The sequence below is a fragment of the Escherichia sp. E4930 genome (assembly GCF_005845405.1).
GTDB lineage: Bacteria > Pseudomonadota > Gammaproteobacteria > Enterobacterales > Enterobacteriaceae > Escherichia.
The window spans coordinates 1-98,545 of the sequence record NZ_VCDZ01000006.1; the positions used below are offsets into that span (position 1 = coordinate 1).

Below are 98,545 nucleotides of genomic sequence, written 5' to 3' on the forward strand. Positions count from 1 at the left end.
ACCCTGACGTAGGCCTGATAAGACGCGCTRGCTGTCRCATCAGGCAACGGCTGTCGGATGCGGCGTGCACGCCTTATCCGACCTACAGTTCTGCTCCAGCACTGGCCTGATAAGACGCGCTAGCGTCGCATCAGGTAACGGCTGTCGGATGCGGCGTGAACGCCTTATCCGACCTACGGTTCTGCTCCAGCACTGGCCTGATAAGACATGCTGGCGTCGCATCAGGTAAAACCGTATTAATTCGGCGTGTAGCCATAACCACGCCGCTCAAACCAGAGATCTGCTTCAGTTCGCCAAGCGATCCTTTCAGCTTATCTTTTGAGGCATCTGGCCCCACGAGAATACGGGTGATTTTACCCTGCACTGGCGTTGACGGCGAAGTATAAACCCGATATCCCGCGCCACGCAGCTTACCGACAATCTCATTCACTTTATCGGCATTTTTCAGCGCGCCCAGTTGCACAACATAGGCTTTCCCCGTCGGCGCTGCCTTTTCTTCAACAACCGGCTTCGGTTCTGGCTTCGGCGGGGGCGGCACTTCAACCTTCGGCTTAGGCGGATCCACCGGTTTCGGTTTCGGTGGAGCGACCGGTGCAGGCTCAGGTTCAAACACGGTATTATTGGCCGCAATGGTTGTCGGGTCGAGCGAAGGCGCTGCGGCATCACCTGCCCGCACCTCTTCTGCCGCGCCTTCTGGCGGCTGTGTCGGCAACGCCTGAGTGGCGGCTGGCATCATATCTGGCTCGTCACGATCGCCCGCTTTCGGCACCAGCGGGATCGCTGCGAACTCATCCTGATAATGTTTTTTCTGCCCATCAAGCAATCCTGGAAGCACAATAACTCCCAGAGCTACCAGCACAATAGTGCCAACTAACCGATTCTGAAACTTACTCGCCACCGCTTCTCCTCGCGTCAATCACTTCCATGACATGTGCGACCGTATGGAACGAACCACACACCAGCACGGTATCTTCCGGTTTAGCGTCCGCCATTGCGGCTTCCCATGCCTGCGCAACGCTATCGAATGGTTTGCCGTTCCCCAGATGCTCAAGCAGTTGTGCTGCCGTGGCACCGCGCGGCCCTTCCAGTGGCGCACAATACCAGTCATCAACCACGCTTTTCAACCAGGCCAGTGTTCCGGCAATATCTTTATCATGTAGCATACCGATAACCGCCAGCACGCGCCCGTTTTTCGGTAACGCTTTCATGCGTCCGGTAAGATATTCCGCCGCATGAGGATTATGGGCGACATCAAAAATAACGCGTGGCGTCTCGCTCACAATCTGGAAACGTCCAGGCAAAATTGCGCTGGCAATACCGTCGCGAATGGCCTTTTCACTGACTTCCAGGCCGCTGGCACGCAGTGCCGCCAGCGCTGTTGCGGCATTCGGTTGCGGGACAAGTGGCAACGGTAACCCCGCCAACGTGCCGTGAGCATCGGTAAATGACCAGTCATGGTCAGTGACGGAATAATTCCACTCAACGCCACAACGTTGCAACAGTGCGCCTTTCTCCTGTGCTACATCGGCAATGGTGTAAGGCATTTCCGGTTCACCGACGATTGCCGGTTTTTCGCTGCGGAAGATCCCCGCTTTCTCACGACCAATGCTTTCACGATCTGGCCCCAGCCAGTCGGTATGATCCAGCGCGATACTGGTTACCACGGCAACATCAGCATCGACAATGTTAGTCGCATCCAGACGACCGCCCAGACCTACTTCCAGAATCACCACATCGAGTTGCGCCTCTTTGAACAACCACAATGCCGACAGCGTACCGTATTCAAAATAAGTCAAAGAAATATCGCCGCGCTCGGCCTCAATCTCGGCAAAAGAAGCTGTATGAGCCGACTCCGCCAGTTCTTTGCCCTGTATACGAACGCGCTCGGTATAACGCACCAGATGCGGCGAACTGTAGACCCCCACCCTGTACCCTGCCGCCATCAGAATCGACTCCAGCGTACGGCAGGTCGTGCCTTTGCCATTAGTTCCCGCAACGGTAAACACAAACGGTGCAGGTTTAAGGACGCCAAGACGCGCGGCAACCTGGCTGACGCGCTCAAGGCCGAGATCGATAGTTTTACTGTGCAGGTTTTCCAGATAAGAAAGCCACGAAGCCAGAGGCGACGCGGCTTGAAGAGTGCGTTTGATAATCATGGTATCCGCTGATTCGTTACGGGGAGAATAAATAGCAAAAGGGCAGAGCCAGTGGCCCTGCCCTTATCAGTTATCAGGCCTCTGGTTCCTGATCCGGCACCGGTGGCACCACTTCGCCTTCACGCGGCGCATCAGGATTAGGCGCTGGCAGATTCATCAGCTTCGCCAGAATGCTAGCCAGTTTCAGGCGCATTTCCGGTCGACGGACGATCATATCGATGGCGCCTTTCTCGATCAGGAATTCACTGCGCTGGAATCCTGGCGGCAGTTTTTCGCGAACGGTCTGTTCGATAACGCGCGGACCGGCAAAGCCGATTAACGCTTTCGGTTCAGCAATATTGAGATCGCCCAGCATCGCGAAGCTTGCAGAAACACCGCCCATCGTCGGGTCGGTCAGCACGGAGATGTACGGTAACCCGCGCTCCTGCATTTTCGCCAGTGCCGCAGAGGTTTTCGCCATCTGCATCAGCGACATTAACGCTTCCTGCATACGTGCGCCACCAGAAGCGGAGAAGCAGATCAGCGGGCAGTTATCTTCCAGCGCTTGCTCAACGGCACGCACGAAACGAGCGCCAACCACTGAACCCATTGAACCGCCCATAAAGGCGAATTCGAATGCCGCAGCGACAACCGGCATACCGTACAGAGTGCCTTTCATCACCACCAGCGCGTCTTTTTCGCCGGTTTCTTTCTGCGCAGAGGCCAGACGGTCTTTATACTTTTTGGAGTCACGGAACTTCAGCACATCTTTCGGCTCAAGCTCGCTACCCAGCTCCACAAGGCTGCCTTCATCTAACAAGCTATGCAGGCGGTTACGCGCCGACATACGCATGTGATGGTCACACTTCGGACAGACCTCAAGATTACGTTCCAGTTCAGCGCGGTATAAAACCTGACCGCAGCTATCACACTTAGTCCACACACCTTCAGGAATGCTCGCCTTGCGGGTGGGAGTAATGTTGCTTTTAATTCGTTCAATCCAGCTCATTAGGGACCTTTCTGTCTGAACCTGGTTCGATGCCAGTTTTATCTTTGGGGACGCATAATGCCATTTTTGCCCCCAACAGACCATGAATGTTGCACATTAAAACATAACAGCCCGAAACTTTGGATAAAAAAGTGGTCGAACCGCGGAGTTACTTTTTATTTTGCGGCGCGGGCCGCAGCGCGTTTGTGACGAATAAATTCGAAAACTCCAGGCAATATTGAAACAAAAATAATGCCAACAATCATCAGTTTAAGGTTACTCTGAATGAAAGGGAGCGTGCCGAAGAAATAACCTGCGTAGGTAAAAATCAGTACCCACAACAGTGCACCAATCACGTTAAAAGCGGCGAAATGACGATACGACATGTGGCCCATTCCCGCAACGAACGGCGCGAACGTTCTGACGATCGGTACAAAACGGGCGAGAATAATTGTTTTGCCGCCATGTCTCTCGTAAAACTGATGAGTCTTATCAAGATAACTACGACGGAAAATTTTCGAATCCGGATTACTGAACAGTTTGTCACCAAATAACCGCCCAATGGTGTAGTTGACCGCATCACCCACAATTGCAGCAATCAACATCAGTACCACCATCATATGGACGTTGAGATCATTAGTCTCCAGAGATGCCAACGCGCCAGCGACAAACAGCAACGAATCACCAGGCAGGAAAGGCGTTACCACCAGCCCGGTTTCACAGAACAGAATCAAAAAGAGAATGGCATAAACCCAGACGCCGTACTCTGCGACCAGCTCAGCCAGATGCACATCAATATGCAAAATAAAATCGATGAGGAAATAAATCAGGTCCATAATTGCCTATGCCTTGTACTCTTCATTTCTCAGGCTGTAACTGCGTTGGCTACAGCCTGAAATTTTTAGAGCATTATTCTCATTAGTCCGCCAGAAACAGCGGGCCCATTGGCGGTTTTGGAAGATCAAATCGGTCAGGGTAATCTACCGCAACCAGATACAGCCCTTCCGCTTTCGCCGTTGCTGCCGCCAGCGTTCTGTCCTTTGCCGCTAACAGCTCTGCTATCCAACTCTCTGGCTGGTTGTGGGCGCCTACTTCCATCAGGCTACCGACAATATTCCTCACCATATGATGTACAAAGGCATTCGCTTTGATATCTACCACCACATAAGGACCATGTCGCGTGACGTTAATATGCATAACGTTGCGCCACGGCGTTCGGGACTGGCACTGCACCGCGCGAAATGAGGTGAAATCATTCTCGCCCAACAAGCATTGCGCAGCCCGATGCATCCGTTCGGCATCCAGCGGTTCGTAGAAGTGGGTCACACCTTTACTCAACACCGCCGGGCGCAGCCGATGATTGTAGATGATGTAGCGATAACGGCGAGCCGTGGCGCTAAATCGGGCATGAAAATCATCAGGTACAGCTTTAACCCAACGCACGGCGATGTCACCAGGTAAATTCGCATTTACGCCTAATGTCCACGCCGCGTCTTTGCGCTGCGCGGTGGTTTCGAAATGCACTACCTGCCCGGTGCCGTGTACGCCTGCGTCAGTACGCCCGGCGCAGAAGACGGTGATGGGCTCGTTCGCCACCAGGGAGAGCGCCTTTTCCAGCTTCTCCTGCACACTGCGGACTTCGTTCTGCCGTTGCCAGCCGTAATACCTACTGCCGTCGTACTCAATGCCCAGCGCAATTTTATAAACTGGCGGTTGTTGCTGGTCGGACATTAGTACAGATACTCCTGCACCAGTTTCTCGGCGATTTTCACTGCCATCAGTGCGCCGCCAAAACGGACGTTATCGGCCACCGACCAGAACTGGATTTGCTCTGGAATACCGTAATCATTGCGCACGCAGCCCACAGAAAGATGCGGCGTACCGGAAGCGTCACCCACCTGCGTCGGGAATTCGTTCTCTTCGGAAAGCACAATATCTTCACCCTGAGTAAAGGCATCACGCGCTTCTTCTGCCGCCAGCGGACGCAGAGCTTCAAAGTTGACCATCTGAGCGTGACCGTAAAATACCGGTGCCTGCACGACGCTTGCCGAAATCATCAGCCCTTCGTCCTGCATGATTTTGCGCACTTCATCGACGATACGACGTTCTTCGCGCACGCTACCTTCCCTGTCCGGCAGTAACGGCAGCATGTTGAACGCCAACTGACGTCCGAAGAAATCTTCTTCGTCAATCGGAATGCCGTTGAGCAATTTCGCACTCTGCCCCGCTAACGCATCGACCGCTTTTTTGCCCTGTGCGGAGGCTGAAATCAGGCTGGTAACGCTAATACGCGACAATCCGCCCTGATCGATTAACGGTTTCAGAGAAGCCAGCAGCTGGCTGGTCAGGCTGTCCGGTACGGCGATAACATTACGGTTACGGTAATCAGCAAGTACAAACGGGTTTACTTCCGGCACCACCAGCGGTACGTCGGGTTCGAGAGCGAACAATCCGCTGCTGTCGATAACCAGGCAGCCTGAGTTGGTTGCTTCTTCAACCCAGGTCGCGGTCGCTTCTTTGCCTGCGACAAAAAACGCCAGTTGCGCCTGCGTCCAGTCAAATTCGGCGGCATCCTGCACGGTGATTGTCTTACCACCAAAGCGCAGATGTTCGCCTGCGCTTTCGTTACGTGCCAGTGCATAAATTTCCCCAACCGGGAACTGACGTTCAGCCAGCGTTTCAATCAGGGCTTCGCCCACAGCGCCAGTTGCGCCCAGGACGGCAATGTTCCAGCCTTCAGACATGGTGGTTTACTCCAGAAAATGCAAAGCTCCCTGCCTATGTTACAGCAGAGAGCATGAAGAAGAGATTAACGAGCCGGATGATGAACGGCGTTAAAACCCAGTTTACACAGTAATGCCGCCGCGCTGGCGTCATCACAGATCACATACAGAGACGACCATTCACGGCGCTCAAGATAGTTTTTGCGCAGTTTATCGAACTCACCCGGTATTCCGGCGACTTTACGCAGCGGTGCGTCGTCGCGGCGCACATCATACACCAAATGCACCAGCCTTTTTAGCGTCGGCTGATCGAGCGGTCCATGCAGCGTGATGCGGCCAAACTCCGGCGCGGGCAGTAAAGTATCCAACGCCACGTGCTGTTCATGACCAATAAACTTGCTGTAGGCTTCAAACACTTGCGTTGTGCCACGCGCTTTACCTTCGAGGGTATAGCCCGCGATATGCGGCGTGCCGATATCCACTTTTTGCAGCAGCTCGACGTTGAGTTCTGGCTCGCCTTCCCAGACATCCAGCACCGCGCTTAACTTCTGACCTTCATTCAGGCAGGTCAGCAGTGCGGTATTATCGACAACGGCACCACGACAGGCGTTAATCAGAATTGCCCCCGGCTTCAGGCTGCGAATCAGTTTTTCATCCGCCAGATGCCGCGTTTTATACGGACCATCTTTAAAGAGTGGCGTATGGAAAGTCAGAATGTCTGCTTGCGCGACCAGTTCATCAAGAGGACGGAAATCCCCCTCATCCCCACGATCGGCGCGTGGTGGATCGCAAAGTAATGTTTTGATCCCCCACGCTTCCAGCCGTGCCTGTAACCGTCGCCCGACGTTGCCGACGCCCACGATCCCCACGGTACGCTCGTGCAGTGAAAATCCATCGCGTTCGGCAAGCATCAGCAGTGACGAGAAAACATATTCCACTACCGCAATCGCATTGCAGCCAGGTGCAGCAGAAAAACCAATTCCCGCCTGCTTTAACCACGCTTCATCGACATGGTCCGTCCCCGCGGTCGCGGTGCCAATAAATTTTACCGGTTTTCCTGCCAGCAAAGATTCATTCACTTTCGTGACCGAACGCACCATCAAAGCATCTGCATCATCCAGTTCAGCAACTGGAATTGGACGCCCCGGAACCGCTTTCACCTCCCCCAGACGACTAAATAATTCGCGGGCATAAGGCATATTTTCATCAACAAGGATTTTTAACCCTTTTTCAGTCTCTGACAATCTAAGGCTCCTTTATCAACAAACGCCCATTTGCAAACTGCTGTTTAATCTGAAAAAACATTCATAATCATACAGATAACAACATAACCATTTAGACGGGCGATACTGAAAAATTGTTATTCAGTATCGCCCTTTAAGCCGTTTCAGGCTATATAAAATTAATCCCCCGTGGACACTGCGTGGACACTTACGCCACCTTTCAGCGGATTAAGGGCCACCGCATCCTGCAGGTAATCCGGTGCAAAATGTGCATATGCCATTGTTTGCTGAATGGTTGCGTGGCCAAGAATCTTCTGAAGCGCAATAATGTTTCCTCCGTTCATCACAAAATGGCTGGCGAACGTATGCCGCAGCACATGTGCAGCCTGGCCTTTTGGCAAATCGGGCTTAACTCTTTTCAGCGCCAGACAGAATTCCCGGTACTTCACCTCAAACAAGCTGCCTGTTTCTCTGGTTTTGATCGCCTCACAAACTGCCTGCGAAATTGGCACTGTTCTCTTTCGGCCATTTTTGGTTTCAAGAAACGTCACTCGGTTATGAACTATCTGTTCACCACGGAGCTTACAGGCTTCACTCCAGCGCGCTCCTGTGCTTAAACACAAAAGAGCAACACGCCAGTAATCGCCCTCCAATGTATCGAGCAATAACGCAACTTCCTTCTGTGACAGGAACGCCATTTCTCGTGGAGATACATAAAGAATAGAAATTCCCCTTACCGGATGTTCTGCATCCCAAAGACCTATTTTTTTCAGCACGGTAAACATTCCGGATAACCGATTCATGTACCTGTTAGCAGATGACGGTTTCAATCCATCAGCTATCTTTTGAGAACGCCACGCGATAATTTTCAGCTTATCAAGATCCACAGCCTGCATATCAGCGCCAAGCTCATTGATTATGTTGCGCAGTTGTTTTCGGTCTTCTTCCGCCTTACGCCTGTGTTGACCGTGATACATCCACCACAACTCAAGCAAATCATTTAGCGTTCGGCGATCACGGTAGCCCTGTATATATTCCCGCTTTTCAGCGTTCGCCATGATGTAGCGTTCAGTGGCCACCGCTACCGATTTTTTGTCAAATACCTTACGCACGCGCTTTCCCTTGCGTCCGTTCGGCCTGATGTCCAGCAAATAACGACCATCTTCGAGCTTCTTAATTGACATTGCGAAGCCCTCCAATGAACCGCTCTACAATTTCTCCAGCCTCTTTCCAGCAATAATCAGACCAGACAAAGAGCAGGTCTAACCAGTTTTCTGGCCTTAGCGGGGTGATTTTTGGCTTGTTTCGGTTGAAACCTGATCTCCCTCCGAATCGAAGAAGCCATCAAGAGAGAGAGGCGGAGCAATCTGCCCCGTCGCAGCATTAGTTTGATTAAACATCACCCAATCCGAATACTTCCGAAAACGAGGATGATTCAAAATCAGGAGTAACGTTTCTCCAGGTATCATTCTTCCCAATATTTCATAATTTTTGAGATTGTTTTGAGATACCCCTGTCACCTCTTCCATCTCTCTACGTGACAATCCCTCTGCCTCTCGAATCAGGCGAAGTTTTTCTCCAAGGCTTGATTTATGGATCATATGTGATCTAAACTCCACGCTATTGGGTTACATGTAATACAAAACATTCAAATAGCCAAAATAAGCCTATATAAGCCATTTTGGGCCATTTGGACGAATTAAGGAGATTACCACAATGAGCGAATCAGAGCTTGAGGGGTTCATTCAGGTAGCACCATATCCACTTGAAGCGGTGCCATATCAACTATTTGCCAAGATGATTGGTCGCAAAGAATCAACCGTCAGAACCATGATTGACGCTGCAAAGTTACCAACGATTGACTTTGTGAAACCAGGTTCAGTGAAGACGCGAGCATCAGAAAACTGGGTATATCTGCCAGCATTTAACGCAGGTATGCGCAAAGCGTTTTTTGATCAGCCGAAAGAACGCCGCGATGCATGGTTGTTGTGGCTGGGGCTTTAATCATAAATGACCAGCAATATCACCAGCGCCATTTTGGACCTTGTATTCCTAGAAGTGGGTGTAATAGCGATTTATCTGCTTAGCAAGCTAACAGGACAAAAAGAACGCTTTATTGTTCTCAACGTTCATTACCTCGCCGCTTATGCCAGAGGTCTTTTTCCGATCACCATTGGTGCGGTGCTCATAGCGTTTGTTATTTGGCTCATCGGATAGAGGCACAAAAAATGAATAAGCAACAGCAAAACAGCGAACCCCATCACATGAGGTTTCGCCGTAGATACTTCAAAAATGGACGTTATGTAGGATGCATCAGTCGATTAGCCAAACAAGTGTTTAAAAGCAAAGGAGATACCTGTGGTAAGTGCAGATGAGGCGGTGCTTTTTATTGCATCTATCGCCCCACTCTTGGTTGCATCGACAAGTTTATCTCCAAGCGATTGCTTAAGTGACTCTGGATCAAGTTTCAATAATTCAAGTCCTTTAGCCGTAAGTACCGCCTTATCGAAACTTTCAAAAGGAACAGCATCGGCAGATACATAACCAGCAGCAATAAGCCACTCAATGGAGTAATAACGAAGAACAAGAGCTTCATGTTTTTGCTTTCTGACCGCCGGGTCCTTCTCTTCAAACGTTGGAGCGGAAACCCCGGTTAAAGCACAAACATCAATGGTTACTTTTCGGGGAAATGACTCATAAAGAAACGCAAAAGTTTTACCAACAGTTTCATTAAAAACATCAATATTTGAAGGTGTTGCCATGGATAACCTCACACAGACAAAAGAAACAGCCATAAAAGAACTATATGACGATTTACGTTCCATCATTACACAACAAAAATCAGGTCGGCTAGACCCTACACGAGCAAAAGCCGCATGGGAAGTGGCACTGGCCAACCGGGATACTGGAGTAATTAGTGAAGTTATGGCCGAAGTAATTTTTAAACTTACAAGAAACATCGGACTGTAGATCTTCAACACATTGAGGCAAGTCGGAATATGAAACAGCAACGTAATTCACGCTTTCGTAATGGTGCTGAACGCCACGCTAACCGTTTCGCTACCAGTGCATCACGCAGTAACATCCGCTACAGCCTGAGTGATACACATGCAACGCCGGATGGCTACCCAGTAAAACAAATCGGCGAGCATGCCTGGCTGATTGAGAAAGCTGGAATCGTGGTCCACAAATGCCCGCGCAATCCGTTTACCGGAAACCGCATTTTTGCATTGAGCTGCGGCGACAATCACTTCGGGCAGGATTTCACATTATACGAAGCACTTCGCACGGTTGATCGTCTGCTTCGCGGGCAAAGTTTTATTAAACAGGCTGATTTATAACAGGTGCTTTATGACCAAAGAGCATGCACAAGGTGTATTTATCCGTTTTATTGATTTTCGCGGTGAACTGTTATTACGCGCATCAGCCATTGACGGAGTTGTTCCATCCGAAAAAAACGCAGCTACTTACGTTTATCTGAACGGTACGCGCCTGACTGTGGAGCTTCCGTACCAGACCGTACGAGAAATCATTAGCGAAGCTGAAAAGGCACGTCAGGTTAATGGCGATGAACCCTATATCGAAATTATTTGTATGGATTCAGAAGCTGAAATTCAGAAAGCAGATTAAAGGGCGTTGCGATGGGCAAAGAATATAAAACTCTCATTAATAAAGCACTTGAACGATTTTATTTTCGCTTAAGTGCATCAGGCGCTCATGCTGAACGTGCAGCCCGTGATTCATTGACCAGGGCAATCCGGAGTTTGTATGACGTCGCTTTTTACGCTGATGATCTGGATGCACTTAACGAACTTTCCGAGCTGATCTGTGCCGCAGAATGCGGGGAACATATTGAACCGTATAAGCTGGGGAATATCGCATGAGTATATTTATCTCATGGCTTGTTCTGATTATTTCGGTGGCCTGCGCCATTGGGATTATGCGAATTATTCATTCAGTAAAAAAGATTGAACGCTTTTTCACTGACGAATAACAGCTTAAACAAAACACCAGATTAAACCCGAAAACCTGAAAACTATCCGCATTCGCGGAGGTATTCGCACACGTAAATAACGGAGATATAAAATGAACGCAAAAGAAGAAGGCATTATCGACACATTAAAAAAATTATCAGAAGCGGAAGATGAAATGGCTAAAGATGCCGTGAAGCGTAGCCAACATATGGCAGCACTTCACGCACTGACCATTGCAAAAATCACCGCTGACGCAGCCAAAATTATTGAGGAACAGAGCAAAGAAATCGACACTCTTAAAACACAGTCAACAGTTGCAGCCATGAATCCGTCCAGCATTGGACGCTGCATTTATATTCTTGGTTCAGCAATGATGCTGCAATACACCATTATTGCCGAACTGCACGGCAAATACCTGATAACGCCTTACCACACAAAAGAGTCAGAGCTTCTGACAAATCTCCGCCTGATAGAACGCTCTCAAGCTGTATTCATTGATGACGCGCAACGTGCCGTATTTAACGCATAGGGTTACTGGACAAAGGGGGCGCAATGGCAATTAAGCATTTTCCCGTCGTTCGCTTTACCTCCAGAGGGCGCGAATACGAGGTCGACGAACGCCTGATTACCACTATCGACAAACATCGTTCGGAAAAGGATGCACACCACATCTACCTCACTGACGGCACTTACTTCTGCGCCACCAACGTGGCGCGGGTGAATCTTATCCGACAGGTACAGGAGCCACGCAGATGACCATTCTGGACTACATCGCTACTCATCCGGGTTGTAGCGGCGGAGATATCGCCGCAGCACTGAATACTCCAACCACAGCCATTAATGCTGAGTTACGCCGACTTTGGCGTGGCGGCTTAGTCATCAGAACAAACCGCAGCACAGGTGGTCGCGCTCGCAAAACAGGAGGCCAGGCTTCTTACCACGTAAACCCGATGCCGTTCGGGTGTAGCAATCCACTTACTCACATGTTTAACCAGCTACTGAAGGAAGCCAGAACATGAGCAACATCAACCACCAGAAGCTACGCGAACTGGCATTTGCTCTGCAACGAATGGCAACGCCTCAAAAATTACTGGCATTTCGCGCAATGCTCTCGCCGTCTGCTGTGCTGGCACTGCTGGATGAGCTGGAGCACGCCAGAACCACGGCTCCTGCCATTCGCCTGACGCTCCATCATGAAATCGCTGATTTCTGCGCGACATTGGAGTCGCCGGGCGAACCGGAAACGCCGGAAGCAATACAGCAAGAGCTGCTGCAACGCATTGACAAGGTTTTTGATTTTTTTCTGAACCAGTAAGAAACCAGAACATGCACACACAAAAAAACCGCTTGCCATGCCTCAATCGGTCAGGTTACATTTCCGCTGCACCTCATAAAACGGGTGCCGGGATTCTCAACCCGATACAGAGCAAAGCGCATAACCGCGCAAGCGGTTTTTTTGTGCGTACTGTATTGCCACGTCTTTTTCGCGTCAGAATTATGGCGGGGCGTACGGGGCCGACTTCGGTCGGGCCGGATTCTTTGCTCTCCGGTGTTGAGAACCCTGTACGTCTCGCCACCCCGAGATTCTCAACTCTGGATGGTGAGTTATTTCTATCACCGAGCAAAGAGGCCACACCATGGCAGACCGCAAACAGCACCGCGCTATCGCGGAGCGTCGTCACATCCAGACTGAAATCAACCGCAGACTTTCCCGCGCATCACGCGTCGCGCAAATCATGCACATCAATATGCTGCATGAGCGCAGCCACGCACTATCAAACATTTATTCCGCCTCTGTTTTCAGCTATCTGGCGGATGATCTGCGCGAGCTTCAGCAGCTCATCGAGCAGCAAAACAAACTCCATTAATTCCTGTTCCAGGCCTTTCCTGCACTTTGCGGCGGGAGGCCTTCGCACATCTGTAACAAGAGGATTGCAGCAATGATTCTCGCCAACGACTTTCTTGAATACCTGCTCAACACAGAACGTGATCTTGCCGCTCGCGTGCGTGATCGTTATGACATGTACCTGAAATCCCTGCCTGTACCGCAGCTCGCTGACGGAAAGATTGTTATTGATGGTCGCTACATGATTGACAGCCACGAGGGAAATTACAGGCTTTACCGCATTGAAGGTGGCACCCCGTCCGTTATTGGCATTTACCAGCGCCCATCCTCTGCAATCGTCGATGTGATTGCCGACAGCATCCGCATCACACATCGCCATGCCGACACAGAAGACACCGTGCTGGAAATTCAGCGGCTGGCTGCCGTCTGCCGCGACACCCTGAATGGCATGACGAAGTAAATCACTATGACGGCAGAGTACATCAGGGACTGGCAACAACCGCGCCACGCAGTGGGGCGTGAAGGAACGGAGATCCCCACTCCTGAATCCGCGCTTTCCTCCTGGCTGGATGCCTACCGGGCAGAGAACGAGCGCTGCCAGGAAATGGCTGATGCGGCGTTCTCCGCCACGCCGCTGGGCAACCTGATTAATAAAAGCCTGGACGCACAGGAAAAACAGGACAAAACCATCACACTGGCAGGAGACGCCAGAAAACAGGCACGCGGCGCGGTGGATGAAGCCATGGCCTCGCTGCGCCTGCTGCCGTCCTATCTGCGCGATCCGCTTATTCGCCACCTCTCCTTCCTGCGCAAAAAACAGGAAGCCGATCGTCAGAAAGGCAAAAAGAGCTGGCAGGCTGAACGCTATGCACGCGGAACCCTGCGCAAAATATTCGAACGTCTGGATCGCACTGACGGACGCTGGCTGACACCGGGTTATCGCTCCCTTGCCGGGCGTGAACGCCTGGACGATTTGCTTTACCTGCCGCAGCTCAACAAGCACCAGATACAGACGCTGGCCACCATGACGGCGGCGATGTTCAGCAGCACCTTCGAAACACTCTGCGATGGCTTTGGTGCCAGAGATGGCGAGCTGACCATGGATGTAATGTTGAAGGCTTACCGGATGCTGGCCCGTATCGCATTATGCCTGCACATCATGCCGCCACATTACGAAGCCCTGAACAAGAGCGATCCGGATACGGAACTGTTACCGGGCGCAATCCTTCGCCTGACCTGTGCGCAATGGTGGAAACGCAAACTGTGGCTGTTACGTTGCGAGTGGAGAGAAGAACAACTCCGCGCCGCCTGTCTGGTTTCCAGAAAAACATCGCCCTATCTGAGCCAGGACGCGTTAAGCGAGTTTCGCGCACAGCGCGAGAAAACACGCGATTTTCTGAAAAGTTTCATGCTGGAAAACGAAGACGGGTTCACTATTGATCTCGAGACAGTGTATTACGCGGGAGTAAGTAACCCAGTTCACCGTAAGGCAGAAATGATGGCCACCATGAAGGGGCTGGAACTTCTGGCCGAAGCCCGTGGCGACAAAGCGGTGTTTCTGACTGTCACCTGCCCGTCAAAATACCACGCCACAACAGAGAACGGTCATCCGAATCCCAAATGGAACGGAGCCACCATGCGCGACTCCAGCGATTACCTGGTTAACACGTTTTTTGCGGCGGTCCGCAAAAAACTGAACCGCGACGGCCTGCGCTGGTATGGCATCCGCACGGTGGAGCCTCACCATGACGGCACCGTGCACTGGCACATGATGGTCTTTGCTCATCCGGAAGAAATCGACAGCATCGTGGCCATCACCCGCGATATTGCCATTCAGGAAGACCGCCACGAGCTGGGCAATGATATTACTCCGCGCTTTAAGGTGGAGTATGTCGACGGCTCAAAAGGCACACCAACCAGCTACATCGCCACCTACATCGGAAAGAACCTGGACAGCCGCGCCGTGGATGGCATCGACCCGAAAACGGGCAAGCCACGCGTTGACCACGAAACCGGAAAATCAATGGCCGAGAGCGTGGAACGCGCCATCGGCTGGGCGCGCCTTCACCGGGTCCGCCAGTTCCAGTTCTTTGGCATTCCCTCCCGTCAGGTGTGGCGTGAACTCCGCCGCCTTGCCAGCCAGATGGCACGCAACCCGGAAGGCCCGCAACGGCTGAAGGATGACGCAATGGATGCGGTTCTTGCTGCCGCTGATGCCGGGTGTTTTGCCACCTACATTGAAAAACAGGGTGGCGTACTTGTTCCGCGCAAGGACTACCTGATTCGCACAGCCTACGACCTCGCAGATGAGCTGAACGATTACGGCGAACAGAGTGTACAGATTTACGGGATCTGGTCGCCACTCATCGGGGAATCCTCCCGTGTGTGCACGCACCCGGATAACTGGAAGCTGGTAAGACGTAAACCGGAAGCGGAAGACAGCACCCACGAAAATGGTTTTGACCTTCAGGGCGGCCCTGCCGCCCCTTGGACTCGTGGCAATAACTGTCCCCGTGTACAGGAAACGGACAACAACGGGACAGAACAGCCGGAAGAACGGCCAGCACCGTGGCCGCAGCTCCCTGACGGCGTTGAAGTGAACGAATGGATGCGCTCACTGAAACGGCACGAACGCCGGGCGCTGATGCGTTCGCTGCGTGACAAACAGGCAAAAAACAGCAGTGATGAAATGCAGAGCTGGACACAGAGCCGCAAACAGCAGCGGCCTTTGCCTGATAACCACGAATTACTCGCTAAAGAATGGCGGGAGTCTGCTGAATCTCTCGGCCTGCATATCGGTGAACAACAGATGCAGCACCTGTTACGGGGCGGCAGTCTGTACGTTGACGGCAGCATCATTGCACCGCAGGGATTTGAAATTGTACGCAAACCGGATACCCGCCCGGACAGCCGAATCACGCAGCTCTGGCAGCGCCTGAGCCGTAATCACGGCGTAAGCAGCACGGAGATCCGCCATAACCCGGTCGCCAGCTATCTGGCACAGCTGGGGGCATCAGACCCTGAAGCCGCCGCACGTCTGGCATCCACACTTCAGCAGGACCAGAACACCATGAAAACCCCCGTTACCGTGCTTTCTGACATGCTGCGCGCCATCCGTGACGCAGAGCACGCACAGAGAATCAGTGAAACCACTGAACGCGCCCACCGCAAAGCAGACCTGCTGCGGGGTGGCCTGACCAGTGGAAACAAAAAACAGACAGAAATGGGATTCACAAATCCCGTAAATGAGCAAAAAACGTGCCATAAAACATGAAGTGCGCGCAAAACAGGCAAAAACGGGATTTCAGAATCCCGTAAACGATTAATTAATCAACATAAGGAAAAGCGACATGAAAATTTGTATCGACGACGGCTCCACCAACATCAAGCTGGCATGGACTGAGAACGGCGAACGCCGCAACGCCATCAGCCCGAACAGCTTCAAGTCGGAATGGTCTGCGCCGTTCGGTGGCATGCAGCCCGCGAACTACATGCTTGATGGAGTGCGCTATGGTTTTGATCCGGTCAGCGATCGCTTTGTCCAGACAACCGACACGCAATACCAATACAGCGATGTAAATGTCATTGCCATTCATCACGCGCTGGTCAAATCAGGCATCACGCCACAGGAGGTGGATGTGGTTGTCACCCTGCCACTGAGCGAGTATTTCGACACAAACGCACAGCCGGACATGGCCAACATCAACCGCAAAAAAGCGAACGTTATGCGCCCGGTGGAGTACCAGAACGGCGAAGCATTCACTATCCGTAACGTGCGGGTTATGCCTGAATCCATTCCGGCTGGCTTTAAGGCACTGGCTGACATGAGTCCGTTTGAATCCCTGCTGATTGTGGATTTGGGCGGAACCACGCTGGATGTGGCAAAGGTTCAGGGGCAACTGGCAGGTATCAGCCAGGTGTTTTGCGATCCACACGTAGGCGTTTCTCTGATGGCCGATGCCGTACTGTCGGTGATGGCCACTAACGGTATGCGCACCAGTCACCACATCGCCAATACCATTATCGAACATCGCCATGATGAAGCCTGGCTGCGCCAGCACATCCACAATGACGCGCATTACGCCAGCCTGATGGCGGTTATTCGTGAAAAGGAAGAAACACTGAAACAACGCGTGATCCGCGCGCTGGCGGGTTTTTCGGGTTACGGGCGGGTGATGGTTGTCGGTGGAGGGGCGGAGATTGTGGCACCCGCTATCCGCGAAGCCTGCGGAGTTAATGCGACTTTCATCGCGGACGGGGTGCCACAGTTTGCTCTGGTTAATGGGCTGTACGCAATGGACAAGGAGTAAACCAATGACGACACCAACCAGACGGATAAGTTTCTATCTGAAGCCTGCGGCCGTCAAGAACGAAAGCGAAGCATGCGCCTGGCTGGACAGCCTTACACCAGAAGCCCGCAAAAGCGGCCAACGCGTGGCTTTTCTGGCCGGGCTGGCTCTTCTGAAAATGAATCCGGCAGAGGCTTACCGACTGGCTGCATGGGCTGACGATGAGGCGTTATCAGTGACACAAACCAGGACAGAATGCCCCGCGTCACAGCCAGTATCAACCGCACAGATAACCAGTCAGATGGCCGGAAATATCCGGGCGTTATTTCCCGAATAACACAACATCAGGGCGCATCCGCCTGATGACTTTAATCCGGGAACATAAACAAGGGGGACACAATGCAACACATTGACAGAGAAAAAGGAAAAAAGCATGAACAGAAAACAGAAACAAGAGTTGAAATACTTCTTACGTAAAGAAATTGCCAGGCTTGAAGATGCAGAGTCACAATCATCAGAAATTCCGTTCGGAATGGATATCAACGACGCCCGTATGCTTCAGGCATACCGTATAGCTCAGGCTGCACTACAGACAAAACCGTTAAATAACATACATGAAAAGTATGATTATTTTACGGATACCGCTTGCTTGCTGACATCTGAAGAACAAAAGATAGCCCAACTTTTAGGCGACGCATGGAACCTGTATTTAACATTGCCAGTTGAGCATCCAATGGGTAGAGATGAATTTTGCCGGGCAATTCATCATTGCCAAAATATGGTGTTGGCACGCCCGGCCATCAGGGCGTTGGCCAGGAAGGGGCAAGGCTATAAAAGATAAGTAAAACGCCCTCCTCCAGGGCGTTTATTTCAATGCACAATAGTGCACAAAATTGCACAATTTTTTTGAACGACTTTTTGCCCTTCCGGCCCGCGTGGCGGCTGGATCCGTCAAGGATCCGTGCGTGCACAAAAAAACGCGTTTTTTCTGCGCGTAGGTGACGGGGGAACAGCCCGCATTTCAGGGGGTAAATAGCATTCCCTGAACGATGTCGCAGAGATACAACAGAATGGCTGTATTTCTCACGCTGAACGTGAAAAAGACGTGAGGGCTTTTGATTTGATGGGGTGAAAGGTAAGGCCGTCAAAATCGCACTGAGACGGCGAGAACATGCAGTCAACGCGGTGGGATTGCGTAAGAGTCTGACCGTCGATGGTGGCGATAAACTGGAAAGCGTCGTGAAACTATCTGACTGATACAGGAGCTGGAGAGTCGGGGCATAAATTTTTTATGCCCCGGCGAAGCAGCAGACAAGCGAAGCGCGTCAGGATGTGGGCTGGGTGTCTAACAGTGCGTAAGGGTTAAAGCGGATCACCTCTTCGCCAAGCCAGTCATTGATGTGCTTCATGGCCTCCATGACGGGCATCAGCTCGTTAATTGCGTAAACCCGCGCGGCCTTCTCCACATCACCAAACGCACTTTTTTCACCCGGCATCGCCCCCATCAGTTGCGGCGGAACGCGGTGCGCAGCCAGCACATCATCACGGGATGCCGCCTTAACATTCATGAACTCATCTTTTGCGGTGATCTGCTGGAACGGCAAAATTTGCACCCCCTCTTTGCCCCCGTTGGGCGCATGAATGAGCACGTTTTTAAACGCACCACCACCACGTGCCCCCTGTAGCGTTTCTTTCAGGGAGTCCATGCTTTCGCGGTTTACCTGCGCTGCACCGATGTAGATGATGCACCCGGCGTGGGATCCGTTGTCGTAGTACAGTTTTCTGAACATGTCCGCCGAATGAGAAAGGCTGGCCGAGAGTAATGCGCCAAGATATTCCGGCATGCCGTAGATTTCCTGGTTAATATCCGGATTCATCAGGTGGCACACTTTGCCAGGGCGAAACTGGAACGCGTCCTTGCCATCCTGCACATACCACCATGATTCAAGATCGCTTCCGCGTCGCATGTATTTCGCCAGGGCGTGCCGTAATTTAAGCGGTTCGCCGAGCATATTGCTTCGAAGCTCAAGGAATGCGTTACCGAACACAAACCAGTCCAGCGCCAGCGCCGAGAAATCCTGCCGGGAAAGCAGCGGGTGCGGAATATAGCAGCCGAGCAATACATTGCGCTTAAAGTAAAGCGCAGACTGATGCCAGGACGTTTGCCGGGCAGCTCTTGCCAGACCGTACCAGTCCACCGGGGTTTCATACCATCGCCCGTTATCAGCACAGTACATATTGTCCAGCAGGTCATGCCCGGTCAGGCGGTAAGGACCATCAAATGTGAATGCACTGAGCGACGATTCTTTCCTGAGCGCATCAGCGAGATCAATGCGTGAACTCATGCGCACTTTTTTATTTTTTCTGCTCATCAGAACTCCATAACCGTGAAACGCTCGTTTTCTCCTTCGCCGCCAATTGGTTCGTTAATGACAGCAAGCATGGTTGCCCACGCAAGGTCGCCGTGGCTGATCCCCCTCGCGCGGTCCGTTTCGTAAGTGATAAAGCCGCCCGGTGTTTTCACCTTACGCACGGCGTTAAAGGCCGCGACCAGCTCGCGTTCGGCGCGATCGTATTCCCACCGCCCGGCACGCATTATTTGCAGCATTTTCAGTACCAGCGACCGTTTTGATGACAGCGTGAAGGTGTACGGAATAGCAGCAGGGAAAAACCGTTTCACTATCTGATAAACAGCCTCCCCGTTCCCGCCCGTCACATCAATGCCGATGTGTTCCACGTTGTAGCGACACGTGAACTCTTCAATGACTCTGGCCTGTTCTTCAAACTCCAGCCCCTGAACGCGTCGCGTCTCCACCGTTCGAAAACGGCCACCAGGAACAGCCGGAGGAACCACCACGGACACCGCGCCACTGTCGCCGTTTCCACTGCTGCCGTTTGCGTCATACCCAATCCATACCGGACGATTCCCCATCGGGCGGGGAGCAAAAGGTTTCCAGTCTTTCCAGTCGTCGTATCCATCAACGCCGCAGCCAATCAGGATATTCAGGTTAAATGCCGATTCCCCTTCGCGGACAAACTCACACATATAGAGATTGCGGAACTCGTCTTCGGTGTTTTCATCACGAATTTCATCAATATCGGTGTGTTTCCAGCCGTGATTAACCACATCTTCCAGCGTGACAATTTGCCGCCACGTCCGGTCGGGGCATATAAGCCCGTTATGCAGCGTTTTCCAGTCCACAGAAAAACGCTGGCGTTTATGCGCGGCCTTTTTTTCGTTCCAGCGGTCGCCGTTCCAGTAGACGTATGCCTCGTGCGTTTCGGTTGATGGCGTGGAGAAGTAGGTGCGTCGCAGCCCGCTGAGGGTTGCCATAGCGCCAGCCACCTTGCGCAGTTCAGCAAAGCGACTGACCCAGAAAAATTCATCAAAATAAAAATTGCCTGTGTAGGACTGTGCCGTCGCAGCAGAAGTACCGAGAAAATGCAGCTCTGCGCCGTTGGAGAGGATGATTTTATCGCCCCCCTTCAGCTCCACATCAACTTCAGCCGCGGCCTTCTGAATAATGCTTTTAAACTGGAACGCCTGACGACGCGACGCAGACAAAAAAATCTGGTTACGCTGGTAAGGTTGCGCCACATCGTCACGCAGCGCCATCAGCAGTGCTTCCTGTGCAAAATACCAAGTCGCCCCAATCTGTCGGGATTTCAGGATCATCCTGTTACGTATCCCGGCTTCCCTGCAAAGGGTCAGGGAGTCAAACCAGCCCCGCTGATGCCACTCCAGCCTGCTGATGATTTTTTCCCGCAGTGCGGCAATCTGTTCCGGCGTGAAATGATTTTTGAGTTTTTTCGCCCGGCCTTTCTTTCCTGCGGTCATCACATCCGGCTGGCCATCATGCAGCTTTTTAAGCTGCCGGGTCAGCAGGTCTATTTCCTTGAAGTCACCGCCTGTTTTATTCTGTTTTTCAGTAAGCTGGATGAGGCGCGCATCGATGGACTGCGTGACACGCTGCACAGGTGGCGTTTCATCCCACTGGTCGCGTTTTTTCCACGCATAAATCGTGTTCGGGTTTATTCCCATCAGACGTGATATTTCTGCGGGCGGATAACCCTGCCAGTAAAGTTGCCGCGCACGCTGGCGCACAAAAGCGTCCTGAATCATTGCTCCCCCTGAGTAATTACAGGAAGATTACCCGCGCGCGAAACTGTTCTCCTTAACCCCCTGTTCTGGCCGTTTTCTTACAACAAAAGCCCTTTGTATCAGCCTGTTACGCTTTGCCATCATGACTGAAGAACCAGTCAGAGGGGCAAAAACTATGGCTAATGAAAAAAAGACATCACGCAAAAAGTTTCGCGTGGCTGTCTCCGGATCAACTGTTGACGGCCGCGAAATCAGTCCGGTGCATCTGCGTGAAGCTGCTGAGAACTTCGACCCGGATGTTTACGCTGCCCGCGTGAACGTTGAGCACTATCTCTCGCCATGCCCGTCAAGCGAATTTTCCGCAATGGGCGATGTCACCGCACTGAGTACGGAAGACATTACGGAAGGTCCGCTGGCCGGGCGTACTGCGCTGTATGCAGAAATCGAACCGACCGAGCGCATGAAGCAGCTTGTCGCGGACGGCAAGAAAATCTATTCCAGTATCGAACTGCACCCGCAGTTCTCCGTTAACGGGCGCGCCTATCTGGTCGGGCTGGCGATGACCGACACCCCGGCAAGCCTGGGCACTGAGCGCCTGAAATTCACGGCACAGCAACGTCAGGCGGTGATGACGTTCAACAGTATCCAGGGTGAAGCGCCGCTTATCTCCGAAGCCATCGAGTCTGAAATCATCGAAATGGCAGAACAACGCCAGGAAGAAGGCACCCAGTGGTTTAACCGCGTAATGGGGATTATTGGCCGTGGCCGCAAAGCGGATGACGCCAGTTTTTCCCGTATTCAGGAAGCGGTGGAAGGCGTAGCAACGTCACAGGCCGACATTATCGACCGTTTTAATGTGCTGGAAACCCGCCATCAGCAGGACAGCCAGAAAATTACGTCACTGACCACAGAGCTGGCAGCACTGAAGGAAAAACTGCGCACGCAGGACGGCGATCCGCAGAACCGGTTCACCGCAACGGGCGCAGCCTCCGATCAACTGGCTGACTTCTGATAAGACAAAGGAGCAAATTTTTATGAATCTGGTGATGTCAGATAATGCCCGTAACAAGCTGGGCTGCTACATGACGCAGCAGGCGTCGCTTAACAATATCCCGGTTTCTGCGCTGGTATCGCGATTTACCGTCAATCCATCGGTACAACAGCGTTTTGAAAACGCTTCAAAGGAAAGTACCGAATTTACGAAAAGAATTAATGTAATCGGTGTAACTGACCAGAAAGGCGAAAAAGTTCTCCTGGACACCACCGGGCCGATTGCGCGCACGAATACCAGTTATGACGGCACAGATCGCCGTAATCCGATTAACGCTGTCGATATGAAGGCTCGTCAGTACCAGTGTGAACAGGTGAACTACGACACGTTTATTTCGTATCCGAAGCTTGATGCCTGGGCGGCTCACAGCGATTTTCAGTCGCGCATCAGCACACAGATTGCCCGGCAGGTGGCGCTTGACCGCATCATGATCGGCTTTAACGGCACATCACACGCGGAAAAATCCAATTTCAGCACCAACAAGCTGCTTCAGGACGTTAACGTGGGCTGGCTGGAGCACATCAGAACCGATGCCAGTGAACGCGTAATGAATGACGTGACGCTGACCTCCCGCAACATGGACAACACCGTGGCGCACGCGGGTAAGTATGCGAACGCTGATGCACTGGTACAGGACGCGCGCTCATCCCTGCTGGATGAATGGCACAAGGAAGCAGACGACCTCGTGGTGATTATGGGGCGCAACCTGTTTAACTCGCTGCGTCTGCCCGTGCTGAACAGCATCAGCGGCCAGAATCCCAATGCGGAATTACTCGCCGGACAGCTCATCCTGTCATCGCGCACCATTGGTGGGCTGGATGTATTCCTTGCGCCGTTCTTCCCGGATGCAACGATGCTGATCACCTCATTCAACAACCTGTCAATTTACTGGCAGAGAGGCTCAATGCGTCGCCTGATGAAAGACGAGCCGGAATACAACCGCATCGCCACCTACCAGTCCATCAATGACGCTTATGTCGTTGAAGACTATGGCAAGTGCGCGATGGTCACTGGCCTGAAGTTCGCCGACAGCTAATCAACTCACGGCGGGCATCATGCCCGCCTGTAACGGAGAGAAAGAATGATTACCCCTGCACAGCAACACTGGCAGAACGTGATGGCGCAGCGCGCAGGCCGGGCGAATGAAGGCGTGGATCACGCCGCACGTACCGCGCATGAAGAGGTGCTGTATCGTCTGCGTCTGGCACAGGCCCGACTTAAGGGCGTACAGGCCAGAAGCGCCAAAGCCGCCATCAAAAAAGAGTTGTTACCGGACTTTTCCGGCTGGATTGAAGGAACGCTGGAGGCTGACGGCGGGCAGCAGGATGAGGTGATTGCCACGCTGATGGTGTGGGCGATTGACTGTGGCGATCTTCCGCTGGCATTGCGTATTGGTGCGTATGTGGTCCATCACAACCTCATCATGCCGGATAACTTTGGCCGTACTGCTGCCACGGTACTGACCGAAGAAATCTGCAACCCGGTACTGACGCAGGCCGGGACGGATGCCGACGCGGATTTGTCCGCCTTTATCGAACCACTGGACACCCTCCGGGAGATTGTCACCGACCAGGATATGCCGGACGAAGTACGCGCCAAATTATGCAAGGCGTGCGCCTTTGCCCGCCGTGGCCTGACCGATGCGGACAGCATGGCCCTGTCACTGAAGCTGCTGCGCGAAGCGATGCAGCTGAACCCGAACGCAGGTGTGAAACGCGAGATTGCAACCCTTTCCCGCGCCCTGAAAAAAGCCGATTCCGCAGCCGCATCAGAAGACGCCAGCGCACAGCAGGCGCAGGACGAAAGCAGCAAAAGTAAAAAGACAACGCGGAAACCTGCAACACGAAAAACCACCGCGACGCAGAAGGCGAAGCGCGGTTAACGACTGACCCCGTCAGCGGGCGGCGTGCGCGGTGTTCCGGTTTGACTCCGTGACCGTTTACACCGCGCACCCACCGCCCGATTTTTTTCAGGAGTGAACCCCATGAGTATGGTTGCCAGAACTGAACCAAGACCCGCAGAGGACGACATCACCGATACCGATGATGGCGACACTCGCATTTCAGCAGGTGCATTCTGGCCGGATATTGTGCTGCGCGAGCTGCGTCTGGCGGTACGACTGCCGGGCCGTGTGACCACCTCCCGCCTGCTGCATACCGCCACCGGAGCTGTGGCACACGTTACCCGCGAGCTGGAAGCATGGCAGCAGGAACAGCAGGCGGCTGGCCATCATACGCTGGCCGATGTTCCGGCACCCGTAATTAACGGAGAAAGCGTCAATCTCTGGCACTGGCGCAATGCTGTTTATACCGCCACACGCGCCCTGATTCTGGAGCGTTACCGCGATGCGGACACCACGGATAAGGGCGACCGCCGGGCGGACGCACTGGATATACAGACATCGGATTTGTGGCGCGATGTGAGCTGGGCCATCTCTGACATTCTGTGCCGCCCGCGAATCTTTGCGGAGTTGTGCTGATGAAAGTGAAGGCACTGGAAGGCGACACCGTGGATTCGCTCTGTTTCCGGTACTACGGCACGACGCAGGGCATCACCGAAAAGGTGCTGGATGCCAACCCCGGACTCTGTCAGCAGGTGTTTCTGGACGCAGGGCAGGAAGTGGAGATGCCGGAGCCGGAGAAGAAGAAACGAGAAATGATTCAGTTGTGGGGGGAGTAGCAGTGAGCACCATTCAAACAGGGATCACAGAGCAGGTTATTGCATGGCTCTTTGACCACCTGCCAACGGTGTATGCAGTAGGCGCGGCGGTCAGCATTTCCGCGCTGATGAGTCTTTATGACGGACGAACACTGGTTCAGACCGTAACGGGATCGCTGGCGTGCGGCGTTCTTGCCATGGCCGTGGCCGGGTCGCTGCGCTTCTTCGGTTTTCCTGAAGATGCCGTGACGTTTATCGGCGCATCAATCGGTTTTATGGGGGCAGAAAAAGCACGCGACAAGGTTATTGCGGCCTTTAATCGCAGGGTGAAGGAGAAGGACGAATGAGCAACACATTTAAATTCAGCAGCCGGAGCGAAAAGAATTTGCAGGGCGTAAATCCTGATCTGGTGAAAGTGACCCGACGGGCACTGGAAATCTCGGAAGTGGATTTTGGTATCACCGAAGGGTTGCGCAGCCGTTACCGCCAGAAGCAACTGGTGGCCACGGGTAAGAGCCAGACCATGAACAGCCGCCACCTTACGGGGCATGCCGTGGATGTTGTGGCTTATATCGGCAGCCAGGTGTCATGGGAATGGCCGCTGTACGAAAAAATCGCAGCAGCATTCAGACAGGCCAGCCGGGAACTGAATATTCCGGTGGAATGGGGCGGCGACTGGAAGACCCTGAAAGACGGACCGCATTTTCAGTTACCACACGGAGCCTATCCGGCATGAAGCTCTGGCCTACGCTGGGCGTCGCTTTCCTTCTGATTGCCGCATGGGGAACATCCATGCGTCTGTCGTGGTCGCTGGGCCGGGAGAACACCAGAAACGAAGCGCAGGCCAGCGCCCTGAAAAGCACCGTCGACACCCTGAATATCATCAGCACCGGGGTACAGGATATGCAGCAGGTGCTGGCGCAACTCCGCGTGGAAAATCAACAGCGAAATCAGGACGGAGAGGCCAGACGTGAACAGCTACGCAACGATATTGCAAAAGATGAATGCGCCCACGCTTTGCCTGACGCTCGTTTTACTGACAGGTTGCGCAGGCACGCAGAACGCGCCACGGCCAGCGCCGTCAGTCCGGCTTATACCGCAGACGCTGACCATACCGGTAACGCCTCCCCCCTTCCCTGACACTCCCACATGGGGAAATCTCGGTATATGGGGCGACCGCCTTCTGGATGCACTGGAAACCTGTAACGCGGATAAACGGGCCATTGAATTACTGGAACAGCGCAGACTGCAACGACTGAACAACGAGGACAACAACCATGCTGAAAACTGATTCCCTGCGTGAAGCCATGACCCGTTCATGCCGATGGTGTCAGGCCAACCCGGAAAAATTCACCATTTTCGTGGAGAGCGGCAACATTGAAACGACAGGAGAAACCCCATCGTTTGTTTACCGCTATCAGATGGTGATGTTTGTCATGGATTACGCCGGGGAGCTGGACGACCTCACGCTGCCGCTGCTGGCGTGGTTATCCGAAAATCAGCCACAGTTGTTGCTCAACCCTGAGCGTAATCAGGACATCAAATTTTCCGCCGTTATCAATGACGATGACAGCGCCGATCTCCTGTTTACGCTCCCCCTGCGGGAACGCGTTCGCATCACGCGCAGCAGTCAGGGCACACCGCAGGCAGAACACCTGCCGGAGCCAAAACCCCGCCTGCCATCTTCCGAAGGCGACTGGTCGCATGTATTCCAGGATGTGACGTGGGGTGAAAGCGATGGATAAGGCATTCACCCGCGTGGATGAAACCTTTGAGGCCATCCGCGACAGCCTGAATCAGCAGGCCATCAATAACATCGCCAGAAAGCTGGCACAGGATTTACGCCGCGCCCAGCAGGCGCGCATCCGGTCACAGAAAGCGCCGGACGGGACCGCATGGACACCACGCAGACGCCGCGTAACCCGGATACAGGAACGCATTCGCTTTATCTGGAATAACGAAGCACGCACGCTGAAAAACTGGCATCACGACACAGGGAAATACGGGCGAACCATTACCGGGTGGGATGAGGATAAAAACAATATCCGCACGTTTTACCGGGATGACATCGACCGTTTTCTGGAAATACGCACCCGGCGCATCAACCAGGACAGCACAAAGCGCGTCCCCATGTTCGTAAAACTGCGCACCGCCCGCTACCTGAAAGCCCGTGCAGATGCTTCCGGTGTGACGGTGGGTTACAGCGGCGTGGCCGCACGTATTGCCCGCGTTCATCAGTTCGGTGAGCGCGATCAGGTTGCGCCGGGCATTTTCACCGATTACCCGGTACGTGAGCTGTTGGGCATCAGTCAGGCAGATGAACGCCTGATTTATAACACGGTGCTGGGCCGGATTGCGGAGGCTGTACGGTGAGCGCAGAACTCATGCGACTGCTGAGCAATATCATCCGCACCGGGATCATCTCTGAAGTTGACGAGAAGTCCTGGCGCGTGCGCGTTCGCAGCGGCGAACTGGAAACAGGCTGGCTGCGCTGGAACACCACGCGCGCGGGAGCCTTCAATGTGTGGCTGCCGCCATCACCAGGCGAACAGGTGGTAATTGCCTGCATAGGCGGCAACCCGGAAACCGCCATGATAATTGGCAGCCTGTGGAGTGATGCCAATCCGGCCCCCGGCAAAAGCCTGAAAGAAATCGTGGTCAGCGCGCCGGACGGCGCGGTGTTCCGCTACGACGCGGACGCAGGCGCACTGAGCGCCAGCGGCATGAAAACAGCCACCCTGCAGGCATCCGTCAGCGTGACACTGGATACGCCTGTCGTGGAATGCACAGACCTTCTGAGAACAGCGACGCTTGACGTCACAAAAGGGGGAACGATGAGCGGCAATATCACGCACAGCGGCGGCGATTTCACCTCAAACGGCATCACAGTGCATACGCATAAGCACGGTGGCGTTAAAGGTGGCAGCGATTCGACAGGAGGCCCGCAGTGACAACCCGCTACACAGGAATGAATCCGGACGGGACGGGAAACCTGAACGATATGGAGCACCTGAAACAGTCAGTCAGGGACATCCTGATCACCCCGCTGGCAAGCCGGGTTATGCGACGGGAATATGGCAGCCTTGTGCCTGATTTGATTGACGAGCCCATGAATAACACCACGCGTCTGCAATGCATGAGTGCTGCCGTGATTGCACTGACGCGATGGGAACCCCGCATTGCCCTGGACGCCATCGACGTTGTCTGGAAGGCAGGAGGCCGCGCCGGGGTGACGCTGTCGGGCACTGTCATGCAGACCATGCAGAATGTTGAATTAACCATCACGCTGAGGGAGTAAATCATGCCTGCCGTTGACCTTTCCCAGTTACCGGAACCCGCCATCATCGCGGAGCCTGACTTTGAGGCAATTCTGGCTGATACAAAGGCCATGATGATTGCGGCTTATCCCGCCGAACAGCGTGAAGCCGTCTCCGCCGCGCTGGAGCTGGAATCGGAGCCCCTGAACGTTATCGCCCAGACAACAGCGTTTCGTGAAATGCTGTTACGCCAGCGGGTCAATGAGGGTGCACGCGCTGCATGCTAAGCCACAGCGCCGGGACAGACCTGGACAACCTTGCGGGCAATATGAACACAAAGCGCCTGGTTATCACTCCGGCAACGGATACCACCGACGCGGTGATGGAAAGTGACACCTCACTGAGACTGCGGGCGCAACGGGCGTATGACGGTCTGAGTGTTGCTGGCCCGTCAGGTGCATACGAGTATTTTGCACGCAGCGCCAGCGGTCTGGTACGCGACGCGCGGGCCATCAGCCCGTCTCCGGCCAACGTGACGGTTTCCATTCTGTCCACTGAGGGCGACGGCACAGCAACGGAGGCGTTGCTTAATACCGTTCGCGCCGTTCTGAATGCAGAGGATACCCGCCCGGTGGCCGACCGCCTGACCGTACAGAGCGCCAGAATCGTGACATGGCGGCTGAATGCAAAACTGTACTTCTACCCCGGCCCGGAATCCGAACCTATTCTGGCTGCGGCTGAATCGTCGTTCAGGAAGTGGCTGGCTGAGCAGGGGCTTATCGGTCAGGATGTGGCGTTGTCCGCCATTGCTGCCGCACTGCATGTGCACGGTGTGCAACGCGTGGAGATAATCGAACCCACACAGAATATGGCCATCAGCGACATACAGGCGGCGCGCTGTGAGTCATTCACCATCAGCGAAGGTGGGCGTAATGAGTAATTCACTGTTACCGCCATCAGCCAGCAATTTCATGCGTTGTGCCGAAGCCGTCGGGACACGCATTACAGACATTCCGGTAGACCTCAACACGCTGTGGTCGCCGGACACCTGCCCGGTACATCTGCTGCCTTATCTCGCCTGGGCGTTTTCCGTTGACCGCTGGGATCGCAACTGGCCAGAAGAGACAAAGCGACAGGTGATTCGTGATGCATGGTTGACACACCGACACAAAGGAACCATCAGCGCCCTGCGACGAGCCATTGAACCGCTGGGATACCTCATTCGCGTGTCTGAGTGGTGGGAGTTCGACGGCGAACCCGGAACATTCAAGGTTGATGTTGGCACGCTGGACAGTGGTGTGACCGAGGAAATGTATCTGGAAATGGAACGGCTGATTGCCGATGCCAAACCCGCAAGTCGCCACCTTATCGGTCTGAACATTATCCAGGACATTCCCGGCTATCTGTATACAGGCGGTGTGGTCTGTGATGGTGATGTTATTACTGTTTATCCCGGATAAGTGAGAAACAATGAGCACGAAATTTAAAACCGTTATCACTACTGCCGGAGCCGCAAAGCTGGCAGCCGCCACTGTCCCCGGCGGGAAAAAAGTAACCCTGTCTGCAATGGCCGTGGGTGACGGTAATGGCAAATTGCCGGTGCCGGATGCCGGTCAGACGAAACTGGTGCATGAGGTCTGGCGTCACGCCCTGAATAAAGTCAGCGTGGATAATAAGAATAAAAACTATATCGTGGCTGAACTGGTTGTTCCGCCAGAAGTGGGCGGCTTCTGGATGCGTGAGCTTGGTCTGTATGACGATGCCGGAACACTGATTGCGGTCGCCAACATGGCGGAAAGCTATAAGCCTGAACTGGCTGAAGGCTCCGGGCGTGCGCAGACCTGCCGCATGGTTATTATTCTCAGCAATGTGGCGTCCGTTGAGCTGAGTATTGATGCCAGCACAGTGATGGCGACGCAGGATTACGTCGATGACAAAATCGCAGAGCATGAGCAGTCCCGCCGCCATCCTGACGCCACGCTGACAGAAAAAGGTTTTACCCAGTTAAGCAGTGCAACAAACAGCACCAGTGAAGAGCTGGCGGCAACGCCAAAGGCAGTAAAAGCAGCCTATGACAATGCTGAGAAACGTCTGCAGAAAGACCAGAACGGTGACGATATTCCAGATAAGGGCGCTTTTCTGGACAATGTTGGCGTTACCAGCCTGACGTTTATGAAAAACAATGGCGAAATGCCGCTTGATGCTGATCTGAATACGTTTGGTCCTGTTAAGGCTTATGTGGGGGTCTGGTATAAATCCACATCCTCCAACGCAACACTGGAGAAACATTTCCCGGAAGACGGTGCCGTCGGTGTTCTTGAGGTATTCAATGGCGGTAATTTTGTAGGAATGCAGCGTTATACCACCAGAACTGGCAATGTTTATATGCGCAACCTTGCTGGTTCCTGGAATGGCTCTGACGGTCCGTGGAGCTACTGGCGACAGATTCAGTCAGCAACACGCCCTCTGAGTACAACCATTGACCTGAACACGCTCGGAGGCGCAGAGCATCTTGGTTTATGGCGAAACAGTAGTGGTTCTATCGCTTCATTTGACCGCAACTATCCAGAAGAAGGAAGTTATGGTCAGGGACTCCTTGAAGTTCTTGAAGGTGGTGGGTACTCACGCATGCAACGTTACACGACCCGCCGGGGGAATGTATATGTTCGCTGCCTTTCTGCTACATGGAATGCAGAGAATCCACAGTGGGAACCGTGGTCAAGAGTGGGCCATCAGTCAGAGTGTCGTTATTACGAAGGGGATTTGAATGATCTGACTTCACCTGGCATTTACAGCGTTACAGGGAAGGCAACAAACGGTCCAATGCAGGATACCGCTGGAGCAACACTGCTTGGGATACTGGAAGTAATCAGACGTTTTGATGGTGTGTCTGTCTGGCAGCGTTACACAACCACAGGGAAATCAGAAACCACACAGGGGCGCACTTTTGAGCGCGTCTACGCCGGGAGCAAATGGACCGAATGGCGAGAAGTATATAACTCCTTTTCGTTGCCTCTGAATCTGGGCATCGGTGGCGCAGTGGCAAAACTCACCAGCCTGGACTGGCAGACCTACGACTTTGTGCCGGGCAGTCTGATAACCGTTCGGCTTGATAACATGACCAACATTCCCGACGGCATGGACTGGGGCGTCATTGATGGCAACCTGATAAACATCGCAGTTGGTCCGAGTGATGATTCCGGTACGGGGCGCTCAATGCATGTATGGCGCAGCACTGTAAGTAAAGCGAATTACCGCTTTTTTATGGTGCGTATTTCAGGAAATCCGGGAAGTCGCACGATCACAACAAGACGTGTGCCAATTATCGACGAAGCTCAGACATGGGCGGCGAAACAGACATTCAGCGGTGGTCTTTCAGGCGAACTGTCCGGCAATGCTGCTACAGCGACAAAGCTGAAAACGGCAAGGACAATTAACGGCGTAAAATTTGACGGGTCGGCAAATATCGAAGCGTTTCCGCCAGGTGTTCCGTTGCCGTGGCCATCAGATACACCACCTGCGGGCTATGCAATTATGCAGGGGCAGACGTTCGATAAGGCTGCATATCCGAAACTGGCTATAGCCTATCCTTCAGGTGTTATTCCTGATATGCGCGGCTGGACAATCAAGGGAAAACCCGCCAGTGGGCGTGCCGTATTGTCACAGGAACAGGACGGGATTAAATCGCATACTCACAGCGCCAGTGCGTCAAATACGGACTTAGGGACGAAAACGACCAGTTCATTTGATTACGGGACAAAAACAGTCAGTACGTTTAACCACGGCACAAAATCAACCAATACTTCTGGCAATCATACACATACCGTCGGTTTTGCTGTGAGCGTGCAATCAGGCGGTGCAGATTATGGTGTTCCGCGAAGTGATAAAGGTGCTACGACTACAAGTTCATCAGGCAATCATGCACATACAGTCGACATTGGAGCACATAACCATACTGTTGGTATTGGTGCACATTCACACACTGTTGCTATTGGCTCACACGGGCATTCCATTACCGTAAATGCTACTGGCAATACCGAAAACACCGTCAAAAACATCGCATTTAACTATATTGTGAGGCTTGCATAATGGGTTTTAAAATGAGTGCAGAAGCACAAATTATTCGCGTATTTAATTATCTCGATGGTACAAACGAATTTATTGGTGAAAGTGACGCATATATTCCACCGTATACAGGTCTGCCTGCAAACAGTACAGATATTGCGCCGCCTGATATTCCGGCGGGTTTTGCTGCCGTTTTCAATGCAAATGAAATGAAATGGGAGTTGATGGAAGACCATCGCGGAGAGACTGTCTACGAAACGAAAACGGGAACGGCCATTTATATTTCTGAACTTGGTGCATTACCCCCAGACGTGACAACCATTTTCCCCGATGGGAATTATCAGAAATGGAACGGAAATGCGTGGGTGAATGATGAGAATGCAGAGCGTGATGCACTTGTCAGAGCCGCCGAATCTCAGAAGAGAGAACAAATCGCTTATGCGAGTAAGATCATTGCTACTTTGCAGGACGCTGTTGATTTAGATATAGCGACAGAAGACGAAAAGATAAACTTGACACGCTGGAAGAAGTACCGTGTATTGGTGAATCGTATTCAACCAGAAAATACCACCGATATTGATTGGCCAGAGCAACCATGAAAAAAGGCGCTTACTGCGCCTTTTTTTGTCTTATAACAGGAGTTATTTCGTTTATATATATTGAGTTGGAAGGAATAGATTTTGTTACCAGAGCATGAGCACCTATCGTAACGTTATCACCGATATTAACTTGCCCACCAAGGATAGATGAATTGCAACCTATATCAACATTATCTCCAATAGTAATCATTGCCTCATTGGAAGGGGTTCTTAGACCAATAGTAACACCTTGCTTTATATGTAGATTTCTCCCTATCACACAGTTTTCTGTAATAACAATACCTGATAAGTGAGCAATATCTAAGCCTGGCCCTATACTCACTGTTAAAGGAATCTCAACATTATAATCGCGATGAAGGTTTGCTCCGATGCGTTTGCCCACCCAGCGCATGAACCCTCCTCTGCTGTATAGATAGCTGGCCACTCGCCACCAAAACATAAAGTGTTTTCGCCTATTGCGTCTGGTGCGAGTTAAAGCTTTTCTCCATGAAAACTCATGGTTTCCGCCTATAACTTCTATTTTTATACACTCCTTTAATGTTTTTATATCCATGAATTTAATCTCTGCATTATCACTTACAATGTAATGGGGTGTTAATCTGACTGGGTGTGTAATGAACTCTCAAGAAATTATATTGTGGCTACTGGATGCATTCAATAAGATGGAACCAACATGTAATGTGCTTGAATGGTCCGATATGTTACGGACCATTTATCACAAGAAATTAAACTCTTTAAAATAAACTATGAACTGAGTTAGCCACGCTATTTAAAGACGAGGTTACCTTATCTTTGAAGCCAGTCAGCATATCGCTGAACGATGAGGATTGCAGGCGCTCCCGCAAATCCTCATCACAGCGTTCAAGGGTCAGTGAAAACTCTATCTTTTTCGCCTTGCCGTAGCGATCAAACTCGGAGCGGGTCGTACTTATGTCAGTCAGAACATACATGCCGTAAATCTGCCCGACGCCATCAATCAGAGGCCAGGGGCGTCCGGTATACGCCTGTGTGGTCAGCAGCGACAGGGACACTTCGCCACCTGTGATTTCAGGATAAAGCACACCAGAAAGAACGATGCGATCATCACCTGCACCGATATACTGCCAGCTTGCTGAACGGTTAACGCGTTCATTTTTCACATGCCGCCAGCTTTTGTTTTGCTGTAACTGCTGATGCGGCAATGTGCGCAGCTCAAAAACAAACATGCCGTAGATCATCATCATGGCCATGACTCCTCAATCTTTATCGTAAAAACTGCCACGTCCGGCACGGGCGCGCCGTTCCATTTCTGCCCTGACCATTTCACCGACCAGTTTCGCCAGTTCGCGGGGATTCTGTGTAACAACGTTATGCAGATGAACATGAATTTCACCGCCAAATCCGGAGGCAACAGACTCCCGGTTACGGGAAGTTGCAGGAACTGACGCCACTGGCGATCGTATGGCCTCCGCCACCGGGCGGGAGCTGGCCGCAACAACAGGAACCAGCGCCGGAGGCAGCGGAGCCGGGACCACGGGTGTGATCTTAATTGCGGGGGCAGGCTTACTGACCTGCGCAATCTTCCGCGCCTGCCACTCCCCACGAACAGCAAGTGCGCGGGGCAGGTTCTTAAAGACAATATCGCCGGGGCCAATGCGTTTTTTCGTCTCATCAACCAGCTTACCTGTGTTATCAGCAATCTTGCTGAGTCTGCGTAGCGTACCGGTATTGCTGTCTGTGAGCGGTTTGTTGTCTTTGGGTTTATCGCCTCCGGTGCCATTGCCATTTTCCGCAGACTTCGGCGGATTGATTTTCGCAATGTCTCCCTGAAACAGAGCAACCTTGTCCTGAAGAATGGCCGCACGCTGTGCGTCTTCGATTTTCTTTCTCGCCCTTTCCGCTTCATCCGGAAGCACACCGAGTTTTTCAAGTATCCACGCCAGCGTATCCAGCAACATTTTTGCAGGCGTCAGAACAAGCTGTAACGCGCCACCAAGAACGTTACCGAATACCTCGCCAGCACTGGTACATTTATCCAGCGTTTCCTTGCTGGACTCCATCGGTGACAGCAGCGATTTAAACCAGTTAAACACCTGGCCGATCCCGCTTCCGATTGCGTCAAAAACAGGACCAAACCGTTCAAAGGTTTCGCGCAACGGGGTCAGCCTTTCCATAATCCCGCTGAACACCCCGGCAAAAAATGCCCTGATGGGATCCCAGTATTTCCAGATAAGAACGGCAGCTCCGGCAAGCGCAGCCACGATAAGACCAACCGGACTGAACAACGCCCCGATCGCGCCTCCCAGTAAGGAAACGGAACCCGTCACCATTCCCCACAGCGCAGGCAACACCCTGACGACATTCATTGACCGGGTAAGAATGTCAAAACCAAGACGCAAGGTGGCCAGCTTCCCGTAAAGCACCCCCATAACCAGCGACAACGAGCCAATCGTTGCAGTCATTGCCAGCAACGCACCGCCTGCTATCAGTAGCTGGCGCGTCAGTACAGGATGGGCCTGCGCCAGTGCCGTCACCTTTGAGACCACCCGTGTTAGCCACTGCGTGACAGAACGCAGCGGACCGTCAACCAGATCACTGATGCGAATACGAAGACCTTCCCATGCGCTGTCGAGATTTTTCAGGTCGCCATCAAGGTTGTCGGCCATAACCTTTGCCGTGCGTTCAGCCTCACCGCGTGCGCCCTCAAGTTCTTTTCTCAGTTTGGGTAAGGAACCGTCACCCGCCGCATCAACGAGTGCCATAAACGATGTGAAAGCCTCTTCCCCGGCGATGTCCTTAAAGAAGGATACCCGGTCAACTTCCCCGTATTTGCGGGTAGCTTTATAAAGGTCAGCCAGCAGATCTTCCATCGGGCGCATTTTGCCCCCGGCATCCGAGACGGACACGCCCAGCTCTTTCAGAGCTTCTGCCGCCGCCTTTGGCGGTGATGCCAGACGAGCCAGACTGGCACGCATTGCCGTCCCGGCATCACTCCCTCTGATGCCCATATTCGCCAGCACGCCCGCCATCGCTGCGGCCTGCTCCAGCGATATTCCCAGCTTACCCGCCACCGGACCTGCATATTTCATGGTTTCGCCCAGCGCGCGAAGGTCGGTGTTAGTACGGGTAAACGCCGCAGTAAGTGTGTCGCCGACCCGGTCCATCTGGTCAGCAGAGAGACCGAACTGCGTCAGGATATTTGAGCCAATATCCGCCGTCTCGCCAAGGTCCATACCGCCAGCCGTTGCCATGCTCAGCACGCCGGGAAGCGCAGCCTGAATGGCCTGCGGTGTGAAGCCAGCCATAGCAAGAAATGCCTGCCCACTGGCGGCATCACTCGCAGTAAACTGCGTTTCAGAGCCGAGCTTTAGCGCCTGCTCACGCAGCGCCTTAAACTGCGGGCTGTTCTGGTCAATTCGCGTCAGCGCCTGCACACGGGACATCTCTTTCCCGAATCCGATAGCGGGCTGCAAAAAACGCCCGGCAGCATAGCCGCCAGCCGCTGCCGCACCAGTTGCCAGCGCACCACCCGTTTTCAGTTTTCCCGCTGTTTCCTGCGCGCGTGAATACTGCTCACGCGCCCGCGTTACACGCGCAAGCGCCTGTCGTTCGCGTTCAAGCTGGTTGTTGTACTGTTCGGTGCGTCTGATGGCCTGCTGGATGGTGTTATCGCTGCCTGTCAGGGAAATGCCGTGGCGTTTCAGCTCTCCGCCAAGCTCCCGCATTTTCTGAATTTCCCGTGTGCGCGATTCATTCAGGCGTTCAAGCCGGGTGCTTAACTGCTGCATCAGCTTTTGTTGTTTTTCGCTGAGCACTGTACCCGTGCGTTGTAACTGATTAAGGGCGTTAAGCTGGCGTCGTGCTTTCACGATACCCGCATCCGCTTTACTGACAGCGTCGCGGGCGCGCTCAAATGAACGCGCCTGACGCTCGAGATTTTTGATCGCCCCCTGCGTTCGCTGGATGGAGTCACCAAACTGCCCCATCAGGCGGCGGGCGTTTTCGGCAGGCCGGGTCAGCCTGTCAACGGCGCTGAAAGCGACCCGGATATCAAGAGTCTTCATTGTCTACACTCCCGCTGCGAAGTGCCGCCCGCTCACGCCAGCTAACCACTTCGCCGGGCGTCATCATGAAGATTTCGGCGGGCGACCAGTTAAAAATAACGGCAATATCTGCCACAAAGTCTTCTATGTGCTCAAAGCACACAACCGTGATCAGGCTTCCGTCGCCTGTTCGTTCTTCCCGCCAGAGTCCGCACCGCTCAAAAAATTTACGGCAACCACACATAACTGAATAAAGTCACGGGATGCCATTTTTTTGATCGTCACTTCATCCAGTCGCGGTGATGTCACGCGTGACAGCAGCGTAAACATGGATTCCGCTTTCAGATTCAGCACATCAGACAGCGACAAATCTCGCAGAGATCCAGCCTGCTCAATAGCTCCGGTGATCTCCACATACGTGATTTTTTCGCCGCCTCGCTCAATTGGTTGGGTAAGTTTTACGCCACGCTCACTGGTTTCTTTCGCTGTTTCAGCAACGACCGTGTTTTCGGTATCGATGTTTTTCGTCTCTTTCATCAGAAAACTCCTTTCAGTCAGAGGCGACGCACTGCGCCGCCTGCATATTACTTATCAGCCAAGCCCAAGCGCGGAACGGATGCGATCGGGCACAATGTCCTTGCCGTCCTTCCGGTAAATGAAGTTCAGCAGGTCAATCTCCCACAACGGGCGATCGTTAACACTCAGCTTGTAGTAGGTGTTTTTAATGGCGTAAGTGTGTGATGTGGCTTCGCCCTGTTTGGCTTCCCCCATATCAATTTCCGTCACACGTCCGCGCATTTCGACTTCATACAGGTCGCTTTCTGCATCGGTGTAGTATTCACCCGCAAAACGCAGCAGCGTGCCGTCAATCGTGCCGCCATACTTAAGGAACAGCTCACGAACTGCGCCCCCCATGACAAAGCTCGCATCAAGCGCGGAGTCGTCCAGACCGAGATCAATACTCACCGCACCCATCATGCCGCCCCCCCGGTAGCTGTCGGTTTTGCGCGTCAGCTTAGGCAGAGTGACGGACGTCACCTTACCCACTTCGTTTTCACCATCCACAAACAGCGTAAAAAAGCGAAGATGTTTTGGCACAGCCATCAGGCACCTCCCAGCACCGCAAATGCGGGTTCAAAGTATTCATCAGTAAACGTCTGGTAAAGCTCCATGTCTTCCAGTGGCGGAACGGGCGTATATTTGTAGCGAATACGCACACGCCCCTGACGTAAATCCGTGGTGCTATTATCCACCACGTCATACCAGCACTCCGCGCCAATCAGTTTCCCGGCAGTAACCAGTGAATCCAGTTTTGCCCTGATGGCACTGATAACATCTTTCACGTTCGCAGGCGTCAGTGGACTGTCGATGGTTTCAAACTGCGCTTCCGCAATTGAATCAGCCAGCACCTGTGCGGTTCGGGTATACACCTCAAAGATGTAGGCGTTCGTTTCCGGTGTGCGGTTGCCCCAGAAGCGGAACCCGTTGCGACGAATAATGGTCGTGATTTCTTTGTTGTTGAGGCTGTTGGCATCACTGTCTTCGGCCTGCAACGACCAGAACACATGCCTGGACATCCCCAGCACATTTTTAACCGGAACGTTGGACAGCGATTTGTGCCAGCCCTGCTCATGGTCAATGTACGCACGAAGGCCGCACGCATAGGCAGGCGCGGGGAACGTTTCGTTTTTGCCACTTTTCGGGTTGTAGGCGATGAAGTCCGGCCATAAGAGCATCACCTCACGTTCGTTGAATTTCTGGCGGTAGGTAATCGCCTCAGCCATCGTGTTACAGCCGTGACATGAGGCATACACAAACGCGCGCAGTTTACCCGCAATCACGCACAGGGATTTTGTTACCGCCTCCGTGTCCAGCTCCGGCGCGGCCAGAATACGCGGACGGTATCCGATGCTTTCATCCTGCTCTGCAACAAGCAGCGCATACATCCCCGTATAGCTGCCGTCATCCTCAGAACCACCGATAACCAGTTGATCCTGCGTCTTTCCGTCTTCTTCTTTGTGTTCAGCCACGCGAACGACGATCACCTTTGTGCTCACCTGGTCTGCGATGGCCTTAAGCGCACGATAAAGCGTCCCCGTTGTTCCGCATTTTCCCAGCACGTCATTGACGCGGGTCAGCAGTGTGGGCTTGTTCAGCGGGAACAGCTCCGCATCCGCATCATCCGCCGTTGCCACGATACCGATAACACTGGAATCAACATCATTAATCGCTGTTACCAAGTCGGTACTTTCCGTAACACGGGCACCATGAAAACGAGTTTCACTCATAGCTTCAGCCCCTTGTATCCGTTAAATGATTCGGCAACAATCATCACCCACCACGCGCGTAATCTCACCCCTGCGCCGTTCTCCCGCCACGGCGACAACAAAAAGCAGTAACCCCCTCCGCACGCACATGCGACCATGCCACACAGGGAGGGAAAGATGATCGACACCACCATGCAATTGCTCAGTCAGAGCACAGACCCCGTGAAAATGCCGGATTTTGATATTCTCGCGGAGGGGGAAACGCTGTCCGGCGTGGCAGAGCGCCTGATGAGTCTGTCACTGACCGACAACCGGGGATTTGAAGCGGACCAGCTCACCATCACGCTGGATGATGCGGATGGTCAGTTGCAGCTACCGCCACGGGGCGCGCGCCTGACGGTTCTCATTGGCTGGAAAGGAGAACCGCTGACAGAAAAAGGCACTTACATTGTTGATGAAATCGCTCACGAAGGACCGCCGGACAGGCTGACTGTTTCAGCCAGAAGCGCAGATTTTCGGGATGAATTTAACGTTAAACGTGAGGTGTCATGGCATGATGTGACCCTTGAGCGTGTGGTATCCGCCATCGCTCATCGGTATGGTCTGAAACCACAAATCAGCGAAATGCTGATGGATATCGAAATCGACCACGCCGACCAGACCGAAGAAAGCGACATGTCCTTCCTTACGCGCATGGCGGAAATGCTGGGCGCAATCACCACGGTAAAAAGCGGCAATCTGTTATTCATCATGCCAGGTGGTGGCGTGAACGCACAGGGCCAGCCGTTGCCCTCGTTCGCCATTACACGCAGCAGCGGCGATCGCCATCAGTTCCGTATTGCTGACCGCGAGGCGTATACGGGGGTACGCGCCTACTGGCTTGATCTTAATTACGGGAAAAAGAAAAAAGTCAGCGTGAAACGCCGCAAACCGCCAAAACCCAAAAAGGAGAAAAGCAGCAGCCGTGAAGGTGATTATATGGAAGGCGCGGAAGGCAATGTGTTTGTGTTACGCAAGACTTATCAGAACGAGCAGGCAGCAAGACGCGCAGCGGCGGCAAAGTGGCAGCAGTTACAACGCGGAGCCGCATCATTCTCCATCACACTGGCACGTGGACGCGCAGAACTCTACCCCGAAATGCATGGCACGGTAACAGGATTTAAAAGCGAGATTGATAATCAGGACTGGATTATTGCAAAAGCCGAGCACACCATTGATAACAGCGGCTTTACCACACAGCTTGAGCTTGAGGCAAAAATCCCGGAATGGATAGCGGAAACAGAGTGAGGAACTTAGAATAGCGACAGCACCACGTTAAGGGAGGTCGCTATGTTCCGTTGTCCGCTTTGTGGCGCATCTGCCCGTATCCGCACCAGTCGTCCGGAAAATGATTCAAACACCGTGCGGCAAAAGTATTACCAGTGTAACAACCTGGAATGCGGCGTATGCTTCTCAACACTGGAAGCTTTCCATAAATTCACATCGAAACACGCCTCCGGCGTTCACTCATCAGAAGGTATCCCGTGGCATGAGCTGCCAGCCTCACACAGGGGAAACAATCAGATGAGTTTGCCTTTATCTCAGAATTAACAGGCAGAATTGCCGGAGTAACAAAAAAGCGATAGATTACGCGCGGGTGCCTTTCGGCTGATGGTCGGAGGGAATACCCGAAGGCCAGATGTGGAAAGGCCCCGGAAAACATTTTTGTTTAACCGAGGCCCTAACACTTCTTACCTTCGCAAGTAGAAGGTTAGCGCCTCTCCTCTCAGGAGACAAGCGTTATGACGCAAATTCCGTTAAAAACCCTGTTACTTTGCATAACTGCGGTAGCGATAATCTGGATCCTCCACACATCACCGTGCGAGTTACGATTCAGGTTTGCTGGCACGGAAATTGCGGCATTCTTACTATGTAATAAGTAAGATAACCGCGACGGGGGAGTAATCCCCCGTCAATCGGTTGCTAAGGTTGGTCGAAACGGCACCCTATCTCACAGACATGAACAACAAACCCGCAGCGTAAAAACTGCGGGTTTTCTTTTTGCTACCCTCACAAATGAGGGCACCATACATAAGCAATAGGCATAACAGATCGATGCAATAAATCCGATCGATAAAAACGATCGATTTGTTATCATATCGACAGCAGTAACCACACAAGAGGTGCCGCAAATGACGCAAAATGTACGATGCAAAAATTGCAACAAACTACTTGCCCGCGCCTCATTTCACTACATTGAAATAAAATGTCCGCGCTGCAAAACACTTAACCAGATAACGAGAGCCATCGAGCACCCCACACACATGAGGAGTTATGACCGTGGGGATCGCAATCCAGCACCAACCAGCACATACACCGGAACACACTAAGGTTTATCAGACTGACAATGCCACGCTCTGTCGTGGGAATGCGCTGGAAATATTGCCGCTGATTGAGCCAGAAAGCATTGATGCCTTAATCACTGACCCGCCTTACAGTTCGGGCGCGACACACAAGGCCGGACGCACCAACCAGGGCAGCCATGCAAAATATCTGAACGGCGAGAACCTTCACCGCTTTGATGGGTTCGCGGGTGAAAACATGGACGCCCGTTCGTGGGCTTACTGGACACAATTATGGATGGCACAGGCACACCGCGCAGTCAGGCCGGGCGGTTATGCCTTGGTATTTACTGACTGGCGACAACTACCAGCTTTAACCGATGCGTTTCAGGCCAGTGGCTTTACATGGCGCGGCATTATTGCGTGGAACAAAGGGAGGGGGTCACGAACACCACATACCGGATATTTCCGGCATCAGTGCGAATACATCGTCTGGGGCAGCAAAGGCCATTTAGATAAATCGCCTTCGGGACCGTTCGACGGCTGCATGACGTTCCCGGTTATCCCGTCAAAGAAAATGCACCCGACCGGAAAACCAGAAGAACTAATGGCGGAACTGGTCAGGACTGTGAATAGTGGCGGAACAGTCCTTGATCCTTTTATGGGGTCAGGGACAACGGGTGTGGCTGCACTGAAAGCAGGACGCAAATTTATTGGTATAGAAACCAGTGATCATTATTTTGATGTAGCAACACAACGGCTCAAAACGGCGATCGAACCATAAGACAAAGCCCGCAATGTTGCGGGCTTACTCTACCTCTCGAAAATGTGGTCACTGCGTGGACATACGCTGATACAAATCCTTTTATATCAATAAATTAAATCTTTGTTTTTTTCATCAACAAGGATTTTCACGTTTGTGGTACCTGTATGAGAACGAGAGTTAACCGGACAAGTGTGCCATAATCTCGCGGCCAGGCATACTTGCGATGATTTCAGGTATAAGGATACGTAATGATACAACCAATTTCCGCCCCTCCTGGGCAACCACCGGGTCAGGGGGATAAACTGTCGTCTGGCGCAGGCAATCAGCCTTTATCCAGCTTGCAACGTACAGTGCTGGAAAGTTTGATAACCAAAGTGACTTCGCTGACGCAACAGCAGAGAGCGGAATTGTGGGCCGGTATAAAGCACGACATCGGTCTGCCGGGCGATTCACCGTTACTTTCACGCAATTTCCCCGCCGCAGAACAAAACCTTGCACAACGTTTACTGGCCGCGCAAGAAAGCCATTCTGTCCGCCAGCTTTTGGCGCAATTGAGCGAGTACTTACGGCTGGGGAATAATCGTCAGGCGGTCACAGATTACATTCGTCATAACTTTGGTCAGACGCCGCTGAATCAACTCTCACCGGAGCAATTAAAAACCGTCCTGACGCTGTTACAGGAAGGGAAGATGGTTATCCCGCAGCCGCAACAGCGCCAGGCGACCGATCGCCCTTTGCTACCGGCAGAACACAATACGCTTAAGCAACTGGTGACTAAACTCGCGGCGGCAACAGGAGAACCCAGCAAGCAGATTTGGCAATCTATGCTGGAACTTTCTGGGGTAAAAAATGGTGAGTTGATCCCGGCCAAAATGTTTACCCACCTGGTTACCTGGTTGCAGGCACGCCAGGTGTTAAGTCAGCAAAATACACCGACGCTGGAGTCGCTTCAGATGGCGCTAAAACAGCCACTGGATGCCAGCGAGTTGACAGTATTATCGAGCTATGTTGAGCAAAAATATGGCCTTTCTCAGCAATCAGCCCTGACTTCCGCACAGGCCGAGGATATCCTCAACCAGCTTTATCAACGGCGGGTGAATGGGATTGAACCGCGAGATATTCAACCGTTGCTCAATCCCTTTACGCCATTCATTAACACGATGCAAGAAATGGCCATGCGCCCCAGCCTGTGGATATTGCTGACCGCCATCATCGTGATATTGGTCTGGTTATTGAGTTAACCACGACGAAATGACAGTATCGTCACGATAATCCCCAGCACCGCCGATATCGCCCCGGCAAGGAATACCGACGAGTAGCCAAATGTGGTCGCCAGGACACCTGCCAGTGGCCCGGAAACACCGAGGGCGATATCCTGAAACGCCGCATAACCGCCGAGCGCAGTACCGCGAACCTGAGACGGAACGCGCTTAACCACTTCCACACCAAGCGCCGGGAAGATAAGTGAACACCCTGCCCCGGTTAACGCCGCACCAGCTAACGCCGCCCACGCGCCAGGCGCTTGCCAGAGCAGCAACAAACCTACCGTTTCGACAAGCAAAGAGACAATCGCCACTTTCACGCCGCCAAAACGGTCTGGCATCCAGCCGAACATCACGCGCATCACGACAAATGCGCCGCCAAATGCGGTGAGTGTAAAACCTGCCATCGCCCATCCTTTGCTGGCAAAGTAGAGCGATACAAAGGTTCCGATAACCGCAAAGCCAACGCCCTGAAGCGCCAGACCAAGACCCGGTTTCCAGATAAGTCCGACAACGCTCCACAGCGATGGACGTTCTCCCGCCATTGCCGGTACTTTGCGGACTGTGCCGTTACAAGCCCACGCCAGTAAAGGTAATGCCATTGACGTAAGCGCCAGTGCGGCAAAACCGTAATGGCTATGAATCAACAAACCAAGCGGTGCGCCCACCGCCAGTGCGCCATAAATCGCCATCCCGTTCCACGACATCACTTTGCCTGAGTGTTTCGGCCCGACAATGCCCAATCCCCAGGTCAAAGCGCCCGTCAGCAACTGGCTTTCGCCAAATCCAAGAATCAAACGTCCGACGACCAGCAGGGCAAATTTAATCGGTGCGGAGACAGGCAAAAGCGCCGCCAGCAGCAGCGCGCCGCCAGCCAGACCACAGGCGAACATACCCTGAAGCGCCGAACGTTTTGCACCATATTGATCGGCCAGCCGTCCGGCGTAGCCACGCGTCAGTACCGTAGCCAGAAACTGAATCCCGACGGCAATTCCGACCATGGTGTTGCCATAGCCCAGTTCATGATGAACAAACAGCGGGATAACTGGCAACGGCAGCCCTACGGTCATGTAGGTGAGAAAAACCGCAAAAGCGATGCGGAAGAGCGAACAATTGGCAGAAGATCGTGTTTCTGTTTGGCTTACAGCAGTCATGCATTACTCCAGAATGCAGCGCAAGGCGAGGAGTCTCCCCGTCTCATCTCTCTGGTTTTCAGGGTTACGGTGCGTTGGCAGGATTTAACGCGAACGTCTTTTCAGACGGAAATCGACAAAGCGGGAAGTTTGCCTGGAACAGGCGGCGATTGTCAATGATGTGAAAAAGGGAACCATCGGGTTCCCTTTTGCGTTAGTGCCGGATGCGACGCTGACGCGTCTTATCCGACCTACTCCGAATTAATCTTTCAGCTTACGCATTACCAGCGTGGCGTTGGTGCCGCCGAAGCCGAAGCTGTTAGACATCACGGTGGTCAGTTCGCGATCGGTCGTTTCGGTCACGATGTTCAGACCCGCAGCCTGCTCGTCCAGCTCTTCAATGTTGATGCTCGGGGCGATAAAGCCGTGTTCCAGCATCAGCAGAGAGTAGATAGCTTCCTGTACGCCAGCAGCGCCCAGAGAGTGACCGGTCATTGCTTTGGTTGCAGAAATCGCCGGGCTCTTATCGCCGAACACTTCACGGATAGCCGCCAGCTCTTTCACGTCGCCAACCGGAGTCGAAGTACCGTGGGAGTTCAGGTAGTCGATTGGGGTATCAACACCGTGCATCGCCATCTTCATGCAGCGCACTGCGCCTTCGCCAGACGGAGCAACCATGTCTGCGCCATCAGACGTTGCGCCGTAGCCAACGATTTCAGCGTAGATATGAGCACCACGTGCCAACGCGTGTTCCAGTTCTTCGACCACCACCATACCGCCGCCGCCAGCGATAACGAAACCGTCACGGTGAGCGTCATAAGTACGGGAGGCTTTTTCCGGGGTGTCGTTGTATTTGGTAGACAGCGCGCCCATTGCGTCGAATTCACAGGCCATTTCCCAGCACAGCTCTTCGCCGCCGCCGGCAAACACGATGTCTTGTTTGCCCAGTTGGATCTGCTCTACTGCGTTACCGATACAGTGTGCGGAAGTCGCACACGCGGAGCTGATGGAGTAGTTAACGCCGTGGATTTTGAACGGCGTGGCGAGGCAGGCAGAAACGCCAGATGCCATCGCTTTAGTGACCACATACGGGCCAACCGCTTTCAGGCCACGCGGGCCGCGCATTGCGTCAGCGCCGAACACCTGGAAACGCGGAGAGCCGCCGCCGGAACCTGCAATCAGGCCAACGCGCGGGTTATTCTGGTAAGCTTCCGGGGAGAGGCCAGCATCTGCAATTGCCTGCTCCATAGAAAGGAATGCATAAATGGATGCGTCGCTCATAAAGCGCACAACTTTGCGGTCAATGAGGCCAGTGGTATCCAGTTTTACGTTGCCCCAAACGTGGCTACGCATGCCGGAATCCTTCAGCTCCTGAGAGAAAGTGATCCCTGAGCGTCCTTCACGCAGAGATGCCAGGACTTCCTGCTGGTTATTACCGATGCTGGAAACAATGCCCAGGCCAGTAATCACTGCACGTTTCATTCAATACCTCTGTAAGTCGCACATAGAGTAAGTTTCGAATGCACAATAGCGTACACTTGTACGCCGAACAAGTCCGATCAGCCAATTAATAGAGAAATTTGCGCAGCCTGGCACACATCGCTAAGATCGAGCCACCGCCTGTAAGACGAGTAACTTACGTGAAACACTACTCCATACAACCTGCCAACCTTGAATTTAATGCTGAGGGTACACCTGTTTCCCGAGATTTTGACGATGTCTATTTTTCCAACGATAACGGACTGGAAGAGACGCGTTATGTTTTTCTTGGGGGTAACCAATTAGAGGCACGCTTTCCTGAGCATCCGCATCCTCTGTTTGTGGTAGCAGAAAGCGGCTTCGGCACCGGATTAAACTTCCTGACGCTTTGGCAGGCATTTGATCAGTTTCGCGAAGCGCGTCCACAGGCGCAGTTAAAGCGCCTCCACTTTATAAGTTTTGAGAAATTTCCCCTCACCCGTGCGGATTTAGCGCTAGCGCACCAACACTGGCCGGAACTTGCGCCGTGGGCGGAACAGCTTCAGGCGCAGTGGCCTTTGCCCCTGCCCGGTTGCCATCGTTTATTGCTCGATGAAGGCCGCGTAACGCTGGATTTATGGTTTGGCGATATAAACGAACTGACCAGCCAACTGGACGATTCGCTAAATCAAAAAGTAGATGCCTGGTTTCTGGACGGCTTTGCGCCAGCGAAAAACCCGGATATGTGGACGCAAAATCTGTTTAACGCCATGGCACGACTGGCGCGTCCGGGCGGCACGCTGGCGACATTTACTTCTGCCGGTTTTGTCCGCCGCGGTTTGCAGGAAGCCGGATTCACCATGCAAAAACGTAAGGGCTTTGAGCGCAAACGGGAAATGCTTTGTGGGGTGATGGAACAGACATTACCACTCCCCTGCTCCACGCCGTGGTTTAATCGTACGGGCAGCAGCAAACGGGAAGCAGCGATTATCGGCGGCGGTATTGCCAGCGCGTTGTTATCGCTGGCGCTATTACGTCGCGGCTGGCAGGTAACGCTTTATTGTGCGGATGAGGCCCCCGCGCTGGGTGCTTCCGGCAATCGCCAGGGGGCGCTGTATCCGCTTTTAAGTAAACACGATGGGGCGTTGAACCGCTTTTTCTCTAATGCGTTTACTTTTGCTCGTCGGCTTTACGACCAATTACCCGTTAAATTTGATCATGACTGGTGCGGCGTAACGCAGTTAGGCTGGGATGAGAAAAGCCAGCATAAAATCGCACAGATGCTGTCGATGGATTTACCCGCAGAGCTGGCTGTAGCCGTTGAGGCTAATGCGGTTGAACAAATTACGGGCGTTGCGACAAATTGCAGCGGTATTACTTATCCGCAAGGTGGCTGGCTGTGTCCGGCGGAACTGACCCGTAATGTGCTGGAACTGGCGCAACAGCAGGGTTTGCAGATCCATTATCAATATCAGTTGCAGGATTTATCCCGTAAGGATGATTGTTGGTTGTTGAATTTTGCAGGTGATCAGCAAGCGACGCATAGTGTGGTGGTACTGGCGAACGGGCATCAAATCAGCCGTTTCAGCCAAACGTCGTCTCTGCCAGTATATTCAGTTGCTGGTCAGGTCAGCCATATTCCGACAACGCCGGATCTGGCGAAGCTGAAGCAAGTGCTGTGCTATGACGGTTATCTCACGCCGCAAAATCCGGCGAATCAACACCATTGTATTGGTGCCAGTTACCACCGTGGTAGCGAAGAGACGGCATACAGTGAGGAAGATCAGCAGCAGAATCGCCAGCGGTTGATTGATTGTTTCCCGCAGGAACAGTGGGCGAAAGCGGTTGATGTCAGTGATAAAGAGGCGCGCTGCGGTGTGCGTTGTGCCACCCGCGATCATCTGCCAATGGTAGGCAACGTGCCTGATTATGACGCTACACTCGTGGAATATGCGTCGCTGGCGGAACAGAAAGATGAGGCGGTAAGCGCGCCGATTTATGACGATCTCTTTATGTTTGCTGCTTTAGGTTCGCGCGGTTTGTGTTCTGCCCCGCTGTGTGCCGAGATTCTGGCGGCACAGATGAGTGAAGAACCGATTCCGATGGATGCCAGTACGCTGGCGGCGTTAAATCCGAATAGGTTATGGGTGCGGAAGTTGTTGAAAGGTAAAGCGGTTAAGGCGGGATAATCTGCTTTGGCATTGTTTGTCGGATGCGACGTGAACGCCTTATCCGACCTACGTGTGACCTGTAGGCCTGATAAGACGCGATAAGCGTCGCATCAGGCATGGTGCTCCAGACGCCAACAACTTACTGCTGTGACGCCTGCTGAAACAGGTGTTCCCACATATCGGTTACCAGCGCCTGGTCACGCGGCGACAATTCACCAGCACCAATGGCTTTTTCCAGACTCTGGCTAACGGTCGTATGCACCGCCTGAGCGGAGTGGTCATCACCACTTTCCAGTTCTGCGATGGCTAATGTCAGGTGGCCACGCAAATACCCACTGGCAAACAACTCATCATCACTGGCATGGTCAACCATACCGTCGATTAATGCCAGAATGCGTGATTCAAACTCCGCGATCATCTTCTTTCCTCATTGTAAAACGTGGCGCCGGCTTCAGTTGAGCGCTTCCGGCCACGGGAATTGTTCCGCCGTAATTTCCGGCGTGTGATAATAATTTTGTAGCGCTTTAATTAAGCGTGCCGGACGTTCTGGAATACCGTTAGCCAGATAATCCATCACCTGCGCATGTACCCGCCGTTGAAACACCACGCGATCCGGTTCGAAATCCCCTTCCAGATTGTCGCAACTGACGTTAAACGGATATCCCGCCGCCACGCAGAACAACCAGTCCAGCGCCTGCGGCTTCACTTCAACATCTTCAAACTGACTTTGCGTCTGGGCATCGCGTCCGTCCGGGCAATACCAGTAACCGAAATCAACCAGCTCACGGCGCGCTTTCCCGGCAATGCACCAGTGCGAAATCTCATGAATTGCGCTGGCATAAAAGCCATGAGCAAAGACGATTCGGTTATACGGTAATTCCGCATCAGCAGGAAGATAGATCGGTTCGTCGTCGCCTTTAATCAGACGGGTATTAAATTCATCGGCAAAGCAGCTATTAAAAATTTCAATCAACTGCTCATAGTGGTGTGTACTGTTCATTAGTTCATCCCCAACCAGTGGAGGATCTCCTGTCCGTGGCTATCATAAAGTAATTTGGCACTCATCACCGCCGAGACGATAACGATCATCGGGCGGATCAGCTTTTGTCCTTTGCTCAACACCAGTCGTGAACCCATGCGCGCCCCGAGGAACTGCCCCACCAGCATCACAAATCCCGTCGCCCAAATCACTTTGCCGCCGAGAATAAACAGCAGCAAACCGCCGATGTTTGACGTTGCGTTAAGTAATTTGGCGTGAGCCGTGGCTTTGGCGAGGTTGAATCCACACAGCGTAACGAAAGCCAGCGCGTAAAACGATCCGGCAGCCGGGCCAAAGAATCCGTCATAAAAACCGACGCAGCCACCGGCAATTAACGCGAAGGGTAAACCGTACATCCGGCGCTGGCGATCTTCTTCACCCAGCTTTGGCATCAGCAAGAAATAGAGGCCGATGCAAATCACGAGGATGGGCAATATCTGCCGTAATATATCGGCCTGAACATATTGCACCAGCAGTGCGCCACTCATTGAGCCGACAAAGGTCATGGCGATATTAAGTTTCTGATCGCTTAAACTAACCACTTTGCGGCGAATAAAGTAGATAGTGGCGGAAATAGAGCCACCGCAGGCTTGCAGTTTGTTAGTTGCCAGCGCGTTAGCGGGAGACATCCCCGCCGCCATCAATGCCGGAATGGTGAGTAACCCACCGCCACCGGCAATCGAGTCGATAAATCCCGCCAGCATGGCGACAAAAAAGAGAACTCCCAGCAGCAGCGGGGAAACCATAAACAGGCTATTAAACGTTTCCATTAGATCACGTGCTCATCCAGTAGCGCCTGGCAGGAAGGCGGCAACGGAGGCGGTGTCTTCTTCTCAGGCTTTGTTGTTCCCGGTTTTGGAGGTTCAAACCAGCTTTGCAGTTCTGCCCCGCAGCCATCGCCCGGTGGCGGTAAAGGTTGATCTTCACACTCCAGACTATCGGCAGGACAACGTAATCGTACATGCATATGCGCGCGATGCTGGAACCAGGGTCGCACTTTGCGCAACCAGTCGCGATCGGTGCCCGCATCAAGGCAAAGTTGTTGTTTAATCGCCGGATTAACAAAAATGCGCGTGACGTCTTTGTCCTGGGCGGCGAGCTTGATCAAGCTGAAAATTTCTGGCTTCCACAGCGTGGGGACAACGTGTTTACCGTCGCGGGAAACTAAGTCCAGTGCTTGCGGGCGCAAGAGTTGCGCGGAGGTCCAGCGTGTTTTCGGCAGTTGCAGGAAGATATCGACATCCAGTCCGGTCTGGTGGCTGGCGTGACCGCCGTTGAAACGCCCACCAGCAGGCATTCCCATATCGCCAATCAACACCGTACCCATGCCCAGATTGCTCACCTGGCTACTCAGGCGCTGGATAAACATCACCAGATCCGGGTGTCCGAAATAGCGACGCTGATCGGTACGCATGACCTGATAATGTTCGGACTGTATCGGCAACGTGTCAGCGCCGACGATACAACCATTGGAAAAACTGCCTATCGATTGTGCGCTACCCGGCACAGGTTGGGTTATTTTTTGCCACGGCGTCGCTGCCAGGCTGGCGCTACTGGCAAGCAGGGCCAGCAGCGCAATCGCAGTTTTGTTCATTTTTTACCAGCGTGGAATATCAGTCTTCACATCGGCATTTTGCGCCCGTTGCCGTAACAGGTGATCCATTAAAACGATCGCCAGCATCGCTTCAGCGATCGGCACTGCGCGGATCCCGACGCAAGGATCGTGACGGCCTTTGGTGATCATCTCAACTTCTTCGCCAAAGCGGTTAATGGTGCGCCCCGGCACGGTAATGCTGGAGGTCGGTTTCAGCGCCATATGGGCAATGATTTGCTGCCCGCTGCTGATACCGCCGAGAATGCCGCCTGCATGGTTGCTCTGGAAACCGTCTTTGGTGATTTCGTCGCGGTTCTGGCTGCCGCGCAGCGCCACCACGTCAAAACCATCGCCAATTTCCACGCCCTTCACCGCGTTAATGCTCATCAACGCATGGGCGATATCTGCATCCAGACGATCAAATACTGGTTCGCCAAGTCCGACAGGGACGCCACTTGCTACAACGGTGACTTTCGCGCCGATGGAGTCGCCCTCTTTTTTCAGCGCGCGCATCAGTTCATCTAAGGCTTCGATTTTGTCCGGGTCCGGGCAGAAGAACGGATTTTGCTCGACCTGCGACCAGTCTTTGATTTCCAGCGGAATGTCGCCCATCTGGGTCAGGCAGCCGCGAATTTCAATACCAAATTTCTCGGCGAGATATTTTTTGGCAATCGCCCCTGCCGCCACACGCATGGCGGTTTCGCGGGCGGAAGAACGTCCGCCGCCGCGATAATCGCGCAGACCGTATTTTTGTTCGTAGGTGTAATCGGCATGACCCGGACGGAAAACGTCCTTAATCGCACTGTAATCCTGAGAACGCTGGTCGGTATTTTCGATCAACAAGCCAATGCTGGTGCCAGTAGTAACGCCTTCAAAAACACCGGAGAGAATTTTGACCTGATCCGGCTCGCGGCGCTGGGTGGTATAGCGCGATGTCCCAGGGCGACGACGGTCGAGGTCATGTTGCAGGTCCGCTTCCGTCAGCGGAATGCCTGGCGGAACACCATCGACGATGCAACCGAGCGCCAGCCCGTGCGATTCGCCGAAGGTGGTTACGCGAAAGAGTTGTCCAATTGTGTTTCCAGCCATCACGGCTCCGTTATTGTTGTGTTTGCGTGTTTACTTAATCTTTATAAATCGCGAAATGTTCACGTGCCGCAATAAGCTGCGCTTTGGTGAGCATAAACACACCATCGCCGCCGTTATCAAACTCCAGCCAGGTGAACGGAACATCCGGATATTGTTCCATAAGATGTACCATGCTGTTGCCGACTTCACAAATCAGCACGCCATCATCAGCAAGGTAATCTGCCGCATTACCGAGAATGCGACGCGTCAGTTTCAGGCCGTCGGTGCCAGATGCCAGCCCCAGTTCCGGCTCGTGGCGGTATTCGTTTGGCAGGTCGGACATATCTTCCGCATCGACATACGGCGGGTTAGTGACGATCAGGTCGTACTGCACTTTCGGTAAATCACGGAACAGATCGGAACGAATCGGGATGACGTTGTGGATCAGGCCGTGTTCTTCGATGTTCTGTTCGGCAACCGCCAGCGCGTCAGGAGAGATGTCTACCGCGTCGACCTCCGCTTCCGGGAAGGCATAAGCACAGGCAATCGCAATGCAGCCGCTTCCTGTGCACATATCTAAAATGTGCTGCGGTTGCTTGCTGATAAGTCCGGCAAATTTATTGTTGATCAGTTCACCAATCGGCGAGCGCGGCACCAGCACACGTTCATCGACGTAAAATTCATGGCCGCAGAACCAGGCTTTGTTGGTCAGATAAGCCACCGGAATGCGCTCGTTGACGCGGCGGATCACGCGCTCAACAATACGGTGTTTTTCGCTGGAGGTCAGACGCGCATTGCGCATATCTTCCGGAATATCCAGCGGCAGGTAGAGCGACGGCAACACCAGTTGCACCGCTTCATCCCACGGGTTATCGGTACCGTGACCGTACCAGATATTTGCCGCGCTGAAGCGGCTAACCGACCAGCGCAACATGTCCTGAATGGTTTGCAGCTCATTTACTGCTTCATCAACGAAAATTTTATCCACGTATTCCTCCAGGGCATGATCGCAATAATTTCGGCGGCTAGTTTGCCATGAAGATGACGATAAATCAGCATTCACGCGGCGATGACACAGGAAAATTATGTTTTGTCCGATCGATTGGGCTGCGAGTCGGGTAAACTGTAGGAAAAGAAAAAATAGAGACGCATAAATGAAAAAGAAAACAACACTTAGCGAGGAGGACCAGGCTCTGTTTCGCCAGTTGATGGCGGGGACTCGCAAGATTAAGCAGGACACGATTGTCCACCGACCGCAGCGTAAGAAAATCAGCGAAGTGCCGGTTAAGCGGTTGATTCAGGAACAGGCTGATGCCAGCCATTATTTCTCAGATGAGTTTCAGCCGTTATTGAATACCGAAGGCCCGGTGAAATATGTTCGCCCAGATGTCAGTCATTTTGAGGCGAAGAAACTGCGACGCGGTGATTATTCGCCGGAGCTGTTTTTGGATTTGCACGGTTTGACGCAGCTACAAGCCAAGCAGGAACTAGGGGCGTTGATTGCCGCCTGCCGCCGTGAACATGTATTTTGTGCCTGCGTGATGCATGGACACGGTAAGCATATTTTGAAGCAACAAACACCACTGTGGCTGGCGCAACATCCGCATGTGATGGCGTTTCACCAGGCACCGAAAGAGTACGGTGGTGATGCGGCATTGCTGGTGTTGATTGAAGTGGAAGAGTGGCTGCCGCCGGAGTTGCCCTGAATGCTGAACCGGATACGACATAAACGCCGTATCCGGTTTGGTCACTACAACATATTCAGCACATACTGGAATCGGCAAGTGGAATCTATAGGTTGTGGTGTAGTGGTATCGACACGTACCACAATATCGTGCAGTTGCTTGTCAGTTATCGCATGTCGGTTTGGTATGGTTGTCACTTTGTTATCGGTACAACCATATGACGTAAAAGTGATCATTTGCGATACAAAGCGACAATATGCGCCACGATCGTCAAATTGGCTACCATCACACAACTTGCCATCCTTCATCAAAAAGGTGGGGAGTGTATTTTCGATTACCCCTCCAGTGGATTTCAATGATAATAGCTTGCTACGTACTACCGAATTTGGGCTCCATGAAACATCATAAGGGTCTAAAGGAATCGGCGGACATGTGGAGTTAAAAGTCGATGGTCCCATATAAACAACACCACTTCTTCTTGATTGTGATTTGATATTACTGGTCACTATCCAGGGACAGCCACCAGGATCTCCTTCAACGATGATGTCCATGATCACCTTGTTACAAGTAAATTCTCCCGATGCCGGCAGCCCTGGACAATTCGATGGATCAATAGATTCCCCACTTTTCACATTAATTTTGGGGGCTGGCCCTGGCCCATTCCAGGATATATTCGGAATATCTCCGACCAGAAGAGTATAACCATCCCGGTGATATTCTCCCTGATATACACCTGATGAGGTTTGAACATTAAGTTCATACCAGGTTGAGGTATTAAAGTTACCGGCATAACCCATGTCGGTGTGCATATCACGAAACGTTATTGATGCCATCGCGGTAGGTAACATCAATACAAGTAAGCAAAAAAAATAGCGTAATTTTTTCATTTTAAAGGTACTCAAACGTTGCGGTTAGCTGAGCGGTAAAATTACCGGGAGTCACATCACGACCGCTTTTTGCCTGTAACCAGGCGCGAAAATTTAGGCTATTGCTGCCATTATTAAGTACAAAGGTCGCACCAGTAGTACTGTTGATGGCGACAGGTGTGCCGTCGTTTTTTTCCATACCTATACCTACTCCCTGCGCACCCGATGACGCATCCAGCGCCAGAATACCCGGCTGTTCGCTATCTTCTGTGCCGGTCAAGGTTACCTTTACGTTGTATGAGGTTGGCCCCTTACAGTCTTTCAGTTGAAAAACTACAGGCTGGCGGGCCGACTGCCCGGCGACCATTAAATCTTGTGTACTCACCGTAGGAAACTGCACTTCTGCCAGCAATCCTTGTGTCTCTACTGGCGTACAAGTTTTATTCAATAGATTACCGTAAAAATGCAGGTTATCAGCCGCCTGCACCGGCGCTACACAGATCAGCATTAAGCTCCCCAGCAGCGTTGCGAGAACATATTCTTGTGTTTTCATTGGTAATCCACCTGTAGCGTGGCATACGCGGAAAATGCTCCGTCTCCCAACACCGCGCCGCTGGCTTTCACCGGTACCGCCTTGAGCATTGGGGGGCTGGCAGGATCAATACTCAGAGGTTTATCCAGCTCAAACGGACTGCCATTTTGTTGCATTTCAATGCCCAGGTCGGTAACGCTGGTCTGGACTGCCGACGTATTGTAATTGGTGGGAGTCCCCTTCCAGGTCAGAGTCATCTCCCAAACCGCATCACGAACTCCAGAATCACAGGTGATCTCATAGGGTACAGTCTGACGAAAGTTAACACCGTCAATGTCATTAATAAGGATGTCGCCAAAATCCACTTCAATGGTTTTCCCGCCGCTAATGGTACAAACTGGCGGTGATACCAAAGTTCCGTGAAAAGTAATGTCTGGTGTCGCCGCCTGTACCACGCAACAGCAACCACAAATCACAAAAAAAACGAGTCGTTTCATTGGTAATCCACCACCATCGTCATACTGGCGTTAAATTCCGATGCCGCGAGTGATACACCGCTCTCTTTTACTGGCACCGCTTTCAGTTTCGGTTGGCTGTTGATGTTGAAAGGCGTCCAGTTGTTTTCGCCAATCGGAAACAGCGAATTATCAGACGCACTTTCAATTCGAATCCCAAATCCAGAAATTCCTGTACTCAACACTGTTTCGCCATTAATCGTGGTAGTCGTTCCCTTAAACTGCATTTGCAGGTCGTCACTTAGACTTCCCTTACAGTCCAATTTGTACTCAGCATTCATGCGATAGTTGGTGCCATTGATCTTTTTGATGATCACATCACCAAACTCCACAGCACTACCCGTTACTGAACAAGGTGGCGGAGCATCGACCAGCACCCGCAATATCAGATCAACGGATTTCGATTCTCCGCCTGCCGCAGGATGGCTCACCACACCAAAAACCAGCAGTAATTTAACCAGAAACATCTTTCTCATCGGATTCTCCTGGAATCAGCCTTTGCTGCTTAGTTCTTCATCCACCAGGCAGGCACTACCGCTACAGCGGAAAAAGAGCGGCATACGCGCACCATAGTCGTTGACATAGGTCAGCACTGGTGTGCTATCCATTTTCACGTTTAACGGGGCGTTGGTTTTGGGCAGCATGACTAATGGCGAGAAACCCGCCGCTGGATTGCCATTTTTCTGCGTACTGGCGTTGCTGATGATGACGTAATACGCCGTTGGGTTATTGACGGTAAATTCCTGGCCGCTGCGGGTTAGGGTCACTTTATGCTGCCAGGGAGTTTGTGTGCTGCTTTTTTCCAGTGCCTTAGGACGCCAGAAAAGTTTGATACGTGTCTGCAGAGCAATTTGCAGCGTGTTAGCTTTATTCGATTTAGGCGGGATCTCGCGAACGTTAAAGTAGAACATCGTTTCGCGATCGGTAGGCAATTTGTGGATATCTGGCAATCCCTGAATTTTCACCTGACCGTTCATCATCGCATCAATACGCTGTACAGGAGGTAAAACAGCTAATGGTGAACTCACCTTGTTACCCTTTTCATCTTCAATCCAGCTTTGCGCCAGGTAAGGAAGTTTAGGATCGTTATTACGTAGGGTAACACTAATAGATTTGTCACTTTCGTTAAAAATCAAACGGGTTCGATCGGGCGTCACTGAAGCCTGTGCGTAAAAACTTGCAGCCGCCGCCATCAACGTCAATGTAGTGACGATCTTTTTTGAAGAGATATGTTTAGACATAGATCATTCCTTAATCACGTTATTAATTCGATGAAACAGACATTGGTGGTTCCATTGGTGTCACCTGTTGTGTCTGCTCCTGAATGACGGGCTGAATATCATGTGATATTGCGGGAGCACTTCCCCCAATTTGCTGGCATGGCAACAGCAAGCCATTGAAGAGATCATCCGGTAGCGGGTCCGGCAGACTGATATCGCAGTGGGATTCTCCCTCCCAGGATACCGTCATGCGTTCACCTGGTTTAACGCCCGCCAGATAGACATTACCTTCATCATCAACCAGACCAACTTGCTGTTTATTAACATTTTTCACTTCCGCACCAAATGGCGGATGACTACCATCCTGCAATCGCAATACCGCCATTGCTTTCTGCCCACTGATCACAGCAAATTTACGATAACCAATGGCACCTTCCGTTAGCGTTGCCTGGACCACCGACTGGGTGGCCTCAGCATTTTCTGGCAGGTTATTCAAATCGATATAAGCCTGATTACGGTAGTAATCGTTAACATCGGCCACTACGGCTTTACCAAACATGTTGGTATAAACAGCGGCACCGTTGCCTTCTACTGGCACATTGGCAACGCCATCGGCATCAATCAGCAAACGCGTGCCGCCCATGTTCTGCGTGCGATGCAGCGCGCCGCCGTGGGCAGTCAGCGTTGCCCCGCCCTGTAAAGAAATACCCGCGGAAGTGTATTGCCCTTCATGATAGTTGGCACTCAGGTCAACTTTTGCCATCGTGCCATCATGGCTGTAATAGCCATCCACACTGGCGTGGTTTTCACTGGTGCCTGCACTCAGCGTATAGTGGCTGGCGTCATCTATTCGATGGTACAAGCTCGCCTGGCTGCTGTCGGCACCACTGCCATAGTTGCCGTTGTAACTAATGGTGCTGCTGTCACCCCACGGCAGGCTTAAGGAAAGATAAATACCTTTATCGGCATTGTTATCGTATTCATAGCGATAACCGGTCAGAGAAACGCTCATGTTTCTGATACTTCCCATATTGAAATAATGAGAAAGCATCATGTTGTAGTTGGTTTGATCTTCGCGGTCCCAGTAGGTGTGGTGGGAATAGTTGAGATAGACCGAAACACGCGCATCCCTGAAGTTCTGGTTGTAAGTGACCGTATACATCTCTTTGTCGTTACCCGTGCGCGCCCGATCGGCGTTGTTGGCATCCAGGTATTCGCTCATGGTCATGTAGTTTTTTTCAGAGAAGCGATATCCGGCAAAGGTCACTCGACTGTTGAGTTCATCAAAATCTTTGGCATAACTGACTCGATAAGAGTTACCGTCCAGCGTTTTGTTGCCGTATACGCTGTTGTCGTCAAAACGAGTACGGGAGTGGGTAACATCAAACGCTAACGCGCCAAACAGCGCCAAATCGCGCCCAAGCCCAATTGCCGCCGACTGATAGTTTTCATCCGCTAATGCGCCGCCGTAAAGTGACCAGCCATTGGCTATCCCCCATGATGCTTCGCCTCCAGAGAAGAAACTCCCTTCGACGTGATGATCCCAGTTTTGCGGGCGGCCCATCGCCACTTTGTATCGCACCTGGCCCGGTCGGGTCAGAAACGGCATAGAAGCCGTGCTGACGTCATATTCCTGCACCTGACCGTTTTGTTCTTCGATGCGGACATGCAGCGTGCCAGATACCGAATCACCAATATCCTGAATACGGAATGGACCTGCGGGGACCTGAGTTTCATAAAGAACGCGCCCCATTTGCGTTACGGTCACTTTCGCAGAGGTATGCGCGACGCCGGAAATATCCGGAGCGTAGCCGCGAAGGTTTGGCGGCAACATTTGATCGTCGGTGCTAATGCTACCGCCAATGTAACTGAAGCCATCAAAAATATCGGAGTTGAGGTAATCTTCACCCAGCGAAAGTTTGGCTTTTAATGACGGTAAGGCGCGCCAGGCGTAGTAACGGCTCCACTCCCAATTTTTTTGCGTGCCGCTATCGTTAACATCGCCCTCATCATTACTGCGGGTATGCTGATAGTCGCTCTGCCAGTCGGCACGCAGACGCCACGGGCCAAGGTTAACGCCAACCGTACCATTACCGCTGATATCGTTAGTATCATCCCCCCCCTCTTCATGCCGGGTCTGGGCGTTGATACTGTAATCGGCAATAAGACCGGGAATACCTTCATCCCAGCGTGAAGGCGGATCCCATTCACTATCGGTATATTCGAGATAAGCCTGCGGCAAAGAAATCACGAGAACTGACTGGCTTAAATCACCAGTAATTTCCATGCCATTTAGAGGTTCAGTATTCAGACACTGACCATCACGAATCCATTGCAAATTCTTCGTGATATCTTCTTTAAAGCCTAACTGAGCAACCAGTTCAGGCGGTAAGCAGGCATACGATTTATCAGGATTGTTTTCGACTGCGTACCAGTAGATATCGTATTCATCAGGTAAGGATTGGTTATTTACATGAACCTGTAAATTATATTTACCCGGCTCAACATAACCTTTTTGGGAAAAACGCCCCAAATCAATTTTGGTATTCCCTTTTAACTCCAGAAATCGGGCATCAAACTGAATGGTATCATCTGCCAGGGCATAAAATGGACTTCCGGAAATTGCCAGAGCAATCCACCACGAAAGCCCCCGTAAACGGAGAAAAGAATGTTCGGGCATTTACGTATCCATCCGTAATTATTATATTTTAATTATCTTTTATTTAAAAACCCCATAACTTTACAGTTATGGGGGAATCACATTAGAGATACGTGATCTGGAACGTTGTTAGCGTTTCAAACGGAGCTGGGGTTGGTGTTACCGCAGCAGTTTCACCTACTAACCAGGCTTTAAATTTCAACGTTTGTTTCTGTTTGCCTTTACCCGTTGAACTGTCCATTGCGATGGCCTGATCGATACCTTTGCCCAGGTCATAACCTTTACCACGTTGGTCGCCAATCACCAGACTTACGTTTGGAACTTCGGTGCCATTATCCAGGTTAGACAGCGAATAGTTATTTGGGTTACCGGAATACGGATTACCGGTAAATGTCGTGGTCATCGTTGTTTCAGTATTGAAATTGCAATCCTGTAAACGAATCTGGAAATCTTTTGGTGTGGTAGTTTTGCCACCCGTTAAAGAACCGGTACCGATGCTCCCCATATCCACTTCCAGCTTATGGTCATCAGGAACAATTGAGCACGGAGAGTCTTCAATTATGCCGAAAAATCTCACTGTACCGTTGTTCCCTGCGGCTACGACTGATGCTGAAGTCAGCGCCCCCATAAGCATTGCTGTGGCGACGGCTGCTTTTACAAACTTACTCATTATTTGTCCTTAAATCATAAATAATTAAAATGTCAGCCAACTGACATATTAATACTGAATATAATAACTTTCAGTGTAATTTGCAGTGGCTTATAACCCACCATTGAATAGGATTTCTGAGGTCACGTAAGATGATATTCTTTGGCGTGGCGAGCATGTTGATATTATAGAGCGCGTGACACAATTTAAATTTACTAACAACAATATTTAGAAATATTTAAATGATTAACAAAACAAATAACATTTTGAGAATTTCCCTGGAATTACGTGATAAATGACTAAAATATGGTATAAACACATCATGGAGTGAATGATTAAAGAGCAAAAAACAACCAACAACAAATAACACGATTGTATTTTTATTTTTTGCCGATACAATATTAAAATACTATAATTAATATAAAATCAAGACCAAAAAATATCTCTTTTCTACTCTCTTATTCTGCGTTCACAGTGGTTAACTCTGGAAATAAAATACAAGAAAAGATAATGAATATTTCTAGATGTAACTTTATGCAAATCGGCGATTAAACGCTAAAAAGATGCCATCTGCATCGTTATTGGGAGAATTTCAATAAGGTATGAACAATTCAGGCCCGATAGCTTGCACCATCGGGCACTTTACGATCACATCAGATAGCTTTTGCCATCTTCAGATTACACGGGCTCATCTGCCAGTTGAATGTGCCGTTTCCGCTTTCATCAAGCGTTACGCTGGCAATGGCCGAAGTGGTAAACATAGGCGGTGTTTCGCCCGGACATAACTCGGCAACCAGATACCCAACTAACGGTAAGTGAGAGATAACCAGTACCGAAGCGACACCTTCGTTGGTCAGCGCCTGTAAATATGCACTGACCAGCCCTACATCGCCGCAGGGCGTCAACTCCGGCAGAACTTCCACGTTGGAAGGCAGGTTCATACAATCCCCTACTTCCTCCAGTGTTTGCTCGGCTCGCAGGAACGGGCTCACCAGAACACGTTCGACTTCCACTTTTTGACCTTTCAACCAGTTCGCCATCAGGCGAGATTCGTCACAACCGTTAGTGGTCAGAGGACGAACCGAATCACTGGCGGCATCGAGGGCTGCGTCGCCGTGACGCATGATAAAAACTTGCATATTGCACCGCTTTTGTTAACCAGATTCACCCGCCCCGTTCATCTGAAACCAGAGAAACAAGGCGGTGGCCGGCATTGTGCCTTATCCATTCACCGAATGAAACGCTGTTTTTTACCTCAATGGCGCAAGTATAGTCAACATGCGTTTACATTTTGACCAACCCTCCGCCATTCAGCGCGGATTCATATAGCTTTGACCCTTTTATTGAGGGTCAGTTGCACTTGTTTTCCAAAAACTTTGCCCGCGCTCGCTCATCTCTAATAAACGACTCGCAAGGGGTAAAACGAGAACCATACTGCGTGGCCAGTCGTTGCATTGTTGCAACGACTTCCCCCGCGCCGAGAGCATCGATATATCGGAACGGGCCACCAAGAAACGGTGGGAAGCCTATTCCAAATACCGCGCCAATATCCCCGTCACGCACACTTCGGATAACCTGCTCGTCCAGACAACGTACTGCTTCATTCAGCATCAACATCACACACCGTTCAGCAACCTGCGGTGCGGAGAGTCGCCCCTGCCCTTGTACACCAATTAGCGGGTAAATGGCGGGATCGACCTGTTTTTTGCTTTTACGCCCTTTTTGGCCATAAAGATAGAAACCTCGGCCATTTTTTCTGCCTTTGCGATCATCATTCAAAATTGAAGAAACAACATTTGCAGGCGCGCTAAAACGTTCTCCATAAGTTGCTTCCAGTACAGGAATAATTTTAGTCCCGGTATCAATTCCTACCTCATCCAAAAGTTGGATTGGCCCCACCGGAAAACCAAATTTCACCAGCGCGGCATCAATATGCTCAACACGTTCGCCTTCGGTCAACATGCGGATAGCTTCATTAATATACGGCGCCAGGATGCGATTGACATAAAACCCAGCTTTATCCTTTACCACAATCGGCGTTTTGCCCTGTTTTTTCGCCAGTTTTACCGTGGTGGTGATGGTTTTCGCCGATGTCCCCGCATAAGGAATGATTTCCACCAGCGGCATTTTTTCCACCGGGCTGAAGAAATGCAGGCCGATAACTTGCTCTGGTCGCGTGGCGTGCGCAGCAATATCGCTAATCGGTAAAGAGGACGTGTTCGAGGCAAAAATGGTATGAGAAGCGCAGTTTTGCTCAACTTCTGCCACCATCTGCTGTTTTAATTCGAGATTTTCAAACACCGCTTCAATAATCAGATCGCGATGGGCAAAGCCGCGATAGTCCGTCGTTCCGGAGATTAATGCCAGTTGCTTGTCGCGTTCGCTGGCTTTGAGATGACGACGGCGTACTTTACCCTCCAGCTGATCCCAACTGTATTTCAGCGCATGATTTATGCCCTGGGCGTTGATATCTTTAATTCTTACCGGCAGACCCGCTTTACAGGCAGTAACGTAGGCAATTCCACCGCCCATCAACCCGCCGCCTAAAATCCCCACGCTGTCTAATGGCGCAGGCGGCGCATCACTGCCGGGATCTTTCTTCACTTCCGTACTGGCAAAAAAGATATTGCGCAGCGCCTGCGATTGCGGCGTCATCGCCAGTTCACCAAACGCCCGAGCTTCGGCGTCATAGCCACTGCTGGTTCCCTGCGCTAAACCGGTTTCAATAACGTCAAGAATTCGTTTTGTTGCTGGATAGTTACCCTGAGTTTTTTGCTCTGTTTTCTTGCCTACCATTTTGAACAACAATGCACGACCTAACGGCCCCGCCAGAATTCGCTCGCGTACAGGTAGAGGGCGGGAAGATGGACGATCCTTCTTTGCCAGCTCAACAGCGGCTTCCAGCAAAATGGAGTGCGGAACGACGTCATCCACCAGCCCCAGCTTTAACGCCTGTTTCGCCCGAAGTTGTTTTCCGGTGAGGATCATCTCTAATGCTGTGCTGACACCTGTCAGGCGTGGCAAACGCTGAGTTCCGCCTGAACCTGGCAATAATCCAAGCTGAACCTCCGGCAAACCGAGCACAGTTTTAGGATCGTCAGTACAGACACGGCCATGACATGCCAGCGCCAGCTCCAGCCCGCCCCCCAGGCAAGCGCCGTGAATAGCGGCAATAACCGGAACAGGCAGAGCATGAATCTCCGCCATCAACTGTTGGCCCTGCCGCGCCAATGCTTCCGCTTCTTGCGCCGTTTTGCAGTTGCCGATCATGTTGATGTCTGCGCCAGCGATGAAATTGTCTGGTTTAGCGGAGACAAACACCACGCCGCGCAACTCTTTGTTTTCACGGAGTTGCTTAATAATGGCGCGCACCTGCGAGGCAAATTCCGCCTTCAGGGTATTCATTTTCTCGCCGGGAACATCAATGGTGATAACGGCAATGTTGTCCAGACGGACATTGAGGGTAAACGCTGATACCATTTCCATTATTCCGCCTCCACAACCATTGCCGCGCCAAGCCCACCTGCGGCACAGGCAGTCACCAAACCAAACCCACCGCCGCGACGCCGCAGTTCATGTAAGGTCTGAGTAATCATCCGCGCGCCGGTAGCCGCGAAGGGATGGCCATAAGCAATCGAGCCGCCAAGCACGTTAAATTTGCTATCGTCAACTTCGCCAGTGGCATGTGCACGCCCCAATACGTCGCGAGCAAAACGTTCGCTGCCAAGCAACTGAATATTGGCCAACGTCTGGGCGGCAAACGCTTCGTGCATATCAATCAACGTCAGATCGGCCATTGTCAAACCAGCACGTTCCAGCGCCAGCGGTGTTGACCAGGCCGGACCGAGCAGCATGTCCTGCCAGACATCAATAGCGGTAAATGCGTAGCTGCGCAGATATCCCAGCGGCACCAGCCTAATTCTTTCGCCCGGGATTCAGTCATCAGGATCACCGCTGCCGCGCCATCGGTCAGCGGCGTACTGTTTGCCGCCGTTACCGTTCCGTGTTTGCGATCAAACGCCGGGCGCAGCTTTGCGTAATCGGCAAGCGTGGAATTGCCGCGAATATTATTATCTTCCGCAAGAGGCTGTTTATAAGGCGGGATATAAGCGGTCATGACTTCTTCTTTTAATTTACCGTCTGACCACGCCTGGGCGGCACGTTGATGCGAACGGTGGGCCAACGCATCTTGCTGTTCACGGGTGATGCCGTACGTTTTCGCCATTTGTTCGGCGGTGTCGCCCATCCGTAATCCAGTGGAGTATTCCGCCACTGCCGGAGGCACCGGCATTAAGTCACGCAAACGTAAGCGAGAAAAGAGTTTCAGGCGCTGGCTCATGGTTCGAGCTTTGTTGACATCAACCAGCACGCGCGCCAGTTTTTTACTGACGCCAATTGGCAATACGGAAGAGGAATCTGCCCCGCCGGCAATCCCCGCTCGAATAGTTCCCGCCATCAGGCTTTCTGCAACGTTTGCAACCGCCTGGAAACTGGTAGCGCAAGCGCGGCTGACGCTGTAAGCATCGGTATGCACATTCATTCCAGTACCGAGAACAATTTCACGCGCAATGTTGGGCGCTTCCGGCATTTGCACAACCTGACCGAAGACCAGTTGCTCAATCACTTCTGCGGGAATTTCGCTGCGTGCCAGCAATTCGCCCACAACCATCTTCCCCAAATCAACAGCAGGAATGCCATGAAAAGCCGTCGCCTGGCGGGCAAAAGGCGTACGTAACCCGCTAACGATGGCGATACGATCGCCCTGACGGGTAATCAGCGGTAAAACCTGACCCATAACACTCCCCTGTAAAAAAAAATATAAAGTGGTCTGACCTGATCATAGTCTTAACCATTTTTTTACATTTAGCCAAGCGGAGAAAAGGGAAAGTGGGAGCTATGACACAGTGAAGACAGGAGAAAGAAAAGAAAACGCCCCTGCCTGTTGCTGGCAGGGGCGTACGTACCCGAGAGGAATTAACGCAGACCCAGCTGGAAGATCAGCATTTCAGCTTCGCAGGCAAAAGTGAAATCGATATCCAGACGCACACCGTCAGACTCTTCAGTGAAAGTCGGGGTGATTTTGCACGGTTCGGATTCCACGCTACGGGCTTTTTCAGTCAGCGCCGCCAGCGTTTGTTCTGCTTCTGCGCGGTTTGCAAACACGCGGCTGTAAGACGCGGTGCAGTCGGAGTTGTCCATAATGGTGCCAACATCCATACAGCAGCAAACCGGGGTTTCATCAGCACTACATTTACTCATCGTTGATTTCCTCTGTATGTGCACCTAAGGTGCCAGATAAACGTTGCGGATATTTTACGCTTCTGAAAAGTGCCACTCCAGTTGTTAATTCTGCAAAATCGGATAAGTGACCGAAATCACACTTAAAAATGATCTAAAACAAAATTCACCCAAATCTATGAGTGCGCCACCTCCAAATTTTGCCAGCTGGATCGCGTTTCTTAGATCATATTTGAAAAAACATAGAAACATACTTGCAACATTCCATCTGGTCCGACCTATACTCTCGCCACTGGTCTGATTTCTAAGATGTACATCAGACCCTACACTTCGCGCTCCTGTTACAGCACGTAACATAGTTTGTATAAAAATAAATTATTGAGGTTATGGTCATGAGCCAGAAAACCCTGTTTACAAAGTCTGCTATCGCAGTCGCAGTGGCACTTATCTCCACCCAGGCCTGGTCGGCAGGCTTTCAGCTAAACGAATTTTCTTCCTCAGGCCTGGGCCGGGCTTATTCAGGGGAAGGCGCAATTGCCGATGATGCCGGTAACGTCAGCCGTAACCCCGCGTTGATTACCATGTTTGACCGCCCAACTTTTTCAGCGGGCGCGGTTTATATTGATCCGGATGTGAATATCAGCGGAACTTCTCCGTCTGGTCGTAGCCTCGACGCAGATAACATCGCACCTACGGCATGGGTTCCGAACGCACACTTTGTTGCGCCGATTAATGACCAATTTGGTTGGGGGGCTTCCATTACCTCTAACTATGGTCTGGCAACAGAATTTAACGACACTTATGCAGGCGGTTCTGTCGGCGGTACAACTGACCTTGAAACCGTGAACATGAACTTAAGCGGTGCCTACCGCTTAAACAACGCCTGGAGTTTCGGTCTTGGTCTGAACGCCGTCTATGCTCGTGCGAAAATTGAACGTTTCGCGGGCGATCTGGGGCAACTGGTTGCAGGTCAGATTATGCAATCTCCCGCCGGGGCGACTCTACAAGGACAGCAACTGGCAGGCATGGCTAATAGTATCCCAAGCGATGAGAAAATTGCCCATCTGAATGGTAACAAATGGGGCTTTGGCTGGAATGCCGGCATCCTGTATGAACTGGATAAAAATAATCGCTACGCGTTGACCTACCGTTCTGAAGTTAAAATTGACTTCAAAGGTAACTACAGTAGCGATCTGCCAATTGCTATTAACAACTACAATTTCGGTCTGCCAACGGCTACGGGCGGAGCTACGCAGTCAGGTTATCTGACGCTAAATCTGCCTGAAATGTGGGAAGTGTCTGGTTATAACCGTGTCGCGCCGCAGTGGGCGATTCACTATAGTCTGGCTTACACCAGCTGGAGTCAATTCCAGGAGTTGAAAGCTACGTCCACCAGCGGTGATACGCTGTTCCAGAAGCATGAAGGCTTTAAAGATGCTTACCGCATCGCACTGGGTACCACTTATTACTACGATGATAACTGGACCTTCCGTACCGGTATCGCCTTCGATGACAGCCCCGTTCCGGCACAGAACCGTTCGATTTCCATTCCGGATCAGGACCGTTTCTGGCTGAGCGCAGGTACGACATATGCATTTAATAAAGATGCATCTGTCGATGTTGGTGTCTCTTATATGCACGGTCAGAGCGTGAAGATCAACGAAGGCCCGTATCAGTTCGAATCTGAAGGTAAAGCCTGGCTGTTCGGTACTAACTTTAACTACGCGTTCTAATAACACGTTAGTTTAATAACAAAAAAGGTGAGTTTTTCAACTCACCTTTTTTATTGGCTTCTTATTCAGAATCGATATCTTTTAAATCATCCTGAATCGCTTGCGCATTCGGGTTTTCCTGCAGTTTGAGTTCTCCGCCATTGGCGATGAAATCATGACGCTGGAAGTACGCCTCGCGCACCATGACGTAAGGATCGGACGACTGACGAAGCAGGCCATCAGAATCCAGCAGTTGCGCACGCGTTTCGATACCTTCAAGCGTCCATTTACCTACCGACATCGGCCAGGTCAACCACGAAAGCACTGGATAGAGGCCATCAGCCATATCACCGCCGTCATCACGCAGCGTGAAGCTACCGTAGAACGGTAACTGAACATAAGGCCCATACCCCACGCCATAGTGACCGAGCGTGCTACCAAAACGGTGAGGTTCCGTTCGTTGCAGTTTCGGATTCGCCATCCCTGCAACATCAATAAAACCGCCCATCCCCAAAATAGTGTTCAGGAAAAAGCGGGTAAAGTGGACCATCCCCTGATAAGGGTCGCCCTGCAGGAAGTAGTTAACCATCACTGCAGGTTCTTCAAGGTTGCCAGTAAAGTTGCTTAACCCATTACGTGCCGGTTGCGGAACATAATCACGCCACACGACAGCCACCGGTCGAACCACATACGGGTCTAACACATTGAAGTTAAAATTGTACATGGTGCGGTTGAACCCTTCTAACGGGTCAGAACGCCCTTGCTGATCTGTTCCGGAACTCGCACACCCCACCAGAAGCGTAGTTCCCAGAGCAAGCGCCGACAGGCGAAGCTTCATAAATGTCTCCCTGTTTTTTTTATGGCTTATGCAGTTTGCCATCCATGACGGAACGATACCGTATCCGCCTGTTTAGGTGTGGGCGATTGTAACAGCACGCCAAATGATGTCCATACGCCCTGTTTTGCTGATTTGATCATAGCCTGGTAATCACCGACCTGTAGGCTACTTGATTCTATAGAAACAGAAAAAGGCAAACGTTGCCTTTTATTCATTTTCAGAGTAACTCCCGCCAGTTGCGAGCAAAAAAGCCGCTACGCTTTAGCTATACGTGCTAATCAAGAGAACTCACCATGGATAACGATAAAATTGATAAACACAGCGACGAAATTGAAGTCGAGAGTGAAGAAAAAGAGCGCGGAAAAAAAATTGAAATAGATGAAGATCGGCTCCCTTCCCGGGCAATGGCTATCCACGAACATATTCGTCAGGACGGCGAAAAAGAGCTGGAACGCGACGCAATGGCGCTGCTGTGGTCAGCTATTGCAGCAGGTCTGTCGATGGGTGCATCGCTACTGGCAAAAGGGATATTTCATGTCGAACTGGAAGGTGTGCCAGGGAGTTTCTTGCTGGAGAATCTCGGTTATACCTTTGGTTTTATTATCGTTATTATGGCACGCCAGCAATTATTCACCGAGAATACAGTTACCGCGGTACTGCCCGTAATGCAAAAACCGACAATGGGCAATGTTGGTTTATTGCTGCGACTTTGGGGCGTTGTTCTGTTAGGTAATATTCTGGGAACGGGTATTGCGGCGTGGGCTTTTGAGTATATGCCTATTTTTGATGAAGAAACCCGCGATGCGTTTGTCAAAATCGGCATGGATGTGATGAAGAACTCGCCCAGCGAGATGTTTGCCAATGCGATCATTTCCGGCTGGCTAATAGCTACTATGGTATGGATGTTTCCGGCGGCGGGTGCGGCAAAAATAGTAGTGATTATTTTGATGACCTGGCTTATCGCCCTGGGAGACACCACTCATATCGTTGTCGGTTCCGTAGAGATCATCTATCTGGTGTTTAACGGCACACTACACTGGAGCGATTTTGTCTGGCCATTTGCGCTTCCCACTCTGGCGGGAAACATCTGTGGCGGCACCTTTATCTTCGCGTTGATGAGTCATGCGCAAATTCGCAACGACATGAGCAATAAGCGAAAAGAAGATGCACGTCAGAAAGCAGAACGTGCGGAAAACATTAAGAAAAATGATAAAAATCCGGCATAAGTGGCGAGCGTTTAAGCAATCGAGCGGCAGTGTACTTACCCCGCAGTCCATTAGCGGGTATACTCATGCCGCGCTGTCCTCTTAGTTAAATGGATATAACGAGCCCCTCCTAAGGGCTAATTGCAGGTTCGATTCCTGCAGGGGACACCACATCAGCATTACCTCACACTTCCCGACGTTACCGCCCCCCCATCAGCGCTAACCCCAACAACAAATCATCATTACCTGACGTTACCGGACATGTATTGACTCCACCAAACTTTTGCGGGCATATTGCGGGCATATTGCGGGCATAGTCAAAAATGACCACGGAATTATGCCCACATGCTTACCGTTAAGCAGATCGACGCCGCAAAACCTACCGACAAGTCATACCGCCTTGCTGACTCCGGTGGCCTGTTCTTGTTCGTCCCGCCATCCGGGAAAAATATCTGGCGCATGCGGTACCGGTTCGAAGGAAAAGAAAAGACGCTGGTAATCGGCCCATATCCGGAGATCACCCTCACTGAAGCCAGGGCAAAGCAGTCTGAAGCAAAAATGAAGCTGCTTAACGGGGTGGACCCTGCCGAGCAGAAGCAGGCTATAAAGAAGAAAGAGAAAGAGGCTGTCGCGGATTCGTTCGAGGATATCTTCAGGGAGTGGCACGCCCACAAATCAAAGGTATGGTCGAAGGGCTATGCGGATGAAATGCTGAGGATGTTTGATGATGACGTTCTGCCGATCATCGGTCACTTAAGTATGGATGATGTGGAGCCAATGGTTTTGCTGAAGGTGATACGGAACTTCGAGGACAGAGGGGCAATGGAGCGCGCGGACAAAGCGCGGCGCAGGTGCGGGGAAGTATTTAGCTATGCGATAGTTACCGGCCGGGCCAAATACAACCCTTCAAGAGACCTTGCCGGCGCTATGCGTGGCTACCAAAAAGAGAACTATCCTTTCCTTCCAATGCATCGTATCCACGAATTCCGGCGGGCAATGAATGCCTATGGCGGATGGATTATTATAAAGATAGCGGCGCAGGTGTTGCACTATACAGCCATGCGTACCGTCGAGCTTCGCTCGCTGGCATGGACAGGAATCGATTTTGAAAACAGATTAATCAGCGTTGATCCGTCGGTGATGAAGGGGAGAAAGCTGCACGTCGTGCCAATGTCAGATCAAGTTGTTGAACTCTTCAGGTTCCTGAAGCAGGTCACCGGGCAGTATGAGCTTTGCTTCCCTGGCAGAAATAACAGAAAGAAACCTATCAGCGAAAACTCCGTTCTTGGCCTTATCCGTAACATTGGTTATGAAGGTCAAACATGCGGACACGGATTCCGTCACCAATTCAGCACGGTGCTGAATGAAAAGCACTGGAATAGTGATGCCATAGAAATGCAGCTTGCCCACGTCAGCGGTGGAACGCGCTCAATTTACAACCATGCCGCCTATCTCGATACCCGTCGTGAAATGATGCAGTTCTGGGCAGACTGGCTTGATGAAAAGGTGGCATAGCGCCACCCATCACATCACTGGCACATCGTCGAACTCACCACTCCTGGCATCGTTCAGTATCCATGCCACCACTCCGATAACCCACACATCTCTAAATGTCTCTTCCTCAAAATTTTTTCATCATCCGTTATTAAGGATTTGCCTCACGCTAGTGTGAACTGCATCTGGCAGAAGCCTGCAATCAGTGATCTCGCGCCACCAATCACCGGTATGTCTTGCTGGAAATGAACATCCTCCCAATGTTTATATAAGACATGATGATGGGTTTATTTTGAATATTTTTTTCGAGATTTAGATAGAGTAAATAATATTATTATCGCAACCACTTCGGATGGTTATTATATATAAATAGAATTTGTTGATGAGAAATTTAGCCAGTCGCTTAAACACACCACTTCCGCTCGAATAAGTGGGAGGGTGTGTTTAAGTTTGTTAATTTTATAATGACTCTTCAATCTTCTGACTTTTTATTTTATTGATTGTTTTCTTAGATCTTAGAAAAGGCTTTTCAATATAATGCCATGAAATAGATGCCAACATTAATGTTAAGGCAAGGCTTATTATCATGCTAGTGTAGAACCCTACATTAGCGGCATTAATTATGACTTGCTGAACAGGAAATGCATATACATATATACCATATGAATAGTCAAATTTCCCACAGATTATTTTATCTTTGAAAGAAACACCTATACATATAGTCAGAACCGTAAAGAATATATACCCAGCAATTTTATGATCTACATCTGTAGAACATGTGGCAAAGTAAAACCCGAGAATGATAATTAAAAATGACTTTACGTAGATTTTATTCCAATGCTGCAATGACATAGCCATTGAAGCTCCTAGGAAAAAGCACATCCCCCTCGTAACAAACAAATGAACCGGGACGTTAAAGAAGTAGTCAGTGTACCCAGTCTTAATTACATATAGCGATGCAACAAAGAACATAGAAAATATTATAGGGTAAACTCTTGGAGTCTTAAACGCACTGACAACCAGACCTATAATCAAATAACAAGAAAATTCAACAGGAAGAGACCAAAGACTACCCAGCATACTTGAGCTATAGATAAACCCGCTTGCAATATCATTTGTGGGAGCATTTTGTAAAATTATCGTCTGAATTATCCGTGTAAATACACCAGATGAAAAATACGTACTCAAATCATCTATTTTAATCAACGACCCCAATATTATAAAAACAAATATAGAACATGGTATTAGCGCAGGAAATATTCTTCTGCATCTTTTCGACATAAAGTCAACAAAATCATTAGACCTCAATCCAGATTGGCTTATTAAAAAACCAGAAATTGCAAAAAAAATGATTACAGCTAGGCCGCCATAACTTTCAAGGTTTGCAATGACTGGTTCGCTGAGACCTGACAGCGCATAGTGATGCGAGTAAAGCACCATCAGTGCTGCAGTTAGCCTAATGATATCAAAGCAATTATTTCTATGCATTATAGTACCATCAAAAGATAGCCATCGACGTAATGGCTATAACAATATGTTTTAGCTATTAATAGTTACATAAAATGCTAAGAAATTCAATGCAATCAGATTATTCTTACCTCTCCCTTAACGCTATAATGCCAGTCAGTTAAGCAACTGACTGGCTCTTTTTCGGGGCTGTGGGGTATGAGCCTGTACATAGATTTGTGTAATTGCCTGATTTTGATATGTTCAATCCAGCATCAAATGAAGGTTAATTTATGGACGAAAAACAGTTACAGGCTCTGGCTAACGAACTGGCCAAAAACCTCAAGACCCCTGAAGACCTAAGTCAGTTTGATCGGCTGCTGAAAAAGCTCAGCGTTGAAGCCGCTCTCAATGCAGAGATGACACACCATCTTGGGTATGAGAAAAATCAGTCCAGACCAGGAGCTAACTCCCGCAACGGTTATTCCACAAAGACCGTTATCACAGGCGACGGTCCACTGAAACTGCGTACTCCGCGCGATCGTGACGGTACCTTCGAACCACAACTAGTAAAGAAAAATCAGACCCGTATTACCGGGATGGATAACCAGATCCTCTCGTTGTATGCCAAAGGGATGACCACCCGTGAGATAGCTGCTGCGTTCAAAGAACTGTATGACGCAGATGTTTCACCGGCACTGATATCAAAGGTTACCGATGCCGTGATGGAGCAGGTTGTAGAATGGCAAAACCGACCACTGGATGCTGTTTACCCCATTGTTTATCTTGACTGTATCGTCCTGAAAGTTCGGCAGGACAGTCGCGTCATCAACAAATCGGTGTTCCTGGCACTGGGCATCAATATCGAAGGTCAGAAAGAACTGCTGGGTATGTGGCTGGCCGAAAATGAAGGGGCGAAGTTCTGGCTCAATGTGCTGACTGAACTGAAAAACCGCGGTCTGAACGATATCCTCATCGCCTGTGTGGATGGCCTGAAAGGCTTCCCGGATGCCATCAACACAGTATATCCGAAGGCCCGCATCCAGTTATGCATCGTGCATATGATGCGCAACAGCCTGCGCTTCGTGTCATGGAAGGACTACAAAGCCGTCACTCGCGACCTGAAAGCGATTTATCAGGCTCCCACGGAAGAGGCAGGCCAGCAGGCACTGGAAGCGTTCGCTGCGGCCTGGGACAGTCGCTATCCTCAGATAAGCCGAAGCTGGCAGGCTAACTGGCCGAATCTTGCCACGTTCTTCGCTTATCCAACGGACATCCGCAAAGTGATCTATACGACGAATGCCATCGAGTCGCTAAACAGCGTGATCCGCCATGCGATCAAAAAGCGTAAAGTGTTCCCGACAGACGACTCGGTGAAAAAAGTGGTGTGGCTGGCAATCCAGTCTGCGTCCCAGAAATGGACGATGCCGTTGAAGGACTGGCGAATGGCAATGAGCCGCTTTATTATCGAGTTCGGTGACCGCCTGGGACACCATGTTAACGTCTTGATTACCGCCTTCCATACCCCACCATAAAGCGAATCATCAATCCGCAGGCTGGTGCAAGAAACATAAATATTCCCGTGACCAACTCATTGCCACTGGTTAACCACATCGTGGAGTAATAAATGAGTGCGGCAAGGATGACCATACCGAAAAATGAAGAGACAGCAGAAACTACGTTTAATACCTGACCGATATATCCGCTAACGCAGACGATACACAGGGCGAGAAACATCCATAAATAAATCATAGCTCAACCTCCTGCCGTGCTAAAAAACGTGTTACTTCAATTACTCCAATAGTAAGACAATTCTTAACCACTGGCAATTTCAGCAAAATATCAATAAAAACAATACATTATCAACATAACTATAAATCACTGAAAAATATTCACTTGAGTGATAAATAATCAGTAGCTGAAAATAATCAGCTGGTGATAAAATAGAAATACCGTATTCATGCTCCTCGTGGTTATGTCCTGACTAGTCTTTACACTCTTTACAGGAACCATTGTCGTACATGATGGCCCAATCAATTGAGTGTACCGCTGTAGACATGGAATCTTCTGCGATACAACAATTCGTATCTACAGAAGGTAACTATGTTTCCACAATGCAAATTTTCCCGCGAGTTCCTGCATCCTCGCTACTGGCTGACGTGGTTTGGTCTTGGCGTACTCTGGCTTTGGGTACAACTTCCTTACCCTGTTCTGTGCTTCCTTGGCACGCGTATCGGCACAATGGCCAGACCGTTCTTGAAACGTCGCGAATCCATCGCCTGCAAAAACCTTGAGCTTTGCTTCCCGCTGCTTTCCTCCGAAGAGCGCGAGAAGATGATTACTGACAACTTTCGCTCGCTCGGAATGGCGTTGGTAGAAACTGGAATGGCGTGGTTCTGGCCAGATCGTCGCGTGCGTAAATGGTTTGATGTCGAAGGGCTGGATAACCTGCAACGCGCGCAAATGCAAAATCGTGGCGTGATGGTTGTCGGTGTGCACTTTATGTCGCTGGAATTGGGTGGCCGCGTAATGGGGCTTTGCCAACCGATGATGGCAACTTACCGTCCGCATAATAATCAACTGATGGAATGGGTACAAACCCGTGGTCGCATGCGTTCCAATAAAGCGATGATCGGTAGAAATAATCTGCGCGGCATTGTCAGTGCGCTGAAAAAAGGTGAAGCCGTATGGTTTGCACCTGACCAGGATTATGGTCGTAAAGGTAGCTCCTTCGCGCCGTTCTTTGCGGTAGAAAATGTTGCTACAACCAATGGCACCTACGTTCTCTCTCGCCTCTCTGGCGCAGCTATGCTAACTGTGACGATGGTACGAAAAACCGATTATAGCGGTTACCGTCTGTTTATTACGCCAGAAATGGAAGGCTATCCGGCTGATGAAATTCAGGCCGCCGCCTATATGAACAAAATTATTGAGAAAGAGATTATGCGCGCACCAGAGCAGTATCTCTGGATCCATCGCCGCTTCAAAACGCGTCCGGTGGGTGAAGCCTCGTTATACGTTTAACAAATAACCCAGGCTTTTTCCCTCCTCAGATAAGCCATAATAACATCATGGTTTTTATGGCTTTTTTCTTAAGATTTTTCCCTTCGCTGAATCGTGAATTATTACTTCCAGAAATCAATCTGTCGCCGATATGAGACACTCGTAAGTTACTAAAAGTAAATAAGAAAATGCCACTTGTTTCGATTTAGTTTTAGGCGTACATTAGCGCCGTCTCGAGCCAATATGCTCAGAATTCTGAGGTGATGCCCGCGGGTGTCAGCTCACTGTAACAGGTGTAATGAAGTCATTCAGGCGTAACAGTAATTACGCGGAGAGATGTAAAGTGAAATATTTCTTTATGGGCATTTCTTTTATGGTCATCGTTTGGGCCGGTACTTTTGCCCTGATGATCTAAAAGTAAACTGCGAAACGAAAAACAGGAGCCATCAGGCTCCTGTTTGCATTTCTGGCGATGGTGTTTATTCCGCGTTTTCGGGAATATGTTTGCTGCTGGCGGGCAGTAAACCGTCAGCGCGGAACATCGCTTTAATCCCACGAATCGCCTGACGAATACGGTCGCGGTTTTCAATCAGCGCAAAGCGTACATGCGTGTCGCCGTAGTCGCCAAAGCCGATGCCGGGTGAGACACAAACCTTCGCTTCGTTAAGCAGCTTCTTGGCAAATTCCAGCGAGCCCATTGCCGCATACGGTTCCGGGATTTTCGCCCAGACATACATCGAGGCTTTCGGCATTTCAACCATCCAGCCCGCTTCATGCAGCCCTTTTACCAGCACATCGCGGCGACGCTTATACTGTTCGGCAATATCACGCACACACTGCTGATCGCCTTCCAGCGCCGCGATGGCGGCAACCTGTAATGGCGTAAAGGTGCCGTAATCGTGATAGCTTTTGATGCGCGCCAACGCGCTGACCAGTGTTTTATTGCCGACCATAAAGCCGATACGCCAGCCCGCCATATTGTAGCTTTTCGACAGCGTAAAGAACTCGACCGCTACGTCACGTGCGCCCGGCACCTGCATGATTGACGGCGCTTTCCAGCCATCGTAGACGATATCCGCATAGGCCAGGTCATGGACCACCAGTACATCGTAGCGTTTCGCCAGCGCCACTACTTTTTCGAAAAACTCCAGTTCCACGCATTGCGCGGTTGGGTTTGACGGGAAGCCAAGGATCATCATCTTTGGTTTCGGATAACTTTCACGAATAGCGCGTTCCAGTTCGTTGAAGAAATCGACACCTTCCACCAGCGGCACTGAACGTACCTGAGCACCAGCAATCACCGCGCCATAAATATGAATGGGGTAGCTTGGATTCGGTACCAGCACGGTGTCACCGTGATCCAGCGTCGCCAGCATCAGGTGCGCCAGCCCCTCTTTCGAACCGATGGTGACGATGGCTTCTGATTCCGGGTCGATTTCAACGTCGTAACGTTCCTGATACCAGCGGGAAATCGCGCGACGTAACCGAGGAATACCGCGCGAGGTGGAGTAACCGTGTGTGTCCGGTCGCTGCGCCACAGTACATAATTTTTCGACAATATGCGGCGGGGTCGCGCCGTCCGGGTTGCCCATACTGAAATCGATAATATCTTCGCCGCGACGACGCGCAGCCATCTTCAGTTCAGCGGTAATGTTAAAAACGTAGGGCGGGAGACGATCAATGCGCGTAAAGCGACGTTCAGGGCGAGTGTCAGCCATAATTTCCTCAGATTAACGTTAGCGCCCGGACCGTCCGAGCGACGCTGCCACGATGGTGGCTGTTTTGAAAATAGCCTGATTAATTTCTGTCTGTCCAGCGTTTTGGAAAATTTTTATCAATGCGAAAAAAGAGGAACAAAACCTTAAAAACAGGAAAGTCAGATTCGCCAACAAGAAAATTATCACCCATTACATTAACAATATAATTTCAATAAATTTACTAATTGGCTTGATGCTGACAAGAGATGTATTGCCAGTACATCATTTATCTTTCAATCCCCTTTTAAATTTGTGGTTTTTCCTCAAAAGTAGCGCACTGGTCATCAGCCTTCAGGTTACCTATCATAGAGGTTTAAACCTTATTCAGAGTCACCCGTGCACGAAATATTCAACATGCTGCTGGCGGTCTTCGATCGGGCAGCGCTAATGCTTATCTGCCTGTTTTTCCTCATTCGTATCCGCCTGTTTCGCGAGCTGTTGCACAAGTCGCTCACTCAGCGAAAGAGCTACTCGCTGTTACCGCCATTTTCTCGATGTTCGCCTTGTTCAGCACCTGGTCCGGCGTACCGGTGGAAGGTTCGCTGGTTAACGTGCGTATTATTGCGGTGATGTCAGGCGGGATTCTGTTTGGCCCGTGGGTAGGCATTATTACCGGGGTAATTGCGGGTATTCACCGTTATTTAATTGATATCGGCGGCGTGACGGCTATCCCCTGCTTTATCACCAGTATTCTGGCGGGATGCATCTCTGGTTGGATCAACCTGAAAATCCCTAAAGCGCAGCGTTGGCGCGTCGGTATTCTCGGCGGCATGCTCTGTGAAACGTTGACCATGATTCTGGTGATTGTCTGGGCGCCGACCACTGAGCTGGGGCTGGATATCGTCTCCAAAATCGGTATCCCGATGATCCTCGGCAGTGTCTGTATCGGCTTTATTGTGCTGCTGGTACAAAGCGTTGAGGGAGAAAAAGAAGCCAGTGCCGCGCGCCAGGCCAAGCTGGCGCTGGATATCGCCAATAAAACCCTGCCGCTGTTTCGCCATGTGAATAGCGAATCATTACGTAAAGTTTGCGAAATTATCCGCGATGACATTCACGCTGACGCGGTGGCAATCACCAATACCGATCATGTGCTGGCGTATGTCGGCGTGGGCGAACACAACTATCAGAATGGCGATGACTTCATTAGCCCGACTACCCGCCAGGCGATGAATTACGGGAAAATCATTATTAAAAACAATGATGAAGCCCACCGCACACCAGAGATTCATTCCATGCTGGTGATCCCATTGTGGGAGAAAGGCGTGGTGACCGGAACACTGAAAATTTACTACTGCCACGCGCACCAGATTACGTCATCATTACAGGAAATGGCGGTCGGTCTGTCGCAAATCATCTCTACCCAACTGGAGGTTTCTCGCGCCGAGCAGCTACGTGAAATGGCAAATAAGGCAGAGCTTCGCGCCCTGCAAAGCAAAATTAATCCCCATTTTCTGTTTAACGCTCTGAACGCTATTTCATCGTCGATTCGTCTGAATCCAGACACTGCTCGCCAGCTAATCTTTAATTTGTCGCGCTATCTGCGCTATAACATTGAATTAAAAGACGATGAGCAAATTGATATCAAAAAAGAGCTGTACCAAATTAAAGACTATATCGCCATTGAGCAGGCCCGCTTTGGCGACAAGCTGACGGTTATCTATGATATTGATGAAGAGGTGAATTGCTGTATTCCCAGTCTGCTGATCCAGCCGTTGGTGGAGAACGCCATTGTCCACGGTATTCAGCCTTGCAAGGGAAAAGGGGTTGTCACCATCAGCGTTGCGGAGTGCGGTAATCGGGTCCGTATTGCGGTAAGAGATACCGGGCATGGCATCGATCCAAAGGTGATTGAGCGGGTCGAAGCGAATGAAATGCCGGGCAATAAAATCGGTCTGCTGAATGTGCATCATCGCGTGAAGTTGTTATATGGCGAGGGGCTGCATATCCGCCGCCTGGAACCAGGAACGGAAATTGCGTTTTACATTCCTAACCAACGCCCCCCTGTCGCCTCACAGGCTACGTTATTGCTTTGAGCCGGAGTGATATTGTGAAAGTCATCATTGTTGAAGACGAATTCCTGGCACAACAGGAACTTAGCTGGCTTATTAAAGAGCACAGCCAGATGGAGATTGTCGGCACCTTTGACGACGGTCTGGACGTGTTGAAGTTTTTGCAGCATAACCGCGTCGACGCCATTTTTCTGGATATCAATATTCCGTCGCTGGATGGCGTGCTGCTGGCACAAAACATCAGCCAGTTCGCCCATAAGCCGTTTATTGTGTTTATCACCGCGTGGAAAGAACATGCGGTGGAAGCGTTTGAACTGGAGGCGTTTGACTACATTCTCAAACCGTATCAGGAGTCACGGATTACCGGGATGCTGCAAAAGCTGGAAGCCGCCTGGCAGCAACAACAAACCAGCAGTACGCCCCCTGTGCCGTTAACGCGTGAGAATGACACCATCAATCTGGTGAAAGATGAACGCCTCATCGTGACGCCGGTCAATGATATCTACTACGCCGAAGCGCACGAGAAAATGACCTTTGTCTATACGCGGCGTGAATCTTATGTGATGCCAATGAACATCACCGAGTTTTGCAGCAAACTGCCGTCGTCGCACTTTTTCCGCTGCCATCGCTCGTTTTGCGTCAACCTGAACAAAATCCGCGAGATAGAACCGTGGTTTAATAATACCTATATTCTGCGGCTGAAAGATCTGGATTTTGAAGTGCCAGTCAGCCGCAGCAAAGTTAAAGAATTCCGCCAGTTAATGCATCTGTAATCGGGAACTTTCATGAAAGCAGCAGGCTTGCCCGCCGATCAACAATTTTTCGCCGATCTGTTCAGCGGCCTGGTGCTTAACCCGCAACTGCTTGGGCGCGTCTGGTTTGCCTGCCAGCCCGCCTCGCTGCCGGTGGGTAGTTTATGTATTGATTTTCCCCGACTGGATATTGTGCTGCGCGGCGAATATGGCAATCTGCTGGAAGCAAAGCAGCAGCGTATGGTGGAAGGAGAAATGCTGTTTATTCCGGCGCGCGCGGCTAATTTACCGGTCAACCACAAACCGGTAATGCTGTTAAGCCTGGTGTTTGCGCCGACCTGGCTGGGGTTATCGTTTTACGATAGCCGCACCACGTCGTTGTTGCATCCGGTTCGCCAGATCCAACTTCCCAGCCTGCAACGCGGCGAAGGTGAAGCAATGCTTACCGCCCTCACCCATCTCAGCCGTTCGCCGCTGGAGCAGAGTATCATTCAACCGTTGGTGTTAAGTTTGCTGCATCTTTGCCGCAACGTGGTCAACATGCCACCGGGCAATTCGCAACCGCGCGGCGATTTTCTCTACCACAGCATTTGTAACTGGGTTCAGGATAACTACGCCCAACCACTCACCCGCGAGAGTGTGGCGCAGTTTTTTAATATCACGCCCAATCATCTGTCAAAACTGTTTGCGCAGCATGGGACGATGCGTTTTATCGAGTATGTTCGCTGGGTACGAATGGCAAAAGCGAGGATGATTTTGCAAAAATATCATCTGTCGATTCATGAAGTGGCGCAGCGTTGCGGGTTTCCGGATAGCGACTATTTTTGTCGCGTTTTCCGGCGTCAGTTTGGTCTGACGCCGGGAGAGTACAGCGCACGTTTTCAGGGCTAACGTCAGAAGGTTAATTCCGTTTCCAGCAGCGTCAGAATACTTTGTGCATCTTGCGCGGCAAACAGCGACTGGCGGAAGTTTTTATTCACCAGTTTACGCGCCAGCTGCGAGAAGACTTTCACATGATTCATCCCTTCGTTAGCGCCCAGCGTCAGCATGATCACCAGTTCGACTTCGCCCATTTCTGACTGCCAGTCAACCGGTTTCACCAACCGGGCAATGCTGATACTGGAATGACGGATCCACTGTGATTTGGTGTGCGGGATCGCTACGCCAAAACCAACGCCAGTAGTAACAATCTCTTCCCGCTGCCAGACATCTTCTTCCAGCTCGAACGGATGCTCAGTACGCCCGTTAACGCCGAGGTTACCGCACAGGAACTGGATCGCCTGCTCTTTATTGCTAAAGTCCTGATCAACAAAGATATTCTCCAGCGCCAGCAGTGGGCGAACGTCTTCTTCCGGCGTAAACGCGGTGAGTAACGCTTCAATTTCCTGCGCGCTGCGGCATTCACATGCCTGACGCGCCAGTTCCCGACACGCTTCGCTATCCAGTTGACGAAGCTGGCTTTTCACCGCCGGAATGCGTGGGCTACTCATGCTTAACTCGTCCAGGCCCAGCCCAAGCAGTAGCGGAAGATAACGACTTTCACCGCCCAGTTCACCGCAAATACCTACCCATTTGCCCCGCTGATGCGCAGTGGTAACAATCTGCTGCAACATGCGCAGGAACGATGGCGTAATCGGGTTATACAGCGGCGATACGCGCGGGTTATTACGATCGACCGCATACAGATACTGGGTCATATCGTTGGAGCCGATACTGAAGAAATCGACCTCATCGCAGAAGTGATCGATGATGTAGCACACCGACGGCACTTCCACCATGATCCCAAGCGTAATCGTCTCTGCATGACGCAGGCCATCGCGCTTAAGCTCAACGATCGCTTTTTGAATCTCGCCCTTCACCCATAAGATCTGATCGAGACTGTGGACCATCGGGATCATCAACTGGGCGTTGCCGTAACTGGCGGCGCGCAAAATGGCCCGCAGTTGAGTGCGGAACAGGCCCGCAAATTCCGGGTAAATACGTACCGCACGATAGCCGAGGAACGGGTTCTCTTCCTGGGGAATGTTGAGGTAAGGAATGCTTTTATCACCGCCGATGTCCATCGTGCGGAAGATAATCGGCTTGTCGCCCGCCGCCAGTAATACCTGCTGGTAGGCTTCAAATTGCTCCTGTTCGTCCGGCGCGCTGTCACGATCCATATAGAGCATTTCGGTACGGAACAGCCCGACGCCTTCCGCGCCGTTAGCAAACGCGCCTGGGGCTTCCAGAGCAGTGCCAATATTCGCTGCAATATCAATACGCTTGTTATCACGGGAATAGGCCAGCTGCGCGGCGGCCTGCGCCTGTTGCTGCTGACGTTTATCCGCCAGCGTCTGCGCAACCTGATAATAACCGCTCACCGCGTCATCAGGATTTATGGCCAGTACGCCACACTGGGCGTCAAGCACCGCCGGTTGCCCGGCATAACGGGCAATCGCATCCAGCGGCAGGCCGCTAAGAACGGGGATCGCCGAGGCGCGGGCCAGAATCAGAGTATGCGAGGTGCGCCCAGTTTTCTCCAGAATCATGCCTGCAAGATTTTTTAAATCGAGGCTCAAAAACTGGCTAGGGGTTAAATCCTCGGCCACCAGAATGGTCGGTTTTTCGAGCACCAGATTATTACGCGGCTTCAGTTCCGGCCAGGTAATATGCAGCAACTGTTCGCTGATATCGCGAATGTCGCTAACACGTTCGCGCAGATAATCGCTGGCAGAAGCAGAAAGCTTGTCGCAAACCTGCTCCATATTGCTGATGATCGCCGCTCCCAGCCCCTGATGCTGCTCTGCCATCAGGCGACGGATATTGCCCGCGAATTCATCATCCTGAATCAGCGACAAATGGGCGCTTAGGATGGTTTTGCTTTCGCCGTCGCGCTCGCGCAACTGCTGATTCAGTTGCTCGGCAAGCGTTGCCAGGCTGTGCTCCAGCCAGGTGGAGTCTTGCGCACTGGCCGGGATCGCCCGGTAACTGTCGAGGCTGTCGCTCTGTAACAGGATCAGTGTACCCACGCCGACGCCGCTTGCCAGCACATTGCCGTACAGTAAATCCGGGTTAAGGCGGCTTAATGAACGCGGCAGCGGATGCGCCGTCAGTTCTGCCTGCGTTGGCTGAACGCTGTCGCTGTCAATAAAGCGCACCTGGATGTACTCTTCCAGCACGCGCCGCGCCTGCTCTTCATCGCTGCCGCTAATGTTCAGGCTGCAACTGTCATTAAATAAGGTGCCGGTGCCAATCAGCGCCAGCGAGCTTTTCGCATCTGCCTTTGCGTTCTGGCGATGGTTAATAAAAGTGACTTCACTTTGCCACTGGCTGCACTGCTCTTTAAGTTCCCACGCCGGACGGGCATGAAGACCGTTAGGCAAAGGACAGAGAAATTGAATCGTTAACATAACCGCTCCGGGTTAATCAGGAGATCATCTGAAATCCGTCAGTTGAACAACCGTCTCACGCGTAAGACGTTGAATAAGGGCAGATAAAAGTTGCTGCATCTGCAAAATGTCTCGGCAATCGGCAATCGATGCGGCGCAATGTCCGTGGCGGGTTGCTGGCCCCATCACCACTGTGGGTACGCCAGTGCCAGTTAAGTGCACCGCACCACCGTCCGTGCCGCCGTTACTGAACATATCCGCCTGTAATGGCACGCCAATTTCTGCCGCCACGGTTTCGATCCAGGCGGTAAGTTTTGGCGGCGCAATCAGCGACTTGTCGCTTAACACCAGCATCGGCCCGTTACCAATCTGGCGATGGTTAGCCGCGCCATAATCAAAGTTTTTCGCCCAGCAGGCGGTATCAAGCACAATGGCGACATCCGGCGACACCGCGCGGGTGGCAGTTTGCCCGCCGCGTAATCCCACCTCTTCGCTGGAACTTGCCACCAGCCACACTTCCGCAGGCAATTCGGCGTCGTGCAGTTCGCGCAGTAAGGTCACTAACAGGTAGCAACCGAGGCGGTCATCAAAAGCTTTCCCCATCACTCGCTGGTGGGGGAGAACCTGAAAAGTAGTATCAAACGTGACGCGATCGCCTGGACGAATTCCTGCCTGCATCACTTCGTCATACGAGCGCGCGCCAATGTCCACGCGCATGGCGCTGACATCATTCCCCTGCCGCTCGCCATCAAGCAGACCGGGAATTTTGCACTCTTCACGGGTAGTGATCCGCACCGACTGCAGCTGGCGGGCAGCCATGCGCACATTGCCAACTGGCAGCACATCAATCGCCCCTTCGCGGGAGACGCTGCGCACCATAAATCCCACTTCATCCATATGGGCGCAGATCATCACTTTCGGACCTGTCGATTCATTGAGGCGGATCAGCACCGATCCCAGGCCGTCAAATCGCACTTCTTTTTGCAGACGATCCGCTTCATCCAGCAGGATCTGCCGCACTTCCTGTTCCGACGAGGCGATCGCATCTGCCTCGCTCAACGCTTTTAATAGCGATAAATCCATTATGCCTCTCCCGTGAGCAACACTGTTTTCGGCATGGCGTAGAGCACTTCTGCGCCTTGCGGGGTGACCAGCACAACATCTTCGATGCGCACGCCCCCTTGCCCTGGCAAATAAATCCCCGGCTCCACGGTCAGTAACATGCCTGGCTGTAGCGTCGTGGTGTCCCGCGGTGAAAAACGCGGATCTTCGTGTACTTCAATGCCGATGGCATGACCGGTGTTATGACCGAAATAGTCGCCATAACCGGCTTCTGTAATGACCCGGCGCGCGGCATCGTCAACCTGCTGGCAGCGCACGCCGGGGCGAATCGCGGAGATTGCCGCGAGCTGTGCCTGCAAGACAATCTGATACACGTCAAACAGCGGGTGAGATTCGGCGCTCACCCCTTCGCCATTAACCAGGACGGTGCGCGTCATATCAGAGCAGTAACCCTGATACAGCGCACCGAAATCGAGAGTGACAAACTCGCCTGCTGCAACAATCTTGTCGCTGGCTTTACCGTGCGGCAGCGCCCCACGCCAGCCGCTGGCGACAATGGTGTCAAAAGAGGCTTTTTCTGCGCCCTGCTGGCGCATAAACCACTCCAGTTCAGCGGCTATCTCGCATTCGCTCATCCCCGCCTGAATAAAGCGGCGAATATGCTCTGCGCCACGATCGGCAATCCCACAAGCGAGGCGGATTTTCTCCACCTCCTCTGGCGTTTTGATTTGCCGCAGCACATCCGGCGTGGCACTTACCAGTTTCGCAGTGAGTTCAGACTGCCAGCGGTGCGCGTTTTCCCAACTCACCTGCTGGCCTTCAAAACCGAGCGTTTGCAACTGCTCATCGGCAATGATTTGCCTGACGATGGTGGCAAGCGTGTGCATCGCGTCGAGCAAATGCAGCTGGTAACCTTGCGTGCGGGCTTCTACATCCGCGTAATAGCGCGAGTCCACCAGAATGTGCGCACTTTCACGGCTAATCACCACATAACCTGATCCGGTGGAGATCCCCAGATGCGGCTGTTTGTTCTGCCGTGAGGAGAGAAGCACCGCATCCAGTTGTTGCGCCTTAAGCCAGTCGCGCAGCGAAGCGAGTAATGTCATCTGGATTTTTCCTTCTTACAGGCTATCGATTAACAATTTGCCTTTGCGGAACATCATCAGACGCAGGAACACCACCATCAGCGCAGTAATGATTGCTCCCAGCGCGATCCCCGCCATATAGACGCCCAGATTAGTGACCAGCGGCCACGCCCAGATAGCGGATTCCGGGAACCATTGCACTGCACCCAGCCAGACAGCAGCGGTGGAACCGACAATCGCGCCAACCATATAGGACGGAATGGCGGTGATGGGGCTTTCCAGCGCAAACGGAATCGCACCTTCACTGATCCCCATAAACGCCAGGAACATAGCGGTTTTACCCTGCGGATAAAGCTGGGCGTTGAACAGGCGTTTGCCGGTTAAACGACGGTCGATAATGGTCGCCAGACCCAGACCAATCGGCGGAATAACGATAGCGATAGAACGCGCGGTGACTGGTAATACATGGTCGGTGGTAAAGCTGAAGGCGACGAAACCAGCTGCTTTGTTGATTGGACCACCCAAGTCGATTGCGGTCGCCGCAGCAATGCCCATTGCGTACATCAGCGCGCCCTTCTCACCAGCAGCGGTCAGCACGGTACGGATACCGCCGTTGATCCAGCCACCAAACGGCGTGATCACGTAGTACATCGCCAGCATGACAAAAATGGCGGAAAGAATCGGTAGCAAAAATGTGGTTTTGAACGCTAACAGGAAATCCGGTAACTGGATTTTTTGGTTCATCCACTTCACGAGGTAACCCGCGACGATAGAAATAATCAGCGCACCAATGAAGGTAGACGGGACTGGTGAAGAGGTCGCCCACTGCATCGTGCTGGGATCAAAGTTCAGCAGTTGCGTGGGTTGGGTAGACATCAAGCCGCCGATAAACCCAGCCGGGAACGCCAGTTTGCCACCGATAGAGTTCGCCACAAAAGCGGCAAACATCGGAATGGCAAAACCAAACAATACGCCGCCGAAGGACTGCGACAGCCAGGCAAATTTCAGTAAGGAGAGGTCGAAACCGGAGAATTTCCCGCTATTAAGAGCATCCATGATGCCGATATCAGCAGGAATTTTAAGCCAGCTATAAGCAATCAGCTGGCTGAAAGCGAGGATCACACCGCCCATAATTAAGGTCGGCACCATGCGTGAAATCCCTGACATCACATGCTGCGGGAGTTCACCCCAGAAGCTGGTTTTAGAGGCCTGCGGATTCTTAACTGCCGCTGCCGCACCGGATGCGCCAGGCACAACGGTTGCACTGCGTTTTTTAATGGCCATAATAATTATCCCTGTCGAATATTACTGTTGTTCAGCGGCAATCATCTCTTCGATTTCTTTGATGATGCCCGCAGCGTTTTTAATTGCGTCCTGCAAAGTGATTTCATAAACGTCGCGTGATTCGAAACGTTCGTTATCTTCTGGTGTTACTGCCACGGAATGAATGATGATGGTCGCTTCGGCGATATCCTGCGCCGTCAGGCGGTTCTGGATACCATCCGCGCCCTGAGTTTCAATTTTCACTTCATAGCCGGCTTCCACCGCCGCTTCTTCCAGCGCCTGGGCGGCCATAAAGGTGTGAGCCAGGCCCATTGGGCAGGCACATAAGGCAATCAGTTTCTTACTCATCGTTATTTCCTCGTTCGTTTATAGTTGACGAATGAAATTATGAACGTGCAAAACAAATTGCCGTTACCAGACAAATAATGCATTTACTGGAGAATTAATCCCGTAGTGCGGAAGTGTGACGCAGGTCGGCCTTGTGAAGAGACACAAAGAAAAATTGAATTAACTGTTTGATTTAAAAGATTATCGGGAGAGTCACCTCCCGATATGACAGGAAGGATTTACAGAATGTGGCCTAAGGTCTGGCGTAAATGTGCACCGGAACCGAGAAGCCCAGGGTTATCGTGCACAATTAAATAGACCGGAATATCATGAACATAATCTTTAAAGCGCCCTTTATCTTCAAATGCGGCACGAAAACCAGAGGCTTTGAAGAACTCAAGGAAGCGCGGCACGATACCGCCCGCAATATAGACGCCGCCAAATGTTCCGAGATTGAGCGCCAGATTGCCGCCAAAACGCCCCATAATGACGCAAAACAGTGACAACGCGCGGCGGCAATCGGTGCAGCTGTCGGCCAGCGCGCGTTCGGTAATATCTTTTGGCTTGAGATTTTCCGGCAGGCGGTTGTCGGCTTTCACAATCGCGCGATACAGATTTACCAGACCAGGGCCAGAGAGCACGCGTTCAGCCGAGACATGGCCAATTTCCGCGCGCAGTATTTCAAGGATAATGGCTTCTTCTTCACTGTTTGGCGCAAAATCAACGTGACCACCTTCACCAGGCAGGCTTACCCAGCGTTTATCGACATGGACCAGATGTGCAACCCCAAGCCCTGTCCCGGCACCGTACACCGCGACAGGTTTACCTTCAACCGGTTCTGCGCCGCCAAACTGAATCAGATGCTCTTTTTTCAGCATCGGGATCGCCATCGATACAGCGGTAAAATCGTTAATAATTTCCAGATGGCTAAAACCGAGATTCTTTTTCATTTCGGCAATCGAAAACGCCCAGGTGTGGTTGGTCATTGCCACCCAGTCACCGGTAATTGGGCAAGCGATGGCGATGCAGCCATCTTTCACCTCGACTTTATGCTCTTCAAGATAAACGCGAATGACCGCTTCAAGGCTGGGATAATCAAGCCCTGAATAGGTTTTAGCCTGCGAGATTTCACCACTGGCAATATCACACAGAGCAAGACGTGCGTTAGTACCGCCCACATCACCGACTAATGCATACTTTGTCATTCTTCAACTGCTCCGCTAAAGTCAAAATAATTCTTTCTCACACTGTAAGTTCATGGGGGCATAACAACAACGCCGTAGAGGCGGGCTCCCTGTAAATATCGATCTGGGTCACACATTTACTTTATCGTTTCAGCACCAATTGCAGCGATGTCTTTATGCAAGCTGGGCAAACTAAATATCTGAACCCGCATAAAGGAATAGAACATGCTCCATCCGCGAGCCAGAACCATGTTGTTATTATCGCTCCCCGCTCTGGCAATTGGGATTGCGTCCAGTCTTATTCTGATGGTGGTAATGAAAATCGCCTCGGTATTACAGAATCTGCTCTGGCAACGACTGCCGGGAAGTCTGGGGATAGCCCAGGATTCACCGCTCTGGATCATCGGAATTTTAACGCTGACAGGGGCTGCTGTTGGGCTAGTCATCCGTTTCAGCCGGGGTCATGCCGGGCCGGATCCTGCCTGTGAAGCGCTGATTGGCGCGCCAGTCCCCCCCTCTGCGCTACCAGGACTGATCGTAGCATTAATTCTCGGTCTTGCGGGCGGCGTCAGTCTTGGGCCGGAACATCCCATTATGACCGTCAATATCGCCCTCGCGGTGGCGATTGGCGCGCGTCTGTTACCACGAGTGAACCGGATGGAGTGGACTATTTTAGCCTCTGCGGGCACCATCGGCGCACTGTTTGGCACTCCTGTTGCGGCGGCGTTGATATTTTCGCAAACCTTAAATGGCAGCCACGACGTTCCACTTTGGGATCGTCTCTTTGCGCCGTTAATGGCAGCGGCGGCTGGCGCACTAACCACCGGATTGTTTATCCATCCTCATTTTTCGCTGCCCATTGCTCATTACGGACAGATGCAGTTAGCAGACATCATCAGTGGTGCAATTGTGACGGCGATCGCCATTGCGGCAGGTATGGTTGCAGTGTGGTGTTTCCCACGGGTGCACGCGATGATGCATCAGATTAAAAATCCGGTCCTCATGCTGGGGGTTGGCGGCTTTATTCTCGGTATTCTGGGTGTTATTGGTGGGCCTGTTTCGCTATTTAAAGGGCTGGACGAGATGCAGCAGATGGTGACAAATCAGGCTTTCAGCACCAGCGATTACTTATTGCTGGCGGTAATCAAACTTGCCGCCCTGGTCATTGCCGCCACCAGCGGGTTTCGCGGCGGGCGAATCTTCCCGGCGGTATTTGTCGGCGTAGCGTTAGGTTTGATGCTGCATGCGCACGTTCCCGCCGTTCCAGCGGCCATTACCGTTTCCTGCGCGATTCTCGGCCTCGTACTGGTGGTAACGCGCGATGGCTGGCTAAGTTTGTTTATGGCGGCGGTCGTTGTACCTGATTCCACATTGTTACCGCTACTGTGTATCGTCATGCTTCCGGCATGGTTATTACTGGCAGGTAAACCGATGATGATGGTGAATCGTCCAAAACAACAGCCACCCCACGATAACCTTTAGCAAAAAATGCTCTCCCTTATGATTTAAGAGTTATGGCGATGAAACGGGGCTTTACCTCCCCGTAATATTGCGTTAACAGGCCGCTGACGGCTTCGATCGTGAAGGAGAATAACAATGTTCAGGTCACTGTTTCTTGCGGCCGCCCTGATGGCATTTATCCCGCTTGCAGCAAACGCAGGTGAAATTACCTTACTGCCATCAATTAAATTACAAATTGGCGATCGCGATAATTATGGTAACTACTGGGACGGCGGCCACTGGCGCGATCGTGACTACTGGCACCGTAATTATGAATGGCGTAAAAACCGCTGGTGGCGTCATGATAATGGCTATCACCGTGGCTGGGATAAGCGTAAAGCGTATGAGCGTGGCTATCGCGAAGGCTGGCGTGACCGTGATGATCATCGCGGAAAAGGCCGTGGACATGGGCATCGTCATTAAACACATTCGCTAATGGAGCGCAATGCCTGATGCGACGCTTGCGCGTCTTAGCAGGCCTACAAACCCACTTCATTTAACGCGTAGGGCGGATAAGGCGTTTTACGCCGCATCCGCCAGTGGTGCCTGATGCGACGCTTGCGCGTCTTATCAGGCCTACAAACCCGCTCCATTTAACGCGTAGGGCGGATAAGGCGTTTTACGCCGCATCCGCCAGTGGTGCCTGATGCGACACTCATTCAACTACAGCCCCAATGCCGTTCCCACCAACAACCAGATATTCAGCGTTACCACCAGCACCACAATCATCCAGCCGATTTGTTTAACCCATTTGCTATTCACCAGATCACCCATCAACTTGCTGTCACTGGTGAAAATCAGCAGCGGCACCAGCGCCAGAGCAATACCAAAACTGAGCAGCACCTGGCTCATAACCAGAATCCGTGTCGGATCTAATCCCATCAGAATGACAATAAATGACGGCAGCATGGTTACCGTACGGCGTACCCACAGCGGAATATGAAAGCGAATGAACCCCTGCATCACCACCTGCCCTGCCAACGTACCCACTACCGTTGACGAAAGCCCCGCCGCCACCAGACTTAAACCAAAAACCGTTGCCGCAGCATTACTTAACAGCGGTTGCAGCGTAAGGTAAGCCTCATCAAGGTCAGCAACACCAGTATGACCAGAAAAGTGAAACGCGGCGGCAGCCGTTGCCATCATCGCCAGATTGACAAAGCCAGCGATGGTCATGGCAATCGCCACATCCCATTTGGTCGCAGAGTAACGTTGCTGGCGTGAACCACCGTGTAGATGCTGGGTAAGCGAAGAGTGAAGATAAATCACGTGCGGCATAATCGTCGCCCCTAACACGCCAGCCGCCAGGAAGACCGCTTCCGAGGTCGGTAAACTCGGTATCGCCATACCTTTGCTCAACTGCACCAGATTCGGTTGGGAGAAAATCAACTCGACAATGTAAGCCGCGGCAACAAACAACAGAAGCCCACCAATCACTTTCTCCAGCGGTTTTTGCCCGCGACGTTGCAGCATTAAAATCAAGAAGGTGGCGATACCTGTCAGCACCGCCCCCTGCAATAAAGAAACACCAAGAATGAGTTTGAAACCGATCGCCGCACCAATAAATTCCGCCAGATCGGTCGCCATCGCAATAATTTCCGCCTGGACCCAATAGAACCAGACTACCGGACGTGGGTAGTGGTCGCGAATTTGCTCCGCCAGATTTTTACCAGTGGCAATCCCGAGTTTGGCCGAGAGGATCTGAATCAGCATCGCCATCAGGTTGGCCCAGACGACCACCCACAGCAGTTGATAGCCGAAGCTGGCGCCCGCCTGAATATTGGTCGCAAAGTTACCGGGATCGATATAACCAATTGCCGCAATGAACGCAGGTCCCATTAATGCGAGCCTCATCTTGCGCGCTGCCCGACCGCTGCTACTCTCAACGCGATAGTTCGTCATCTTGTGCCTCTAAAACATAGCCTTTGCTATGTTTCATGCTATGTCAAACGAGAATGATTATCAAATTCATTTAAATGGATTGTGGTGATTTCTCTGATAGACCAGGATTATGACTACGAAAAGATTGATGATTTGAATGTTATAATTATGTTTAATGTTAGCACATTTACATAACTTTCAGCTTCCATACACAACATAGCAAAAATGTATGACAGGTCACTATTTTTGAAGCTTGTCACAGGACGTCATTATAGTGTGTGTCAGATCTCGTTTTCCTTACCCATGTTACATAGAATGTGCACGGAAATTTAACCTGCCTCATATTTGGAGCAAATATGGACCGCGTCCTTCATTTTGTACTGGCACTTGCCGTTGTTGCGATTCTCGCACTGCTGGTAAGCAGCGACCGCAAAAAAATTCGTATCCGTTATGTTATTCAACTGCTTGTTATCGAAGTGTTACTGGCGTGGTTCTTCCTGAACTCCGACGTTGGTCTGGGCTTCGTGAAAGGCTTCTCCGAAATGTTCGAAAAACTGCTCGGATTTGCCAACGAAGGGACTAACTTCGTCTTTGGTAGCATGAATGATCAAGGCCTGGCATTCTTCTTCCTGAAAGTGCTATGCCCAATCGTCTTTATCTCTGCGCTGATCGGTATTCTCCAGCACATTCGCGTGTTGCCGGTGATTATCCGTGCAATTGGTTTCCTGCTCTCCAAAGTCAACGGCATGGGCAAACTGGAATCCTTTAACGCCGTCAGCTCCCTGATTCTGGGTCAGTCCGAGAACTTTATCGCCTATAAAGATATCCTCGGCAAAATCTCCCGTAATCGTATGTACACCATGGCAGCCACGGCGATGTCCACCGTTTCTATGTCCATCGTTGGTGCATACATGACCATGCTGGAACCGAAATACGTCGTTGCTGCGCTGGTACTGAACATGTTCAGCACCTTTATCGTACTGTCGCTGATCAACCCTTACCGTGTTGATGCCAGCGAAGAAAACATTCAGATGTCCGACCTGCACGAAGGCCAGAGCTTCTTCGAAATGCTGGGTGAATACATTCTGGCAGGCTTCAAAGTGGCCATTATCGTTGCCGCAATGCTGATCGGCTTTATCGCCCTGATCGCTGCACTGAACGCTCTGTTTGCTACCGTGACTGGCTGGTTTGGCTACAGCATCTCCTTCCAGGGTATTCTGGGCTACATCTTCTATCCAATTGCATGGGTGATGGGTGTTCCTTCCAGTGAAGCACTGCAAGTAGGCAGCATCATGGCAACCAAACTGGTTTCCAACGAGTTCGTTGCAATGATGGATCTGCAGAAAATTGCTTCCACGCTCTCTCCGCGTGCTGAAGGTATCCTCTCTGTGTTCCTGGTATCCTTCGCTAACTTCTCTTCTATCGGGATTATCGCGGGTGCCGTTAAAGGCCTGAACGAAGAGCAAGGTAACGTGGTTTCTCGCTTCGGTCTGAAACTGGTTTACGGCTCTACGCTGGTGAGTGTGCTGTCTGCGTCAATCGCAGCACTGGTACTGTAAGCGAATCCATTAAAAAAGCCGGGGATAATTCCCCGGCTTTTTTACGCCTGTTAATCAACTAATGGTTGCGGGCGACCAATTAAATACCCTTGCAGATATTGCACCCCGAGCTTATGCAATAGCGCCTGCTGCTGTTGCGTCTCGACAAACTCCGCGACCACACTCAATGACTTCGCTTTCGCCAGATCGGTAATTGATCTCACTATCATCGCATCCAGTGTATTAGTGACGATATCCTTAACGAAGACGCCATCAATCTTGATGATATCAGCCTGCAAACGTTTTAACCGTTCGTAGTTGGCATAGCCTGTGCCAAAGTCATCAATCGCAATACGGAAGCCAAACTTATGCAGTTGTTCGATATTGTACATACTGCTTTCTGCGTTAGAAAACGCCTGCTCCTCAGTGATCTCAATAATCACAGCCTCCGGGGAGACACGGTAACGTTTAAACAGACGAATAATTCGCCCGGCGATATTCTTTTGCAGCAGAGTGAGCGGCATTAAATTGACTGAAAAGCGCGGGCCTTTCTTGTCGCAAGGGTGGGTTGCCAGCCACTTCAGCAGGGATTCCAGCACCTGTAAATCGAATCGCGCGCTAAGGTTAAATTGGGCAATAAGCGGCAAAAATTTATCAGGCGTCATTATGCCGCCGTCGTATTTCAGACGCGCAAGGATTTCATCGTAACCTTCTCCATCCTTGTTGCGAATTGGCTGGGCATAGAGCAGCAAATCACCCTTATCTAACGCCTTACGGATTGTATTGAGTAACAACACCTGTTTGGTTGTCTGCCCGGATGCAATCTCTTCTCGATTATCCAACGCCAGCACGTGATGATGAACGCAGGATTGTTCTGCCAGCCAGCTTAACTGCCCCAGCATTGGCTGCAGGGTATCCTGATTACCGTCAAAACGTCCCCAGGCAGCACCATAGCCCATATCCAGCCCGGTGTTGTTCCAGTGGATTTGCCGACTGTTGAGAACGTTAACCATATGCTGTAGCCGCCCTTCCGTTTCCGGCCCGGTCAGTACCAACAGCAATTCGCCCCCCGGCAATTGATACAACTTTTCGTTTTCCTGCATCAATGGCAGCAATGTACGGTAAATTGAGCGGATACAATGAACGCGCATTACTAACCCGTAATGGCGACTCATAAACTCAAGATTATCAATGCGCAGACAGCAAAAACTCTTACCAGCCTCTTGCTCCTGCGATTGCTCCAGTGCACGAAAGTTGGGTAATAGCGTTAACGGATCGGTCAGTGCCTGCAAATGCCAGCGACGGTTAAGCCATTCGCTACGATAGTAAATGCGTACCATGTAAAGCAGGCAAACGCTAAAGGAAATCAGCACCGCGAGAATAAATGCCAGCGAATATTCTGTTTCCACCCCTTGTAAAAAATTCTGGTTGTAATTCAGGAGGAAAAGCGTCGATACAGCCCAGGTAAGATTTAAAAACGGATAACGAAGTTTACCGACACCAAGGGTAAAGATGATAAAGAAAACAGGTACCAGATAACCGGCGATAAAGTCGTTTTCATAAGGCGTGCACATCAAAAGTAGCAGAACGCTAAGAGCCGCCAGCCAACTTAAGGTAAATGTGCGTTTTTCTTTACTCAGCGACGGTGCGATATCTCTGCGCCACAATATCTGCGCAAAGTGAGGACTTACAATCATGCGAGTGAGATAGTAAAAGAGCATGTTGTAAATCAACACGGCGGTGAAAAGGCTTAGTAAATCAACGACCGTGAAAATCGCGTCGGCATCGCCGAAAAAGGTCGATATCTTTAGTGGGAAATCAAAGAACCTGCCCACGAGATACATGCTGCCTTTGATGCCGAACGGCGTCACCAAACCAAGCCAGAAGAGACGTTGCCATACGTTTCGGGTGGTTAATCCATAGCGCCAACGCGTGCCCAACTGCCAGCGTAATATTGCGCAGGCACACAGCACAGCAAACGTCTGGCTGCCAAGCATGACGGCGGTTTGCAAAAATGAGAGATGAAAATTCCACAGATTGGTGCAAAACATTCCGCATAAAACAGGAACGACACCGCGCCAGCCGAAGATAAAGAATATTGATAGCATTACGCACAGCGGCATCCACGCCAGGAAAATATAGTTGGAGTGGATAACAGCAAGTGGCGATATAAAACGGGATAGCTGAATAAGTACCACGGTGAGCGTAAACGCTAGTGCAAATATCTTGATATTTTTTATCAGGTTATGCTCCACAAACATGAGTACACTACTCTCACTGATCGGGGTTTTAAGGCACACAAATAATAAGTTTATTCGCATCGCGAAGCAAACAGGGACCGACCTGTTGCCGATATTTCATCCAATGATGTTTCCAACAGGCAACACTAACCTGGGAGGTAGACTGTATTACAAAAGCGGCAAAAAGCAGAGACAAAAAACCCCCGCTTCGCAGCGAGGGTTTGGAATTTGGTGGAGCTAAGCGGGATCGAACCGCTGACCTCTTGCATGCCATGCAAGCGCTCTCCCAGCTGAGCTATAGCCCCACGAGTCGTTTACGTACCAAATTTGCTGGGTGCAAAATTTGGTGGAGCTAAGCGGGATCGAACCGCTGACCTCTTGCATGCCATGCAAGCGCTCTCCCAGCTGAGCTATAGCCCCATCACGTAAAGCTTGTCGAGTTGACGGGCGGCATCATATGAATTCCGCCCGAATGTGTCAACGGCAAATTGCAAGGCGTAGTTTCAATCGCTGAAAAATCAGGCAAATGAACTATTTTGGATAGTCGCTCGCATTCAGTAGTTATTCCTGTCACGGTTTCTTGTAAAGTGGTGTTATAAAATGAACCACTAATAGACCCGCAATCATTCAGGGAATTGTTATGTTCAAGGAGAGGATGACGCCAGATGAACTTGCCAGGCTGACCGGTTATAGCCGCCAGACCATTAATAAATGGGTACGCAAGCAAGGCTGGACGACATCACCAAAACCAGGTGTCCAGGGTGGCAAGGCCCGACTGATTCACGTCAATAAACAAGTTCGTGAATATATTCGTAATGCAGAACGTCCGGACGATCAAAGAGAAGCTCCTGAACTGTCTGCCGATACGCCGCTTGAAGTGCTGCTGGTGACGCTGGCGAAAGAGATGACGCCTCTTGAACAAAAACAGTTTACATCCTTGCTTCTGCGGGAAGGGATTATCGGATTATTACAACGCTTAGGGATTCGCGACAGCAAATAATATGAAAAGATTACGTAATAAAATGACCACCGAAGAGCTGGCGGAATGCCTGGGTGTGGCTAAACAAACTGTTAACCGTTGGATCAGAGAAAAAGGCTGGAGAACGGAAAAATTTCCCGGCGTGAAAGGAGGTCGTGCCAGACTTATTCTGGTCGATTCGCAGGTTTGCGAGTTTATTCAGAACACGCCTGCGTTCCATAACACACCAATGTTGATGGAAGCTGAAGAGAGAATTGCTGAATACGCTCCTGGAGCACGCGCCCCGGCGTATCGACAAATCATCAACGCGATAGATAATATGACAGACATTGAGCAGGAAAAAGTCGCGCAATTTTTGTCACGTGAAGGAATTCGCAATTTCCTCGCCCGTCTCGATATTGACGAATCAGCATAAATAAAAAACGGCAGGATATTATCTCCTGCCGTTTATCTTTTTACACGCTAATTACTGCTGGTTTTCGCGTTCAGCAATAAAGGCCAGCGCTTTGTTGATACGCTCAATGCTACGTGTCTTACCGATCGCGTGAACGGTAACATCCAGTGCCGGGGACTGCCCTGCACCGGTTACGGCTACTCGCAGCGGCATCCCAACTTTACCCATTCCCACTTCCAGTTCATCCGCCGTTGCCTGAATTGCGTGGTGAACATTTTCCGCCGTCCAGTCAGTGATAGCAGACAGTTTATCGCGCACTACTTCCAGCGGCTGACGCGCTACCGGACGCAGATGTTTTTTCGCAGCATCGGCATCAAACTCAGCAAAATCTTCGTAGAAATAGCGGCAGCTTTGCGCCATCTCTTTGAGCGTCTTGCAGCGTTCACCGAGCAGTTTCACCAGCTCAGCAAGCTGCGGGCCGTTACGGGTATCAATATTTTCCTGCTCGATGTGCCACTGTAAGTGAGTAGCCACATACTCCGGCGGCAGCGCGTTAATATAGTGATGGTTCAACCACAGCAGTTTGTCAGTGTTGAACGCACTGGCAGATTTGCTGACGGCATTCAGGGTGAAGTACTTGATCATCTCTTCACGAGTGAAGATTTCCTGATCGCCGTGGGACCAGCCCAGACGCACCAGATAGTTCAGCAGTGCTTCTGGCAGATAGCCGTCGTCGCGGTACTGCATTACGCTGACTGCACCGTGACGTTTGGACAATTTTTTACCGTCATCACCGTTGATCATAGAAACGTGCGCGTAAACCGGCACCGGCGCTTTCAGGGCCTTAAGAATGTTGATCTGGCGTGGCGTGTTGTTGATATGGTCTTCACCACGGATGACGTGAGTAATTTCCATATCCCAGTCGTCGACAACCACACAGAAGTTATAGGTCGGAGAACCATCGGTACGGCGGATAATCAGATCATCCAGCTCCTGGTTGCTGAACTCGATCGGACCACGGATCTGATCGTCAAAAACAACGGAACCTTCCTGTGGGTTAGCAAAACGTACAACGCACGGTTCATCATCAGCGTGATGCTCATGGCTGTGGCGGCAACGGCCGTCATAACGCGGTTTCTCGCCTTTTGCCATCTGCTCTTCACGCAGCGCTTCGAGGCGCTCTTTAGAGCAGTAGCATTTATAGGCAGTACCCTCTTCCAGCATCTGATCGATAACCGCGTTATAGCGATCGAAACGTTTGGTCTGGAAGTACGGGCCTTCATCCCACTCCAGACTCAGCCAGTTCATGCCATCCATAATGGCTTCGATAGCTTCCGGCGTGGAACGCTCAAGATCGGTGTCTTCAATACGCAGCACGAACTCACCGCCGTGGTTACGTGCAAAAAGCCAGGAGTAAAGAGCAGTACGCGCGCCGCCAACGTGCAGATAGCCTGTTGGGCTTGGCGCGAAGCGAGTTTTGATTTTCATGAAATGGCCTTACGTTTAGAAAGATGCCGACAACCGGCAAATCCTGGAAAAATTGAGTGGGCGATATTCTATCACTCCCGCCTGATTCCTCAATGTAGTTCGGGTTGCTACCTTACGCATTATTGTTTTCGTTGACAAATTGCGCAACGCGGTCTGTTTTGCGATCACCTTGCTTAAATTTACGACGAACAAACAATTTCTTTAGAAAATGCGTTGACTCATTTCCAACTCTCCCTATAATGCGACTCCACACAGCGGGGGTGATTAGCTCAGCTGGGAGAGCACCTCCCTTACAAGGAGGGGGTCGGCGGTTCGATCCCGTCATCACCCACCAACTACTTTATGTAGTCTCCGCCGTGTAGCAAGAAATTGAGAAGTGGGTGATTAGCTCAGCTGGGAGAGCACCTCCCTTACAAGGAGGGGGTCGGCGGTTCGATCCCGTCATCACCCACCACTTCGGGTCGTTAGCTCAGTTGGTAGAGCAGTTGACTTTTAATCAATTGGTCGCAGGTTCGAATCCTGCACGACCCACCAATGTAAAAAGGCGCCCTAAAGGCGCTTTTTTGCTATCTGCGATATTCCTTCACGCGATCAAAGCATTAACCAACCTCTCCAGCGCAGGCG

The 98,545-nt window shown here is 51.4% G+C and carries 102 protein-coding genes, 6 tRNA genes and 5 pseudogenes; 59 read left to right on the forward strand and 54 right to left on the reverse strand.

The genetic code is table 11. The features are described 5' to 3' along the window. Positions 1-236: 236 nt before the first annotated feature. The 9 genes and pseudogenes from dedD to FFT88_RS09655 form a co-directional block, all read right to left on the reverse strand. A pseudogene (dedD, locus tag FFT88_RS09615) lies at positions 237-898 on the reverse strand (cell division protein DedD). Next, entirely contained in the window at positions 888-2,156 is a 1,269-nt protein-coding gene (gene folC, locus FFT88_RS09620) for a bifunctional tetrahydrofolate synthase/dihydrofolate synthase (RefSeq protein ID WP_135404713.1), read from the reverse strand. Before folC ends, dedD begins: the two are co-directional and overlap by 11 nt. A 73-nt stretch (positions 2,157-2,229) precedes the next feature. Beyond that, positions 2,230-3,144, reverse strand: coding sequence for an acetyl-CoA carboxylase, carboxyltransferase subunit beta (gene accD, locus FFT88_RS09625; protein WP_064526523.1), 915 nt, complete (start codon positions 3,142-3,144; stop codon positions 2,230-2,232). A gap of 155 nt (positions 3,145-3,299) precedes the next feature. Further along, positions 3,300-3,959 (reverse strand): DedA family protein, encoded by a 660-nt coding sequence (locus FFT88_RS09630; RefSeq protein WP_000364330.1) that lies wholly within the window; start codon positions 3,957-3,959, stop codon positions 3,300-3,302. 82 nt (positions 3,960-4,041) lie between these two features. After that, positions 4,042-4,854, reverse strand: a complete 813-nt coding sequence (gene truA / locus FFT88_RS09635; protein ID WP_135404711.1) for a tRNA pseudouridine(38-40) synthase TruA — start codon at positions 4,852-4,854, stop codon at positions 4,042-4,044. After that, positions 4,854-5,867: an aspartate-semialdehyde dehydrogenase gene (locus FFT88_RS09640; protein ID WP_130207262.1), complete on the reverse strand. Its 1,014-nt coding sequence runs from the start codon at positions 5,865-5,867 to the stop codon at positions 4,854-4,856. The genes truA and FFT88_RS09640 overlap by 1 nt, the downstream gene beginning before the upstream one ends. 65 nt (positions 5,868-5,932) lie before the next feature. After that, positions 5,933-7,090 (reverse strand): 4-phosphoerythronate dehydrogenase PdxB, encoded by a 1,158-nt coding sequence (pdxB, locus tag FFT88_RS09645; protein ID WP_135404710.1) that lies wholly within the window; start codon positions 7,088-7,090, stop codon positions 5,933-5,935. 158 nt (positions 7,091-7,248) lie between these two features. Then, positions 7,249-8,253, reverse strand: coding sequence for a tyrosine-type recombinase/integrase (locus tag FFT88_RS09650; protein ID WP_135404709.1), 1,005 nt, complete (start codon positions 8,251-8,253; stop codon positions 7,249-7,251). A 96-nt stretch (positions 8,254-8,349) separates the two neighbouring features. Continuing rightward, entirely contained in the window at positions 8,350-8,670 is a 321-nt protein-coding gene (locus tag FFT88_RS09655) for a helix-turn-helix transcriptional regulator (protein WP_033816538.1), read from the reverse strand. 115 nt (positions 8,671-8,785) lie between these two features. Between FFT88_RS09655 and FFT88_RS09660 the strand changes: the two genes are divergently transcribed. Both FFT88_RS09660 and FFT88_RS09665 read left to right on the forward strand, forming a co-directional pair. Next, positions 8,786-9,073 carry a Cox family DNA-binding protein gene (locus FFT88_RS09660; RefSeq protein ID WP_000004248.1) on the forward strand — a complete coding sequence of 96 codons (288 nt, stop codon included), beginning with the start codon at positions 8,786-8,788 and terminating at the stop codon, positions 9,071-9,073. A gap of 6 nt (positions 9,074-9,079) precedes the next feature. Further along, a complete protein-coding gene (locus FFT88_RS09665) occupies positions 9,080-9,286 on the forward strand; it encodes a hypothetical protein (protein WP_033816537.1) in 207 nt (68 codons plus the stop codon). A gap of 104 nt (positions 9,287-9,390) precedes the next feature. Here FFT88_RS09665 and FFT88_RS09670 read toward each other — a convergent pair whose 3' ends face one another. Beyond that, complete coding sequence (locus FFT88_RS09670; RefSeq protein ID WP_000235157.1) at positions 9,391-9,831, reverse strand: hypothetical protein; 441 nt, start codon at positions 9,829-9,831, stop codon at positions 9,391-9,393. Between FFT88_RS09670 and FFT88_RS09675 the strand changes: the two genes are divergently transcribed. From FFT88_RS09675 to FFT88_RS09745, 15 genes are all read left to right on the forward strand, one after another. Then, positions 9,830-10,039 (forward strand): hypothetical protein, encoded by a 210-nt coding sequence (locus FFT88_RS09675; protein ID WP_025672304.1) that lies wholly within the window; start codon positions 9,830-9,832, stop codon positions 10,037-10,039. The genes FFT88_RS09670 and FFT88_RS09675 overlap by 2 nt on opposite strands. 29 nt (positions 10,040-10,068) lie before the next feature. Continuing rightward, positions 10,069-10,410 (forward strand): DUF4761 family protein, encoded by a 342-nt coding sequence (locus FFT88_RS09680; protein ID WP_033816536.1) that lies wholly within the window; start codon positions 10,069-10,071, stop codon positions 10,408-10,410. 10 nt (positions 10,411-10,420) lie between these two features. Beyond that, on the forward strand, positions 10,421-10,699 hold the full coding sequence (locus FFT88_RS09685) for a hypothetical protein (RefSeq protein ID WP_000159462.1): 279 nt from the start codon (positions 10,421-10,423) through the stop codon (positions 10,697-10,699). Between the two features lie 11 nt (positions 10,700-10,710). Further along, positions 10,711-10,953 carry a DUF4754 family protein gene (locus FFT88_RS09690; protein ID WP_000514277.1) on the forward strand — a complete coding sequence of 81 codons (243 nt, stop codon included), beginning with the start codon at positions 10,711-10,713 and terminating at the stop codon, positions 10,951-10,953. After that, positions 10,950-11,063: a hypothetical protein gene (locus FFT88_RS09695; RefSeq protein WP_000021654.1), complete on the forward strand. Its 114-nt coding sequence runs from the start codon at positions 10,950-10,952 to the stop codon at positions 11,061-11,063. Before FFT88_RS09690 ends, FFT88_RS09695 begins: the two co-directional genes overlap by 4 nt. A 92-nt stretch (positions 11,064-11,155) precedes the next feature. After that, positions 11,156-11,572 (forward strand): hypothetical protein, encoded by a 417-nt coding sequence (locus FFT88_RS09700; protein ID WP_033816535.1) that lies wholly within the window; start codon positions 11,156-11,158, stop codon positions 11,570-11,572. Between the two features lie 23 nt (positions 11,573-11,595). Further along, positions 11,596-11,799, forward strand: a complete 204-nt coding sequence (locus tag FFT88_RS09705) for a hypothetical protein (protein WP_000985157.1) — start codon at positions 11,596-11,598, stop codon at positions 11,797-11,799. Beyond that, positions 11,796-12,062 (forward strand): MarR family winged helix-turn-helix transcriptional regulator, encoded by a 267-nt coding sequence (locus FFT88_RS09710; RefSeq protein WP_135404707.1) that lies wholly within the window; start codon positions 11,796-11,798, stop codon positions 12,060-12,062. The genes FFT88_RS09705 and FFT88_RS09710 overlap by 4 nt, the downstream gene beginning before the upstream one ends. Further along, the gene (locus FFT88_RS09715; RefSeq protein WP_135404706.1) at positions 12,059-12,358 is read left to right on the forward strand and encodes an ead/Ea22-like family protein; all 300 of its coding nucleotides are present in this window, start codon (positions 12,059-12,061) and stop codon (positions 12,356-12,358) included. Before FFT88_RS09710 ends, FFT88_RS09715 begins: the two co-directional genes overlap by 4 nt. A gap of 322 nt (positions 12,359-12,680) precedes the next feature. Beyond that, entirely contained in the window at positions 12,681-12,911 is a 231-nt protein-coding gene (locus tag FFT88_RS25595; protein ID WP_135404705.1) for a derepression protein, read from the forward strand. Positions 12,912-12,983: 72 nt separating this feature from the next. Further along, positions 12,984-13,349, forward strand: a complete 366-nt coding sequence (locus tag FFT88_RS09725; protein WP_000599378.1) for a hypothetical protein — start codon at positions 12,984-12,986, stop codon at positions 13,347-13,349. A gap of 6 nt (positions 13,350-13,355) precedes the next feature. Continuing rightward, positions 13,356-16,163 (forward strand): replication endonuclease, encoded by a 2,808-nt coding sequence (locus tag FFT88_RS09730; RefSeq protein WP_135404704.1) that lies wholly within the window; start codon positions 13,356-13,358, stop codon positions 16,161-16,163. A gap of 76 nt (positions 16,164-16,239) precedes the next feature. Then, complete coding sequence (locus tag FFT88_RS09735; protein ID WP_000686484.1) at positions 16,240-17,199, forward strand: plasmid segregation protein ParM; 960 nt, start codon at positions 16,240-16,242, stop codon at positions 17,197-17,199. A 4-nt stretch (positions 17,200-17,203) separates the two neighbouring features. Beyond that, on the forward strand, positions 17,204-17,515 hold the full coding sequence (locus FFT88_RS09740; protein WP_000211275.1) for a plasmid partitioning/stability family protein: 312 nt from the start codon (positions 17,204-17,206) through the stop codon (positions 17,513-17,515). Positions 17,516-17,611: 96 nt separating this feature from the next. Then, positions 17,612-18,019: a hypothetical protein gene (locus tag FFT88_RS09745; RefSeq protein WP_001080496.1), complete on the forward strand. Its 408-nt coding sequence runs from the start codon at positions 17,612-17,614 to the stop codon at positions 18,017-18,019. A 484-nt stretch (positions 18,020-18,503) separates the two neighbouring features. Here the strand turns inward: FFT88_RS09745 and FFT88_RS09755 are convergent, their stop codons facing one another. Together FFT88_RS09755 and FFT88_RS09760 are read right to left on the reverse strand one after the other, a co-directional pair. Beyond that, a complete protein-coding gene (locus tag FFT88_RS09755) occupies positions 18,504-19,550 on the reverse strand; it encodes a phage portal protein (protein ID WP_000087812.1) in 1,047 nt (348 codons plus the stop codon). Further along, positions 19,550-21,301 carry a terminase family protein gene (locus tag FFT88_RS09760; protein WP_135404702.1) on the reverse strand — a complete coding sequence of 584 codons (1,752 nt, stop codon included), beginning with the start codon at positions 21,299-21,301 and terminating at the stop codon, positions 19,550-19,552. The genes FFT88_RS09755 and FFT88_RS09760 overlap by 1 nt, the downstream gene beginning before the upstream one ends. A 154-nt stretch (positions 21,302-21,455) precedes the next feature. Here FFT88_RS09760 and FFT88_RS09765 point away from each other — a divergent pair, with 154 nt between their 5' ends. From FFT88_RS09765 to FFT88_RS09845, 16 genes and pseudogenes are all read left to right on the forward strand, one after another. Further along, complete coding sequence (locus tag FFT88_RS09765) at positions 21,456-22,292, forward strand: GPO family capsid scaffolding protein (protein WP_135404701.1); 837 nt, start codon at positions 21,456-21,458, stop codon at positions 22,290-22,292. Between the two features lie 22 nt (positions 22,293-22,314). After that, entirely contained in the window at positions 22,315-23,367 is a 1,053-nt protein-coding gene (locus FFT88_RS09770) for a phage major capsid protein, P2 family (protein WP_001055125.1), read from the forward strand. A 45-nt stretch (positions 23,368-23,412) separates the two neighbouring features. Beyond that, entirely contained in the window at positions 23,413-24,213 is an 801-nt protein-coding gene (gpM, locus tag FFT88_RS09775; protein WP_135404700.1) for a phage terminase small subunit, read from the forward strand. A gap of 102 nt (positions 24,214-24,315) precedes the next feature. Beyond that, positions 24,316-24,810: a head completion/stabilization protein gene (locus tag FFT88_RS09780; RefSeq protein ID WP_105281732.1), complete on the forward strand. Its 495-nt coding sequence runs from the start codon at positions 24,316-24,318 to the stop codon at positions 24,808-24,810. Further along, entirely contained in the window at positions 24,810-25,010 is a 201-nt protein-coding gene (locus FFT88_RS09785; protein WP_135404699.1) for a tail protein X, read from the forward strand. Before FFT88_RS09780 ends, FFT88_RS09785 begins: the two co-directional genes overlap by 1 nt. Before the next feature lie 2 nt (positions 25,011-25,012). Further along, complete coding sequence (locus FFT88_RS09790) at positions 25,013-25,336, forward strand: phage holin family protein (RefSeq protein ID WP_000104350.1); 324 nt, start codon at positions 25,013-25,015, stop codon at positions 25,334-25,336. Then, positions 25,333-25,725: a M15 family metallopeptidase gene (locus FFT88_RS09795; protein WP_000072327.1), complete on the forward strand. Its 393-nt coding sequence runs from the start codon at positions 25,333-25,335 to the stop codon at positions 25,723-25,725. The genes FFT88_RS09790 and FFT88_RS09795 overlap by 4 nt, the downstream gene beginning before the upstream one ends. Further along, complete coding sequence (locus tag FFT88_RS09800; protein WP_135404698.1) at positions 25,722-26,129, forward strand: DUF2570 domain-containing protein; 408 nt, start codon at positions 25,722-25,724, stop codon at positions 26,127-26,129. The genes FFT88_RS09795 and FFT88_RS09800 overlap by 4 nt, the downstream gene beginning before the upstream one ends. Positions 26,130-26,266: 137 nt before the next feature. After that, entirely contained in the window at positions 26,267-26,734 is a 468-nt protein-coding gene (locus FFT88_RS09810) for a phage tail protein (protein ID WP_000920594.1), read from the forward strand. After that, the gene (locus FFT88_RS09815; protein ID WP_000356339.1) at positions 26,727-27,362 is read left to right on the forward strand and encodes a phage virion morphogenesis protein; all 636 of its coding nucleotides are present in this window, start codon (positions 26,727-26,729) and stop codon (positions 27,360-27,362) included. Before FFT88_RS09810 ends, FFT88_RS09815 begins: the two co-directional genes overlap by 8 nt. Before the next feature lie 11 nt (positions 27,363-27,373). Beyond that, positions 27,374-27,940 (forward strand): phage baseplate assembly protein V, encoded by a 567-nt coding sequence (locus FFT88_RS09820; RefSeq protein ID WP_171026931.1) that lies wholly within the window; start codon positions 27,374-27,376, stop codon positions 27,938-27,940. Further along, a complete protein-coding gene (locus FFT88_RS09825) occupies positions 27,937-28,287 on the forward strand; it encodes a GPW/gp25 family protein (protein WP_000213444.1) in 351 nt (116 codons plus the stop codon). The genes FFT88_RS09820 and FFT88_RS09825 overlap by 4 nt, the downstream gene beginning before the upstream one ends. A 3-nt stretch (positions 28,288-28,290) precedes the next feature. Beyond that, positions 28,291-29,186: pseudogene (locus FFT88_RS09830) on the forward strand (baseplate J/gp47 family protein). Then, positions 29,179-29,706, forward strand: coding sequence for a phage tail protein I (locus FFT88_RS09835; protein ID WP_135404696.1), 528 nt, complete (start codon positions 29,179-29,181; stop codon positions 29,704-29,706). The pseudogene FFT88_RS09830 and the gene FFT88_RS09835 overlap by 8 nt, the downstream one beginning before the upstream one ends. A 10-nt stretch (positions 29,707-29,716) precedes the next feature. Continuing rightward, complete coding sequence (locus tag FFT88_RS09840) at positions 29,717-32,335, forward strand: phage tail protein (protein ID WP_135404695.1); 2,619 nt, start codon at positions 29,717-29,719, stop codon at positions 32,333-32,335. After that, a complete protein-coding gene (locus tag FFT88_RS09845; RefSeq protein ID WP_135404694.1) occupies positions 32,335-32,910 on the forward strand; it encodes a tail fiber assembly protein in 576 nt (191 codons plus the stop codon). Before FFT88_RS09840 ends, FFT88_RS09845 begins: the two co-directional genes overlap by 1 nt. A 10-nt stretch (positions 32,911-32,920) precedes the next feature. Here the strand turns inward: FFT88_RS09845 and FFT88_RS09850 are convergent, their stop codons facing one another. The 7 genes from FFT88_RS09850 to FFT88_RS09885 form a co-directional block, all read right to left on the reverse strand. Then, positions 32,921-33,463 (reverse strand): serine acetyltransferase, encoded by a 543-nt coding sequence (locus FFT88_RS09850; RefSeq protein WP_135404693.1) that lies wholly within the window; start codon positions 33,461-33,463, stop codon positions 32,921-32,923. Between the two features lie 181 nt (positions 33,464-33,644). Then, the gene (locus FFT88_RS09855) at positions 33,645-34,133 is read right to left on the reverse strand and encodes a phage tail protein (RefSeq protein ID WP_135404692.1); all 489 of its coding nucleotides are present in this window, start codon (positions 34,131-34,133) and stop codon (positions 33,645-33,647) included. 12 nt (positions 34,134-34,145) lie between these two features. Next, the gene (locus tag FFT88_RS09860) at positions 34,146-36,953 is read right to left on the reverse strand and encodes a phage tail tape measure protein (RefSeq protein ID WP_135404691.1); all 2,808 of its coding nucleotides are present in this window, start codon (positions 36,951-36,953) and stop codon (positions 34,146-34,148) included. After that, positions 36,940-37,095, reverse strand: a complete 156-nt coding sequence (locus FFT88_RS09865) for a GpE family phage tail protein (protein WP_167851617.1) — start codon at positions 37,093-37,095, stop codon at positions 36,940-36,942. The genes FFT88_RS09860 and FFT88_RS09865 overlap by 14 nt, the downstream gene beginning before the upstream one ends. A gap of 8 nt (positions 37,096-37,103) precedes the next feature. Further along, positions 37,104-37,469 (reverse strand): phage tail protein, encoded by a 366-nt coding sequence (locus FFT88_RS09875; protein ID WP_135404689.1) that lies wholly within the window; start codon positions 37,467-37,469, stop codon positions 37,104-37,106. A gap of 54 nt (positions 37,470-37,523) precedes the next feature. Further along, positions 37,524-38,036 (reverse strand): phage major tail tube protein, encoded by a 513-nt coding sequence (locus FFT88_RS09880; RefSeq protein WP_000290450.1) that lies wholly within the window; start codon positions 38,034-38,036, stop codon positions 37,524-37,526. Continuing rightward, positions 38,036-39,220: a phage tail sheath family protein gene (locus FFT88_RS09885; protein ID WP_000005426.1), complete on the reverse strand. Its 1,185-nt coding sequence runs from the start codon at positions 39,218-39,220 to the stop codon at positions 38,036-38,038. Before FFT88_RS09885 ends, FFT88_RS09880 begins: the two co-directional genes overlap by 1 nt. 156 nt (positions 39,221-39,376) lie before the next feature. On the opposite strand from FFT88_RS09885, the gene FFT88_RS09890 reads away from it, so the two are divergent. From FFT88_RS09890 to flk, 6 genes are all read left to right on the forward strand, one after another. Then, positions 39,377-40,486, forward strand: coding sequence for a phage late control D family protein (locus tag FFT88_RS09890; RefSeq protein ID WP_135404688.1), 1,110 nt, complete (start codon positions 39,377-39,379; stop codon positions 40,484-40,486). Between the two features lie 42 nt (positions 40,487-40,528). Then, a complete protein-coding gene (locus FFT88_RS09895; RefSeq protein ID WP_000488108.1) occupies positions 40,529-40,789 on the forward strand; it encodes an ogr/Delta-like zinc finger family protein in 261 nt (86 codons plus the stop codon). Between the two features lie 191 nt (positions 40,790-40,980). Beyond that, a complete protein-coding gene (locus tag FFT88_RS09905) occupies positions 40,981-41,121 on the forward strand; it encodes a Hok/Gef family protein (RefSeq protein WP_032140709.1) in 141 nt (46 codons plus the stop codon). A gap of 249 nt (positions 41,122-41,370) precedes the next feature. Then, a complete protein-coding gene (locus tag FFT88_RS09910) occupies positions 41,371-41,568 on the forward strand; it encodes a Com family DNA-binding transcriptional regulator (RefSeq protein WP_001353016.1) in 198 nt (65 codons plus the stop codon). Beyond that, positions 41,513-42,304, forward strand: coding sequence for a site-specific DNA-methyltransferase (locus FFT88_RS09915; protein WP_000215750.1), 792 nt, complete (start codon positions 41,513-41,515; stop codon positions 42,302-42,304). The genes FFT88_RS09910 and FFT88_RS09915 overlap by 56 nt, the downstream gene beginning before the upstream one ends. A 230-nt stretch (positions 42,305-42,534) precedes the next feature. Next, on the forward strand, positions 42,535-43,527 hold the full coding sequence (gene flk / locus FFT88_RS09925) for a flagella biosynthesis regulator Flk (protein ID WP_135404687.1): 993 nt from the start codon (positions 42,535-42,537) through the stop codon (positions 43,525-43,527). Here flk and FFT88_RS09930 read toward each other — a convergent pair. Together FFT88_RS09930 and fabB are read right to left on the reverse strand one after the other, a co-directional pair. Further along, entirely contained in the window at positions 43,524-44,702 is a 1,179-nt protein-coding gene (locus FFT88_RS09930) for an MFS transporter (protein WP_135404686.1), read from the reverse strand. The genes flk and FFT88_RS09930 overlap by 4 nt on opposite strands. Before the next feature lie 240 nt (positions 44,703-44,942). Next, positions 44,943-46,163: a beta-ketoacyl-ACP synthase I gene (gene fabB, locus FFT88_RS09935; protein WP_000817178.1), complete on the reverse strand. Its 1,221-nt coding sequence runs from the start codon at positions 46,161-46,163 to the stop codon at positions 44,943-44,945. 158 nt (positions 46,164-46,321) lie between these two features. Here fabB and mnmC point away from each other — a divergent pair, with 158 nt between their 5' ends. Next, a complete protein-coding gene (mnmC, locus tag FFT88_RS09940; RefSeq protein ID WP_135404685.1) occupies positions 46,322-48,328 on the forward strand; it encodes a bifunctional tRNA (5-methylaminomethyl-2-thiouridine)(34)-methyltransferase MnmD/FAD-dependent 5-carboxymethylaminomethyl-2-thiouridine(34) oxidoreductase MnmC in 2,007 nt (668 codons plus the stop codon). Between the two features lie 121 nt (positions 48,329-48,449). Here the strand turns inward: mnmC and FFT88_RS09945 are convergent, their stop codons facing one another. From FFT88_RS09945 to prmB, 6 genes are read right to left on the reverse strand one after another with little or no spacing between them, the layout of a single operon-like run. After that, positions 48,450-48,728, reverse strand: a complete 279-nt coding sequence (locus tag FFT88_RS09945; protein WP_000559761.1) for a YfcL family protein — start codon at positions 48,726-48,728, stop codon at positions 48,450-48,452. A 33-nt stretch (positions 48,729-48,761) separates the two neighbouring features. After that, the gene (epmC, locus tag FFT88_RS09950) at positions 48,762-49,310 is read right to left on the reverse strand and encodes an elongation factor P hydroxylase (protein ID WP_135404684.1); all 549 of its coding nucleotides are present in this window, start codon (positions 49,308-49,310) and stop codon (positions 48,762-48,764) included. Continuing rightward, positions 49,310-50,119, reverse strand: a complete 810-nt coding sequence (locus tag FFT88_RS09955) for a sulfite exporter TauE/SafE family protein (protein ID WP_064526496.1) — start codon at positions 50,117-50,119, stop codon at positions 49,310-49,312. The genes epmC and FFT88_RS09955 overlap by 1 nt, the downstream gene beginning before the upstream one ends. After that, a complete protein-coding gene (gene mepA / locus FFT88_RS09960) occupies positions 50,119-50,943 on the reverse strand; it encodes a penicillin-insensitive murein endopeptidase (RefSeq protein ID WP_001043813.1) in 825 nt (274 codons plus the stop codon). The genes FFT88_RS09955 and mepA overlap by 1 nt, the downstream gene beginning before the upstream one ends. A gap of 3 nt (positions 50,944-50,946) precedes the next feature. Next, positions 50,947-52,032: a chorismate synthase gene (gene aroC, locus FFT88_RS09965; RefSeq protein WP_135404683.1), complete on the reverse strand. Its 1,086-nt coding sequence runs from the start codon at positions 52,030-52,032 to the stop codon at positions 50,947-50,949. Positions 52,033-52,066: 34 nt separating this feature from the next. After that, positions 52,067-52,999 (reverse strand): 50S ribosomal protein L3 N(5)-glutamine methyltransferase, encoded by a 933-nt coding sequence (gene prmB, locus FFT88_RS09970; protein ID WP_130207278.1) that lies wholly within the window; start codon positions 52,997-52,999, stop codon positions 52,067-52,069. Between the two features lie 166 nt (positions 53,000-53,165). Between prmB and smrB the strand changes: the two genes are divergently transcribed. Beyond that, positions 53,166-53,717 carry an endonuclease SmrB gene (gene smrB, locus FFT88_RS09975; protein WP_000730806.1) on the forward strand — a complete coding sequence of 184 codons (552 nt, stop codon included), beginning with the start codon at positions 53,166-53,168 and terminating at the stop codon, positions 53,715-53,717. Positions 53,718-53,761: 44 nt separating this feature from the next. Here smrB and FFT88_RS09980 read toward each other — a convergent pair whose 3' ends face one another. The 11 genes and pseudogenes from FFT88_RS09980 to FFT88_RS10030 all read right to left on the reverse strand — a co-directional run bounded on the left by FFT88_RS09980 (position 53,762) and on the right by FFT88_RS10030 (position 65,396). Further along, positions 53,762-54,583: a StfH/YfcO family fimbrial adhesin gene (locus FFT88_RS09980; RefSeq protein WP_135404682.1), complete on the reverse strand. Its 822-nt coding sequence runs from the start codon at positions 54,581-54,583 to the stop codon at positions 53,762-53,764. A 1-nt stretch (position 54,584) separates the two neighbouring features. Next, positions 54,585-55,070, reverse strand: a complete 486-nt coding sequence (locus FFT88_RS09985; protein WP_130217206.1) for a fimbrial protein — start codon at positions 55,068-55,070, stop codon at positions 54,585-54,587. 41 nt (positions 55,071-55,111) lie between these two features. Beyond that, the gene (locus FFT88_RS09990; RefSeq protein WP_135404681.1) at positions 55,112-55,591 is read right to left on the reverse strand and encodes a fimbrial protein; all 480 of its coding nucleotides are present in this window, start codon (positions 55,589-55,591) and stop codon (positions 55,112-55,114) included. Further along, positions 55,588-56,085 (reverse strand): fimbrial protein, encoded by a 498-nt coding sequence (locus FFT88_RS09995; protein ID WP_131162052.1) that lies wholly within the window; start codon positions 56,083-56,085, stop codon positions 55,588-55,590. The genes FFT88_RS09990 and FFT88_RS09995 overlap by 4 nt, the downstream gene beginning before the upstream one ends. A gap of 15 nt (positions 56,086-56,100) precedes the next feature. Continuing rightward, a complete protein-coding gene (locus FFT88_RS10000) occupies positions 56,101-56,802 on the reverse strand; it encodes a fimbria/pilus periplasmic chaperone (protein ID WP_240731067.1) in 702 nt (233 codons plus the stop codon). 70 nt (positions 56,803-56,872) lie between these two features. Beyond that, a complete protein-coding gene (locus FFT88_RS10005) occupies positions 56,873-59,509 on the reverse strand; it encodes a fimbrial biogenesis outer membrane usher protein (RefSeq protein WP_135404679.1) in 2,637 nt (878 codons plus the stop codon). Between the two features lie 82 nt (positions 59,510-59,591). Further along, on the reverse strand, positions 59,592-60,158 hold the full coding sequence (locus FFT88_RS10010) for a fimbrial protein (protein ID WP_130207292.1): 567 nt from the start codon (positions 60,156-60,158) through the stop codon (positions 59,592-59,594). A 632-nt stretch (positions 60,159-60,790) separates the two neighbouring features. Next, on the reverse strand, positions 60,791-61,276 hold the full coding sequence (gene sixA, locus FFT88_RS10015; protein ID WP_130207294.1) for a phosphohistidine phosphatase SixA: 486 nt from the start codon (positions 61,274-61,276) through the stop codon (positions 60,791-60,793). Positions 61,277-61,477: 201 nt separating this feature from the next. Further along, a pseudogene (fadJ, locus tag FFT88_RS10020) lies at positions 61,478-63,623 on the reverse strand (fatty acid oxidation complex subunit alpha FadJ). Then, positions 63,623-64,932, reverse strand: a pseudogene (gene fadI, locus FFT88_RS10025) (acetyl-CoA C-acyltransferase FadI). Before fadI ends, fadJ begins: the two co-directional pseudogenes overlap by 1 nt. 179 nt (positions 64,933-65,111) lie before the next feature. After that, complete coding sequence (locus FFT88_RS10030) at positions 65,112-65,396, reverse strand: YfcZ/YiiS family protein (protein WP_001296261.1); 285 nt, start codon at positions 65,394-65,396, stop codon at positions 65,112-65,114. Between the two features lie 371 nt (positions 65,397-65,767). On the opposite strand from FFT88_RS10030, the gene fadL reads away from it, so the two are divergent. Further along, positions 65,768-67,108, forward strand: a complete 1,341-nt coding sequence (gene fadL, locus FFT88_RS10035; RefSeq protein WP_130221962.1) for a long-chain fatty acid transporter FadL — start codon at positions 65,768-65,770, stop codon at positions 67,106-67,108. A gap of 61 nt (positions 67,109-67,169) precedes the next feature. Here the strand turns inward: fadL and mlaA are convergent, their stop codons facing one another. Then, the gene (gene mlaA, locus FFT88_RS10040; RefSeq protein WP_135404678.1) at positions 67,170-67,925 is read right to left on the reverse strand and encodes a phospholipid-binding lipoprotein MlaA; all 756 of its coding nucleotides are present in this window, start codon (positions 67,923-67,925) and stop codon (positions 67,170-67,172) included. A gap of 26 nt (positions 67,926-67,951) precedes the next feature. Then, a complete protein-coding gene (locus tag FFT88_RS10045) occupies positions 67,952-68,140 on the reverse strand; it encodes a hypothetical protein (protein WP_130221963.1) in 189 nt (62 codons plus the stop codon). Positions 68,141-68,218: 78 nt separating this feature from the next. Here FFT88_RS10045 and FFT88_RS10050 point away from each other — a divergent pair, with 78 nt between their 5' ends. The 3 genes from FFT88_RS10050 to FFT88_RS10060 all read left to right on the forward strand — a co-directional run bounded on the left by FFT88_RS10050 (position 68,219) and on the right by FFT88_RS10060 (position 70,645). Further along, positions 68,219-69,151, forward strand: a complete 933-nt coding sequence (locus FFT88_RS10050; protein WP_135404677.1) for a formate/nitrite transporter family protein — start codon at positions 68,219-68,221, stop codon at positions 69,149-69,151. 75 nt (positions 69,152-69,226) lie between these two features. Further along, a tRNA-Arg gene (locus FFT88_RS10055) sits at positions 69,227-69,301 on the forward strand. A 174-nt stretch (positions 69,302-69,475) separates the two neighbouring features. Then, positions 69,476-70,645 (forward strand): tyrosine-type recombinase/integrase, encoded by a 1,170-nt coding sequence (locus FFT88_RS10060; protein ID WP_135404676.1) that lies wholly within the window; start codon positions 69,476-69,478, stop codon positions 70,643-70,645. Between the two features lie 438 nt (positions 70,646-71,083). Here the strand turns inward: FFT88_RS10060 and FFT88_RS10065 are convergent, their stop codons facing one another. After that, entirely contained in the window at positions 71,084-72,112 is a 1,029-nt protein-coding gene (locus FFT88_RS10065; protein WP_135404675.1) for an acyltransferase, read from the reverse strand. A gap of 251 nt (positions 72,113-72,363) precedes the next feature. Between FFT88_RS10065 and FFT88_RS10075 the strand changes: the two genes are divergently transcribed. After that, positions 72,364-73,605 (forward strand): IS256-like element IS1414 family transposase, encoded by a 1,242-nt coding sequence (locus tag FFT88_RS10075; RefSeq protein WP_135404674.1) that lies wholly within the window; start codon positions 72,364-72,366, stop codon positions 73,603-73,605. On the opposite strand, the gene FFT88_RS10080 is transcribed toward FFT88_RS10075, so the two are convergent. After that, a complete protein-coding gene (locus tag FFT88_RS10080) occupies positions 73,580-73,822 on the reverse strand; it encodes a YfdY family protein (RefSeq protein WP_130216891.1) in 243 nt (80 codons plus the stop codon). The two genes, FFT88_RS10075 and FFT88_RS10080, sit on opposite strands and share 26 nt — an antisense overlap. 351 nt (positions 73,823-74,173) lie before the next feature. Between FFT88_RS10080 and lpxP the strand changes: the two genes are divergently transcribed. Together lpxP and ypdK are read left to right on the forward strand one after the other, a co-directional pair. Further along, the gene (gene lpxP / locus FFT88_RS10085) at positions 74,174-75,094 is read left to right on the forward strand and encodes a kdo(2)-lipid IV(A) palmitoleoyltransferase (RefSeq protein ID WP_130260687.1); all 921 of its coding nucleotides are present in this window, start codon (positions 74,174-74,176) and stop codon (positions 75,092-75,094) included. 322 nt (positions 75,095-75,416) lie between these two features. Beyond that, a complete protein-coding gene (ypdK, locus tag FFT88_RS10090; RefSeq protein ID WP_010723117.1) occupies positions 75,417-75,488 on the forward strand; it encodes a membrane protein YpdK in 72 nt (23 codons plus the stop codon). 64 nt (positions 75,489-75,552) lie between these two features. Here ypdK and alaC read toward each other — a convergent pair whose 3' ends face one another. Next, complete coding sequence (gene alaC, locus FFT88_RS10095; RefSeq protein WP_135404673.1) at positions 75,553-76,791, reverse strand: alanine transaminase; 1,239 nt, start codon at positions 76,789-76,791, stop codon at positions 75,553-75,555. A gap of 375 nt (positions 76,792-77,166) precedes the next feature. On the opposite strand from alaC, the pseudogene ypdA reads away from it, so the two are divergent. From ypdA to FFT88_RS10110, 3 genes and pseudogenes are all read left to right on the forward strand, one after another. Next, positions 77,167-78,863 (forward strand): annotated as a pseudogene (gene ypdA / locus FFT88_RS10100) (two-component system sensor histidine kinase YpdA). Positions 78,864-78,877: 14 nt separating this feature from the next. Continuing rightward, the gene (ypdB, locus tag FFT88_RS10105) at positions 78,878-79,612 is read left to right on the forward strand and encodes a two-component system response regulator YpdB (protein ID WP_135404672.1); all 735 of its coding nucleotides are present in this window, start codon (positions 78,878-78,880) and stop codon (positions 79,610-79,612) included. 12 nt (positions 79,613-79,624) lie between these two features. After that, positions 79,625-80,482 carry an AraC family transcriptional regulator gene (locus FFT88_RS10110; protein WP_130257442.1) on the forward strand — a complete coding sequence of 286 codons (858 nt, stop codon included), beginning with the start codon at positions 79,625-79,627 and terminating at the stop codon, positions 80,480-80,482. 2 nt (positions 80,483-80,484) lie between these two features. Here the strand turns inward: FFT88_RS10110 and ptsP are convergent, their stop codons facing one another. From ptsP to glk, 6 genes are all read right to left on the reverse strand, one after another. Further along, complete coding sequence (gene ptsP / locus FFT88_RS10115; RefSeq protein ID WP_135404671.1) at positions 80,485-82,980, reverse strand: phosphoenolpyruvate--protein phosphotransferase; 2,496 nt, start codon at positions 82,978-82,980, stop codon at positions 80,485-80,487. Positions 82,981-83,004: 24 nt separating this feature from the next. Continuing rightward, on the reverse strand, positions 83,005-84,042 hold the full coding sequence (ypdE, locus tag FFT88_RS10120; RefSeq protein WP_135404670.1) for an aminopeptidase: 1,038 nt from the start codon (positions 84,040-84,042) through the stop codon (positions 83,005-83,007). Beyond that, on the reverse strand, positions 84,042-85,127 hold the full coding sequence (ypdF, locus tag FFT88_RS10125; RefSeq protein WP_135404669.1) for an aminopeptidase: 1,086 nt from the start codon (positions 85,125-85,127) through the stop codon (positions 84,042-84,044). The genes ypdE and ypdF overlap by 1 nt, the downstream gene beginning before the upstream one ends. A 15-nt stretch (positions 85,128-85,142) precedes the next feature. Beyond that, positions 85,143-86,390 carry a PTS fructose transporter subunit IIC gene (locus tag FFT88_RS10130; protein WP_000985352.1) on the reverse strand — a complete coding sequence of 416 codons (1,248 nt, stop codon included), beginning with the start codon at positions 86,388-86,390 and terminating at the stop codon, positions 85,143-85,145. A 21-nt stretch (positions 86,391-86,411) separates the two neighbouring features. Continuing rightward, the gene (locus FFT88_RS10135; protein WP_000038455.1) at positions 86,412-86,738 is read right to left on the reverse strand and encodes a PTS fructose transporter subunit IIB; all 327 of its coding nucleotides are present in this window, start codon (positions 86,736-86,738) and stop codon (positions 86,412-86,414) included. A gap of 218 nt (positions 86,739-86,956) precedes the next feature. Beyond that, positions 86,957-87,922 (reverse strand): glucokinase, encoded by a 966-nt coding sequence (gene glk / locus FFT88_RS10140; RefSeq protein ID WP_130216883.1) that lies wholly within the window; start codon positions 87,920-87,922, stop codon positions 86,957-86,959. A gap of 204 nt (positions 87,923-88,126) precedes the next feature. On the opposite strand from glk, the gene FFT88_RS10145 reads away from it, so the two are divergent. Together FFT88_RS10145 and ypeC are read left to right on the forward strand one after the other, a co-directional pair. Further along, positions 88,127-89,383: an ion channel protein gene (locus FFT88_RS10145; RefSeq protein ID WP_135404668.1), complete on the forward strand. Its 1,257-nt coding sequence runs from the start codon at positions 88,127-88,129 to the stop codon at positions 89,381-89,383. 114 nt (positions 89,384-89,497) lie between these two features. Then, the gene (ypeC, locus tag FFT88_RS10150) at positions 89,498-89,824 is read left to right on the forward strand and encodes a DUF2502 domain-containing protein YpeC (protein WP_130216879.1); all 327 of its coding nucleotides are present in this window, start codon (positions 89,498-89,500) and stop codon (positions 89,822-89,824) included. A gap of 240 nt (positions 89,825-90,064) precedes the next feature. Here ypeC and FFT88_RS10155 read toward each other — a convergent pair whose 3' ends face one another. Beyond that, entirely contained in the window at positions 90,065-91,303 is a 1,239-nt protein-coding gene (locus FFT88_RS10155; protein ID WP_130216878.1) for an Nramp family divalent metal transporter, read from the reverse strand. Positions 91,304-91,638: 335 nt separating this feature from the next. Here FFT88_RS10155 and nupC point away from each other — a divergent pair, with 335 nt between their 5' ends. Beyond that, positions 91,639-92,841 (forward strand): nucleoside permease NupC, encoded by a 1,203-nt coding sequence (gene nupC, locus FFT88_RS10160; RefSeq protein WP_064526382.1) that lies wholly within the window; start codon positions 91,639-91,641, stop codon positions 92,839-92,841. Between the two features lie 50 nt (positions 92,842-92,891). Here nupC and FFT88_RS10165 read toward each other — a convergent pair whose 3' ends face one another. The 3 genes from FFT88_RS10165 to FFT88_RS10180 all read right to left on the reverse strand — a co-directional run bounded on the left by FFT88_RS10165 (position 92,892) and on the right by FFT88_RS10180 (position 95,480). After that, the gene (locus FFT88_RS10165) at positions 92,892-95,081 is read right to left on the reverse strand and encodes a sensor domain-containing phosphodiesterase (protein WP_135404667.1); all 2,190 of its coding nucleotides are present in this window, start codon (positions 95,079-95,081) and stop codon (positions 92,892-92,894) included. A gap of 208 nt (positions 95,082-95,289) precedes the next feature. Beyond that, positions 95,290-95,365, reverse strand: a tRNA-Ala gene (locus tag FFT88_RS10175). A 39-nt stretch (positions 95,366-95,404) separates the two neighbouring features. Further along, positions 95,405-95,480 (reverse strand) — tRNA-Ala (locus tag FFT88_RS10180). Positions 95,481-95,700: 220 nt separating this feature from the next. On the opposite strand from FFT88_RS10180, the gene FFT88_RS10185 reads away from it, so the two are divergent. Both FFT88_RS10185 and FFT88_RS10190 read left to right on the forward strand, forming a co-directional pair. Then, on the forward strand, positions 95,701-96,060 hold the full coding sequence (locus FFT88_RS10185; protein WP_130207360.1) for a YfeC-like transcriptional regulator: 360 nt from the start codon (positions 95,701-95,703) through the stop codon (positions 96,058-96,060). 1 nt (position 96,061) lies between these two features. Continuing rightward, positions 96,062-96,454, forward strand: a complete 393-nt coding sequence (locus FFT88_RS10190) for a YfeC-like transcriptional regulator (RefSeq protein WP_130216872.1) — start codon at positions 96,062-96,064, stop codon at positions 96,452-96,454. A gap of 51 nt (positions 96,455-96,505) precedes the next feature. Here FFT88_RS10190 and gltX read toward each other — a convergent pair whose 3' ends face one another. Continuing rightward, complete coding sequence (gltX, locus tag FFT88_RS10195) at positions 96,506-97,921, reverse strand: glutamate--tRNA ligase (protein ID WP_130207364.1); 1,416 nt, start codon at positions 97,919-97,921, stop codon at positions 96,506-96,508. A 258-nt stretch (positions 97,922-98,179) separates the two neighbouring features. On the opposite strand from gltX, the gene FFT88_RS10200 reads away from it, so the two are divergent. From FFT88_RS10200 to FFT88_RS10210, 3 genes are all read left to right on the forward strand, one after another. After that, positions 98,180-98,255: transfer RNA gene (locus FFT88_RS10200), tRNA-Val, on the forward strand. A gap of 44 nt (positions 98,256-98,299) precedes the next feature. Further along, positions 98,300-98,375: transfer RNA gene (locus FFT88_RS10205), tRNA-Val, on the forward strand. A 4-nt stretch (positions 98,376-98,379) separates the two neighbouring features. Continuing rightward, a tRNA-Lys gene (locus FFT88_RS10210) sits at positions 98,380-98,455 on the forward strand. Positions 98,456-98,545: the final 90 nt, after the last annotated feature.

Coding starts and splice junctions, on each gene's coding strand:
- folC (WP_135404713.1), bottom strand. CDS start 2,156: ATGATTATCAAACGCACTCTTCAAGCCGCGTCGCCTCTGGCTTCGTGG.
- FFT88_RS09845 (WP_135404694.1), top strand. CDS start 32,335: ATGGGTTTTAAAATGAGTGCAGAAGCACAAATTATTCGCGTATTTAAT.
- FFT88_RS09690 (WP_000514277.1), top strand. CDS start 10,711: ATGGGCAAAGAATATAAAACTCTCATTAATAAAGCACTTGAACGATTT.
- FFT88_RS09680 (WP_033816536.1), top strand. CDS start 10,069: ATGAAACAGCAACGTAATTCACGCTTTCGTAATGGTGCTGAACGCCAC.
- FFT88_RS09660 (WP_000004248.1), top strand. CDS start 8,786: ATGAGCGAATCAGAGCTTGAGGGGTTCATTCAGGTAGCACCATATCCA.
- sixA (WP_130207294.1), bottom strand. CDS start 61,276: ATGCAAGTTTTTATCATGCGTCACGGCGACGCAGCCCTCGATGCCGCC.
- FFT88_RS09705 (WP_000985157.1), top strand. CDS start 11,596: ATGGCAATTAAGCATTTTCCCGTCGTTCGCTTTACCTCCAGAGGGCGC.
- FFT88_RS09745 (WP_001080496.1), top strand. CDS start 17,612: ATGAACAGAAAACAGAAACAAGAGTTGAAATACTTCTTACGTAAAGAA.
- FFT88_RS09665 (WP_033816537.1), top strand. CDS start 9,080: ATGACCAGCAATATCACCAGCGCCATTTTGGACCTTGTATTCCTAGAA.
- FFT88_RS09650 (WP_135404709.1), bottom strand. CDS start 8,253: ATGTCAATTAAGAAGCTCGAAGATGGTCGTTATTTGCTGGACATCAGG.
- truA (WP_135404711.1), bottom strand. CDS start 4,854: ATGTCCGACCAGCAACAACCGCCAGTTTATAAAATTGCGCTGGGCATT.
- FFT88_RS09695 (WP_000021654.1), top strand. CDS start 10,950: ATGAGTATATTTATCTCATGGCTTGTTCTGATTATTTCGGTGGCCTGC.
- FFT88_RS10010 (WP_130207292.1), bottom strand. CDS start 60,158: ATGAGTAAGTTTGTAAAAGCAGCCGTCGCCACAGCAATGCTTATGGGG.
- FFT88_RS09840 (WP_135404695.1), top strand. CDS start 29,717: ATGAGCACGAAATTTAAAACCGTTATCACTACTGCCGGAGCCGCAAAG.
- FFT88_RS09980 (WP_135404682.1), bottom strand. CDS start 54,583: ATGAAAAAATTACGCTATTTTTTTTGCTTACTTGTATTGATGTTACCT.
- mlaA (WP_135404678.1), bottom strand. CDS start 67,925: ATGAAGCTTCGCCTGTCGGCGCTTGCTCTGGGAACTACGCTTCTGGTG.
- FFT88_RS09770 (WP_001055125.1), top strand. CDS start 22,315: ATGAATCTGGTGATGTCAGATAATGCCCGTAACAAGCTGGGCTGCTAC.
- FFT88_RS10050 (WP_135404677.1), top strand. CDS start 68,219: ATGGATAACGATAAAATTGATAAACACAGCGACGAAATTGAAGTCGAG.
- FFT88_RS10030 (WP_001296261.1), bottom strand. CDS start 65,396: ATGAGTAAATGTAGTGCTGATGAAACCCCGGTTTGCTGCTGTATGGAT.
- FFT88_RS10065 (WP_135404675.1), bottom strand. CDS start 72,112: ATGCATAGAAATAATTGCTTTGATATCATTAGGCTAACTGCAGCACTG.
- FFT88_RS10145 (WP_135404668.1), top strand. CDS start 88,127: ATGCTCCATCCGCGAGCCAGAACCATGTTGTTATTATCGCTCCCCGCT.
- glk (WP_130216883.1), bottom strand. CDS start 87,922: ATGACAAAGTATGCATTAGTCGGTGATGTGGGCGGTACTAACGCACGT.
- FFT88_RS09735 (WP_000686484.1), top strand. CDS start 16,240: ATGAAAATTTGTATCGACGACGGCTCCACCAACATCAAGCTGGCATGG.
- FFT88_RS10185 (WP_130207360.1), top strand. CDS start 95,701: ATGTTCAAGGAGAGGATGACGCCAGATGAACTTGCCAGGCTGACCGGT.
- FFT88_RS09990 (WP_135404681.1), bottom strand. CDS start 55,591: ATGAAACGACTCGTTTTTTTTGTGATTTGTGGTTGCTGTTGCGTGGTA.
- alaC (WP_135404673.1), bottom strand. CDS start 76,791: ATGGCTGACACTCGCCCTGAACGTCGCTTTACGCGCATTGATCGTCTC.
- FFT88_RS09730 (WP_135404704.1), top strand. CDS start 13,356: ATGACGGCAGAGTACATCAGGGACTGGCAACAACCGCGCCACGCAGTG.
- FFT88_RS09710 (WP_135404707.1), top strand. CDS start 11,796: ATGACCATTCTGGACTACATCGCTACTCATCCGGGTTGTAGCGGCGGA.
- FFT88_RS10165 (WP_135404667.1), bottom strand. CDS start 95,081: ATGTTTGTGGAGCATAACCTGATAAAAAATATCAAGATATTTGCACTA.
- FFT88_RS09780 (WP_105281732.1), top strand. CDS start 24,316: ATGAGTATGGTTGCCAGAACTGAACCAAGACCCGCAGAGGACGACATC.
- FFT88_RS09910 (WP_001353016.1), top strand. CDS start 41,371: ATGACGCAAAATGTACGATGCAAAAATTGCAACAAACTACTTGCCCGC.
- FFT88_RS09675 (WP_025672304.1), top strand. CDS start 9,830: ATGGATAACCTCACACAGACAAAAGAAACAGCCATAAAAGAACTATAT.
- ypdF (WP_135404669.1), bottom strand. CDS start 85,127: ATGACATTACTCGCTTCGCTGCGCGACTGGCTTAAGGCGCAACAACTG.
- FFT88_RS25595 (WP_135404705.1), top strand. CDS start 12,681: ATGGCAGACCGCAAACAGCACCGCGCTATCGCGGAGCGTCGTCACATC.
- FFT88_RS09890 (WP_135404688.1), top strand. CDS start 39,377: ATGATCGACACCACCATGCAATTGCTCAGTCAGAGCACAGACCCCGTG.
- FFT88_RS10075 (WP_135404674.1), top strand. CDS start 72,364: ATGGACGAAAAACAGTTACAGGCTCTGGCTAACGAACTGGCCAAAAAC.
- FFT88_RS09850 (WP_135404693.1), bottom strand. CDS start 33,463: ATGGATATAAAAACATTAAAGGAGTGTATAAAAATAGAAGTTATAGGC.
- gpM (WP_135404700.1), top strand. CDS start 23,413: ATGATTACCCCTGCACAGCAACACTGGCAGAACGTGATGGCGCAGCGC.
- fadL (WP_130221962.1), top strand. CDS start 65,768: ATGAGCCAGAAAACCCTGTTTACAAAGTCTGCTATCGCAGTCGCAGTG.
- FFT88_RS10060 (WP_135404676.1), top strand. CDS start 69,476: ATGCTTACCGTTAAGCAGATCGACGCCGCAAAACCTACCGACAAGTCA.
- FFT88_RS10110 (WP_130257442.1), top strand. CDS start 79,625: ATGAAAGCAGCAGGCTTGCCCGCCGATCAACAATTTTTCGCCGATCTG.
- flk (WP_135404687.1), top strand. CDS start 42,535: ATGATACAACCAATTTCCGCCCCTCCTGGGCAACCACCGGGTCAGGGG.
- FFT88_RS09655 (WP_033816538.1), bottom strand. CDS start 8,670: ATGATCCATAAATCAAGCCTTGGAGAAAAACTTCGCCTGATTCGAGAG.
- FFT88_RS09740 (WP_000211275.1), top strand. CDS start 17,204: ATGACGACACCAACCAGACGGATAAGTTTCTATCTGAAGCCTGCGGCC.
- FFT88_RS09725 (WP_000599378.1), top strand. CDS start 12,984: ATGATTCTCGCCAACGACTTTCTTGAATACCTGCTCAACACAGAACGT.
- aroC (WP_135404683.1), bottom strand. CDS start 52,032: ATGGCTGGAAACACAATTGGACAACTCTTTCGCGTAACCACCTTCGGC.
- FFT88_RS10005 (WP_135404679.1), bottom strand. CDS start 59,509: ATGCCCGAACATTCTTTTCTCCGTTTACGGGGGCTTTCGTGGTGGATT.
- FFT88_RS09875 (WP_135404689.1), bottom strand. CDS start 37,469: ATGAAAGAGACGAAAAACATCGATACCGAAAACACGGTCGTTGCTGAA.
- FFT88_RS10000 (WP_240731067.1), bottom strand. CDS start 56,802: ATGGCGGCGGCTGCAAGTTTTTACGCACAGGCTTCAGTGACGCCCGAT.
- FFT88_RS10080 (WP_130216891.1), bottom strand. CDS start 73,822: ATGATTTATTTATGGATGTTTCTCGCCCTGTGTATCGTCTGCGTTAGC.
- FFT88_RS09760 (WP_135404702.1), bottom strand. CDS start 21,301: ATGATTCAGGACGCTTTTGTGCGCCAGCGTGCGCGGCAACTTTACTGG.
- FFT88_RS09795 (WP_000072327.1), top strand. CDS start 25,333: ATGAGCAACACATTTAAATTCAGCAGCCGGAGCGAAAAGAATTTGCAG.
- mepA (WP_001043813.1), bottom strand. CDS start 50,943: ATGAACAAAACTGCGATTGCGCTGCTGGCCCTGCTTGCCAGTAGCGCC.
- lpxP (WP_130260687.1), top strand. CDS start 74,174: ATGTTTCCACAATGCAAATTTTCCCGCGAGTTCCTGCATCCTCGCTAC.
- FFT88_RS09755 (WP_000087812.1), bottom strand. CDS start 19,550: ATGAGCAGAAAAAATAAAAAAGTGCGCATGAGTTCACGCATTGATCTC.
- FFT88_RS09670 (WP_000235157.1), bottom strand. CDS start 9,831: ATGGCAACACCTTCAAATATTGATGTTTTTAATGAAACTGTTGGTAAA.
- FFT88_RS09955 (WP_064526496.1), bottom strand. CDS start 50,119: ATGGAAACGTTTAATAGCCTGTTTATGGTTTCCCCGCTGCTGCTGGGA.
- FFT88_RS09905 (WP_032140709.1), top strand. CDS start 40,981: ATGACGCAAATTCCGTTAAAAACCCTGTTACTTTGCATAACTGCGGTA.
- FFT88_RS10155 (WP_130216878.1), bottom strand. CDS start 91,303: ATGACGAACTATCGCGTTGAGAGTAGCAGCGGTCGGGCAGCGCGCAAG.
- FFT88_RS09895 (WP_000488108.1), top strand. CDS start 40,529: ATGTTCCGTTGTCCGCTTTGTGGCGCATCTGCCCGTATCCGCACCAGT.
- ypdE (WP_135404670.1), bottom strand. CDS start 84,042: ATGGATTTATCGCTATTAAAAGCGTTGAGCGAGGCAGATGCGATCGCC.
- FFT88_RS09685 (WP_000159462.1), top strand. CDS start 10,421: ATGACCAAAGAGCATGCACAAGGTGTATTTATCCGTTTTATTGATTTT.
- FFT88_RS09945 (WP_000559761.1), bottom strand. CDS start 48,728: ATGATCGCGGAGTTTGAATCACGCATTCTGGCATTAATCGACGGTATG.
- smrB (WP_000730806.1), top strand. CDS start 53,166: ATGAAAAAGAAAACAACACTTAGCGAGGAGGACCAGGCTCTGTTTCGC.
- gltX (WP_130207364.1), bottom strand. CDS start 97,921: ATGAAAATCAAAACTCGCTTCGCGCCAAGCCCAACAGGCTATCTGCAC.
- FFT88_RS09930 (WP_135404686.1), bottom strand. CDS start 44,702: ATGACTGCTGTAAGCCAAACAGAAACACGATCTTCTGCCAATTGTTCG.
- FFT88_RS09810 (WP_000920594.1), top strand. CDS start 26,267: ATGCTGAAAACTGATTCCCTGCGTGAAGCCATGACCCGTTCATGCCGA.
- FFT88_RS09700 (WP_033816535.1), top strand. CDS start 11,156: ATGAACGCAAAAGAAGAAGGCATTATCGACACATTAAAAAAATTATCA.
- fabB (WP_000817178.1), bottom strand. CDS start 46,163: ATGAAACGTGCAGTGATTACTGGCCTGGGCATTGTTTCCAGCATCGGT.
- nupC (WP_064526382.1), top strand. CDS start 91,639: ATGGACCGCGTCCTTCATTTTGTACTGGCACTTGCCGTTGTTGCGATT.
- FFT88_RS09995 (WP_131162052.1), bottom strand. CDS start 56,085: ATGAGAAAGATGTTTCTGGTTAAATTACTGCTGGTTTTTGGTGTGGTG.
- FFT88_RS09630 (WP_000364330.1), bottom strand. CDS start 3,959: ATGGACCTGATTTATTTCCTCATCGATTTTATTTTGCATATTGATGTG.
- FFT88_RS09785 (WP_135404699.1), top strand. CDS start 24,810: ATGAAAGTGAAGGCACTGGAAGGCGACACCGTGGATTCGCTCTGTTTC.
- accD (WP_064526523.1), bottom strand. CDS start 3,144: ATGAGCTGGATTGAACGAATTAAAAGCAACATTACTCCCACCCGCAAG.
- FFT88_RS09820 (WP_171026931.1), top strand. CDS start 27,374: ATGCGACTGCTGAGCAATATCATCCGCACCGGGATCATCTCTGAAGTT.
- FFT88_RS09985 (WP_130217206.1), bottom strand. CDS start 55,070: ATGCTGATCTGTGTAGCGCCGGTGCAGGCGGCTGATAACCTGCATTTT.
- FFT88_RS10130 (WP_000985352.1), bottom strand. CDS start 86,390: ATGGCCATTAAAAAACGCAGTGCAACCGTTGTGCCTGGCGCATCCGGT.
- FFT88_RS09855 (WP_135404692.1), bottom strand. CDS start 34,133: ATGATGATGATCTACGGCATGTTTGTTTTTGAGCTGCGCACATTGCCG.
- FFT88_RS09765 (WP_135404701.1), top strand. CDS start 21,456: ATGGCTAATGAAAAAAAGACATCACGCAAAAAGTTTCGCGTGGCTGTC.
- FFT88_RS10135 (WP_000038455.1), bottom strand. CDS start 86,738: ATGAGTAAGAAACTGATTGCCTTATGTGCCTGCCCAATGGGCCTGGCT.
- FFT88_RS09835 (WP_135404696.1), top strand. CDS start 29,179: ATGAGTAATTCACTGTTACCGCCATCAGCCAGCAATTTCATGCGTTGT.
- FFT88_RS09800 (WP_135404698.1), top strand. CDS start 25,722: ATGAAGCTCTGGCCTACGCTGGGCGTCGCTTTCCTTCTGATTGCCGCA.
- FFT88_RS10045 (WP_130221963.1), bottom strand. CDS start 68,140: ATGAATAAAAGGCAACGTTTGCCTTTTTCTGTTTCTATAGAATCAAGT.
- FFT88_RS09880 (WP_000290450.1), bottom strand. CDS start 38,036: ATGGCTGTGCCAAAACATCTTCGCTTTTTTACGCTGTTTGTGGATGGT.
- ptsP (WP_135404671.1), bottom strand. CDS start 82,980: ATGTTAACGATTCAATTTCTCTGTCCTTTGCCTAACGGTCTTCATGCC.
- FFT88_RS09640 (WP_130207262.1), bottom strand. CDS start 5,867: ATGTCTGAAGGCTGGAACATTGCCGTCCTGGGCGCAACTGGCGCTGTG.
- FFT88_RS09860 (WP_135404691.1), bottom strand. CDS start 36,953: ATGAAGACTCTTGATATCCGGGTCGCTTTCAGCGCCGTTGACAGGCTG.
- FFT88_RS09715 (WP_135404706.1), top strand. CDS start 12,059: ATGAGCAACATCAACCACCAGAAGCTACGCGAACTGGCATTTGCTCTG.
- FFT88_RS09815 (WP_000356339.1), top strand. CDS start 26,727: ATGGATAAGGCATTCACCCGCGTGGATGAAACCTTTGAGGCCATCCGC.
- ypeC (WP_130216879.1), top strand. CDS start 89,498: ATGTTCAGGTCACTGTTTCTTGCGGCCGCCCTGATGGCATTTATCCCG.
- epmC (WP_135404684.1), bottom strand. CDS start 49,310: ATGAACAGTACACACCACTATGAGCAGTTGATTGAAATTTTTAATAGC.
- FFT88_RS10190 (WP_130216872.1), top strand. CDS start 96,062: ATGAAAAGATTACGTAATAAAATGACCACCGAAGAGCTGGCGGAATGC.
- FFT88_RS09885 (WP_000005426.1), bottom strand. CDS start 39,220: ATGAGTGAAACTCGTTTTCATGGTGCCCGTGTTACGGAAAGTACCGAC.
- FFT88_RS09915 (WP_000215750.1), top strand. CDS start 41,513: ATGACCGTGGGGATCGCAATCCAGCACCAACCAGCACATACACCGGAA.